The following is a 115,343-nucleotide window of genomic DNA, read 5'->3' on the forward strand; positions in this document are numbered from 1 at the left end:
GCGACAAATTTCGCGAGCACAATGCCTACCGCCCCCTAGCGGATGCTTGTGAGTCAGAGGTCCGACGGGGAATGATCAGCCTGTTTGAGGAGACTCTGAGTAGGAGTTCAACTGCGCAGATCAATGAGACCTCAGATCTGCAATATAAAGCGGAAGCCATCCGAAAATTTGTCCTCTTCGCCTTCTCAGAAGGACTCAGTCTGTGACTACAACACGCCGACCCCAAAGTGCATCTGCCATCTTTACTTCACAAGGCAAGGGGCAAACAGAGCCTCTAGCCAGTTGGCGAACAACGACAGTACACCGGAACGCTGCAGTCGGTGCGGGTATAGGAGGTTGGCTGGGAGCGGTGCGGCGCGCAGGTTTGGCAGTACCTCGCAAAGCTCGCCTGCCCGGAGCAAGTCTTGGACGTCGAAGCGCGGGATCTGGATTAGCCCCAGCCCAGCCTGACAGCAGGCGATATAGCTCTCCGCATTGTTGACGATCACCCGGCTAGGCAGCATCAGGCTTTGTATTTGACCGCCGTTGTCAACGAACTCCCAGGGTTGTTCTTGCCCCTTGAGCGGTGAACCGTAGCCGATCATCCAGTGTCCTTGGACGAGGTCCTCGAGCTGTTGAGGCGTACCCTGGCGGTGGAGGTAGGCAGGGCTGGCACAGTTGATCAGCTCTATGTTGCCCAGTGGGCGCGCAACCAGGCTGCTGTCGGTCAGCGGGCCGATCCGCAGCACGCAGTCGACGCCCTCACGCACCAGATCGATAGCTCGGTCGCTGGAGCCGAGCAGAAGTTGGAGATTGGGATACTGCTCCAGCAATTGTGGTAACGCTGGAGCAACCAGACGCCGCACGATGCGACTGGGCAGGTCGACGTGCAGGCGGCCGCTTACTTGTTGCTTTTGCTCTCGAAATAGACAGTCAATCGCATCGGCGCTGGCCAGGAGCGCCTGGGCTCGCTCGAACAGCTGGACGCCATCGGCGGTGAGTTGAACGCTACGGGTGGTACGGTTCAGGAGACGGGTCCCCAGGTTGTTTTCCAGCCGCTGTACCGCTGCAGAGACAGATGCGCGCGGCAGCGCCAGGGCGTTCGCTGCCTTGATGAAGCTTTCCATCTCCGCGACGCGCACGAAAATACGGTATTGCTCAAGCCTGTCCATGCTTTGTTCCTTGCGGCGCGTTCAGGCAAACCTTTGGTGTCGAAGAACGCGCATTCATCTTCGGTGGTGCTACGGCCGAGTATAGGAGTGCTGGATGAGCAACCGACGAGACAACGGTATCCCGGTAAAGGACTGCGTTCTGGCTCAGCCCGAATGAGTTCGATGGCGTTTGAAAATTTGGAACCGGGCGCAGGCCGTGAGCCCTGGAATGAGAAAGGGGGCAGAACGCAAGTGTTACCGGCTTCTAACCAGAGCCGCTGCAAGCGCGGAGTGAGCTGGGGCTACAGAAGCTCATGCGGCCACGTGAGGACGGTGGGCAACATTCTCTTGCATTGGCGATCCTGAGCGGGGCACCCGGGGTGCCCCGGACGCGTCATTTTGTGGTGTAACCGCCGTTTATCAGTAAGGTTTGTCCGGTGATCCACCACCCGTCACTGACCAGATGGCGAATAAAGGGCACCACATCCTGGATATCTGTCAGGCCCTTCCTGGAGAAGGGAGACAGGGCTGCGGCGCTCTGATGATAGGCCACGGCATCAGCTTCCTCGGCAGGATAGAAGAACGGCGTGTCCATCGGCCCCGGGCCAACCGCGGTGACCGAAATGCCGCGGGCGCCGAATTCCTTCGCTGCGGCTCGGGTGAAGTGCTCCACAGGGGCTTTGGTGCCAGCATATGCGGCGTAGAACGGAGTGAAGGCGCCAAGTAGAGAAGTAACCAAGGTGCAGATTTTGCCGTTGTCATTCAGGTGACGGCCGGCCTCGCGAAGGAAAAAGAACGCTGACTTGGAGTTGACTGCGGCCATCTCATCGTACTCAGCCTCAGTGATTTCTGTGAAAGGCTTTTTCAACACCTTCCCCACCGTGTTGATGGCGATGTCAGGTCTGCCTACGGCGGCCACTACGTCCTGGAATAACTTCTCGACAGCTGCCGCCCCGCTGAGATCGGCCTGAAACGCCACTGCCTGAGCACCGCTCGCGCGAATGGCTTGCAAGGTCTCCTCGGCAGCGGCCTTGCTGTCGTCGCTGTTGTAGTGAATGGCCACCGCACGCGCCCCATGACCAGCGAGGTCGCGAGCAATCAGCCCGCCGAGGTTTTTGGCGCCACCGGCGATGATGACTACCTTGTCTTGAATGCTGTTGTAGGCCATTGCGATGTTCCTGACTGTGTGGGGGAACACTCAGGATAGGAAAGCCCGGTTCATTGATCAGCCTGCTGATCATGGATGCTTCATCCACGTTCTGCGAACAATGTTGAAGTTCTGGAGCATCCTACTGATACCCAATATGGGCAGCATGATTGTTTTGACGGTCTCCGGTGAGCTGCCTTGCCTGGCTGCCACCCCCTAGGACATCCAGACTACTCATGGTCTGAAGGTATGAAGAGAAAAGCTCCAAGCGATATTGTCTGATCTGGATTCTGCTGCTGCCCGTGACGGTCCGCTGAAGAAGCCGGAACAACAAGAACAACGACATAAGGAACATGTGCCTTGAAGTGCAATAACGCTGCGTTCACTCGTCGCCACACACTCGCTCTGGCAATAGCCGCTTCAATTTGCAGCCTGGACGGTACTCGGCTGGCCTTGGCCCAGACCCTAAGCGCTACAGGAAGCGTCAATCCCATGCCGCCCCCGCTAACGACCAACTGGGTCGTCGGTTCTGACCTGTGGGTAGGAGATGGCGCCCCTGGTGCTCTGCTGATAGATGGGGGAGCGAGCGTGGAAAACGGCTGGTCCTTTGTCGGTAGCCTCGCCGTTGGGAGCGTTACTGTGCAAGGTACAGACGGCAGCGGCACCGCCTCGCGCTGGATCAATAATGGCGATACCTACATCGGCCTTGACGGTATCGGAACGCTCGCAATCACCGACGGCGGCAATGTGCGCAGTGTCGGGACCGTCGTCGTCGGCAGCGAGCCAGGCTCCATTGGTACTGTCAACGTTTCAGGGCCCAATTCGCTCTGGGATGCCAGCGCCGGGCCCGGCCCATTGCCTACCTTCCAGATCGGCGTGTATGGAACCGGCATCCTCACCGTCAGTGCTGGCGGCGAGGTGCGCAGTGAGCAAGCTTTGCTCGGGGCGGCGCCGGGCGGGCTGGGGCAGGTCACTGTCTCTGGAGCTGGTTCGAGCTGGACCCCCCTCAACAACATCTACGTGGGGTTCGAGGGATCGGGCGCCCTCGAGGTACTGGACGGCGGCTCGGTCGCAACCGAGCAGACCGGTGGCGGTGCCGCCACGGTTTATGTCGGATACCGTCCAGGCGCCGATGGCAGCGTCACTGTATCGAGCACCACCGGCAACGTATCGCGGCTGAGTGCCACCGACGACCTGCAGGTCGGGGTTGAGGGCGTCGGAACCGTCACCGTCGAGAGGGGCGGTCTGGTGCAGACGGGAGACGAGGTGCGAATCGGCACCGCCGCAAGTGGGGTTGGGACTGTGCACTTGAGGGGCGATGCGAGCGGGCGGGGCATTATTGAAACGGCGGCTGTGGAAGCGGGGCCCGGTGCCGCGACGCTCGATCTGGATGGCGGCATTCTGCGGGCGAACAAGGACCAAGCCGATTTTCTGAAAAACATCCCGACCCTGACCGTTGGCGGCGAAGGCGCCTGGTTCGACAGCAACACTCATGACATCGGTGTCGCCACCGCTTTTAGCGGGGTCTCGACCTTCAACAAACTGGGAGCGGGCACCCTCACTCTGAGCGGCAACAGTACGAACTTTACGGGCGATGCCCAGGTACAGGCCGGAACCCTGCAGGTGGACGGCATTCTGGGGGGGACCATGAACGTCCTGTCCGGAGCGCGGCTGACCGGTACCGGCCAGGTCGGAACCACGACCAATAGCGGGATCATCGCGCCCGGACACCCCGGAACGCTGGGAACACTGACGATTGCCGGTGACTACGCCCCCTCGGGAGGCGCAATCGAGATCCGCACCCAACTGGCAGGTGATGACTCGCCCACCGATCGCCTTGTAATAACCGGCTCAACCTCCGGCACCACTCCCGTCCGAGTGACCAATGTCGGCGGCGCAGGAGCTCAGACGGTGGAGGGTATCCAGATCATCGAGGTTGGGGGCGCCTCCAACGGCGTATTTTCCTTGGTCGGCAATTACACCTACCAAGGGCAGCCGGCGGTCGTGGCGGGGGCATACGCCTATCGCCTGTACCAGGGCAGCACCAGTGCTACCAGTGATGGCAACTGGTACCTGCGCTCCTCGCTGGATAACCCTGTCGTTACGCCCCCTGTAGATCCGCCGATCACACCACCCGTTACGCCTCCAGTTACCCCGCCGGTCACTACGCCATCCGGTCCGCTGCTGGCGCCGACTGTTCCGCTCTACGAGAGCTACGCCAGCGTGCTGCAGCGCGTGAACGAACTGGGCACGATGCAGCAGCGCGTCGGAAACCGGTACTGGCAGCCCGACGCCGAACTGCAGAGCGAAGCGAAGGATGGCCAGCCGGCCATCGGCCGCGGCGCGTGGGTGAGGGCGGAGGGCTCGGATTCGCAGATCGATCCGTCCTCCAGCACCAGCAGTGCCGACTACGACGTGCACCTCTGGAAGTTCGAGGCGGGCTTCGATGCGCCGGTCTACGAAAGCGAAGCCGGTACCCTGGTCGTCGGCCCGACCGTGCACTACGGCACTGCCAATTCCAGCGTGTCCTCGCTATATGGCGATGGTTCAATCGATGTCACTGGCTACGGCTTCGGTGGTACGGCAACCTGGTTCGGCAACGACGGTACCTATGTCGACGGCCAAGCAGCATTGAGTTGGTACGACAGTGACCTGCGCTCTTCGCAGCTGGGCAAGAAGCTGGAGAAGGGCAACCGTGGCAACGGCGCGGCCGCGAGCATCGAGGTTGGGCATCGTGTGGCGCTGAACGACATCTGGTCGGTTACCCCCCAGGCCCAGCTGAGCTGGTCGCAGGTGCGCTTTGATTCGTTCACCGACGAATACAGCGCCAAGGTCTCCGACGACAACGGCGACAGCGTCGTTTCACGTCTGGGCGTGTCCCTCGACCGCGAAATACGCTGGACGGCAAGCGACGGTAAAGCCAGCCGTGCGCATGTCTACGGCATCACCAACCTCTACTACGATTTCGCCAATGGCACGTCGGCGGACGTGGACGATCTGCACGTGAAGAGCAAAGAGCAAGCGCTCTGGGGCGGTCTAGGCATCGGTGGATCGCTGAACTGGGATGACAACCGCTCGATGCTGTTCGGTGAACTGCTGGGACGCACCAGCCTGCAGGACTTCGGTGACAGCCACTCGGTGGGGGCCAAGGTCGGGGTTCGCGTGATGTGGTAATCGCATGAACAGCCGGATGGCCCTGCGCAATGCACTCGACGCGCAGGCCATTCGGCCTGGTCAGGCCAAGGTATCGGTTTGTCCGCAGTCGTCGGAGCCCGAGGCACGGCCGTTCTCTGTCATCCGCTGCCCCCGCCGTGCAGCCTTGTCGGCATACATCAGCTGATCCGCAATTTTGAGCGCTGCCTGCAGCGACATCACCGAGGGGTCTACGCTCGCGATGCCAAAGCTGGCTCCAGGATATTCGAAGCTGCACTCGTCAAAGACGTAGTTGCCCATGAGGAGCGGCACCAGGCGTCGGCGCATCGAGGCTGTAGCTGCTTCCATGTCGCTCGGACTGGTCGATTCGGTCAAACCGATCACGATGAATTCATCACCGCCCCAGCGACCCAGCTCATCGGTGGCCCGCAAGCCTCCCAGCAGGCGTCGGCTGCCTTCGATCAGGAACAGGTCGCCGACTTCATGCCCGTAGGTGTCGTTGATCGTCTTGAAGCCATCCAGATCAATGAAGGCAACCAGAACCCCTTGCCGTCTGCGTTTCGCCAAAGCGAAGTACTGATCGAGGTCGGCCAGGATTGCACGACGGTTTTTCAAGCCGGTCAGCGTGTCATGGTTTGCTGCGTAGCGTTCCTCCCGACGTCGTATCAACACCTGGCCGGCCACCCGACTGGAGAGCAGGATCAGGATCGATCCGAGCAGTCCCACACCGGCACTCATCCAGTAGGTCTGCGCGCGCATCGCCTCCTGGTGGTCGAGAGGTGCCATAGTCAGCAACTGATATTGCGCATTGCTCAACGGATGGCGGCGAACCAGGTAGGGTTGTCCGTCGATTGACCACAAACCATCCATATCGGTGGCTCCAATCGCGCGAATATCCATGGCCTGGCCCACTTCCTCGTCATTTTCCTGAGGCCTGCGAATCTCTGGTGGCAGCAGTGCTGCGACGTTACGCAGCATGAAGAGTTCGCTGGAGGCCGTCGTCACGCGCCCCTGAAGGTTTACGACCAACGCAATGTGACGTCCGGTGAGATAGAGCGCCACATCCGGCGCATCGAATTTGACCGTCACAGAGCCCAGTGGCATGCCCTCCGCATCATCGATGCGGCTTGCCACGAAGTAGGAGGGTGTCTTGTTCAGCCGGGCTATGCCGAACATCTCGGATCTGCCATTACGCAATGCATCGATCAGATAGGCCCGACCCGAATAGATCTGGCCGACGATGCTGAATGACTCGGCCCAGTTGCTGGCCGTGACCGTATCATCTGACAGGTTGTTCATGTAGATACGGGCATAGCGCAGATCACGGGACAGTCGATCCATGAAGTCCCCAACCTTTCGAACCAACGGATCCTTCGTGAGTATCGAGGCGCGCTCCTCCCGGGTGAGGGGCGCAAAGCTGGGAGGGTCGTAGCGATAGCGCGTCGCGAGCTGGATCACCTCATTCTGACGGGCCACCATGTTCGCCACGCTGGTCATCTCGGTGAACAGGCGGTCCACAACCCGCGCCGTGATTTGGGCTTCGTATGCCGCGCTTGCAGCTAAGTTGTCGAGGTCTTCCGCTGTGCGGCGCTGGGCTACCCACCATCCCATAATGGCCACAAACGCTAACCAGATAACTACTACACCCAGCGCCACCAGGCGAACGATGGGTGGGGTACTCGAGCGTTCGTGCTGCAGTGGCACGTCGTGGTTCGTTCGGCTCTTGCCGGTTGACCGCAGTTCCAAAGCAACTCCTTTTGCACGTAAGGAGCATGGTCAAATCGGAGGTCATGCCCTAGGAAAATTCTAAGGCAAACAACGCGGAGTGTGGCTAATCCTTTACGTCTATGACTTTATTGCGATGCCAGCGAACTACTCGCCATTGGGCCGCCGTATGCTCGGGCTCGTCGCTCTTTGCGCGGCCTGGCAAAAGCAGAAATTGAACGGCTGCATGTAGCTCAAGTCGATGAGTGCGCCTGGCCAGATTTGCAGTCAGCTATTGCGACCCATAGCGGACGTTCCAACGAAACCGAATTTGGACGATTGCTGCCTTCGGCCCAAACCACTACCGACCCAAAACAACGACTGCCGACGCGAAGGTTGCTCCACGCCGGCAGTCATTTTCTCAGTTGATGTGGTCGCCCAGTACTTCAACGATACGCCGAGCAATATGTTCGACGTGAGTCTCCAGCGCAAAGTGTCCGGTATCCAGCAACTCGACCACTGCATTCGAATTGTCCCGCTTGTAGGCTTCGGCGCCTGGCGGAATGAAGAACGGGTCGCCCTTGCCCCAGATCGCCAGCGTTGGCACTTGGGTGTCTCGGAAGAACTGCTGAAACGCCGGGTAGAGCTTCAGGTTGTTCTGATAGTCGTAGAACAGATCAAGCTGAATGTCCTTATTGCCCGGACGCTCCAGCAGTAGCGCATCCAGGTAGTACGCCTCGGGCGCTATGAGATCCGGATTGCTTACACCTTCCACGTACTGCCACCGAGTGCCCTCCAGATGCAGGATGGCATCGTTGATCACTTGACGATTGGCTGGCGACGGATCGGCCCAGTACTGACGAATTGGCGCCCAAGCGTCCCCCAGGCCTTCGAGGTAGGCATTGCCGTTCTGCGAAATGATCGCGCTCACCCGCTCCGGATATGCCAGCGCCAACCGCAGCCCGGTAGGCGCGCCGTAGTCGAAGAAGTACATCGCGTAACGCTTCAGATCCAGCGCATCGACAAACTGACGGATCGTCTCTCCGATTGCGTCGAAGGTGTAGCGGTAGTTGCGCTCGGACGGCACCTCGGTGAAGCCAAAGCCGGGCAGATCCGGCGCGATCAGGCGGTACTTGTCCGCCAGTAGTGGCATCAGGTCACGGAACTGGTGGGAGGAGCTGGGAAAACCGTGCAGAAGCAACAGTACCGGTGCATCCGGAGCACCCGCCTCACGGTAGAACACCTTGATTCCATCAGCTTCGACGGACTTATAGGCAATTTGGATGTGCTGTGAAGTCATCATGGCAGAATCCTCTTGTAACTGATTAATGTTTGTTTTGCGGGTTACGTTGGATTCATTCTGCACAGATTTCGTAACTGGTCAAATTATTTTTATAGGTTACAATATGGCGGCTGACTTGCTGGAGAAATGTCATGACCGCCGCGCTTACAGAACTGCCAATCCCTTTGGTACTCGCCGATCACCCGGCGTTGGACTTGCTGAATACTCAGATGATGGTCGACGGACAGCGGCGCGATCTGCTCAACAGTGACGCCGACGCGACGGAGTGGCTGGATCGAATCGGTATTGCGCTACCGGGGGAAGCCGCCATAGGCGACGGGCAATTGCTTGGCCAATTGCGAGCTCTGCGTGAATGCTTTGAAGTCTTACTGGTAGCCAGGCGTGAAAATCGTGTGGCGGATCCAGCGGCGCTCAACGCGTTTCTCCTGCACGCTGTGCCACAGCTGGTTTGGGAGGAGGCGGGCGCACCGGTATTGGATCGCTTCCGTCAGTCTGATGCCGTAAGCCAGTGCTTGGCGCGACTGGCCTTTGCTGCTGCCGAGTTGCTGGCTGACGGTGATTTCAATCTGGTGCGCAAATGCGAGAGCGCTGACTGTTCGCTGATGTTCTATGACCGCACCAAGTCTCATAAACGCCGTTGGTGCAGCATGGCGCTGTGCGGAAATCGGCATAAGGTCGCCGAGTTTCGCAAGCGGCGTCAGAGCGTGGGCGACTGACATTGCATCAGGCCGACATGCGAGGCGGCGCTAATCTTGAGTCGGCGTCCGCTTCTGGCCGTTCTCTGCCGGTCGCCTCTTCGGCGTGACAGGTCAAGTCGGATGCAAACAGTGGTCAACACGGATGCAATTGACTGGTCAGCGGCAATGCAATTGGGTGGTCAAGTTAGATGCAGTTTCGCACCTGACAGCCAGCGTCCCCATGCCATCGGACCTCTCTGTTCACATCGATGGCACTGGCCTCCTTTTTAGTCGTTTACGGCCAGTAATTCTTCCAGTTGATCAACGACCGTTTTGGCGTCGTCGTCGCTTCCGAGTTGGGCCACCCCGACGCCGTGCGCGAGCCAGAATTCCTTGCTTTGCAGCTTTTCTACGGCTCCTCCGCGTGGGATTAGTAGAAGAGCGCAAGCGGGTTGGTAATCGAACCAGCGCAAGCTGTCGTGGTAGATATGGGCGGAAGCCATGCCGTCGAGAACCCCTTCGCGGCTGGTCCTGTACTTTGCATCGAGTATCACGAGCTTGCGTCGGTTCCCTGACTCCAGCGTAATCGCGATGTCAGGGAAGCGCCGTTTTGAGAGGCTGGAGAAGCCGGCATAGTTCTTTTTGTCGATCGCTGGGCATCGGACCTGAAGCCAGACTTCCAACGTGAAATCCGAACCCGTTCCGCTCCAGCAAATACAGTCGTCGCTCCGTGTCGGATAGCGGCCATCCCACTTTAGAGTGGGGTAGCGTGAACGCAGCTGCTCGACGATTTTGATATAGCACCAGCGCTCGTAGATCTCCCAGGAAGGGCTGATCCACAGACTCTCTTCGCCTGTCGCTCCCAAGACCCCAGGCCTTAGGCTATGCCAGCCGAAACGGTAAGCCCGCGCATAGATAGGGTGAGCGGAGATCGCATTGAGCCCGGCGGCAGTGATTCGCTGAGTACTCAGGTGGCAGAAGGGCTCCATTCGCTGCTGGCGCCGCAGTGCTCGGTACAGGCCATCGAGGAAGGCAATACGCCTCTTTAAGCGTGGTGCTAGCTCCGATCGGGTATCGGAGCGGCGCTCCGTTTCGGCAATACGTTCAAAGGCTCGAATCGTCTGGCGACAGCGAGACATTACCTTGAGAAGTATCGCTCCAAGCAACTGATTTGCAGGATTGTCTTGATGCTCAAAAACCGCCGCGACTTCGAAGCTGGCTTGCGACGAGGGCAGTGTCACGCCCTCCGCCCCCAGAACTATCGTACGGCTCTTAAGAGCTGCTCGGACCGCTGACGGCTCCAAGCGCCTAACCTGGTGCGCGCCTACCGCAATGCGTTCTCGGCGAAGCCTGGTAAGGGGGCGCTCGGTCACCTGTCGGAGTGCGGCAACTAGCGACTCTCCATAGCGCCGAAGCCGCGCGTACTGTAGGTGAGGGTTTGAATCCTCGCCGTCCGTGCCTATGGAGATCTGGGCGCTCTCTGTGCCGAACAGCAGTTTCGCGTCGAAGGCAACGATGTCTTCCAGCATCTTTGTAAAGATGTCTTTGCCAAGCTTATCGCTGCTGGGAGCGACATCCAGACGGTACTGGGCGACGACGCTGCCGCTCAGATTCGTTAACTCGGCCGAGACCTCACCCGCAAAGAATCCTGGCTCCCAAAGCCAAACGACTTCACCTTCATGCAGCTGCTCGGGCAGCAGCGCATCGTCGATGTAAAGCCGATGCTCTGGCAGCGCTCGGAATCGGTATAAGCCCAACTCATCAAACCCGAATGAGGGCTCGCCGGGGGTAACCGGTATAGCTACGTTTTTTTCGTTGTAGCAGTGAAGGCTCGTCATGCTTAGCGCCAGAAGCGGGCTGAACCTAGGTGATGAAGGTCGTCGAGCATCTCCGTCACCTTGGCTTTGGACGCTTCCAACTTGACGTTCGTCAGCACCTCAAGGACGTCTTTGAATACCTTCTGCAAACGTGGACTGTCTTCGCCGCGAAGCTTTGGAAGCACCTTCGCGTAAACAGCCTGATCCAAAGCTTGGTTGAAGGAGATAACTTGTCCGTTGGCTGCCTCCTGGAGGTAGCCGATGACGTCGTGAAGAGTCCGCCAGCCGAAATGCAGGCGCATGGGCCTGAGTGCCTGGACGAGCTCCGTCAGTAGCGAGCGCACTATGGCGATCTGTTCTGTTGGTAGCGACGTTGTCGCCCAGCCTGGGAATGCTTCGACATCGATATCCCAGAATTCGATTACCGCCGCTCTGTCGAGCACTTTGTCACTCAAGCCATGAGTGGTCTCGTCCATGTTGACGGTGCCAATGATCAGCAAGTTGGCGGGGTAGGGAATGGATGTCGGTACGTCACTGATGCCGTCCCCCAGTGCATGGAGCTCAATGTGATCGCCGGTCTCCATCGCTGACAGTAGAGGAGCCAGATATTGCTCCGGATGCGACAGATTCATTTCGTCCAGAATCAGTGTGTAAGGGCTAGCGGGGTCAGCGCTGGCGCGTAGCAGGAAGTCCAGGCAGGCCGTACGCACATACGTGTCGGCCTCTAATGGGTTCACATAGCCAAGTAGGGCCGAGGGATCGTGCCAGCCGGGCTGCACTGGCACGATGAGCAGTCCCTCATGAGGATCTTGGGTTTGCTGCCAGAGGCTCAGCGCGTATCCCCGAGCCAGTTGTGTTTTACCCGCGCCACTGAGCCCGGTGAGTACGGCCAAATGGCGACGGAAATGGCTCCAAAGTCCTGCATCAAGCTGAGCGATGAGCTGCTGGGGGAATTGAATCTCTGGAGCAAAGCCCTTGATGATTTCCATCAGGGCCGGCCGGCTAGCTTTGACTGACGAAGCCGCACGGGGAGCCCCGAGATCACTGGGGCCTGCGGCAATTGGTATTGCTTTCAGGGCACCCGGAGTCCAGTGAATGCGTGCGACCCACTCTTCGCCCCTGTCAGTCAGACGAAGGAGCTTTGCCCCATCTAGTTCAACCAGCGCCAGGGAGCGAAGCCAACTTACCAGGGCGCTCGGCGCGAAATTACTGGTCCAGCCGGGATTGACTTGGCGTAGCAGCTCATTCGCTTGCTGGGTGGATAGAGGTGTGTGTTTGAGCGTGAGCAGCAGATTGTCGAAGCCAAGGATGCGAGTGATCATCCAATCGATCACTTCATCTGGGTCGCCTGACTCCAGGAGGGCCTCGCCGCGGGGAGTAAGTTGTAGATCGGTTCCCTGTGCGCGCAGAACGCCCCATTCTGCGATCAGTGCATTGAGTTGGGTACTCAACGAGGACTTCTTGAAGGCGGGATTGAGCGATTGAAGGTGCTGCATGAAGTCTTCGCGCGTACATCCTTCTCGCGCAAATTCAATCATTGCCAGTATGGTGGCAATCCCTCCGCCAATCGAAAGCAGCCCACGGCGCCGACGTTCTGCAGGTAGAGGGTTGAGCAGCTCCTTGCCCGTTTCCGGGTCGGCCAGCTCTGTAGACTCTTGTTCCGGCCGTTGGACGTATGTCACATACAGCAGCCAGGGTAGGGTCATGCGCTCCACGCCGGCGATAGTGAAAATGTCGGCGGCGGGGCCGAGCACTTCATCAAGACGGTCCAGCACCTTGCGATGAAGGAGCTGGCGTGACTCACCTCTTTGGGCTGCCCCCATTGCGCTCGCGAGCTCGCGAAGTTTTCGGGAATGACCAATGGTGGTGAAAAATCCCGGGCAAAGCACTGCGAATACGCGGTACATCTTGAGCTTGGGAAAACGCTTCACCAGCGGTGTGATAGCGGTGATCAGAGCGTTCCAGGTTTCGGTGATAAGCAGCTCTTGTTGAGCTCTTTCAAGGCCCGGGAATCGGTTTTTAAGCCGCCACAGCTGCTCAATCACGCTGGTGTCTTGGGCGACCTTGGAGATGTCGACCTGTCCCATCCCGGTGGACGTAACCTGCTCGCTATCCCACAGATTGCGTTGGAACCGCTCGCTGAAAAAGGTTGGCTCGTCGACGTCACGGACTTCCCGCAGCAGTGTGAGCAGGCCTGCCACCCAATCTCGATTCCCTTTTTGGGTTAGGGTTTGCTGCAGGATTGTGTCGCATGCTTGCTTTAGTTGAGCGTCGTCTTTCAGATTCAGGACCATCGAGGAGCCATCTCCTTTGCTCAAAACGGCGGAGTCGTTACAGGTAATGGATGGGGCTAGCCAGCTTGCGGATCAGGCGAATTCCTGGAGCTTTTCGTGCTCCTCTAAGACCTCGTCAGTCACGTGACGAGCGCGATTCCCGCGCCCGCTAGGTTGCATAACCACGCGAATGGACTCTTCCATTGTCATTGCGTTGTCATCGGTGTCTTCACCTATTACATAAGTACGCGAGAACGGGGCTAGGGCTTGGGCGAGCAGTTCGATCATGGTCGCGCGGTCTGAAAGCTCTTCTTCGTCGAGCTCAAGCATTGAGGCCATGATCGAGCAGTCGATCATCGTGGCAGGGAGCCAGTCGCAGCTGGACGAGTAGCCGACACACCACTTGATGTTCGTGCCCTGCATAAAGACCTCGATGGTATCGGTGTCCGTGCCGGCGAAGCAGGATCCGAGCATGATGCCGGTTATGTTCGTGTTCTTGGAGTGATCTCCGATTGCGAACAGAATATCCTCCAGCTTGACGCCACCCACCTTGCCTTTGTTGCCATGCGCTGCGATGTAGATAACTGCGTTGTTGAAGCGAGCGCTGCAAAGAATTTCGAGGGCTCGATCGAAGCTTCGCTTGTCATAGAAGTTGGCGTGAAACACCTCGGTATCGCCTGCTAGCTTGGCAATGCCTTCGACAAAGGGCAGTACGCTCGTGCGGTTGCAATCTCCCTCATCCAGCTCCCAAGGGTTTTCGAGGATAAGGATGGCTCGGTTGGAGTAGTGGTGTCTTGGCATCGTCTGGCTTCCTTGTCAGGGGCCTGAGGCATCAGGCAAATGTTCGAGAGGGGGAGGAGGTCAGGAAGAGGACCTGCCCTTTTCCTGACGGTGGCAGGGCGTGTTTGGGGCTCAGCCGAAGAGTACTGCCTTGGTAAGGTCTGGGTCGGGATCGTTATCGTCGGCCAGGGAAACCAATTTCGTGAGGGTGCGAGCTAGCGCCTCGTACTTACCCCACAAGACGAGCATGTGTTCGAAAACCTGGCAGATGGCGTCTTTCGCGTAGAGAGGAAGCCCCTCTACATCCACATAGTCATAGATTTCGTGAAGACGTTGCCGCTCGAAATGCTCGTCAATATTCGACTGTTGCTCGAGGAGTAGGTTGTAGCCGTCGTAGCACTCGTCTCGTAGCTGATCCGCATACTCACGGAAGTCTTGGTCGTCTACACCGAAGTGCTCTCGCAAGTGCTCTGGGATCTCTTGCAGGCTACGAAAGCGCTTGCGTTGCCCATCGCGGCGGATTTGTGAGGTGAGCCAGTCTTGTTCGTCGAAGGTGTTACCTTCTGGGAGAAAGCCGCACAGAGTGTTGGCGCTTTCCGCCTCGTCTACGCACTCTGAAACCGCATCGATGATTTCGCCTATGAATGTGCCGGCGAAAAAGGGTTTGAGCTGGCTCTGAAGGTCGCAGAAGTCCCTGAGGTGCTTGTAGTAGCGAGCAGCAGTTTGGTTCGCGTGTTCTCGGTCCATGAAAAAAGCTCCCAGGGCTTTACAGGTGTTTGAGGGGAGTTGCGCATCCTTGGCTCAATACATTGGCACTGCGCCGCATCGAGCTCGATGCTACCCAAGTGGATGGCTCTGTGCCATCTCTCCTTGGGTCAAGCTCGACCAAAGATCAATGATGCCCGGAGTTCTTTAAGAACTGCTCTAGGCGTTCTTTGAGGATTTCCTTCCTGTTCGCAATGCGCACATCCAATGAAGGAGTCTGGCAGTTAGGGCAGCCAGTGAGCCATTCTGGGGGACGTACCCTGGTGTCTCCGCTAGGAAGATAAGTCTTCTTCCAAGAGCAGTAACAGCAGGTAAGGGTGAAGGGGTGTGGCGGTGAAAACATGTCTGCATCCGTGGCCGTCAATCGACAACAGATTGGCTGCTTTGGGCGACAAGTTGTGTCGCTCACTGAAGGTGCTTCACAGCCAATGCCAGTCATTGAGCTAGGGCGTTTGTTTGCGAGGACACGGAGAGTGCAGGCGCTCTCCGGAGAGCGCCTGATAACCGCAAGTATCGGTGCGGGTAGGAGGCGAATTGTCAGCGGTACAGCCAGGGCTGCAGCTCATCAAGGTTCGCCGCGACTATCTGCTGTGCAGTCGCCTTGGTGTGCAGCTTTGTAGGATCGATCTGATAGCGCTGGAGCACGTATTGAACCAGTGCGCCGCGGACTTCAATCACCAACTGGCCATCCTGCATGCCGTAGTCGGCCTCGATGATGCTTCGCTGCTCAGGCTTAAGTCGCGAATCGGGTTCGATGATGACCGGAATGAGCGTGTTCCATCCAAGGTCGTCTTCTCGGGTGTGTTCAGACTGGTCATCCATTAGCTCTGGGATACCACGGAAGCGGCTCAACACAAAGTCACGATAATCGCGGTTCTTCTCGCAGTAGGCCCGGACGTGCCAGCGTATGCCGGTGTAGATGAGTGTATGAGGTGCTATCAGCCTGGTTTCACCACTCGGGGTGGTAAAGGACACGTACTCGCACTCTAAACGTAAACCTTCCCGGCAGGCTCTGAGCAACGGGCGTAGCACTTCGGGGCGAACTGTACGATCGGGAACGCTCAGGACTTCTGTGTGGGCATAAGCGAGCGCTAACCCCTCGACGTGCGGGGCACGCTCGTGGTTTTGATTCAGCAGGTGTAGGTAGGCGCTGGCACTGTCGTCAATGAACAAGGGCCTGAACTGCTTACTCGGTACGTACCCTTTCAGATGCTTGTCGTATGTCAGATTTTTGGACGCATGCTCATTGATGTAGGTATTGATGTCCTTTGACGCCTGCTGTCGGCTGATCCCAAAGCTCTGCATCAGGTGACCTGTGGTTAGCCGTCCCTCCCACCAGACCACGGTCTCTATTAGCTTATAGCGAAGGGCCAAATCCCAGCGGACTGACTCGATCGACTGCTTACGTTTCATTGGCTCTCCATGTGCTCGAAATGTTTACCTGTACATGTAAACATTCTAGATACAGCTTGGGAAGCTACATATCGTGAAGATGTTCTAGGTCGCTGCGGGAGACTGGCCCTCGATATGGATTTTCTTACCTTGCTCTGGGCTGTTGTGGCCACGTTGCTTTTCCTGAGCTTGCTGGGCACCGGCTTGGTCATGTCTTTCTGGGTGCGCTGTGACCAATTGGCGGAACAGAAAGCCAGCCTCCAGCGACAACTGGAGATTGAGCGCGCAGATAGAGCTGACCTGGTGAGCAACCTGATGGAGCTACAGGCCGCCCTGCGAGCGGAGAAATTTCATGTCGAGCAGCTGCAGCGCAAGATCCAACTGTTGCAGTTGCCCTTTGGCCACGGTTGCTAACGTGTCGGAGGTGAAAGGGGCACTGATGAACGTTGACGCGACTAGCAGTCACTTGGGTAGAGAGCCCGCGAGCCTTGAATCAATCGTGGCTTGAGGGCAAATTGATACTATTAGGATATTGGGAGGGAGTTATGCAGCAGCTGACTACGGCGCAGGGAGCATTTGAGTTGACGTTGCTCAACGCCGAGTGCGCCAGAGATCAATTTGATGATCTGGTCATCGAGGGATTGAGCCTCGGTATTCCGGCAGAGATCATGACTCGTCTTGAGGCGATCTGGTCTACCACAAGGAAAATTGCTGGAGAGGTAATCACTGTCGGCAGGATCGTTGTGAGGCAGATTCTGGCATTCATCAAGGCCCATCCTGGAATTGCCATCGGCGTGGCCATAGGGGCTGCTATCGGGGGCATAACCTCAGCGATTCCTTTCATTGGTCCTCTGCTCGCGCCAATTACAACCAGCGCTGCAGTGCTGATGGGCGCAGCTGTCGGGGCGACCATTGATTCGGGAAGTCCCTCTTCAGATCCTTTGGTTGCGGCGATCCAGCTCGCTCGGAAGTTCTTTGAGTTCATCCAATCGGTCTTTCTGGCAGTCAGAGACTATTACTCCGAGGTTTAAAGCTCGTCATGGATGACTACAGTGCGAAGGTTCATCGGCTACGGAAAGCTGTGAGGGAGCGGGTGCAAGCCGAAGCCCCCACTCCGGATCAAGGTGCAATGGTCGTATCCGAAGAGCTAGCTGCCATTGCCTTTGAGGATCCTAAGGTTCGAGCGGCCCTCGATAAGCTTAAAGGTCGAGACCGAGTTGGCGTAATGGGGGAGGGGGCCGCACTTCTCGGCGGCGCTGGCGCGGGAGCAGCATTGGCCGGAAGTGCGGCCGGCATGGCAGGCGCTACCACATTGCTCGGCTCTACAAGCCTGGCGAGCCTGCTAGGAGGTGTGTTCGTTACGACCACTCCGATTGGCTGGGTAGTTGGGTCTGCTGCAGTGGCGGGAGCCGCTGGCTACGGCATTGCAAAACTCATTCGGTCAGGCAGTAAGCAAGATCAGCTAAGGGGCGAGCTGTCTGGTCGTCTAGCTACTAGGCTGATTGAGCCGCCTCGGAATATTGCTGATAGCGAGCTTGAGGTGCTGCTAGCCAACGCTCTCAGAGTAGGGGCGATCACGCCAGCTTCTGGTGAGAAAATGCGAGCTCTGATTCATGCCGGATCGCTAGCTCCTGATTTGGCACTGCAGCGTATTAGGGACATTTTGAACTCCCACCACGAATGATCGAAGCTGCTACTGGATTACCCTTCCGGAGCTCAACAAGGACGTATGCGAATGAACAAGCCGGCCACGGTTAAATCGCTGGAAGATCTAGGGCGTATCAGGCTTTCCACCCACTTCTTTATGCGCGATTTCCTCTACTCGGAAATCAGTCAAATTGAAGGTATTCCAAACATCCCCGATTTTCCTGACCGCGCCATCGAAGCAGGTCGGGGGCTTTGTGAGCATCTGCTGGAGCCGTTGCAGAAAAGATTCGGCCGGATAGTCATTCGCTCGGCTTATCGATCGCCTCTAGTGAATGGTAAGGGGGCAGAGAATGGTAACCAATACAGCTGCGCCGCAAACGAGAAGAATTACGCCGCGCACATCTGGGATTATCCCGATACAGAGGGCTATCTAGGCGCCACGGCTTGTATTGTTGTGCCTGCCTTGCTGCCCTGGTACGAGCAAACAAGTGACTGGACTCCGCTGGCCTGGTGGATTCATGACAATCTGCCGTACGCCAGTCAATTTTGGTTTCCAAAGCTCGCTGCTTTCAATCTGCAGTGGAGCGCCAACCCGGCGACGCTCCCAAGCATCAATACCTATGTTCTCAATCCGCATACTGGGGACCGGACTGCACTAGTCAAGGACGGTGTAGCTAGATGCAGCCTTGAAGAGCGCAAGCTCATCGTTGGTCCATGGTTGGACAGCCTCAAATAAACGCGCTCTGGAAATTGACGGATATGCGAGGAAAGCACTAACAGACTGCGGCGGTATGACTCCAAACCATTCGAACCTGCCTGAATAGTTGACCTGTATGAACACCCAATATTGGTGTGTCTAATAGGGCGACATATCCTGCTGCTGTACCCGCTGGATGCGGGGGGAGAAGCCCGCCGGTCAAGGATGACCAGCTCGACGGGCCTGGGGTCGACTTCGGCAGAGGAGCTGGGCAATGGAGCTTACCGCACATGCCACGCAACGTTGCAGTCAGCGCGGAATCCGCATACAGCAGATTGATTGGTTGATTGCGTATGGACGCCACGTGTGGAATCGAGGCGCTCGGGTGTACTTCTTCGATAGGGCGCATTTCCGGCAGATGCTTTTCAGCCTGACGGCATCAGAACGGCAATTGGCGGAGAAAACGCGCAATAGCTATGTGGTAGTGAAGGACGATCAGGTGATCACCGCGGGGCATCGTCAGCCGGTGTTTTGCGCCAATAAGCCAGGTAGCCATCATCACAGGCGTACTGACTGGCGACATGGCGGATCTCGAGTAGCGTGAATCTGAGCGCGAAGACAGTAGGTTTGGTGAAAAGTTCCATTTGATGCTTCAGCTGGTCTTTACCCATGAAAAGCAGCTGGATATTGTGAGCAGATTCATATTTTGCTCAGCCTCAGCTACATCGCGCGGTGCGAAAGCGAGCAAGCAGGATGCGCTGAAGGTCGCTGTGGTGAAGAGTCAGATCATCACAGGGAGGCTTGATATATGTGGTCGGAGCTTTACGCCTCGTGACAAAAATGGATTGCAGTTGAGAGGGCTTCATGGCGTTCAAGGATAAGGCGGAGCTGCGTGCGTTTCTGGAGAGGGAGGCGGGATCACTATCTCACTTGCCGTCTTCGTCTCGGCGTGGGGAACCCTCCGCCAGCGCTGAGGAGTATGCTCGAGCACTCAAAGAAATCGAGCCACGCATTTCTGACGGCCAGCTTCGCATGCTGACAGGCCACGCTGTAGCGCCAGAGCAGACCCTGACCATGGCACAGCTGGCCGCACTGATGGGGCAGGTCAATTTTCAACCTGTCAATAGTCAGTACGGTCGACTTGGTGGAATGCTGGTTGCGTCGCTTGGTGTTCCAAGACCTAAGTGCCTGGTCTACGCCATTGCGAGCTTCGATGACAATCCCGAGTCCGGGAAAAGGCGTGCGCGTATGCATCCTGAGCTGACCCAAGCGCTTCTGCAGTTGGGGTGGATAGCACAGCGGGATTTCGGTGGCGCAATTACCGGCCAATCAGGCAAAGGGCAGGGGCCGGCTTCCGGAACACACCAAGGTTCGCTCAGAGCTCAAGATGTTATTGCAGCACTGGAGGGGGCAGGTTTCAGTCGGCCCGCACAGTCGGGTCTCAAGGTGGTGCGCCTCGAGCATCCAGCTCTGACTGCGCCTGTGTTCGTCAAGCAAGGCGCCAGTGAGACGCCCCTCGTGCTACACCCGAAATATGAGGAGCAGCTCTCTAGTTGGCTGAGCATCCAGGGTGTGGCGAAAGGCCAAACGACTTACTACCACAACAGCAATCTTCGTGGATTCCCCAAACGGAGAAATACGGGAGCCACGGATATCAGCTATGGCATTGATTTAGGGTTTCTGGGCTCAGGTGCGCTCGAGGAACTCATCAGGAAGCTTCTAGATCAGGCGGGAGTTGGGAATGACACACCTGTAATACCGACGCCACTATTGCCACAGGGCCTCTCAGGGGAATTGCCTCTGACCGAAACTGAGCGGGAGGCTTTGATCAAGGCGCGAATTGGCCAAAACGGTTATCGCGAGGCGCTTTTGGCGTATTGGGGTGGATGCGCGGTTACCGATTGTTGCGTACCTGAGCTACTACGCGCTTCGCACATAAAGCCTTGGCGCGCTGCCAGCTCTAGTGAGCGGCTGGATCCGTTCAACGGTCTTCTGCTGACTCCGAACCTTGATCTTGCCTTCGATCAAGGCCTCATCAGTTTCGATGAGGACGGGCTCATCTTGCTTAGCAGTGATCTGGATCCTGCCAGCACTAAGGCACTTCACCTCACGCCCCAACTTCGCTTGCGTCAGCTCGAGCCACGTCACTGCGACTATCTGGCTTGGCACCGTGAGCATTTATTCAGAGCTTGATGATGCTGCCCACTACTGTCAGATCTATTCCCAGTTGCCTAAACGCTGCGGCCAGAGCCGAGGACGACGAATTGCACTAGCAGGATGTTGGGTGACGATGAGATCAACTCGTTCCCGCATTACAGAATTTTCCTTCTCCTTTACCTCCTTGTTCGAAGACGTCACGGACGAAAATCATGGAATTTCTATATCACCTGTTGCCCAATTTTGCCTTACTGAAAGGCGGTAGCACGGAAGCGCTGGGCGTCATCTTTTGGTTGGTCATGGCAACGCTATTTGGCTATTCGCTAGTTTCGTTGGTGATGAGCAGCGCCCGCTTTAGGGTACGGGTTCGTGCCTTGAACAGCTTGGTCACGGGGCAGAACCGCGAAAACCTGGCATTAAACCGTCGAGAGATATTGCAAAAAGCCCTAGCGCTCAAGGACAAACGAATTGGTGCGCTATGGCGGGAGTTCGATGACAGCTTGGTTAGTTCCAGCGACCATAAGCAGCTCTTTAATACTTTGGATGCCGAGCATTTCTTTAATGTGCGAACTCTCGCGCATGGTTTGAGCGGAAGTCGCTTTTTCAGTTCTTTGCCAGGGTTGCTGGTCGGGTTGGGCGTATTAGCCACATTCGTAGGCCTAACCATCGGTTTATCGAAGTTGAAACTAGATAGCGCTGCAGGCGTGGATCAGTTGCGGGAGGGTATCTCCGTTATGATCCAAGGGGCGGCAGTTGCCTTCATGGCATCGGTTTGGGGGGTAGGTTTCAGCCTAATACTAAATTTAATTGAGAAGATTGCTGAGCGCTGGGCGCTTGGGCGCGTGCAGGATCTACAACATCGCATTGACACGCTGTATCCGCTGATCCCTGCTGAACAGTCGCTGGTTCATATTGCTGACTACAGTCGGGAAAGTAAGGAAGCACTGCAAGAGCTCCACGAACGTATAGGTGACCGCCTTCAGGAAAGCTTGGTAGGTATGAATGAGGCTATGCAGGCGGCCCTTACGGATGCTTTGAACAACATTATGGCTCCAGCCATCCAGACCCTTGTCAGCACGACCAGCCAGCAATCTACGCAAGTGCTAGAGCGGCTGGTAAGCAATTTCACTGATGGCCTCACGTCGGCAGGGCGTGAGCAGGGCAGTCTGATGCAGCAAGCCGCTGCCGATGTGAATGCTGCAGTCGGTGGGATGACCGATCGCTTGAATCAGCTATTCCAGACTCTGAGCGATCAGCAAGGGCGACAGCAGGAGGCGGCCAGACAGCAGAGTGGCGAGTTTCAGGCTCAGATGGATCGGCTTTCTTTGTCAGCAGATCAGCGCCAACAACAATTGGAGTCACGTTTCAGTGAGCTGTTGAGCGGATTGAGTGGCCAGCTGGATACGCAGCTTGGCTCCGCGCAGCGGCGGGATGAAGAGCGTCAGGCGCTTTTCGAGCGCACTTTGGTTGAGGCAGGGGCGAGCCAATCTGCGTTGTTAGAGAAGTTCGCCAGCGCAAGCCGTGAACAGCTTCAGGCTATGGCAGAGGCTGGAAACGAGCGGCATGGCAATTTGGAGAAAGTCTTCTCCCGGCTAATGATGACACTGAACTCCCAGCTGGATTCGCAAATGGGTGCTGCTGAGACGAGAGAGCAAGAGCGAGCCTTGCGCCATGATCAGCAGCAGGCTGCGGTATTGGCGCAGCAACAGCAGTTAATTGGCAGCCTTGGGCAGACCAGCCAGCAGCAGATCGGTGCAATTGCCGAAGCGGCGGCTGCACAGCAACGTGCTTTGGAGGAGTCAGTTAGCAAGCTGCTCGGTAACTTCAATGAGCAGATGTCGGGCCATGGCCAGCAAGCTGAGCAGCGTGAACATTCTCGCCAGCAACGCTTCAACGAGCAGCTGGAAAGCATGGCGGCGCAGCAGCATGCTCTGCTGGAAGGCATCGCCACAGGTGTACAAGCAACCCAGCAGCAAAGTCGCCAAATGGCTGAGCAGCATCAGCAACTGATGGGGCGTTTGCAGCAAGCCAGCGACGCGGCCGCTACTAGCAGCCGACACATGGACAGCAGTGCCAACCAGCTCGGATTGCTCTCAACCAATGTTCGTCAGGCAGCAGAGCTTCTTGGTCAGCGGTTAGAAAGCGTGACGCAGCGTATTGAGTCTGCTGGTGAGCAGAATGCCGAGCTCGCAGGCCAACTGCGGCAACAAGCTACCGCTTTGGCGCAACTTCAAGGTGCGTTGTTGGACGGCGCTCAGCGCTTCGAGCAGGCCGCCGCGGAAGCGCGCAGCGGATTTGGCGAGATGAGATCTCATCAGCAAGAGTTCCTAACCGGAGTGCGTGGTGAGTTCACTGCTCTGGGAGAGGCGCTGCGCAGTCAGGTGCAGGGGGTCGAGCAGCAAGCTGAGCAATGGCTGCGTAGCTACTCCACCGAAGTTCGCGATCAGGTGCATGAGCGCATGGACCAGTGGAACAAGGAAACCCTGAGCTTTGCTGGCCAGATGCATGCCGCAGTGCAGGCGATCAGTAACGTGGTCGACGAGCTGGAGGCGCGCTAATGCGTTGGCGAAAATCCCATGACGTACCAATGGAAGACGAGGATCCGTACTGGAAGTCTTTCGTGGACATTATGTCGGCGCTGCTGGTGCTCTTCATCTTGGCGTCGGTGGTACTGATCCTTCAGTTGATGGAGAAAAGCGCTGATTTTGATCAGCAGGTCGAGCAGCTGAAGAAAGCAGAAACTGTACGGCAGCAGATTCTCGATGAGGCGGTGGAGAAGCTCCGCCAGCGCGGAATTAAGGTTGAGGTTAGCGAGAACCATACGGTCCTGCGTATACCCAACGAATTGCTTGGCTTTGACACGGGCGCCTTTGAAATTCAGCCACGCTACCAGCCGACGGCCCTGGAGATCGGGGAGGTCATCAACCAGGTAATCAGTCGTGAAGATCGGGTCAACTACCTCGATACTATCTTCATCGAAGGGCACACAGACAACCGCCCCTTCCCAGGCTTTATGGGGAAGGGGAACTGGGGATTATCGACGTTTCGTGCAATCTCACTCTGGCAGTTCTGGAGCACCGAGATGCCTGAAGCGGAGCGTCTGAACCGACTGAGCAATCAGGACGGTGAGCCTTTGTTCTCGGTTAGTGGCTACGCCGAGACTCGCCCTGTAAGTAAGCGGCAGGACGGGGAGGAGGACTATCGGTTGAATCGACGTATCGACATCCGCTTCACCATTCGCCGGCCGCAGAGTTCTGAGTATGAAGCGGTTAAGTCATTGCTTGGGAACTCAACTAAATGAAGCTGCCGCCGATCGATAACCGCCCTGGTGAGTGGTCGCCTACGGTCATCGAGGGCTGGTCGCGCTTGGTGGAAAAGGCTAGCCGCATGAAGGCGAAGGTCGGTAGCGGCGATGCTTTCGAGCGAGCTATTGCCCGGTTGCGCAGCATGGCTAGTAGTGGGCGATTCGACGGACTAGTTGAGTTACTCAGCCGACGTCTAGGTGCTAGAGCGCTTACTTGGCTGTGGTTGCATGATGATTTTGCTGGTACTCGACTGTTCAACGGACGAATGCTAGAGGCCTTGTTGGAGAACCAGCGGCCCCGCTTGAGCCGACTGACGTTGATTCAGTTGCTCCAACTGTATTTCATCGTTTTTGATCGCCTTGACGAGAGAGACAAGCAGGCCGAGACCAGCTTACGAGGAAGGTTGGAGTGGCATTTACTGGATCAGCTCAAACGTTTGCCGGAGAGAGCTCGGCCCCAATCATTCGTTGCTGATCCATTAACAACGCTCAAGACGGAAGGAGATTGGCTGCTGACACTGGACGGCCCACTTCGTCTCGCACAGGCTGTGCGACAGCGTGGCAAGGAGCTAGCACAGACTTTCGAAGAGATGGGCCTGAGCGGATTTGATGTCGGACGTTATGGGGATATCTGTCGCGCACACTTCTACTTGGAAAGGCTGCGCCAGCTGCGACCCGGTGAGTGGGATGAGGTGCTCGATGAGCTGCTCAAACCATCAGTGAGTAAGGCACCGTATGAGGCGGATAGACGCATTGGTCATGCTGCACTGGAGATCATGATCGATCGTGCTGGGGATGATCCAGGTGACACTTGGCAAAACTTCATTCTCAGCCTGGCGGGTGATCCTCGTATTGCGAGTTCAGCTCCGAATTTCCGCGAGTGGTGGAAACCTCTGGGCGAGGAGCGCATTGGTAAGGTGCGTGGGTGGCTATCCAAGGAAGACCTGCGTTTATTCCTGCAGGCTGTTGAGCAGTATGGCGTGGAGTCAGGCAAAGAAGACCTCCAGCGTATGTTCCCGGCACGTAAGCTGTTTTTGGAGGGCTTGTTCAAGCTTGGTCTCATCCGATACACGAGGCTGATGCTTGGCAACAGCGCCAAGCTGTCGGTTAAGCGCATTCTAGGGGGGGAGGTAAAAACGAGCTTCGCCAGCCTGGACTCAGCGATGAACGACAAGGCGGTGATCTATCTCGACTGCGGTGATTTCCACTTGGTTGAGGGCTCTCATAGCTTCAAAATCTGGGCTTATCTCGGTCAGCCCGGTCATTGGGTCAAGTCGTATGAGCGAAATCACTTCTCTCACTACGACCTGACTACTTCATTGCCCAGCCAGTACAAGGCAGCCTACTCAGCTCTTCCCTACGAGGCAGTGGTCCACAATGGCCCCTGGCAGTACAAGGTATTTGAATTCTTGGCGAAGAATGGCATCGCTCTGGATATCGAGAAGCTGCTCAGCCGATCTGACTACAAAGCGTACCTCAGCAGGTACGGCATGCCGGTTGTTGGGCAGAAGAAAGCAAGAGTTGAACCCTTAGTACAGGCGTCCACTGATTTAGGGGCTGGTAAAGGGCGAGGTCCAGAGGCCATGAGCTCGGCCGAGTCGAACCCGGTCAAGCTTGAGGCTGCACGGAGGGTTGCACCCTCTGCGGGAGCACCTAATCCCTCTCAGATCGAGCTCAACAAGACTCAGCGTTCAATCTTGACCTACTTAGCCTCGAATCCAGATCGCTCCATGGGCGAAATCCGGCGAGCGATGGATGGGGATGAGGCTTTGCTTTATGAAATACAGGAGAGTCTCAGGGGTAGGCTTGCAGCCTACGTTCAACAAAATGACGTCTTCCAATGGTCCCTGTCAGAAGCAGGGCGAAATCTTCTCGGAGACGTGCCTTCCCCTGCTCGAACCAAGAGCCCTAGCACGGGCAGCTCTAATAGCGCAGCTCAGCTGAAGCGGCTTGGCGCGTTTGAGTTGCAGGTGCTTTGGTACTTCAAATCAAACCCAGGCGACAGGGTGAGATCTGCGGCCAACGTTCTTGATGTTGAGGCGCGAGAGATTAATCGGGTGCTCTACGGAGCCCTTAAAAATATGTGTGAGCAAGGCAGAAACTTTGGCTGGGCAGTAAAGGCCGACATATCTGACGCCCTGGAGCAACTGCCAACAGAATCGTGAGACGACCATGGGATTGGCTGACATCTTTAAAAGTCTGCTTGGCGAGGGGCGAGCAACGCTGAGCACGCAGCAGGGATTCGCCTACGCAGCGGACTCGGACGGCGTGAATTTCTACTTGGACAAGACGGTGTACGCGGCGCTGGCCACCGGCCAAGGGAATGCCTTGCAGAAGGTCCAGCTGATCGTTTTGCGTATGCTGCAGGAGCAGGGCTTAGCTGAGCCACTTGCTAATGGATTCCATGTGGCTGCTGAAGACGTCGCCGGCATGGATGATGAGCAGGCTGAGATTCTTCGTTTGCCCCGCCGGCTCAGCATGAGCTTTGTCAGCAGAATCAGCGGTCGAACTGGGCATAGCGGTTTTTGTGTCGATCTGGCAATTCAATCCAAGGCAGGTGAAGTGCCCTTCACGCGGAAGGGGCCACTGCTCTACCTGACGTCCACAGAATGCTATCGCCTGACGCCTGCTGAGTTGATGGGGCTAATGGCGTGGGAATACCACCAAAACCTGCCAGCACAGCAACGAGGAGAAGCCTCCAATTTGCGGATGATGGCTGAGCTGCAGACCGCTGCGCGTAACGGGATGCGTGTCGACCTCAGCCATTTTGAAAGGCTGGATGTGGTGGTGCCGGAGAACATTGGCGTCATTGCTACGCGTCTGGCGGACGGCAGCCTCATGCTCAGCCCCAGCTTGGGAGATGGCTCTACACCGGATCAGTTAGAGAAGCGCTGGTCCCAACTGGATATGGGAGCAGATGGCGGAGTATTGCGCATCGACAACCGTGTGGTGCTGCTTGAGCCGCAGAAGATGGCTGCGATTAAGGAAGTGTTGGGCAGTAAACGCATTCCTGCTGACCGGGTCGCGGAGTTCATCGCCACACCAAGCGCGTTCCTGGATGCGGCGTTGGTCAATCTTGACCTTGGTTTTTCTGTCCGGGTCGCAGGCATTGGCAAGCTTCAACACATGGAGTTTGGCGACCTAGACAATCAGAAGAATGATTGGTTTGCACTGGATTCACGCCCCGCTCCCGCTGAGATCATTCCGAAGTTAGTGCAATCCGAAGAGGACCTACAGCACTTCAACGAGCTCTACAAAGCGGCCATTGAGCAGGGCGCGACCAGCATGACCTTTGGGGGAGAGACGATTGATATCTCCGATCCCGCCCTTGTTGAGCAACAGCTGAAGAGGATTGAGGCGTCTCTGAGGGACCCGGCACTCGACGAAGTGCCCGGGGACTCATTGTCAGTAGAGCCCAAAGAGCGAGTGAGTGTGCTGCTACGTGATGCTGACGAGATCAGCAGCACGTTGTTGCGCAAAGCAAGCGAGGCTAAGCCCGCGCACGAGCCTGAGTGGAGTTCGTACGCGCGCCAACCCTTCCCGCACCAACGGGAGGGGGTTGATTGGATGCTTGGGCTGCTGGAGTCGGCAGTTTGCGATGATCATGATGATCTGTATCGGCTGCAGGGCGGACTGCTCGCTGACGATATGGGGTTGGGTAAGACCTACATGTCGCTGGTGACCGTAGGTGAGTATCTAGCACAGCAAAAGGCCTCTGGGCGTGCACAAAAACCAGTGCTTGTGGTGGCTCCCTTAAGCCTGCTGGAGAACTGGGAAGATGAGGTCGCGCAGACCTTTAGAAGCATCCCATTCCGGGACATCGTAGTGCTGCAGTCTGGAAGGGACTTGAGCCGCTTCAGAGTCAAAGGGGCCGAGCGAGAGTCCGCGCAATTGGCTTCGCTGTTAAATGACGATGGCGAAATGGACGATGAGTCCATTCGCTATGCGCTCACCATCGGTCCAGAGGTGGGTGTCCACCGCCTGGATATGGATCGTCGCCTGGTTCTGACTACTTATCAGACCCTAAGGGACTACCAGTTCTCTCTGTGCAGAATTGACTGGGGGCTGGTGATTTTTGATGAGGCACAGAACATCAAGAATCCTAATGCGGCGCAAACGCGAGCGGCGAAGGGTTTGAAAGCGGACTTCAAACTGTTGGCTACCGGTACGCCAGTCGAGAACAGCTTGGGGGACTTCTGGTGTCTCATGGACACAGCTCAGCCAGGAATCCTCGGAGGCTGGAGCCAGTTTCGTGACAATTGGATCAAGCCGATCCTGGCTGCGGCAGATGATGAAAAGGATGAGGTTCGGCGAAGGGTTGGGGCTGATCTGCGAGAGGCTGTAGGCCGATTCATGCTCCGCCGTATCAAGGAAGACCAGTTAAAAGGGCTTCCTAGCAAGACCATCCATAGCGGCGTGGCGCAGCCCCAAGGTGGGCTTCAGCTTCATGCAGCTCATCTTGCGGTTTCCATGAAGGGCATGCAGCTTCAAGCTTACGACGCCGTGCTCGAGGGCTTCCGGACAAGGCGTGCGACTGAGGACATGCGCGGTGCTGCGCTTGCAGCTCTTTCTCAGCTTCGAGAGATCTCTCTGCATCCGCGTCTTCGTGAAGAGGCAGCGTTGATGGCTGGCAGCGCTAGTGAGGCGCGTGCCCATATGGCTCAGTCAGGGAAGCTGGTGGTGCTGCTGGACTTGCTCGATCGAATTCGTCAGGGCGAGGAAAAGGTCATTCTGTTCATGGTCACCAAACGGCTTCAGAGGATCTTGAAGCTGTGGCTCGACCAGATCTACGGGTTGGACGTAGCGATCATTAATGGTGAGACCGCGGCAGTTGCGAAGAAATCAGATGAGCTGACTCGCAAAAAGCTGATCGGTGTTTTCGAGTCCAAGCCCGGCTTCAACATCATGATCATGTCCCCGGTTGCTGCAGGGGTTGGATTGACTGTGGTCGGAGCCAATCACGTTGTGCATCTGGAGCGCCACTGGAACCCAGCGAAGGAGGCGCAGGCGTCCGACCGTGTGTATCGTATTGGGCAGAAGAAAGACGTGCACATACACCTGCCCGCTGTGCTCCATCCACAATTTGACTCATTCGATGTTCACCTAGATCGCTTGCTTCGGGGCAAGTTGATGCTCAAGGATGCAGTCGTGACGCCCGAGGTTGTGAGCGAGGGAGAGATAATTCGCTCGATGGGATTGTGACGATTCGCATTGAGGCTCGCGCTTTGGTGCAGGTGCGCAACGTTGCTACGCGCATACACGAATTTCAATTCGGGTTAAGGGCCCTCAATAAATATGCACACAAACAGGACGCATAATCTGGCCATGAGGTCGCCCTGGCAGGCATCTTTGCAGGGTTATTAAATGAACCTGTTCCAGAGCTTGACGTGTATGAATCCCCATTATTGGTGTGGTTAGTCAGGCAATATATCTTGTTTATGTGGAAGTCCAGGCGGGCAGCTGACTGATTTGGAGCATGGGGGCTCTATGTGTTGTATTGGGTCCCAAAGGTGGAGCGACATACCCTACAGTACGGAGATGACGCTGCGGTGCAGTGCAGTGCAGTGCAGTGCAGTGCAGTGCAGTGCTCAAGATGCTGTGGTGCAAGCCGCGCCGCATACATCAGAGATATCTCTGATGTATAAAACGAAGAAATTTTGGTGGGCGCGCAGGGGTATTATTTGTACCCGCTCTGGTCTCGGAGTCGCGGAGGCCCTTGTTGGCAAAGGAAATTTTCGCAAATCCCTGCTTTACCAAGGGGGATTGGCTAGCTAATGTGATGACCTCTGCAAGAGGCCATCAAAAGGCTATCAGGGATGAGCAATGAGCAGGCAGCGCCTTCTTTTCCCTTCTCCATCGAATATCGGTTTGTCAGCCAGGCATGACCTGGCGGCAGCCCTAGGCATATTCGTCGCTTAACGAATTCAGACAAGGGTGCAGCATGCAATTGACCCAAGCTCCAGCTCCCGGCGCCCGCGCAGTGATCCGCGACGAAGAGTGGATCATCCAGAATGCTGATCAGTGCAACCTGGGAGGCTGGCAGCTCTCCTGCATCGGTGTATCGGAGACCGTGCGCAATCGCCATGTGCTATTCCTCACCGAGTTGGAAGACATCACGCTGATCGATCCGGCGAAGACGGAGCTGATCTACGACGATTCGCCAACCTTCACAGCTTCGCGCTTGTTTATCGAGGCTCGTCTGCGTCAGTCGGCATTGCAGAGCAATTCTGTCGTGATTGGTCAGCACGCGGTGATGGATACGCTGCCTTTTCAGTTGCAGCCGGCGCATCGCGTGCTCGAGCAACTGCGTCCGCGATTGCTGATCGCTGATACGGTGGGCCTGGGTAAGACCCTTGAAGCGGGCATCCTCACGACTGAATTGATGCGTCGGGGAAAAGCTCGCCGCATTCTCGTGGTCACGACCAAGAGCATGATGCGCCAGTTCCAGCAGGAGTTCTGGAACCGTTTTACCATCCCGCTTACTCGTCTGGACTCGGCCGGCATTCAGCGTATTCGTCGCGAAATCCCGACTAACCACAACCCGTTCAACTACTACGACCGCACCATCATCTCGGTTGATACCCTCAAACGTGATAGCGAGTACCGCCATTACCTAGAGAAAGCTTGGTGGGACCTGATCATCATCGACGAGGCGCACAACGTCTCCTACAAGGGCAACCGTACCCAGAGTAATCGCCTGGCTGAGTTGCTGTCGCAGCGCTCGGATGCGCTGATTCTGCTTACGGCTACACCGCACAATGGTAAGAAGGACAGCTTCGCCAGTCTGATGCGCATGCTTGACCCCACTGTGCTGCCGCAGGGGGCGGACTACACCCGTGAAGACGTTCAGCACCTGTTCGTGCGTCGCTTCAAGAAGGACGTACGCGAGCAGATGAAGCAGGACTTCCCAGAGCGTGAAGTCTTCCGTCTGGCTTCAGCCGCAAGCCCGGCCGAGAACCTTGCCTTCGATGCCCTGGCCGAACTCAAGCTCAACAGCGATGGCAGTGGCGCCCGCGATGGAGCCATGCTATTCCGCACCGTCCTGGAAAAGGCCCTGTTCTCCTCGCCAGCGGCCTGCTTGCAATCTCTCAAAGAACGCATTCGTAGGCTTGAGGGCAAGGACCCTCAGCATCCGGATCTCGAGGGCCTGCGCGATCTTCAGGGTTTGGTGCAGGCTATCGGGCCGCTGCAGTTCAGCAAGTTCCAGTATTTGATCGAGCAATTGCGCGGCGGCCAACATTGGCGTTGGGACGGCCGCGAGCCGAGCGACCGCCTGGTGATTTTCACGGAGCGCGTTGAGACCCTGAAGTTTCTCCAACAGGAACTGCCTAAGGCGCTTGGTCTGAAAGACGAGGCCGTCGCAATCCTCCATGGCCAACTGCCGGATCAGCAGATCCAGCAGACTGTTGAAGACTTCGGCAAGACCCACTCGCCGCTTCGCCTATTGATTGCCTCGGATGTGGCTTCCGAAGGCCTCAACCTGCACTACCAGGCACATCGCCTGATTCACTTCGATATTTCTTGGTCGCTGATGGTCTTCCAGCAGCGCAATGGTCGTGTCGATCGCTATGGCCAGACCCGAGCACCTAAGATCAGTTACCTGCTCACCGAGCCACGGCACGAGCGCATCCGTGGTGACCTGCGCTATTTGGAAATTCTCATTAATAAAGATGAACAGGCCGCCAAGAATATCGGCGATCCTTCGGCCTTCATGGGCTTGTATGACGAAGAGGCGGAAACCATTGAGGTAGCCAAGGCCATTGAGGCCAACGCTACTGTCGAAGCCTTCGAGGCACTGCTAGCGGGTGATGATGTTGACCCCTTCGAAGCACTCTGGACGAGCACTGCACAGGAGGCTATTCAAGCCAGCCAACCCATGGCCAGTGTGCATGCGAGCACTGCGGCTATCACTGCCCCTACTTGTGAGCTAACAAGCCTGTTCAATGACAGCTACCGCTACTTGCGTGATGCGCTGTGTCTGCTGGCTGGGCAATCGCCAAGCGAGTACTCACCTGTCAAATACGACGACGCCAAAAAGACCCTGAGCTTCCAGCCCAGTCGTGACCTGGAGCAGTTGCTCAAGCGCGATCTGGCCAGCGAGATGTGGCCGGAAGACAACACCTTCGCCCTGAGTGCCGATAAAACGGTGGTCGAGTCCGCCATCCGCCAGGCCCGCGACACCAACGCCTGGCCGCAGCTGCACTACCTCTGGGCGCTGCACCCGATTGCCCAGTGGCTCGACTACAAGCTGATGGCCCTGTTCGGTCGCCAGCGCGCTCCGTTGCTGCGAGTGGCACAAGGCCTGAATGTCGGCGAGGCCATCGTGCTGGTGCTGGCGCAGGTACCCAACCGGCGTGGTCAGGCTGTGCTCGCCGAGTGGATGGGCGTGCAACTCAATGCTGCAGGGCAGGTACAGGGCGTGCTCAGTCTGGAGGATGCGCTGCAGCGCACCGGTCTGGCCGGCAACCTCGGCAGCGGCACTAACATCAGCGCCAACGATGGCAATGCACCGGATGCACGTAGCGTACAGACCGCACTACCAGCGGTGATTCAGGCCGCCCAGCAGCACATTAAGCCAATCAAGCAGGCCTTTGACGCCGACAGTAAGGCACGGCTGGACCGCGAGCTAAGCAAGCTGAAAACCTTACAGAACAAACACACCGCCCAGCTGGAGCTGGATTTCGCCAAGGGCATCGAGCAGGTCAACGCAGCCAAGCGCAAGCAGAAGGAAAGCGACACTGCCGAGCTGTTCAACAACTACCAGCAATGGATACGCGACACCCTGCAACTGGACGATCGCGCCCAGTTAACCGTCGTCGCGGCCCTGATGGCGTAAGGAAGGAATACCCATGAGTTTTGCCATTGCCGGCCTAACCAACGCCAACGAGTTCTACAGCCAGCACTACCTGGACGAGATCCTCGAGAAAGACCTCAAGCCGCTGTTCGACCAGTGGAAAGAGCAGGGTGCCGACAGCCCTGTCGCCCGCTTGCGCGCAGCCTCTGGTGCCAACGGTTATTTCCGTGCTCGTCAGCGCTTCTTGAGCGAGCGCAAGGCCAGCGAGCGCGCCAGCCTATTTATCGATCTGGTGCAGCCGCTCTTGCAGGCTATCGGTTTTGAATTGGCCCCGGAAAACCTTGCTCTCGCCGATGGCGAGCAGCCGGTGCTGGCCACCTACCGTGATGCCAAACATCAGCCGTTGCTGGTGATCGCCGCAGCCATCGCTGGGGTGGATGACGAAGAGCTTGGTCCGCTGCAGCTCAAACCGCAGGCAGCCGACAGCCAAAGCAAAAGTCGCCAGGCCGACGGTGACTGGGAAGAAACCCTAAGTCGCCGTCTGTTCGCCGACGACCACCCGCCACGTTGGGTGCTGTTGGTGCACCATGAGGAATGGCTGCTGATCGAGCGGAGCAAGTGGGGGCGCAAGGCTCTGCTCAGCTTCAAACTGCCCGACCTGTTTGGCCCGCGTGATGACAAACTGCTGCGTGCCCTCGCGGCCCTCGCCGGCAGCCAGTCGGTATTGCCCGCCGAGGGCGGCGTGGCCTTGCTCGACAGTCTGGACGACAACTCCCACAAGCATGCCTTCGAGGTCTCCACCGACCTCAAGTACGCCCTGCGCGAGTGCATCGAGCTGATCGCCAACGAGGCCATCTGGTATAAGCGCACCGTGGCCAAGGAGAAGGTCTACGAGCGCAACGACACCGACCTGGCCGAGCAGCTTAGCCGCGAAAGCCTGCGCTACATGTACCGCTTGCTGTTCCTCTTCTACATCGAAGCGCGCCCCGAACTGGGCTATGCGCCCATCGATGCAGAGGCCTACCTAAAGGGCTACAGCGTCGAGCACCTGCGGGAGCTGGAGCAGACTCCGCTGACCACCAGCGAGGCACAGGAGGGTTATTACTTCCATGAAAGCCTCAAGCAGCTGTTCGGCTTGATCTGGCAGGGCTTCCCGCGCCGCGCGGACAGCAGTGGGCAGATGGACTTCACAGCAGCGCATGACCTACTGCTCGACACCGGCTTTACCATCGCCCCGCTGCAGGGCCACCTGTTCGACCCGGCGCGTACGCCGCTGCTGGGCAGCGTCAAGCTGCGCAATCGTGTGCTGCAGCAAGTGATCGAGCTGATGTCGCTGTCTCGCGGCGGCGGCAAGCGTCGCCGTGGCCGTATCAGCTACGGCACGCTGGGCATTAACCAGCTCGGTGCGGTGTATGAATCCCTGTTGTCCTTCCGTGGCTTCTTTGCCGAGGAAGACCTGTACGAAGTGCGACCCGACCCCAAAGGTAAAAAGGCCAGCACGGGCGAGGAGGGGGAGGACGCCGAAATCGATGATGACCTCGACAGCAGCGATGAACCAGAAAGCAGCAAGGCAGACAAGAAGAAGGTCGCCGAGCTCGACCCGCTAGAAGCTGCCTATTTCGTCCCGGCCAGCGCCATTGGCCAGTACACCGACGCCGAGCGCCTGTTTGGCGGCAACCCGCGCAAATACGCCAGGGGCACTTTTATCTACCGTCTGGCCGGTCGCGCCCGGGAAAAGTCCGCCTCCTACTACACCCCGGAAGTACTGACCCAGTGTCTGGTGGAGCATGCGCTGAAGGAAGTCCTCCCCGGCAAAACGGCGGATGAGATTCTCCAGCTCACCATCTGCGAGCCGGCCATGGGCAGCGCGGCGTTCCTGAATGAAGCCGTCAACCAGCTTGCCGAAGCCTACCTGCGGGCCAAGCAGAAGGAGCTAGGCCAGAGCATCCCGCACGAGCAGTACACCGAAGAAAAACAGCGGGTGAAGATGTACATCGCCGACAGCAATGTCTTCGGTGTGGACTTGAATCCCATTGCGGTGGAGTTGGCGGAGGTCTCACTTTGGCTTAACGCCATCTTTAAGGGCAGCCACGTGCCCTGGTTTGGCCTGCAGCTGTACAACGGCAACTCCCTGGTCGGCGCCCGCCGCGAGGTGTTTAGCATCGTCCAGCTCACCCCTGGCAGAGGCGAGAACGGCCTGCCCGAGCGCGATTGGCGTGTCGCCGCGCCCCACTCACTGCCGCTGACGCAGGCGCCGAAGACCACTGATATCTACCACTTCTTGCTGCCCGCTGAAGGAATGGGGATGGTCAGTGACAGAGTGGTAAGGGCACTGGAGCCCGCTGCCTTCGAGCAGTTTAGGCAATGGCGCAGGTCCTTTATCGCGCCACTGACCAAGGATGAGGTCCGTCGCGTGCAGACCTTGAGTCAAGCTGTGGAAAAGCTCTGGCAACAACATGCCGAAGAGATCTCAAGGGTGCGCAAGGCCACCTGCGATGAGCTGCACGTTTGGCCCGACCTGACCGCTAACCGTGCCCCTACCAGCACCGCGCAGAAGGACGAAATCTACAAGCGCGAAATGCTCAGCGAGGCACAGAAAAACGCCAGCCCCTACCGCCGCCTCAAGCTGGTAATGGACGCCTGGTGCGCCCTGTGGTTCTGGCCGCTGGACAAGGCCAGCGAGCTGCCCAGCCGCGAGCACTGGTGGTTTGTGCTGGAAACCGTGCTGCTGGGTAATGCCAGTCTTGCCAGCGCGCCAGGCGATGACCTGTTTCCGGAAACCACGCCGCAACAGGGGCTGGACTTTACCCCAGAGCGCGATCGCTATGGTCATGTTGATATCGCTGCGCTGGTCGAGGCGTTGCCCCAGTTGCAGGTGGCGCAACAGGTGGCCGGTCAGCAGCACTTTATGCACTGGCCGCTGGAGTTTGCCGATGTGTTCAAAGCCCGTGGTGGCTTCGATGTGATCCTCGGTAACCCGCCGTGGATCAAGGTGGAGTGGAACGAGCAGTCGCTGCTGTCGGACTTCGATCCCCGCTTTGCCATTCGCAAGCTCAGTGCCAAGCAGGCGGCGGATCAGCGTGAAGTTGTGTTTGCGGTCATGCCACAGGCGCGGGCTGATTATGTAAGTGAATGCGTGGCTACTGAGGGTTTGGGTGTATTCCTTAATTCCATCCAGAACTACCCCTTACTTAGGGGGCAGCAGAATAATCTGTATAAATGCTTCCTACCTTTGGTTTGGCAGGTGGGGAGTGGTGTGCAGGCGCTACTTCACCCTGAAGGTGTATATGACGATCCCAAGGGAGGCTTGCTCCGGGAGAAGCTATATCTTCGGTTGCGAGCGCATTATCAATTTGAAAATCAGCTGATGCTTTTTGCGGAGGTGCATCACAATACTAAGTACAGCATCAATGTCTATGGTGCGCCTCTGCCTGTGCCAAGTTTTTTTCATATAGCCAATCTGTTTGCGCCAAGTACGGTGCTTGCTAGTCTACAAAGTTCTGGTGGCGGATTTGTTCCGGGTATTAAGAGAGATGAAGGTGGCTGGAATACTTCGGGACATCTTAGTCGTTTGATCGATGTGAATGAAACTCTGTTAGCCACGTTTTCCCAGTTATATGACGCGCCAGGCACCCCCCTTTTGCAAGCGCGACTCCCTGCGGTTCATAGTCAGGAACTTGTATCGGTGCTGAGGAAGTTCTCTGAGGCCTCGAAGCGAATCGGGGATTTGCGTGGTGAGTATTTGCCAATCGATATCTTCTGGCATGAAACTGAGGCTCAAAAAGAAGGAGTCATTCGTCGTTGCACGGGCTTTGTCGGCGATGAGAGGGATTTGGTGATGTCTGGTCCGCATTTTTATGTGGCTAACCCTCTAAGTAAGACTCCTCGCTCTGTCTGTACGCTTGGTAGTCACTATGACGTTATTTATCTCGATTTTTTGCCAGATAACTACGTTCCTAGAAGTAACTATGTGCCTGCTTGTGAGGCTGAAGCCTACCGTGCGCGAATTCCCCGTGTTGATTGGCAAGAGGGAGGGCAAAAAGAATCACGGCCAGTAACGGAATATTATCGCTTGATCCATCGGCGGATGCTCGGCTTGCCAAACGAGAGAGCGCTAATTGCGTCTTTAATTCCACCGGGAGCGGCTGTTATCAATACTTGCATAACTACTGCTTTTAAGGATGAAAGTGTTCTTGTTGCAGTTGTTGCATCATTTTCCTCGCTTTCTTTTGATTTTTTTACAAAAATTATGGGGCGCCCAGATTTGTATGGTGAGGGCTTGGCGAAGTATCCATTCATATCTGATTCAAGGATGGTTTTACGAGCTTTAGCACTGAACTGTTTGACAGTTCACTATGCGAATATTTGGCGAAGAATCTGGGATGGCTCGTTCTCTCAGGAGCGTTGGGCCAGCATCGACCCTCGACTGCCCCAGGGTTTCTTTGCCCAGCTCACCCCCGAATGGCAGCGTAACTGCGCCCTGCGCAGCGACTACGCCCGCCGTCAGGCACTGGTGGAAATCGACGTGCTTGCCGCCCAGGCCCTCGGTCTGACCCTGGACGAGTTGCTGACCATCTATCGCGTGCAGTTCCCGGTCATGCGCCAGTACGAGCGCGACACCTGGTACGACGCCAATGGCCGCATCGTTTTCACCTCCAGCAAGGGCCTGGTCGGCGTCGGCTTGCCACGCAAACCCGGTAAGAAGGACGAACCCTGCACCCTGATCCACCCTGACGGCCGCCGTGAAACCAAACGCCTTGGCTGGGACGACGTGATGCCTAAAGACGGCAAGCCCCAGCTCGCCGACGGCACTATCATTGAGCGTATGGTGCTGGACGACACCCAGCCCGGCGGACCGATCAATCGCATCGTCCGCTACACCGCCCCCTTCACCCTCGCCGACCGCGAAGCCGACTACCGAGTGGCCTGGGCGCATTTTGAAGCGAGAGGTCAGTGATGATGGGGGCGCAAGGCAATCTGTCTGTAGTGATGAGCGCCGCGGCGCTTGCGACACAGGTGAGAGCTGGCAGGGCGTGCCGGTGATGATGCTGGGAGTTAACTTGATTCAGATGTTCAAGGAAGGATAAGAACGGCCATGCAGCCATTAATCGTTTCTCAGCAGGTTACCCAGGGCGTCGCAGACTTTCTGCGTACGGCTTTCCCATCAACCACTCAAGGTTTCGAGGGGCTGCTGGAGCGCTTTCTGGCAGAACGCAGCAATATCTTCAAAGGGCCGTATCTGACGGTTCCACTTCCATTTCGCAAGCAGCAGCTGAGTGGGGCTCCAGCCTTCCCGTGGCTGCCTACGGGCTTTGTGCCTCATGCGCATCAGGCGAAGGCGTTTACGCGGCTTTCCGGCGACGCTGCCCAATCCACCCTGGTGGCCACTGGTACAGGTTCGGGTAAGACCGAGTGCTTTCTATTTCCCATTCTTGAGCACTGTCGGCAGGCACGCGCCGAAGGGCGGGGCGGCATCAAGGCCATCATCCTGTACCCGATGAACGCTCTGGCCAGTGACCAAGCGAATCGTGTGGCTAAGGAGATCGTTAAGACGGTTGCGCTCTCTGGGCTGCGAGCTGGTTTGTATGTGGGTGATGCGCCTGCCGTTGACTCTAAGACTGTTCAGCAGCTGGATGAGAAGAACTTCACTGTCATCACCGATCGTGACGAGCTGCGTGCTAATCCGCCGGATATCTTGCTGACTAATTACAAGATGCTCGACTTCCTGCTGATTCGTGCGGCGGATGCGTCGCTGTGGGCACAGCAGCAACCGGATACGTTGCGCTATCTGGTGGTGGATGAGCTGCATACATTCGATGGCGCTCAGGGGACCGATCTGGCCTGCCTGATTCGCCGCCTGAAAGGGCGCCTCAACGCACCGCCGGGACAGTTGATCTGTGTGGGGACTTCGGCGACGCTAGGTGACGATGGTGCCGATGACTTGTTGGCATTTGCCGGTGATATCTTTGGTGAGGTCTTGAATGCTTCTGCCGTTATCGCCGAGGACCGCGAGTCGGTGGGTGATTACCTGGCTGAAGCACTGGTGGAGTCCACCCTTTGTCCGCAGCCTGCTGATCTGGCTGCATTGGCGCCCGAGCAATACGGCGACTTGCATGCTTATCTGGCTGCGCAAGTGTTCCTTTGGTTTGGTCAGCCATGCAGCGCTGAGCAAATGGCCGATTTAGCTTGGCGTTGCGAGTTGGGCGAGCGCTTGAAATGCCATTTCGCCTTCCAGAATCTCTTACGAGATCTGGAGCGTTTAGGCCCCAAGTCTGTTTTGCTTGGGGACCTGCTGACCTTGCTGCGCCGGCGCCTTCCTGCTTGCGAGGATGAGCGTTTTGCCCTGCTGTGGCTGTCCAGCTTGCTATCGCTGGTGGCACATGCGCGAAAGGCACGCACTTCGGAGCCTCCGACGTCGCTCAACGAGAAGGACGTAAACTTTTTCCTTCAGGTCAAAGTTGAAATCTGGTTGCGCGAGCTACGTCGTATGGTCGCTGTATTGGATGCGGAGCCGCAGCTGCGTCATCACGATGATCTGCGAAAGGCGGATCTAACCCGTCTGCATCTGCCAGTGATTCACTGCCGCGAATGCCACGCTACGGGATGGGGCGCAACGGTGCAGAAAACCAGCCCTAATCAACTGGGGCACGACCTCCAAGGGTTCTACAGCGCCTTCTTTGCCGAAGACGTGTCGACTCGCTTTGTATTCCCGGCGACAGAGGACGCAGATCTAAAGGTCTTCGAGCGCAAACAGGTGTGCCCAAGCTGCGGCACATTGCACCCATCGTCGCAAACGGAGTGTTCGCACTGCGAGGATCAGTCGTTGGTGGCGGCTCACATCGCCAACAACCTGCGGGAGGCAACTCGCAATGGCGCGAAGTTCGTCAAGGCGCACCACGATTGCCCCTATTGTGCGGGCTACAAGACGTTGACCATTGTTGGTTCCCAGGCGGCCAGCCTGGCTGCGGTGATGGTAGGGCAGCTGTTTGCCACACGCTTCAACGCTGAAAAGAAGTTGATCGCCTTCTCTGACTCGGTGCAGGATGCCGCGCATCGCGCAGGCTTCTTAGCTGCGCGGACCTGGCGCTTGAATTTGCGTCCGGCGATGGCTCGGGTAATCGCTGATGCCGCTGCTCAAGGAAAGACCCTGACGCTGGCCGAGTTGCCCGAGATGTTCGAGCAACACTGGCGCGGCCAACTGGGCGATGGGCAATACGTTGCCAACTTCCTTCCACCTCAAATGCAGTGGCTGCGTGATTACGAAACGCTGATGTCGGAAGGGCAGCTACCAGCAGGCAGCAATCTCTTGCAGGAGCTGTCCAAGTTGCTGCCTTGGATCATCAAGGCCGAATTTGGTCAGGATGCATACATCGGCCGCACTCTGGTGGCTACCGCAACAGCAAGCGTGGTGCCCTACACCGGCAGCCTCGATGAGGCTGCACAATGGATGCTGCCTAGGCTGCGCGCAACGCTGGAGCCCATAGCCGCTACAACGCCTGATGAGCTGATCGTTTTCCTACGTGGTTTGGTAGAGGTCATGCAGCGAGTAGGTGCTTGGCATGATGCTGGTTTGGATTTTTATGCACGGATGGGTAGTAGCCCCTGGGTGTACAAGAAGAATCCAAGTCATTTCAAGCTGCTATCAGGCCCCAGGCCTCCTCGCTTTGTGAGCTTGATCGAATACCAGCGTTGTGCGGCGGTTAATGGCAGCCACGCCGCTCTGTTTCGCTCATGGGCCTTCCGCGCCCTTCCTGCACTACATGAATTAGCCCTGGGGGCCGATGAGCAGCTTCTACCTCTTTATCGCCTAGCCTTCGAGGCGCTCGGGCATGCCGGGCTGGCGAGGTACGAAGCTGCTGAGGGTAAGGCGGATATCCGGGTATGGGGGCTTGAGCCTGCAAGCTTCCATTTGCAGGTAGGCGGACGTAGCTGGCGCTGCGATTCTTGTCGCACCACCCTAATGTCCGGTCCAGATGAAGAACTGACCGGGGAGCCTTGTCGTCGCAAGGAGTGCAATGGTCATTTGGGCGCAGCTCAGGCTAATGGCGACTACTACCGTAAGCTGTACTTGAATGCAGATATTCGCCGAGTGGTGGCTCACGAACACACAGGCTTGTTGCCCCGCGAGACCCGTGAGGCGGTAGAGCGGAGCTTCAAGTCCGATGTGGAAAGGCCAGGCAGCATTAATGTGCTTTCAGCCACGCCGACGCTCGAGATGGGTATCGACATTGGCGACCTTTCGAGCGTGCTGCAGTGCTCCGTTCCTCCTCAGCAGGCCAACTACATTCAGCGCGCCGGGCGTGCAGGTCGAAGTACGGGTAACGCCTTGCTCATGAGCCTGGCCACCAGTAAACCGCATGATTTGTACTTCTGGGATGATCCCAAGTCGATGATTGCCGGTTCAGTTCAGGCGCCTGGGGTCTTCCTCAATGCATCCGCGGTGCTGGAGCGTCAGCTCACTGCTTTTACCCTGGATTGCTGGGTACATCAGAGTGGACGCAGCGCTCAAATTCCCTCGGAAATTAGAGCTGTATTCAGTGCAGTGACCAATCAGAGCACTACGCGGTTCCCCTATCCCTGGTTGAGCTATGTCGAGCAGAACCGAGCACATCTGCTTGAGCGATTCCTGAAACTCTTCAATCACGGCTCACATACTCCGTTGAGTGAAGGTACCCAGGCTTGGCTCGATCGCTTCATTCAAGGAGGAGGAGAGCAGGGCAGCCCCTTGGCCTACAAGGTTGTTAATCGGCTGCAGGGCATTGCGTCAGACGTGGAAAGCATCAAGCGCAAGCGAGATGCCACGGTGAAGGAAATCGAGAAGCTGCAGGCGTTGCCTGTCCGTGGTGAGGAGCAGGAGGAGGAACTGGCGAGGCTGATTCAGGATCGCACCGCGCTTTCGCGTCTGATCGGAAGCATCGAAGGCAAGGCCACGCTGAACGTCTTGACCGATGAAGGATTGCTGCCGAACTACGCCTTCCCCGAGCAGGGCGTCTTGCTACGTTCAATCATCGTTCGAGATCCGAAACCTGGCTCATCAGCACCTGATTCGGAGACCTTTGAATACGAGAGACCGGGCTCAACGGCAATCACTGAGTTGGCACCAAACAACACCTTCTATGCCGAAGGCCGGCGGGTTGTTGTCAACCAGGTGGATGTTTCGAAGGCCAAACCCGAGTATTGGCGATTCTGTCGTCAGTGCTCCTATACCGAGCCGCTGACCTCGGGGGATCAGCATCCGAACTGTCCCCGCTGCGGAGATGGGTTATGGAAAGACAGTGGCCGGGTACACGAGATGCTGCGCTTGACCACAGTCTTCGCCCGCACCTTGGATCGAGACAGCCGCATTGCAGATGACTCCGATGAGCGCCAGCGCGGCTTCTATGTCCGACAAGCCCTGGTTGATAGTCCGCCTGATGCGGTGCGCCAAGCCTTCGTTGTTGACGAGCAGGCATTCCCCTTTGGCTTCGAGTTCCTGGACCGCGTTACGTTCAGGGAGGTGAACTTTGGAGAGCAGTCGGAGCAAGGTGCTCCGATGGAAATCGGGGGCAAGGAGCTGAATCGCCCTGGTTTTAGCATCTGCAGTGAATGCGGCACGTTGCAGCGTAAGCGAAAGACCGAGGAGCTTTACCGCAACCACGCTACATGGTGTTCCAAGCGCAAGAGTCCAGAGGCAAATACTCAGCAGTGTGTGTTCCTCTATCGGGAGTTTAGCAGTGAAGGCATCAGGCTTTTCCTGCCTGAAGTCGGTTTTGCTGATACCAATGAAGCGTTGCTGAGTTTTGTCGCCGCATTGGAGCTGGGGTTGGCTAAACGCTTCAGAGGTGCGGTGGACCACCTTCGCATTGCGTTGGATATGCGTATGGCAGCAGGTTCGGATTCGCCTCGCTGCTACCTTGTGATCTATGACAGCGTGCCGGGTGGGACTGGCTATCTGAAGGAGCTGATGCGTGCGCCTGAGCCTCTGCTGGAGGTGTTCGGCATTGCCCTTCAGGCCCTGAATAGCTGCTCCTGCAATCAGAATGCTGAAACCGATGGCTGCTATCGCTGTGTCTACCGGTACCATAACAGCCATGATCGGGCGTCGATCTCTCGCAGCACCGCTCAAAAGTTGCTGGGAGAAGTGGTCCAGTACAAGGGCGCGCTCAAGCCGGTTACTCATTTGGCCGATGTGCCGCCCGCCAACCATCTCATGGATAGCCTGCTCGAGAAGCGCTTCATTGAGGCGCTGCGTCGCGAGCAAGCGGGTCTCAAGTTCAAGCTCAGCGAACTGCTATTCAAGGGGAAGGCTGGTTATCTGCTCCAGGCTGGTACACGTCGCTGGAAGATTGAGCTGCAGGTCAGTCTCGGCCATGACGATGGGGTTGTGATTCCCTGCAAACCGGACTTTGTATTCTGGCCGGATGACGGTACAGATGACCTTCCGATTGCTGTCTTTGTGGATGGCTGGCAGTACCACAAGGACATCATCGCGATTGATTTGGCCAAGCGAATGGCAGTTGCCAAGAGCAGTAAGTTCTCTGTCTGGACGCTTGTCTGGGATGACATCGAGTCCGCTTTGCAGGGTAAGCCTCTCACTGTTCTAGCTCCCTGGTCGACCTTGGTACCGGTTGAATCGGCTGCCATGGTGCAGAAACTGTGCGATGTGCAAGGGATCTCTGCCCTAGGAGCGTTAACCGCTGTTACGCCCTTCATGCAGCTGCACCGTCGCTTGGCAGATACCTGTTACGCCGATTTACGCAAGTTTGCCGTTGCGGCTGCCATAGGAATGCTCATGCCGCCGGGTGAGCCTTTCGTTCTAAATGAGTTGAAGGGTGGCGCCTTCTGGCAGCGGCTGGAAGAGTTGGGGTTACTTGCTGATTGCAGCGGGCATCGCCAGGGTAGCCGGCAGTTGGGCGGTGTGCTGAGCATCATGACCTCGATGCATCCTGATCAGCTCAAGCAGATCATGACGGGTAACGGCTCCGTCGAGTCGGAACCGATTCTGATCGCTGAATGGCGGAACAGTGGTGTACCCGAGGAAGAGTTGAAGCAGCGCTGGCAGCAGCTCTGGCAGGTAATGAATTTGCTGCTGCCCTTGCGTCAACTATGGGTGGGGACGGCTGATATGCCTGGTTTGCCAGCGCTGCAAGATAGCCCAGCACTCAAGGTTGGCCAGGGGGGTATCTCCCAGGCCTGGCAGGCCGCGATTGAAGACTCTGCACAGGAGGTGCACGAATGGTGCTTGTTACTGGCTCAGGCAGGTATTGCCGAACCGGAACCTGGCTATGAGCTGCTGAATGGAAAGGGGCTTGTTGTGGCTGCGACGGAGATCGCGTGGCCCTCAGTCCAAGTAGCAATTTTCTTGCCGGACTCTCTGGATGCAGTGGATTTGTTTGCTGCCCAGGGTTGGCACTGTTTCACAGCTGACGGAGGCGAGCTGCCCCCCGAGCTGAGGAGTTTATTGATGGAGACACTGGCATGACGCTAGCGCTCAAGATCGCGATGTCCGATGACTTTCTCAAGTCGTTTGCTGCCGTTCCTCGTTCGCAACAGTTGGCGGTACTGAATTTCGTAGCTAAGTTCAGCCAGAACCCAATGGCCACGGGGATCAACTACGAACGTATTCGTGATGCGGCTGACCCGAACATGCGCTCTGTGCGCATCAACGACAACATGCGCGGTATCGTGCTCAAGCCAGATGTGGGCAACGTGTACTGCCTGCTTTGGGTCGATCAGCACGACGATGCCTATCACTGGGCGCGTCGTCATCGCGTTGCCATCCATCCTGATGTCGGCAGTATTCAAATTTACGCTGTACAGGAAGAGGCTGCTTCTACTGCTCTTGTAATGCCAGAGGTAGCAGATTCGGTCGGCTTGTTCGATACCCTCAAAGATCGGGAAATCCGTCGCTTAGGAGTGCCAGATGAACGCCTGGCGGCAGTAAGGGCAGTTAAGAGCGAAAGTGAGCTGGAGGCGCTTGAAGCGCTTCTTCCAGACGAAGCGTTTGAAGCACTCTTTTTGTTCGCAGCCGGTGAGCCTTTCGACAAGCTCGTTAACGAGCAGTCCGCTCCTGCCATGATTGATGAGTCGGACTTCAGTGCAGCTCTGGAGCGCGATAGTACTCGACGTCACTTCGTGGTCTTGACCGACGACAGTGACCTTGAGGCGCTTCTTGCGGCGCCGCTCGAGCGCTGGCGCGTATTCCTTCATCCCAGTCAGCGAAAGCTGGTCGAGCGCGATTGGAATGGACCGGTGAAGGTCACTGGTGGGGCAGGTACTGGTAAGACTGTGGTTGCTATGCACCGTGCCGCAAGATTGGCTCGGCAGTACGCTCAATTGCCCGGTCGTCCAGTGTTGTTCACAACCTTCACCAAGACCCTGGCCGAGGACATCCGCCAGCACTTGGAGCTGCTGTGCACTCCGCAAGAGCTGGAGAAAATTCAGGTCGTGAACCTGGACCAGTGGGCCTCTGGCCTGCTGCGCCGATTTGGTTACAGTAATGGGCTTCTTTACAACGAAGCTGATCGCCGTCGCTTCTGGCAGGCTGCAATGTCTGCTATGCCGGCATCTGTCGATCTATCCCAGCAATTTATGCGTGCGGAGTTCGAGCGCGTGGTATTGCCTCAAGGCTGTGAAACCGCGGAAGACTACATGCGAGCAAGTCGTGTAGGGCGTGGGGGGCAGTTGGGGCGAACCATGCGCAAAGCATTGTGGCCAGTCTTTGCTGAATATCGGGCTCAGCTTCAGGCTGCAAACCTCCGTGAGCCTGAGGAGGCATTCCGAGAGGCCTGCCAGCTTCTCCGCACGGAAAAGCCCAAGCTCGGTATACGGGCGATGGTTGTGGATGAGGCACAGGACATAAGTAGCGCGGCATTCGAACTAATTCGTGCGGCAGTGGATCCGGCAGAAAATGACTTGTTCATCGTAGGTGATGCTCACCAGCGCATCTATCGCCACAAAGTCGTGTTAAGTCGCGTTGGCATCGAGGTGCGCGGGCGCAGTCGTAGCCTTAAGGTGAACTACCGTACTACCGATGAGATCCGCCAATGGGCCTGTGCTCAGCTCGAAGGCTGCGCCGTCGATGACCTTGACGGGAATGTGGACTCACTACGTGGGTATCACTCCCTGACCCACGGCGATGCGCCAGATGTCATTGAGTCTGCATCTTTGCTGGCCGATGTCGTCCACGTTCAGAGCATCTTGAAGCAGCTGCAAGATGATGGGATGGAGCTTCGCCAGGTCTGTGTCACGGCTCGCACCAACGATGACGTTGATGGCCTCGCGCGTGAATTGCAGCAGGCTGGAGTTAGCTGTCTGAGGCTTGAGAACTCGACGGCGGATGATCCGGCTGTGCCGGGTGTTCGCTTAGCTACGATGCATCGCATCAAAGGGCTTGAGTTCAGTGTCGTGATCCTGGCGGCCTACAAGGGGGCTACGAACTACGCGGAGCAGTTCAGTCGCGATGAAGACGCCGGCGTCACTGAAGATACAGAACTTTCTGAGCGGTGCTTGTTGCATGTTGCGGCTACTCGGGCGAAGAGGAACCTTTTCCTATTGGTTCGTCCTTGATTAACGGGCTCAAGTTCTGTTTGCGGCGAGTTGATTTTTTGTTCTATCTGCCTAGTTCCCGGTATCTGCCATGCCCTCGTCTCTAGGTTGACGAATTTGAGTGCGGGGGGGCGGAGGGTGATCGGCCCATCCGCCACATTTCATGACCGATCATGCGATGGCTCTGCGCAACCTGGCCATCGCATTCAAGCTCTTCAGTGATGACTACTCGTGAAATGCGCTGAATTGTCATTCATTTAGGCTGATCAGGTAGCTGGCTGCAGCATCACGTTGACGGAGGGGCGGTGTCCGGTTTGATGGGGCAAGTCACTTGCGATGGGGGCGGTTAATTGGCGGATGCCAGTTCGTTATGCTCGGGGCCAAGAATTGTCTCAAGGTGAGTTCCGAGCAATCGCCAGGCCTCTGTCTTTTCTTTGGCATAATCGTGATGCAGGTAGTGCCGGCGAACTTTGGATCCGCCCAGTAAGTGATTCTGGCAGCGGTCGATGATGTCCAGCGTAACACCCAACTCCTGCATCATAGTGGCACCGGTACGACGCAAGTCGTGAGGTGTCCATTCACCATTTGCTCCCTTACCCAGCACAAGTGAGTCGTCATGGTGGCGGCCGGTAAGCGGCTTGCTGCGATTTTTAAAGCGGCACTGCCGGTCACCAATCAGCTTGCTGACTGTCTTAGTGTCGACATGGCTGTTTTCGTCCTTGCTGGGGAAACAAAATAGTGTTTTCCCAGTTTCCTCTTTCAGGCGCTTGAACTGGCTCAGTGCGAATGGTGACAGGAACACGTGGTGATCCTGGCGCTTGCCCTTGTGCCCTTTGGTAGCCTCGGCAGGGATGAACCATGTGCCTTTGTCCAGATCCACATGCCGCCATTCGGATTTGAGTAGTTCGCCTATACGACAGAGGGTGCTCAGGCAGATCCAGACGGCGCATTGCACACGCGGATTGACTGGCCGGATGCCGGAGTATTTCTGGCCGGGGGGGAGGGCGTCGTAGTCGCCCTCAAGCTTGGCGAAGATGTCACGTAGCTCATGGATTTCCTCAGGGGATAGCAGGCGGTCGCGTTGTTCCTCGTAATCGTGGTCCAGCAGTTTGTTGACGTCTACCAGATCGGCCGGATTGCCGTCAGCCATGAGGGTGCGCCAGGGCTTACGTTTCTCTGCCCAGCGCAGCATCTGGCCGATATCCTTGCTGCGGATCACCACGGTACGGTTCAGGCCGCGGGCTTTGACCGAGCGAAGCACGTTGAGCAGGTCTTTTTCGGTCAAGGCACGCAGGGGTTTCTTGCCAATGAGCGGTAGCACGTCCTTGGTGAAGCTGCGACGTAGTTCCGCGTTACCGTCCTGGCGTGATACGCCGTCGCGCATCCATTCCTCAAAGAGGTCGGCGATGGTCTTGTTCTCGGCTGCCTGGCGCTCGGCTTCAGCAATGGTGGCAGCGATCGCTGCCTGGGCTTCGATCTTGGCGGCCTTGCGGGCTGCAGTGGGGTCGATCCCTTTGGCGGCTATCGCTTTCACTTCGTCGCGCTCGGCGCGAATCTGCGCTAGTGATTTCTTCGGCCAACTGCCCAGGCTTTGGTCGCGCTTCATTCCATCCTGCTTGAATTCGTAGCGGAACTGCACTGTCACGCCACGCACGCCGGCACGGACTTTGGCGACTAGGCCTCCGTCCTCTCGGATGATCCTGCCGTCGTCGGCAGTGGTGAGAGCCTCCAGTTGCTTGGCTGTCAGTTTGGCCATGTCCTACCCCTTGCCTGATTCAGGAGTCATAGATTTTTACCCCACTTTTACCCCACCGAATCGCTTGGCTGTCGGTGGATGCTCGTGGATCGTGATGGACGCTAATTTAGCCTGTATATCGCGTATTTGCTAGGGTGTAGGCGTTCCGCCAGTGTTCATGGACATCTATGGGAATCCACAAAATAAGCGCATGGGGTACAAGGGGTAGAATATTAAAATTCCTCATTCCCATCTCTTTGCATGAAGCGTCCACGATACCCTGGAAGCTGTCCTACCTCCCGCCACGCCCCCGAAAATACCTCGCCGTCTCCTCATCCGTACAAAACACGTAGCACCCCTTCATCCCCCGGGTCATCAGCGTCCGGTAGGTGTTCTTGATGATCAGGTCGGTCTCCTTGCGCGCCAGTTCCGGGTTTTCCTTCATCAGTTTCTTGTAGCCGCGGATGGACTTGTCGTGGCGGTCGCGTTGTTCGGGGGCGGTGATGATCTTGCCGTCGCGGACGATCAGGTCAGGCCCGATGATGACGCCGATGTAGTCGACCTCCAGGCCCTGGCAGGTGTGGATGCAGCCGACCTGTTCGATGGAGTTCTCGGCGATGATCCAGAGGCTGCCGTCCTGGTCGAGGTTCCATTGGCGCTGGTAGTCGCCGATGACGATGTCCTGTTGCCGGGGATCCTTCTTGCTGCGCCATGGCCAGCAGTAGCCGGCCACGACGCGGGCCTTGTTGTTCTGGTTCCGGGCGGCGATGGCGGCGTGCAGGGCCTCGGGGGTGTCGAAGACCTTGAAGTCGTACTGGCTGGCGTCGAGTTGCTGGTTGGCGGTCGGGCGGATGTCGAGCACGTCGTCGAGCCAGGCGAGGTAGCCGTCCGAGCCATTGCAGCGGAACTGCGAGGCGAGGCTGTATTCCTCGATCGTGGCGCCTTTCGCCTTGGCGAACTCGCGGATGGCCTGCTTGCTGCCGATGTCGCTGAGGGTGACGCGTTGGTCTTCGTCGATGAAGAAGATGGCGCACTTGGAGGCTTCGATCAGTTCCTTGATCTGGTTCTCGCCGAGGTTGCCGTAGAGCCCGCTCTTCTCGTTCAGGCGGTGGGCCTCGTCGACGATCAGCATGTCGAAGGTGTTGGGCTCGGTATCGATGAAGCCGCCGGAGCCAGTGAACATGTGGGAGAAGCGGCTACGGGTGATGGAACCCACCAGCCTGGATTCGTAGACCTTGCGTGGCGCGGCGTTCTTGGACACGTACTTGCCGACCAGGCCGAGCCCGGTGAGGTGGACCAGCAGGTTGATCGCGACCACCGTCTTGCCGGTGCCCGGGCCGCCCTCGATGATCAGTACACGGGGATGCGTCTCGGAGGCTGACCTGGCCGCGGCGATGGCGGACTCGTAGATTTCCTTCTGGTCGTCGATCAGTACGAACTCCGGTTGGGCGGCGAGCAGGCCCTTGAGCGAGTCGGCCAGGGCCTTGGACGGGCGGATCCGGCCGTTGGCCAGTTCGTAGAGCACTTCCTTGGCGTCGCCGGTCCTGATGTGCTGCTTGATGAAGCTGCGCAGGCGCGCCAGTTCGTCCTTGCCCTTGAGGAACAGCGGGGCCTTTTCCATGTAGTCGCGGTAGTGCGGGGAGTCGATCACACCGTCGCGCGGGTAGTTGTGCAAGTAGGCGCAGGGGCGGACGGAAATGCTTGCTTCGTAGACCGCCTCGTTGAAACCCTCCAGCAGGGTGGCGTAGGACCAGGCCTGGTAGGAGGGGTGGACGACCTCGCGCAGGCCATTGCCCAGGGTGGTGCGGACGATGGCGTCCTTGCCGGTGGCGCTGGCCTTGCTCCACTGCTTCAGTTCGACCAGCACCGCGTTCTTGGCTCCCGACTCATCGCGCCCAGTGAGGGTGATGTCGATGCGCTTGGAGGTCTGGGGGATATGCAGCTCGATGGCCAGGCCAGTGTCGTCGGGCACTTCCTCGTCGCGCAGCACCTTGGCCATGTAGCCGAGGGAGCCTTTCCACGAGTTGATTTCCGAGTTGCCGACGCTTTTGCCGGTGACCGCCTTGAAATGCTGGAGGATCACCTCTTCGATATCGTCGTTGTCGCTGTCTTGCAGGAACTGCTTCTTGGTCGCTTCGTAAACGATCACGTCGATCTTCCCTGATATGGCCTTTCTTCAGAACTGGTCGTATTTCTTGCTGCTATTCCGGGCTTTTTCTACCGGGTATTTCCGGTTGTTCTGCTCCAGCTTCTGCCGGGCGGCGGCATCCAGGTCGACGCCGAGGACCGAGGCCAGGCGCACCAGGTACATGAGTACGTCGGCCAGTTCGTCCTGCACCGCCTGGGCGGTGTCGGGATGGCGTGCGGCGTCTTTCGACTGCTCCTCGTCCATCCATTGGAAGATCTCGCTGAGTTCGCCAACCTCGCCGGTCAGGGCCATGACCAGGTTCTTCGGCGAGTGGAACTGGGCCCAGTTGCGCTCGGCGGCGAAACGTTCGAGGGCGGCGGCGAGCTGGCCGACGTCTACCAGGGAGGAGGGGGGCGATGCGTTTGTCACGGCGATATCCAGGAATCTTTTCGGGCTGGCGGCGAGGCGGGGCCTCGGGCGTCTGCGACGCCATTGCCCGCCACCATACTTCCTTCAGACGAAGGGAGAAAGATCGTAGGGATTCTTCATGGGATAGGGATGGCTACAAGCTGTAGGACATGCTCCCGGCGAATCGTCAGCCACCAATAGGTTTTTTGCTGCTTCCTGCGGTCCAGGAGTTCGCTCCCTGCTGAGCTTGCTCTCCCATGCTGGCTTCAGCTCGAGGAGACAGCGGTGTCTGAGCGACGTTTTCCTACGAGGCCTGGCGTGCGAGCGCAGGGCGAGATGCGGCAGGAATGGGATGAAGGTTCACAGCGAAACCAGCGCCCCCTGAACAGATACCCTCTGCCCGAGGGGCGCTTGGCCTCAATCCTCAACCACGTGCATGACAAGGCGCCGCCTGGTGACCTGAATGCTCACCTTGCAGCCAACCTCAAAGCCCGCAGCCTCCAGCCAATCGCCACTCAAGCGCAGGTAGGGAATTTGCCGTGGTTTGCCGCGACGTTCCCAATCGCTATGACGGCTTTCATAGAGCTGGTAGCCGATCTTTAGAAGTCGAGAATTCGAAAGAGGGGATTTCTGGGTAGCCATGATTTTTTCCTGTGTAGGTAAAAAACCGCTTGGCTTTCGGGAGCGGCTAACCGCCTAGAGAAGGTGTGTTCAGCACCTGGCCGGCAGGGTAGCGAGGGGGCATCCAGGGGTCAAACGATGGACTGCCCGCTTGCCGAGGCGCCAGCCGGCCCCTTCACAACCCCCTCTGCCGCGCCACCCCCATCTCCCGCTGCTCCTCCTCGCCAATCTCCTTCAACGCCACTTCTCCCACTCCCAGCGCGCGTTCCACGCTGAGTTCGCCGCCCTGGGCGGCGAGCAGGGCCTGGAGGCGTTGGAATTCGCCGCACCAGAGGGTTTCGATGTCGCGGTCGCGCTGGCTGTCGCGGTTGGCGTTGAGGGCGACGGCGCGCAGTTGCAGGCGGCCGTTGTCGGCCTTGCCGCCGACTTCCAGGCCGTAGCCGGGGGTGGCGGGTTTGCGCAGGACGACCCTGCCGGTCTGCGCCCAGGCGGTGGCCATGCCTTCGCGGACTTCGTAGCCGAGGCTGGCGAGGCCCTGGAGCACGGCCTGGCGGCGGGCGAGGGCGGCCTGTTGCTGGAGGTGGGCGGTGAGGATGGCGTTGCATCGCTCGGTGAGTTCGGCGAGTTGCTGCGGATCGCTGTCGGGCTGGCAGGCGGCGGCGCGTTGGAGCAGTTCGGCGTGTTCGGCGGCGCCCAGGGCGGCGACTTCGCTGGCGAGGTCTTGCAGGTGTTCCAGGCGCTGGCGTTGCTGCTGGTGTTCGCGGGCGGCCTGGGCGAGGTCGAGGACCAGACTGTCGAGCAGCAGGTTGCGGCGCTCCGGCTGCTGTTCGGCTTCGGCGCGTGCCAGTCGCTCGAGGAACGCTTGGGCGCTGGCCTCGCCTTGCAGCAGTTGCAGTTCGGCGATGTGCCGGTCGATGCGCGCCAGGCGCTGTTCGCGCGGGGCGTCCTGTTGCTGGCGGGCGCGCCACTGTTCCAGGGACATGGGCGTTTCGTCGGTCTTCAGGCGCTGGGCGAGTTCGCGCTGGGCTTCGCTGAGGCGTTCTTCGGCGGGGGCGCTGGCGAGGGCGGCGAAGCCTTGGGCGAGCAGGGCTTCCGCGTCGTCGCGGAGGACGCCGTCGGCCAGCGTATGCAGGGTTTGCCGGAGTGCCGCGCTGGCGGCATCGGGCCTGGCGTCGAGGGCCTGGAGCAGGGCGCTGGCGTTTTCCTGGAGGCGGCGGTGTTGCTGGCGCGTTTCCGCGGCCTGGCGGATGGCGCGCTCTTCGCGTTCGGCGAGGTCGCGCTTGAGGAATTCGCTTTCGATCTTCACCTGTAGTTGCACGTCCAGCCAGCGTTCCTGTTCGAGCAGGGCGTGCAGGCTGGCGCGGCGGGCGTGGGCGGCGGCGCGCTCGGCGTCACTGAGCTGGGCGAGCCGGCTGGCCTGGTTTTCCCAGCGCGCGAGGGCCTTGTCCAGGCGTTGCAGGTCGCGCTCGCAGGTGGCGATGGCTTCTTCCCGGGTGACGATTCGTACGACTTTCGGTCCGCTCATTGGGAGGCCTCCGCTGCTGCCGTGGGATGGGTTTCCGCGCTGGGCGCCAGGGCCTTCTCGATGGCGGCGCGCAGCCGTGCGCGTTCGTTGTCGCCGTCGTGGTACCAGCCCTGGGAGGAAACCCGGTGGAGGTACGGGATCGCCCGCCGCAGCACCGAGGGGCGCCAGATTTCTCGGGCGCGGGCGCGTTCCAGCAGCGGGTGGCAGGGGGCGTCGCATTCGATGCCGATGGCGTAGAGGCCGGTGGCCGGGTTCTCGATGGCGAAGTCGAGGCCGAAGGCGTCGCCTTCGCTGGCGGGCGCGGCGGACCAGCCCAGCGAGCGGATATACTCGCCGACGATCTCGCTGAAGCCATCGTGCCGCTGGTAGTGCTGGCGGCGCTGGTCGCTGCGGTCGGTGTGCAGGCGCTCGAGCAGCTGGCCGGTGCCGGCGAATTCGCCGGCGGACAGTGCGCGGGCGTATTCCAGGTAGCCTTGCAGGTAGTCGCGCGGGCTGCTCGGCGAGCGCTGGGTGCCGAGCATGTCGGAGATGTCGCCGATCGGCATCGAGGTGATCATCACCACCTTGCGCCGCGCGCGGGTCACCGCCACGTTGAGGCGGCGCTCGCCGCCGGTCTGCCCGAGCACGCCGAAGTTGCGCCGGAAGCTGCCCTGGCCGTTGCGGCCGAAGGTGGAGGAGAAGACGATCACGTCGCGCTCGTCGCCCTGCACGTTCTCCACGTTCTTCACGAACACGCCCATGTCCTCGCCGTCTTCGCTGCGCTCGCGCTCCTCGCTGTAGGCGGCGCGGAACGTCTCGTCCTGCTCGGCGCGCAGTTCCAGGCGCTCCTCGATGAGGTCGGCCTGCTTGCGGTTGAAGGTGACCACGCCCACCGACGGCCGCGCCGCGTAGGGTTGGCGCCAGAGTTCGGCGAGGTAGTCGACGACTCGCTCGGCCTCGCGCTCGTTGCTCTGGTTCTGGTACAGGCCGTTCACCTGGATCAGTTCCAGCGGCTTGATGCGCAGGATGTTGGCCTGCGGATGGCGTACCGGCACGCTCAGGCGGTTGCCGTAGAACGAGGCGTTGGAGAAGCCGATCAGCTCGCGGTAGGCCGAGCGGTAGTGGATCTGCAGGGTGGTGCTGGGCAGGGCGTTGCGCGCCAGTTGCAGGAGGTCCGGGCAGTCCTTGATCTCGCGGCGGTTCCAGGTGTCCTCGTAGGCTTCGCGCTGCTCCTCGTCGGCGTCCTCGTCGGGCGCTTCGCCGTCGAACAGTTCGGCCTCGTCGCTTTCCACGCGGCTGGAGAAGAACGCGGTCGGCGGCATCTGCTTCTCGTCGCCGCTGACCACCGTGACCCGCCCGCGATAGAGGGTCGGCAGGGCGAACTCCACCGGCATCTGCGAGGCTTCGTCGTAGATCACCATGTCGAACAGCCCGGCCTTGAGCGGCAGCACGCGGCTGGCCAGGTCGGGGTTCATCAGCCAGACCGGGCGCAGGCTCATCAGGCCGAGTTCGGCGCCCAGCTCGATGAACTCGCGCAGGCGCCGCGAGCGCTTGCCGGTCAGGCGGGTGACGTCTTCCCACTGCTTGCGGCTGCCCAGGCGCGCGGCGTCGATGCCCTTGCCGAGCAGTTCGCGGTTCAGCGCGCGCATCTGCACATCGGCTTCGGCGAGGCTGGCGACCCTGGCCCTGGCTTCGTCCTGGCTGAACAGCAGTTCCGGATTGTCTTGTTCCAGGCGCTGCTTCCAGCCCAGCCGCGCTTCGCGATTGAGCATGCGGCGCACCGTGGCTTCGAGTGCTTCGGCGGGAATCGCGTCGAGTCGTTCCTGGCGCTGGCGCAGCAGGGCCAGGAATTCCAGCTCGGTGGCTTCGAGCTGGCCGGCGCGGCCACGGAAGCGCTGGTAGGCGACCAGTTGCGGTAGCGCCTCGCGCAGGCGGCCGAGGGCCGGCAGGTTGCTCTGGTTGCCGGCGATGGCGCGGTGCAGCTGTTCCAGCAGTTCGTCGCCGAGCCAGTCGGCGAGCACCTTCAGTTTGTCCAGGCTGAGCTGGCGTGCGGCCTGGCGGATCAGCGCGGCGTCGAGGTCGCCGAGCAGCGCTTCGAAGCGCTGTTTCTCGCCGGTGAGGATCACCGCGTCGAGCTGCTCGGCGCGCGGCGCTTGGGCCAGGCCACGAGCCAGGGTCTGGATCTCGCGTAGCTGCTGGCTGGCGTGGCCGGCCAGGCCGGTCAGTTCCGGACCGGCATCGGTGGCGACTGTCGCCAGCCCCAGGCTCTGTTGCAGCGCCGCCAGTTGCCGGCGCAGCGGCCGCCACTGGCGCTCCAGGTCGCAGGCGCCGAGGAGGGCGGCCAGGCGGCTGTCGTCGTCGGCCTCGCCGTGCTCGCGCAGGAAGCGCCGCAGGCGGCCGCGCCGCAGCAGGCGCAGCGGGTTGAGCCGAGCCAGCCAGGTGCGTGCCTCGAGCACCTGGCGGGCGTGGGCCTGGAAGCGTTCGAGGTTGTTCTCTTCGAGCATGGCGAGGGCCGGCGACAGCAGCGGCGCATGCCGTTCGAGGTCGAGCTGGCGCAGTTGCCGTTCGATCTGCTCGGCCTCCGCCAACAGGCCGTCGCCACGGCTCGGCTGTCCTGGTGCGGCGTCGCGGAACAGCGGCAGCCAGTGGGCCAGGCGCTGGCGCTGCTCCTCGCGCAAATTCAGCAGGGTACCGACCTGGCTTGCCAGCCAGGCGCGGTAGGGCGTCGGGTCGTCGACCTCGAAGCTCGCCGGGTGTTCGTCGAGGGCTTTCTGCCGGGCGTTCTCCGCTTCGCCGAAGGCGCGCAGGCTGTCGGCGAAGGCTTGCAGGGTGGCCTGGTCGGTGGCGAAGGCGCGCAGTTGCGCCAGCGGGCTGCCTTCGTAGCGGGCCGGTAGCCAGAGGCGGACCAGCGGCGCGCAGTTTTCCTCCAGGCGCGCCAGGCTGCCGATGTCCAGCGCCGCCAGGCGCTGGCGCAGGGCCGGGAAGTCCAGCGGCGGCGAGCCTTTCTCCAGCTCGATCAGTTCGCCGAGCAGGCGCCGGTAGCTCAGCCCGGTGGCCTCGTCCACGCGGTGCAGGCTCTGGTGGTAGCGGTCCAGTTCGCCTTCCAGCGCCTCGATACGCGCCGCCAGGCGCTCGCGCTGGCGCTCCCAGCCCTGTGTGCCGCCGGCGTCGGCGAACAGCGCTTCGAGCTGCTCGCGGATGTTGCGGATCACCGGTTCGCGGTCGCGGTTGACGTCGTTGAGCATGACGATGCGCTGGCCCAGGCCCTCGGCCACCAGGCGCTTGTGCACCACTTCCAGGGCGGCGTGCTTCTGGCAGACGATCAGCAGGCTGCGCTGGCGGCCGATGGCGTCGGCGACCATGTTGACGATGGTCTGGCTCTTGCCGGTGCCGGGCGGGCCCTCCACCAGCAGCCCCGGGCTCTGCCGGGCCTGCAGCACGGCGGCCTCCTGGGACGGGTCGCTGGCCACGGTGAAGTAGCGCTGCAACTCCGGCGGGCTCTCGCGGGCTTCCGGCTCGCCGTTCTCGCGCAGGCGCAGCGCGGTCTCCAGGCCGGTGCCGGAGGGCGGCAGGCTCTTCAGCTGGCGCAGGTCCTCGCCGATCGCCTGGCCCATGAAGGTGACGTGGAACAGCACCGCGGCGCAGGCCAGTTGGTCCTGGTAGGGCGTGACCTCGGTGGAACTCGGTGGCAATCCTTCCAGGACCCTAGCACGCGGCGTGGCGAGCAGGCCGAAGGCATCCATCACATCGGCGGCGCGCAGCGCGGAGCGGCCGAGCAATTCGTCGGCGACCTTGCGCCAGCGCTTGCACGGCTCGGGGCCGAGCAGGCTTTCCAGGGCCGGGTTGAGGCGCACTTCCTCGCGCTCGCCGTCGAAGGCCAGCGCCACCTGGCCGCGGCTGCCGACTTCCAGTTGCAGCTTCAGCGGCCACAACAGCAGCGGCACGATGCGCGTGCGGGTGGTGCCGCGCGGGTCGCGGTTGAGCAGGAAGGGGAAGCCCAGGTAGAGGCCGTCGATGCCGGTGTCACGCTTGTACAGCGAGCTTTGCCGGGACAGCGCGTTGAGCCGCACTTCCAGTTGCGGGTTGGCGAGGAAGCTGTCCGGGTCGAGGCTCACCGCGCGGGCGTTGCGTTGCAGCAGATGGTCGAGCAGGGCGGCGGCGGGGCGTCGCGCGCTGTGCAGTTCGTTGAGGTCGATGCGTGGGGTGCTCTTGCCGATGCTCATGCGCACCAGCGGCCCGCGCATCACCGCGGCGACCACTTTCTTCTCGAAGAAATCGAGGATCTGCGACACGTACTGCTGCTTCTGCGGTTCCAGCCACTGTTCCGGCGGGATCGCCAGCAGCACCAGGACCCTCGCCAACGGCATGCGCCGCTCCAGGCGGAACTGCTCGGCCCATTCGTCGACCCTGGGCACGCCGCTGCGGGCGAAGCCGCTGATGCGTTCGTCGACGCGGCGGTACAGCTCCTGCCGCGAGTGCTGCAACAGGCCGCGCGCGGTCTCCGCGTCGAACAGGTGCACATCGGCGTCGCGGGCCAGGCCGGCGGCTTCCTCGACGATCGCCTCGGCGGCACGGAACTGGCCGATGTTGGCGCTGAGCAGGACGATCAGGTCTTCCTCGGCGATCACCCGGCGCTCGGCCAGGGCCAGCAGGCCGGGGTGCTCGGTGTCCGGCAGGAGGCGCTGGCGCTCCTGCCACTGCGCTGCGAGGCGCGCCCGCGAGGTCGACAGCAGGTAGATGCGCAACTGTTCTTCGGCGAGTTCGATGTGCTGGTGCAGGGCGCGCTGGCGGACGTTCTCGGCGCGGGTCTTGAGCCGCGACAGCCAGCTTTCGGTGTGCAACTGTTCGAGCAGGTCGGGCACCGAGCCGCTGATCAGCCGGTAGCCCTCCAGCGGATGCTCCAGCAGCCAGCCGGGGGTGACGATCTCGCCGCGCTGGATCAGCGGGATTTCCGGGTTCAGCAGCTTGAGCGCCAGCATCAGCCGGAAGTCGTCCTCCAGCCCCTCGTGCTGGGCCACCTGGCGCAGGCCGGCGAGCAGCCTGGGCGACAGGCCGATGTGCTCGGCCCAGGTGACGATCGCCCCGCGCAGCAGGTGGTCGAGGGCCTCCGCCCAGTGCTCGGCCTGGGCCGCGGCCAGGGCGAAGACCGTCGGCTTGCGGAAGCGCCGGGCGCCGAGGGCGATGCTGGCGCCTTCGGCGTCGTCCTTTTCGCTGTCCGCCGAGGCCGGCGCGTCCACCGCCTCGCCGTTCAGCCAGGCCTGTACCTGCGGCCACTGCCAGCGCTGGTGGCGGTCGCGTGCAAGCAGGCCGCGCAGCAGCAGGTGCAACTGCGGGTCGAGGTCGTCGGGCAGCGCCACGCCGTTGGCCAGCACGTGGATCAGGAAGGCGTTGGCGTTGACTCCTTCGAAGCAGGCGCCGCGGGTCAACTGCTCCAGCAGGATCATGCCCAGGCTCCACCAGTCGGAAGCCGCCGCCACGCCGCCGGCGATCGCCTCGGGGGCCATGTAGCGGCTGGTCTCCAGCGGCGAGACGATATCCAGGTCGAACTCCGACAGGCGTGCCGAGCCGAAGCCGCTGATCACCAGGTCCAGCGGCTCGTGGCTGCGCACCAGCAGGCTGGCCGGGCGCAGGTCGCGGTGGCGCAGGCCGGCTTCGTTGAACACGTGCAGGGCGTGGCCCAGCTCGCGGACCACGTGGCGCACCGCCTCGCGGTCCTCCAGCACGGTGCCGAGCTCGGCGAGGCTGCCGCCGGTGAGTTCCTCGACCACTTCGTAGGCGCGCTCGTCCCAGCGGCCGGTGGCGAGGATTTCCGGCACGTGTTCGCGCGGCAGGCGGCGGATCACGTCGTAGATCGCCGGGTCCGGCTCGGCGCCCGGGCGATACAGGGTGAGCACCGCCTGGCGGGCGCTTTCCGCATGTTCGGCCAGGTAGCGCTCGCGCACGCCGTCGCTGCTGGCGATCTGCCGCAGCAGACGCCAGCCGTCGATCAGGGTTTCCGTGACGGCGGGCTGCGGCGTGGCCTCGGCCTGCATCGGCAGCGGGCCTTCGGCCGGCGCGGCACCGCACTCCAGGCACATCAGGTCGCCGGGTTGCAGCGGGTGGCCGTTGGCGCAGAGCGGGGCGGACGCCGTTGGCGGCTCGCTGGCGGGCGGCGCGATGGCTTCCTGGGTCAGCACCGGTTGCGGTCGCCAGCCGGCGGGATGGATGGCTTCGGCGGAAAGGTCCCAGCCGCAGGGCTGGCCCTGGATCGAGCCTTCGCAGAAGATTTCCGAAAGCGAGCGTTCGCTCTGGCAGTTGGGGCAGAAACGTATCATCGGTATCGATCCATTCAGCGCGGCCGGTGGGCGCTGACGCTAAGTTGGTGGCCCTGGTCGCGCAGCAGGTCCTGTAGCCGCAGCAGGTCGTCGCGGCGCGGGATGCCGGCCATCCACACGCTGCCGTCATGGTCGAACATCAGGTCGAGGGCCTTGTCGTCTTCGCGCAGTGGCCGCTGGTAGCCGCCGAGGCGCGCGCGGCCGAGTTCGGTGAGCAGGCTCAGGCGCTGGTTGTCGCTGCCGCGCAGGGCCAGGCTCTGTTCGGCGTGCTGTTGGTAGGGGTCGCTGATCAGCGCGTCGATCAGCCCGGCGGCCTGTTCCAGTTGCGCGTGCAGATGCTCCAGCGGGTAGCCGCTGTAGACCAGGATGTCGGCGCGGCTGCGCTGGCGCAGTTCGCCGAGCAGGGCGAGGAGGGCAGCGAACTGCTCGAAGGGTTCGCCGCCGGAGACGGTGATGCCCTCGGCCTGCTCTAGCCATGGCTGGATGTCGGCGAGCAGGCGTGCCAGGGCGATGCGCCGCCGTCCCGGCCCCCAGGTATCGGCGGAGATGCAGCCGGGGCAGCGGATGCTACAGCCCTGGAACCAGATGCCCAGGCGCCGTCCCGGGCCCAGGGTGGTCACCGGGAAATGCACCCGCGACAGGCTCAGTTCCATCTCAGCGGCGTTCCAGGGTCAGGCCGTCGGCGTCCAGGGCGCTGATCAGGAAGCGCTCGCCCGGCTGCGCGTCCTGGTCGAACAGTGCCCGCGACAACGGGTTGAGCAGGCGCGCTTCGAGCTGGTTGCGGATGCCGCGGCCGCCGTTGGACAGGTCGCCCAGGCAGAGGTCGTGCAGCGCCTGGCGCGGCGCCTCGGCCAGTTCGATGACGAGGCGCTGCTCGCGGAGGTCGGCGAAGGTGCCGTCGACCATCTGGGTGAAGATCTGCTCGGCGACGTCGGCGCGGATGAAGTCGAAGACGATGATGTTCTCGCCGATCCGGTTGAGGATTTCCGGGCGGTTGAGAACCAGCTTGAAGTAGCGCTCGATCTCGCCGTGGACCTTGCCCTGCACCGCCTCGAAGGGCTCGCCGGGGAGCACGTTGGCGACCCGTTCGCCGTTTTCCCCCTGGCGGTAGATGCCCAGGTTCGAGGTGAACACGATCAGCGCCTCGGAGAAGTACACGCGATCGCCGCGTCCGGAGGTGAGCACGCCGTCGTCGAGGATCTGCAGGAACTTGTCGAGGATCCGGGGGTGGGCTTTCTCGATCTCGTCGAAGAGCACCACGCTGAAGGGTTTTTCGCGGATCGCGTTGGTCAGTTCGCCGCCGACGTCGTAGCCGACGTAGCCGGGCGGCGCGCCGATCAGGCGCTGGTCGGCATGCTCGGCGCTGAACTCGGACATGTCGAAGCGGATGTAGGCGCTCTCGTCGCCGAACAGCAGGCTGGTGACGGTCTTCGCCAGCTCGGTCTTGCCGACCCCGGTGGGCCCGGCGAGGAAGGCCACGCCGCGCGGGCGGTTGCCCTTGCGGCTGGCGCCGACCCCGGTCATCGCGCGCTTGACGATGTCCAGCATGTGGGTCACCGCGTGCTGCTGGCCCTTGACCCGGCGGCGGACGATCTCGTCGGCCTGGCGGATGCGCTGGCGGTCGATCTTCAGCCAGGGGTCTTCGGTGACGCCGACCTTGTAGCGCCGCACGGCGTCGGCGATGCGTTCCATGGCCAGGCCTTCCACGCGCGCCAACTGGACGATGGCGTTGAGATCGAGGAGCAGCAGGCCTTCGGTGTTCTCGACGAAGGTTGCGGCGGCCTGTTGCAGGGCCTCCTCGGCGACGCCCGCTCCGCCGAGCCCGCGGAGCAGCGCCGGGGCCAGGGCCCGGCGCGCCGGCTGGTCGGGCTTCGACACCGGGATATGGCGCAGGCGCGGGTTGTCCACCAGCAGCCAGTCGGGCAGGTCGCCTTCCTTTTCCACCACCCACAGTACGCTGTTGAAGAACGGTTTGCGCTGTTCCCCGGCGGGACGGCTGCGGGCCTGGTGGGAGAGCACCAGGGCCTGGGTGAACAACTGGTGCTCGGCGGCGCTCAGGGCGTCGTTGCGCACCGCCAGGCGCGAGGCGAAGTCGACGATCAGGGCGATCGGCTCGCCGCTACGGTTGACCAGGCGTTGCAGGGTCGCGCCGAGCAGGTCGATGCCGGCCGGCGCGGCGCCGTCCACCGGGGTCAGGCCGAGGTCGAGAAGCACCTGCGGAGTGGCCCCCGCCTCGCTGCCCGGCCGGCCGAGCACGCGGAACCCGGCCAGCGGATCCCAGGCCAGCACCTGGGCGTAGCCGGCGTCCAGCAGGACGTCGCAGAGGGTCTGGTTGAAGCTCTGCGCGGTGACCGTACCCGGCACCACTTCGCAGGCTTGCAGGTCGCGGATGTTCCCGGAGAGGACGAATTGACTCTTGAGGGGCAGGAAGCGCAGGAGGTCGCGCAACCAGCGTGGCTTTTCGAACAGTGCAGTCCCTGGCATCGATAGTCGCTCACAGCGTGTGTCGTGGCCACAGCATATTGCCCCGAGGGCCATGTCTCCAACCCTGACCTCGCCGGAGGCGACGAAACCTGCCAGTCAGGCGTGCGCTGCGCGGGTGGCCTTTCCTCTGCCCGGCTCGGGCGCACCCTCGTTCCACCCATGCTCCGCAGGGAATCCGCGCCGCCCGCTGGCACTTGGCGCAGGCGCCGCCGCATGCCGGCGGAGAGAGCGGCACCCGCCGCCTACGGTGCCTTGTCGGCCAGTGCCTCCAGCAGGTCGGCGGAAGGTACGAAGAACAGGCTGCCGGTCACCGCCCTGCTGTAGTCCAGCAGGCGGTCGTAGTTGCCCGCTGGACGGCCGACGAACATGTTCTCGAGCATTTCCTCCAGTGGCTGCGGCGAGCGCGCGTAGCCGATGAAGTAGGTGCCGAACTCGCCGGAGCCGGGACGGCCGAAGGGCATGTTGTCGCGGAGGATCTTCACTTCCTCGCCGTCCTTGACCAGGGTGGTCAGGGAGCTATGCGAGCAACTCGGCTTGAGCGCTTCGTCCAGCTCGATGTCGGACAGCTTGGTGCGGCCGATGATGCGCTCCTGCGCCTCGGTGGTCAGGCCGTTCCAGCCGGCCATGTCGTGCAGGTACTTCTGTACCAGTACGTAGCTGCCGCCGGCGAAGTCCGGGTCCTCGTCACCGACCAGGGTATGGCGGGCGACGTCGCGACCGGTCGGGTTCTCGGTGCCGTCGACGAAGCCGACCATGCTGCGCATGTCGAAGTAGCGGAAGCCGTGGACCTCGTCGACCACCTTGACCGCTGTGCCGAGCCGGCCGAGCAACTGGGTCGCCAGTTCGAAGCAGAGGTCCATCTGTTCGGCGCGGATGTGCAGCAGCAGGTCGCCCGGGGTGGACACGGCGACCCGCTCGCCGCTGCCGATCTCGCGGAAAGCGTGCAGCGACGCCGGGCGCGGCGAGCCGAACAGGCGTTCCCAGGCGGCGGCGCCGAAGCCGGTCACGCAGGACAGGTCGCCGCCCGGCACGCGCTTGCCGACCGAGCGCACCAGCGCCGCGATGTCGCCGCACAGGGCGCGCACGGTGGCGGCGGGTTCCTCGCCTGGCGCCAGGGTCGCGACGAGGAAGATCGCGCTGCGGGTGATCGGGCTGTCGACCGCTTGGGGTACGGGGGATTCGTTGGCCATCCGGGTGTGACCTCATCGAAGCTGGAAAGGCGAGCCTAGCAGAGTCGGAGCACGCTCTGGCTGTCCTCGATCAAGGCCTGCCCGGGGTTCAGCCGTCGTAGCTCCGGCAGCCCCAGCGGAACGCCTGCGCCGCCGCCTCGATCCCGCGCCCGATCACCAGGCGCGGCGGGCTTTCGTCGAGGCCGGGACGCGGCGACAGCGGCCGGCTGTAGAGCACCTCCAGCTCGCCGAAACCATCCAGCGCGGCGCGTTCCGCCGGGTGCGGCGTCGCGCCCTGGCGCCGGGCGAAGTCTTCGAGGTCGCCCTCGGCGTAGGCCATCACCAGCACACCGCTGTCGCCGTGTACCCGCACCGCGTTCACCAGGCTGCCGTCGATGCGCAGCGGGGTGGCGAAGCGGTAGAGCAGGTCGAGGGTCTCGCCGGGCGCGCGATCCAGCGCTTCGACGCCCTCGGCGCGCAGGCGCTCGGCGGTTGCGCGGTCGCGGCCGTCGGGGAAGTCGCCGCGGCAGTGCAGGGCGTCGGCGAACAGTGCGGTCAGGTTCGGTGCTGGCGGGGCAGGGGACGTGCAGGCGGCCGGCAGGAGCAGCGCCAGGCCGGCGGCGAGACGGAGCAGGTAGGGGCGGGTCATGTAGCCTTCCGTTGGCGGACAGTGCGGTGGGAGGAATTGCCAGCAGACGCTTCCGCGATACTGGCGGCCTGCGCTCAGAGCAGTACGGGCAGCGCGTCTTCGCCCAGCCCCGCTTCCCTCAATCGAGCCCTGGCCCTGGCGGTCGCGCGCACGGCGTCGAGGTCGCAGCCGCGAGGAATATAGACCGGATCGAAGCCTTCGAGCACCAGGTAGGTGGAGGCCTGGCCGCGGGCATTCAGGTAGGCGTTGAAAGCCTGGTCGGCCGGGCGCAGAAAGACATCGCACCAGTACGGCAAGCGCTGCGCGAAGAGCGCCTTGGCGATCTCCAGGTGCTCTTCGAACAGTTCGTCCATGCTGCCTCCCTTCTCCTGCTGGAACAACGTCACTCTTCGCTGCGTCCGTCGCCTTCGCGATCCCTTTCATAGTGCCGTGCCAGCGGAAACGCCGGCAACCAGCCCTCGCGGCGGACGGTCCAGAGTTCGTAGGTGGGCTGGAACCGGTCGGGAGCGTCGAGGGCGCCGAGGCTGACCTCGATCTCGTCGGCGCTGCGTGAGAATACCGAGGAGCCGCACTGCGGACAGAAGAAACGCCCGGCATAGTCGCGGGTCTCGCCTTCTATGCTCACCGCCTCCTCGGGAAAGATCGCCGAAGCGTGGAATAGCGCGCCGTGGTGCTTGCGGCAGTCGAGGCAGTGGCAGAGCCCGACCCGGTAGGGGCGGCCGCTCGCCACCAGGCGGACCTTGCCGCAGAGGCAGCCGCCGGTGAATCGATCCATTTCGTGACTCCTTTGCAAGGCGTTGGGGCGTTCAGCCCTTGAAGGCCTTCTCTATGGTGGCGATATCGATCCTGCCCATCGTCATCATCGCCTCGAAGGCGCGCCTGGCCGCCGCGCGGTCGGGGCTGGCGATGGCTTCGCTGAGTACGCGCGGGGTGATCTGCCAGGAGATGCCCCACTTGTCACGGCACCAGCCGCAGGCGCTTTCCTCGCCGCCATTGTCGACGATAGCGTTCCACAGGCGGTCGGTCTCGGCCTGGTCGTCGGTGGCGACCTGGAAGGAGAACGCTTCGCTGTGGCGGAAGGCCGGGCCGCCGTTGAGCCCGAGGCAGGGAATGCCCATCACCCGGAACTCCACCGTCAGTACGTCGCCCTCCTTGCCGGAAGGGTAATCGCCGGGCGCGCGATGGACAGCCAGCACGGCGCTGTCGGGAAACGTCTCGGCGTAGAAGGTCGCGGCCTCCAGGGCGGCGCTGTCGTACCAGAGGCAGATGGTGTTCTTGCTGTTCATGGCGAGGTCTCCACGGGCGGGGTCGACCCCGCCAGTCTAGTCGGCTGGCGTGCGGCGACCTGGGCAGGCGCCGAACGGGAGGTCGCGCCGCGAGTGCCGATCTGCGCTACCCTATGCCGCGTTTCGCCCAGCCTCGCCGGGCTTTCCGGGCAGCGCCTCGGCGGCGCGCCCTCGACCATGCAAGGACAACCCATGGAAGCGGTCTCCGTCTCGCAGCATCTGGCTGCTCTGTTCGAATCCCACCGGATCGAGTGCGTCGTGCACGGCGAATGGGTGGCGCCAGCCGGGCGGCTACCGGCGATCCGCGCCACCTGGTATGCGGGGGAGAAGACCGGACGGCTGGATGTCGACGTGCTGCTGGAGGACGAGCGCCAGTTGCAGGAAGCCTTCGCCGGCATCGGCAGCGGCGAGGACGGCTTGCAGGACGCGTTGCGTAACTTCGCCTCCAACTCTTTCCACGTGCTGCTTTCCGCGCTCTGGGGCCAGGCCGAGGAGGACCAGGTGATGGTGGAGACCTGGGAGATCGGCGAGCGGCGTTTCGAGGTGCATATCGGCAACCTCGGCCTGCGCGGCGCCGAGGGCAAGGCGCCGCCGCTGCCGGCCGGGCTGTTCCCGAGCATCGAGCGGGCGATCCGCGCCGAGCCGCTGGACGCGCGCCTGCACTGGTTCCGGCATTTCTTCTGTGCCTTCGGCAACCAGCGCACGGTGGAAGCGCTGTTCGACAACCAGCCGTGGGAGGCCGGCATGCAGAACCTGGCCGCTCTCGACTGGCAGGATTCGCAGGGTTACTACAGCGTGCGCAACTTCCTCATGCTCAAGCCGCTGGCGTAGGCCGCCGCGTCGCGAAGCCCGCAAGGCGGAACCGGTCGATGGCAGCTCCATCCATGTCAGGTCGCCCTTCGACGAGTTCGACCCCTACCACACGACCAGCACTGCGACGATCCTGCGGCCCCTGGCCGACGGGACGATGCAGAATCGTTCTTCATCGGCAAGCGGCGCCATGACTTCCAGATGAGGCGCGCGCAGGACTGACACGCCGCGTTCAGCCGAGCAGGGCGGCCACCTGCTCGGCCGTGGCCTTGGCCGACTGCGGGTTCTGCCCGGTGACCAGGCGGCCGTCGACCACCACCTTGCTGGTGAACGGCAGCAGGCTTCTTTCGTAGAGCGCGCCGCGTCGTTTCATTTCTTCCTCGACGTTGTACGGCACCTTGCGGGCGACCCCGGCGAGCACTTCCTCGATCCAGGAGTAGCCGGTGAGGCGGCGCCCGGCGACCAGCAGGCGGCCATCGTCCAGGCGTGTGTTGAGCAGGCCGCAATAGCCGTGGCAGACCGACGAGACGATGCCGCCGCGCTGGTAGATCTCGCGGGTCAGGTGCTGCAGCCCGGCGTCGTCGGGGAAGTCCCACATCACGCCGTGGCCGCCGGTGAAATAGATGGCGTCGAACGCCTCCGCGTCGACCTGCTCGGGAGCGGCAGTGTCGGCCAGCAGCGCCAGGCGCGTCTCGTCGGCCAGCCAGGCCTTGGCGCTGGCGTCGGCGTGGGGCCAGCCGAGGGCGCGCGGCTCCAGCGGCGACTCGCCGCCGCGTGGGCTGACCAGGCGTTGCTGGTAGCCCCGAGCGGCGAAGATCTCGTAGGCATGGGTCAACTCCGACAGCCACAGCCCGGTGGGCTGGGTCGGATCGGCATAGTGGGCGACGTTGGTGACGACGTGCAGGATGCGCGTGGTCATTGCGTTGACCTTCCTCGGTGAGTGATCCCGTCGGCAGCCGGTTTCGGCAGGCTGTCCGGGTGGGTTGGCGTCACTCTAAGATTCAAGTCGACTTCAAGGTCAAGCGTCGGAAAGCCGCTGCTCCGCCGGCGTGGGAGAGGACCCCCGCGAGCGGGTTTGCCGTGGACGCCCGACCGTCTGTGGAGGGCCTTCCTCGCGCAGGCGCTCCAGCACGCGCTGGGTGTTTTCCGTGCACTGCAGGCCGTCCGGCTTGTTCTCGATGCTTTCGATGGCCACCAGCAATTGCGCCTTGTTCTGTTCCAGGCGTCGTTGCAGGGCCTCGATCTCGGCCACCTTGCGGCGCAAGCCTTCGAGCAGCTCGCCGTGCTGCCAGGCGCCGTCGCCGCTCGGCAGCAGGCGAGCGATCTCCTCCAGGGAGAAGCCGGCACCCTGGGCGCCGGTGACCAGCTCCAGGATCCACACGGTGTCTGCCGCATAGTCGCGGTAGCCGTTGGCCTTGCGCTGCGAGCGGATCAGGCCGCTGGCCTCGTAGAAGCGGATGCGCGATGTCGCCAGGCCGGTGAGCTTGGCCAGTTCGCCGATTTTCATGTCGCACCTCGAAACGCGTTGACCTTCAAGCCTACTTCAAGCCTAGGGTGGTTTCACGACCGGGCGACGAACTCGCCTCCATCGACGGGTTCGCCAGGCCGCATGGGCGCTACCGCCGGTCGCGTTTTCCTCGTCCAGGCGGCGCAACGCAGGCGGCTTTCTACTCTACACAGGGGACGGCGGCCGCAGGGTGGCGCCGTTGCCTGCATCCACACCGATCGGGAGAAGCGACATGGGTTACGTGACAACGAAGGATGGCGTCGAACTCTTCTACAAGGACTGGGGGCCGCGCGACGCCCAGGTGATCTACTTCCATCATGGCTGGCCACTGAGTTCCGACGACTGGGATGCGCAGATGCTGTTCTTCCTCGCCGAGGGCTTTCGCGTAGTGGCCCACGATCGCCGTGGCCACGGTCGCTCCAGCCAGGTCTGGGACGGCCATGACATGGACCACTACGCCGACGACGTGGCGGCGGTGGTCGAGCGCCTCGGGGTGCGCGGGGCGATCCATGTCGGCCATTCCACCGGCGGCGGCGAGGTCGTCCACTACATCGCCCGCTATCCCGACGACCCGGTGCCGAAGGCGGCGATCATCAGCGCGGTACCGCCGCTGATGGTGAAGACCGAGGGCAATCCGGGCGGCCTGCCGAAGAGCGTCTTCGACGATCTCCAGGCGCAGCTCGCGGCCAATCGCGCGCAGTTCTACCAGGACATTCCCGCCGGCCCGTTCTATGGCTACAACCGTCCCGGGGCGCAGCCCTCGGAAGGGATCGTCCGCAACTGGTGGCGGCAGGGCATGATGGGCGGCGCCAAGGCCCACTACGATGGGATCGTGGCCTTTTCCCAGACCGACTTCAGCGATGACCTGAAGCGCATCGACATCCCGGTGCTGGTGATGCATGGCGACGACGACCAGATCGTGCCCTACGAGAATTCCGGCGTACTCTCGGCGAAGCTACTGCGCAACGGCACGCTGAAGACCTATCCGGGGTTCCCGCACGGCATGCCGACCACCCAGGCCGAGGTGATCAACGCCGACCTGCTGGCCTTCATCCGCGGCTGAGCGCGCCGGGGGCCGGGGCGCGCTCCCGGCACCCGGTCAGGGCCCGGGCTGCGCGGCAAAAAAAGCGTTGACCTTGAAGTCGACTTCAATCTTATCGTCGGGCCACTGTCCTCATGAGGTAGGCCCATGAACCTGTTCGACACGCTGACGCTTCCCAACGGCTCGACCATTCCCAATCGCCTCGCCAAGGCCGCCATGGAGGAGAACATGGCCGATGCCGCGCAGGCCCCCTCCGAACGCCTGATGCGCCTCTACCAGGCCTGGGCCGACGGCGGCGCCGGGCTGCTGATCAGCGGTAACGTGATGGTCGACAGCCGTGCCATGACCGGCCCCGGCGGGGTGGTCCTGGAAAACGACGCGCAACTGGAGAAATTCCGCCGCTGGGCGCGCATCGGGCGTTCCGCCGGCGCGCAGTTCTGGTTGCAGATCAACCATCCCGGCCGGCAGATGCAGGCCAATCTCGGCCAGCAGGCCTGGGCACCCTCGGCGGTGCCGCTGGAACTGGGCGGGATGTCCAGGCACTTCGCTACGCCGAAGGCGATGGACGAGGCGATGATCGCCGAGGTGATCCAGCGGTTCGCCCGCAGCGCCGGCCTGGCCGAGCGGGCCGGCTTCAGCGGGGTGGAGATCCATGCCGCCCACGGTTACCTGCTCAGCCAGTTCCTCTCGCCGCTGAGCAACCGCCGCAGCGACGCCTGGGGCGGCTCCCTGGAGAATCGCGCGCGCCTGCTGCTGGAGATCGTCCGGGCGGTGCGCGCCGAGGTTGCCCCTGGCTTCGCGGTGGCGGTGAAGCTGAATTCCGCCGATTTCCAGCGCGGCGGCTTCAGCGCCGACGATGCCCGCGAGGTGGTACGGATGCTCGATGGCCTGGGCGTCGACCTGGTCGAGCTGTCGGGCGGCAGCTACGAGGCGCCGGCCATGCAGGGCGAAGCACGCGACGGGCGGACCCTGGCCCGCGAGGCCTACTTCGTCGAGTTCGCCCGCGACATCCGCGCGGCGGCGCGGATGCCGGTAATGGTCACGGGCGGCATCCGCCGGCGGCCGGTGGCCGAGCAGGTGCTGGCCAGCGGGGTGGACATGGTCGGCATCGGCACGGCGCTGGCGATCGAGCCGAACCTGCCGCGCGACTGGCGCGCCGGCAAGGATTCGGCGCCGCAGTTGCGGCCGATAACCTGGAGGAACAAACCCCTGGCCTCGCTGGCGAACATGGCCGCGGTGAAGTTCCAGCTGCGCAAGCTGAGCCGGGGCAGGGCGACCAACCCACGGGTGTCGCCGCTGTGCGCGTTGCTCGCGCAGCAGGCCGGCGCGCTCCTGCAGACCCGCCGTTACCGGCGGCTCATGCGTTCGCGCGCCGAAGCCTGAGCACCGTCAGCGCCTCAGGCGCCGTTGCGGTCGAGTTCGGCCAGCTTGCCCGGCAGGCCGAACCAGGCGTCGTGGTCGTCGGGCGCCGGCTTCTTGCGGGTGATCTGCGTCCAGTTGGGATGCGCGGCGAGTTCGCCGTTGAGGGCGATGAACTGCCGTTGCCCGAGCGGCACCTCGTCCTCGGCGCGAATCGCGGCGACCGGGCATTCCGGCTCGCAGAGCGCGCAGTCGATGCATTCATCGGGGTGGATGACGAGGAAGTTGGGGCCTTCGTAGAAGCAGTCCACGGGACAGACTTCCACGCAGTCGGTGTGTTTGCAGCGGATGCATTCTTCCAGCACGACGAAGGTCATGATCGTCCTCCCTGGCTCAGGCGTTCGTAGCGGCGGGCGTCGCCAGCCGTTCCAGGCGCGCCGGCACGTACTTGTGCCAGGGCGTGCCGGCGAGGAAGTCGCGCTGGGTGCAGTCGGTCACCTCGTTGGGCGCCACGCCCCGGCGCACCACCTCGCCCTCGGCGTTGCGGTAGTCCAGGCCCTGGCCGTTGGGCAGGGAGATATTGCCCGGCTGCATCATGTCGCTGATCTCCACTTCCGCCTCGACGTCGCCGCGGCGGGTCACCACGCGCAGCACCTCGCCGTCGGCGCAGCCCAGCGCCTCGGCGTCCTGCGGGCTGATGCGCAGGGTGCCGTAGCGCCCGCGGCGGTGCCAGCCGGTGTCGCGCACGGCGGTATTGCTGGTGTCGCTGCGCCGCTCGCCGGCGGCGAGGATGAACGGGTAGGCCGGATCGTGGGGTGGCGCGCTGTGGGCGAGCTTGGCCAGTTCCGGCAACAGTTCGGGGATGTGCAGGTTGATCCGCTGTTCGGGACGGGCGACGGCCTGCCAGCTTTCGGCGTAGGTGGTTTCGGCGAAGACCACCCCGGACGGGTTGTCGAGCATGGCCTGGAACAGGCGGTCGGCGGCCAGCGGCGGCAACCCGTCGAAGCCGGCGCGGGCAGCGGTCTTGCGGTTGTTCAGCACGTGCAGTTGGCAGATGCCCCAGATCGCCGCGGCCGCTTCCATGCCGGCGGGCAGGGTCGGGCCGAGGGTACGGTAGAGCAGGACCGGCGCGTATTTCATGACCTTGGGGCGGGTCGCCGCGGCGGCGAGGAAAGCCGCCGAGAACGCCTTGCGCCCGAGCTTCAGGGCCAGGCGCAACGGCCGGTAGTCTTTCTCGCCGAGCACCCCCATGGCTTCCAGCAGGCGGGCGTGGATCTCCGCTTCCGGCAGGGTGCCGGGGCGCGCCGGGAACAGCGGCGCGCGCAGATGGAAGGCGTTGCGCGGGAATTCCAGGTTGAAGAAGGTCGCCTCGGCTTTTTCGAACTGGCTCGCCGCCGGCAACACATAGTCGGCATGGCGCGCGGTCTCGGTCATGGCCACGTCGATCACCACCGACAGCTCCAGGGCGCGCATGGCTTCGCGCATGCGCTGGCTATCGGCCAGCGAATGCAGCGGGTTGCCGGTCTCCACCAGCATGGCGCGGTAGCGCTTGGGATGGTCGGTGAGGATTTCCTCTGGAATCACGTTGCAGGGAATCAGGCCGATGATGATCTTGGCATTGGCCACCGGGCTGCGCTTCTCGACGCGTGGCGCGCCCTTCTTGCCCATCGAGGTATCGCCTTTGCTGGCCTTGGACAGCGAGAGGAAGGGCACGAAGGCGTTGCTGGTGCCGGGGCGCCCGTAATGGCCGGTGAGCAACCAGACCAGGCGTTGCAGGTAGCTGCCGAGGGTCGAGTGCAGGTTCATCTGCATGCCCAGGTCTTCCAGCGCCGATACGCTGCTGGCGCTGGCGATCCGCCGGGCGGCGGCGCGCAGCTTGTCTTCCGCCACCCCGCAGGTCTCGGCGCAGTAGGCCACCGGGATAGCGTTCAGTTCGTCGACGATGTGCTCGTAGCCGCTGGTGTGCTCGGCCAGCCAGTCGCGCGCCAGCAGCCCGTCCTGGACGATGATCCCGACCAGCGCCGCCAGGCACCAGGCGTCGGTGCCCGGACGGATCTGCAGGTGGAAGTCGGCCAGGGCGGCGGTTTCGCTCAGGCGCGGATCGATCACGATGATCGAGCGTGCGGGGTCCTTGGCCATGGCGTTGAGCAGCACGCGGGCGCGGGCGAAACCATGGGATTGCCAGGGATTCTTGCCGATCAGGATGGCCACCTCGCAATGCTCGAAGTCGCCGTGCACGCCGGTACCGAACATCTTGCCCTGGACCCAGAACTCGCCGGTCTTTTCCTGGGCCAGGGCGTTGGAGCGGTACTTCACCCCGAGGGCCTTCAGCGTGCTGTCGCCGTAGGCGCCGCCGAGGTGGTTGCCCTGCGCGCCGCCGCCGTAGTAGAGGATGCTTTCACCGCCATGCCTGCGCTTGATGGCGAGGAATTTCTCCGCCACCTCGCGGATCGCCGTGTCCCAGTCGATGGCTTCGTAGCTGCCATCGGGGCGCCGGCGCATCGGCGTGTCCAGGCGGTCGGCGCCGTTCTGGTAGTAGTCCATGCGCTGCGATTTCTCGCAGACGTAGCCCTGCGAGGCGGGGTGGTCGTCATCGCCGCGGATCTTGCTGATGCGGCCATTCTCGGTCTGCACTTCCAGCCCGCAGTTGAGGCTGCAGAGGATACAGGCGGTCTTCTTCCATTGCGGGGACGGCGTAGTCACGGTGTGTTCCTCGTTGTTGTCGTTGCCGGCGCAACCTGGGGCGCACCCCAGCCGTGCGGGCTTCGTTCTTTCGGGACTGCCTGACGCTGTGCTGCAAGGACGACGCGCGGGCGGCACACGGAACCCCGTCGTATCGGCCTTTCCCTCTCATGCTCGACGCTTCTACAGTTCCGAATCGGAACTTACTACGCGGGCGCTGATATGGGACCCGTCCGTAGTGTTGGTTTGTCCGATCCTGGCAGGAGCGCGCCGGGTCCATGATCTTTTCGGCCGGATACTAAGTTCCAATTTGGAACTGGTCAAGCTCCGAAGCGGCCCCCTAGAATGGACGGAGGTTTTTCCGGGAGAACCCCATGAAATGGCAAGAAGTCGGCGAAACGCCCTGTTCGATGGCGCGCAGCCTGGCGATCCTCGGCGATCGCTGGACGCTGCTGATCCTGCGCAACTGCTTTCTCGGCATGCGCCGCTTCGATGAGTTCCAGGCCAGCCTCGGGGTCACCCGCCAGGTACTGGCCGACCGCCTGAGCCGGCTGGTGGAGGCGGGCGCGCTGAAGAAGGTGCCTTACCAGGAGCGACCGCCGCGCTACGAATACCGCCTCACCGAGATGGGCCACGACCTGCATCCGGTGCTGCTGGCCCTGGCCAATTGGGGCGACCGCTGGCTCGACGAGGGCCGCGGCGCTCCGGTGGAGTATGTGCACAAGGCCTGTGGCCACAAGTTCCGGCCGACCATGGTCTGCCCGGAGTGCGGCGAGCCGGTGGGGTCGCGCGATGTGACGGCGGTGCCGGGGCCGGGGTTCGCGGCGATGGCTGGCAAGCTCGCGCAGAACTGAATCCGCGCGCGCTCTGCCAAGGGCGGGCCGCGACCCGCTCGGTTCGCTCAGCCGGCCTTGCGGAAGACGAACATCAGCCCCACCACGATCAGCCCCATGCCCAGCAGGCTGAGCCAGCCGAGGCGGTTGCCGAAGACCATGAAGTCCATGATCGCGGTCACCGCCGGCACCAGGTAGAACAGGCTGGTGACGTTGACCAGGTTGCCCTGGGCGATCAGCCGGTAGAGCAGCAGGGTCGCGCCCACCGAGACCACGACGCCCATCCATAGCGCGGGGACCAGGAAGCCGGCGTTCCATTCGAACTCGAACGGCTGGAAGGGCACGAACGCCAGGCACAGGCCGAGGCCGGCGAGGTACTGCAGGGGCAGGGTGCCCAGCGGGTTCTCGCGGATGCCCTTCTGCATGATCGAGCCGCCGGTGACGCCGGCCAGCGCCAGCAGTGCGCAGAGGATGCCGGCCGTGGACATCCCGGCCAGGCCGATGCCCTGGTAGACCACCAGCACCAGGCCGCCCAGGCCCAGCAGCAGGCCGAACAGGCGCGCCGGCGACTGCCGGCGTTCGAGGATGACGGCGGTGAGGATCGGTTGCACGCCGAGGATGGTCGCCATCATGCCGGGAGTGACCTGCAGCTTCAGCGAGAAGATATAGAAGATCGGATAGATCCCCAGCATCACCAGGCCGGTGAGCAGGGCCTTGCCGCGCTCACGCGCGCTGCGCGGCGCGCGCAGCCTGAGCAGCGGGGCGAGCGGCAGCAGGCAGGCCAGGGCGATGCCGAAGCGGAACACCAGGAAGGCGAACGGCGAGGAGTGCGCCAGGCCCCATTTCGAGGCGATGGCCCCGCTGCTCCAGAGCAGGACGAAGAGGCTGGTGCTGGCCAGGCCGGCCAGCGCGGATTTGTTCAGTGCAAACATGGATCTGCCACCTTGTAGTCGGGCATGCCGCGGGCTCGGGCCGGCGGCGGACGGCACGCCTCGGCAGCGGATGGCGCTGCTTGCGGCGGGCTGTGGAAGAGAGTTGGGGCGCTACCGCGCTCGTCAGGGACTGACGCCCGGCGGCGGGCAGGCGGCCGAACCGGGAGGGGGAGGCGGAGGCGAGGCGACTACAGGAGGGGAAACGCAGCTCAGGCTGGCGCACGGCTGGAGCGCGCCGACCTCGCCGGTGGCTACCGGAAGGGCGGGGAGCGAGCTGTGCGAGCGCTGGTTCATGGAGGCTATCCGGTCGATGAAGACAACGAGAGGGACTATAGCGGGCCGTCCGGGATTTGACGAGCCTGTGGGCGAGCCTTGCGCTAAAACGCCAGCCCGGCGACAAACCGGGCCGGCGCCGGGCTTCACTTGCCGGTCTTCACCGTGTTCCAGGTGCGCGTGCGCACGCGGTCGATCTTCTGCGGCATGGACTCGAGGGCGAACAGCTTGGCCATCTTCTCCTGCGGCGGGTAGATCGCCGGGTCGGCCTTGATCTCGGCGTCCACCAGCGGGTCGGCGGCCAGGTTGCCGTTGGCGTAGTGCACATGGTTGCTGATCGCGGCCATCACCTCGGGACGCAGCAGGTAGTTCATGAAGGCGTAGCCGGCCTTCTCGTCGGGCGCGTCGACCGGCATCGAGACCATGTCGAACCACAGCGGCGAGCCTTCCTTCGGCGTCGAGTAGCGCACTTCCACGCCGTTGTTGGCCTCCTTGGCGCGGGTCGCGGCCTGCAGGATGTCGCCGGAGAAACCGACCACCATGCAGATCTCGCCGTTGGCCAGGTCGCTGACGTACTTCGAGGAGTGGAAGTAGCGGATGTACGGGCGCACCTTCAGCAGCGCCGCCTGGGCCTGCTTGTAGTCGTCGGCCTTCTGGCTGTGGTGTGGCAGGCCGAGGTAGTTGAGGGTGATGGGCAGCAGCTCGGGGCCGTTGTCCAGCACCGCCACCCCGCACTTGCTCAGTTTCTGCATGTATTCGGGCTTGAAGAATATATCCCAGGAGTCCAGCGGCGCGTCGTCGCCGAGCACCGCCTTGATCTTCGCCGGGTTGTAGCCGATGCCGGTGGTGCCCCAGAGGTAGGGGAAGCCGTACTGGTTGCCCGGATCGTTGACCTCCAGGGCCTTGAGCAGCACCGGGTTGAGGTTCTTCCAGTTGGGCAGCTGGGACTTGTCCAGCTTCTTCAGGGCGCCGGCCTGGATCTGCTTGGCCATGAAGTGGTTCGACGGGAATACCACGTCGTAGCCGGATTGGCCGGTCATCAGCTTGCCGTCGAGGGTCTCGTTGCTGTCGTAGACGTCGTAGGTGGCCTGGATGCCGGTTTCCTTGGCGAAGTTCGCCACGGTTTCGGGAGCGATGTATTCGGACCAGTTGTAGATCTTCAGGTTGTCCGCGGCGAGGGTTGCGCCGCTGCCGCAAGCGAGGGCGAGGAGGGTGAGGGAAGCGATGCGGGTCTTCATTGTTGTAGGTGTCCTGTCGGCTGACGACAGCGTCGGCGACGGACTGGTTCGCCGCCGGCGCTCAGGGGGCGCCGGCAACGCTGGCCGGCACCCGGGTTTTATCCCGCGTTGCCGGAAGCGAGGAAAGGGGCGGCTTTTACCTGCGGGCCCGCAGACAGGCGCCGGCACCGCAGCGGGGCGTCGCTCCGCCCGCCTGCCTCAACTCAGGGCGACCTTGACCCCGAGGGCGATCAGCAGGCCGCCGAGCAGCTTGTCCACCACCCCCTGGGCCCTGGCCAGGCCGCGGCGCACCACCGCGCTCTGGATCAGCACCACCAGCAGCGGCCACCAGAGTGCGGCGAGGCCGACGATGATGCCGGCGTACCAGAGCTTCTCGGCGAAGCTGGAGTCCAGGCTCAGCACCTGGGTGAACACGGCGAGGAAGAACAGCGTGGCCTTGGGGTTGAGCAGGTTGCACAGGTAGCCCTGGAGGAACGCGCTCCAGTGGCCGACGCGCTGCACGCCGCCGACCGCCAGGTCGAGCGTGCCGCCGCCGCGCGAGCGCAGGGCCTGGATGCCGATCCAGATCAGGTAGACCGCGCCGGTGTACTTCAGCGCGTTGAACAGCCACGGCGTGGTGGTGATCAGCACCGCCAGGCCGGCGACGCAGTAGGCCATGTGGGTGGCCACGCCGAGGATCACCCCCAGCGAGGTCATCATCGCCGCCGAGCGCTGGTAGCGCGCCGCGTTGCGGATGATCAGGAAGAAGTCCGGGCCGGGCGAGAGCATGCCCAGGGTGGCGAGGGTGGCTACGAAGAGCGAGGTTTCCAGCATGATTCGATACGCCTGGCGCAAGGCGGCGCCGGTTCGCTGCGGCGCCGCGGGTCGGTGGTTACTGGGTCAGTTCCTGTTCGCTGAATAGGCCGTCGAAGAGCATGCTCGAAAGATAGCGCTCGCCGGAATCGGGGAGGATCACCACGATGGTCTTGCCCTGCATGTTCGGCTCCTCGGCCAGGCGCACCGCGGCGGCCATCGCCGCGCCGGAGGAGATGCCGCAGAGGATGCCTTCTTCCTGCATCAGGCGCAGCGCCATGTTCTTCGCTTCGTCGTCGCCGATCTTCTCGACCCGGTCGACCAGCGACAGGTCGAGGTTCTTCGGCACGAAGCCGGCGCCGATGCCCTGGATCTTGTGCGGGGCGGGCTTGACCTCCTCGCCGGCGAGGGTCTGGCTGATCACCGGCGAGGTCACCGGCTCCACCGCCACGGCGAGGATCGGCTTGCCCCGGGTGTTCTTGATGTAGCGCGAGACGCCGGTGAGGGTGCCGCCGGTGCCGACCCCGGAGACCAGCACGTCCACCGCGCCCTCGGTATCGTTCCAGATCTCCGGGCCGGTGGTCTTCTCATGGATCGCCGGGTTGGCCGGGTTGTCGAACTGCTGCGGCATGAAGTACTTCCCGGGATCCCCCGCGACCAGTTCCTCGGCCTTCTGGATCGCACCCTTCATGCCCTTCGCCGGTTCGGTCAGGACCAGCTCCGCGCCCAGCGCCTTGAGCACCTTGCGTCGCTCCAGGCTCATCGACGCCGGCATGGTCAGGATCAGTTTGTAGCCGCGTGCGGCGGCGACGAAGGCGAGGCCGATGCCGGTGTTGCCGGAGGTCGGCTCGACCAGGGTCATGCCGGACTTCAGTCTGCCGCTGGCTTCGGCATCCCAGATCATGTTCGCGCCGATCCGGCACTTCACCGAATAGCCGGGGTTGCGCCCTTCGATCTTGGCCAGGATGGTGACGCCGCGCGGGGCGATGCGGTTGATCTGGACCAGCGGCGTGTTGCCGATGGACTGCGCGTTGTCTGCGAAGATGCGGCTCATGATGGTGTCCTTGTCGCATGGAGAAAGATCAATCAGCCTATTCCGCCCCCGCCCGCGCGTCCAGACGCGTTCGAACCAGCGGCGCGCCGCGCGTGTCCACTGTCCAGGAGGGCCGTACCGATGAAGAAACGCTATGCCATTCCCCTGGGCAGCCTGGCGGCGCTGCTTCTGTTGTTGCTGGCGCTGCACCTGGCGCTGCCGTACCTGGTGCGCGACTACCTGAACGGCAAGCTGGCCGACATGGGCGACTACCGTGGGCACATCGCCGACGTCGACCTGGCGCTCTGGCGCGGCGCGTATCGGATCGACGGGCTGAGCATCGTCAAGGACAACGGCAAGGTGCCGGTGCCGTTCCTCGACGCGCCGAGCATCGACCTGTCGGTGAGCTGGCAGGCGCTCTGGGATGATCACGCAGTAGTGGCGCGGGTGGTCTTCGAGCGTCCGCAGCTCAACTTCGTCGATGCTGGCGGCGACCGCGACGCCTCGCAGACCGGTGCCGGCACCGACTGGCGCGAGCAACTGGACAAGCTGCTGCCGATCACCCTCAACGAGGTGCGGGTGGTGGACGGCACCCTGCGTTTCCGCAACTTCACTTCGAAGCCGCCGGTGAACCTGCACGCCTCGGCGCTCAACGCCAGCATCTATAACCTGACCAACGTGGCCGACGCCCGGGGCGAGCGGCCGGCGCGTCTCGAGGGCACGGCGCGGATACTCGGCCAGGCGCCGCTGGAAGTGGCGGCGCATTTCGACCCGCTGAGCGACTTCGAGGACTTCGACCTGCGCCTGCGGGTCACCCGCGTCGAGCTGAAGCGGCTCAACGACTTCGCCAGCGCCTATGGCAAGTTCGACTTCAATGCCGGCACCGGCGACCTGGTGCTGGAGGCCCAGGCTAAGCGCGGCCAGTTGGATGGCTACATCAAGCCGCTGCTGCGCGACGTGGACGTGTTCAACTGGCGGCAGGACGTGGAGGATGGCGACAAGAACCTGTTCCGCTCGGTGTGGGAGGCGCTGGTCGGCGGTGGCGAGACGGTGCTGAAGAACCAGCGCAAAGACCAGTTCGCAACCCGTGTGAACCTGAGCGGTAATATCCACCAGCGGGACGTCAGCGCGTTCCAGGCGTTCCTCGGGATTCTCCGCAACGCGTTCGTCGAGGCGTTCAACGCTCGTTTCGAGCGTTCCCCGGCGACGCGCGACGACGACGGCTGAAGACGCGGGCGGAACGGCGGGTCGCGAGGTGGCCGGGCATTCAGTGACTGAATGACCCGTCTGCGTTCACAGTGCGCTTGTCCCCGCGTTATAGTCGGGTTTTCAAACAATACTGAACTGCCCGGTTTTCCAGCCAGGGCGTTACCGTTCGAGGATTTCCTGATGAAGTTCGAAGGCACCCAGTCCTACGTCGCCACCGACGACCTCAAGCTCGCGGTCAACGCCGCCATCACCCTGCAGCGGCCGCTGCTGGTGAAGGGCGAACCGGGCACCGGCAAGACCATGCTCGCCGAGCAGTTGGCCGAGTCCTTCGGCGCCAAGCTGATCACCTGGCACATCAAGTCCACCACCAAGGCCCACCAGGGCCTCTACGAGTACGATGCGGTAAGCCGCCTGCGCGATTCGCAGCTGGGCGTGGACAAGGTTCACGACGTGCGCAACTACATCAAGAAGGGCAAGCTCTGGGAGGCCTTCGAGGCCCAGGAGAGGGTGATCCTGCTGATCGACGAGATCGACAAGGCCGACATCGAGTTCCCCAACGACCTGCTGCAGGAACTCGACAAGATGGAGTTCTACGTCTACGAGACCAACGAAACCATCAAGGCGAAGCAGCGCCCGATCATCATCATCACCTCGAACAACGAGAAGGAACTGCCCGACGCCTTCCTGCGCCGCTGCTTCTTCCATTACATCGCCTTCCCCGACCGCGAGACGTTGCAGAAGATCGTCGACGTGCACTACCCGAACATCAAGCAGTCGCTGGTCAGCGAGGCGCTGGACATCTTCTTCGACGTGCGCAAGGTGCCCGGCCTGAAAAAGAAACCTTCGACTTCCGAGCTGGTCGACTGGCTGAAGCTGCTGATGGCCGACGAGATCGGCGAAGCGGTGCTGCGCGAACGCGACCCGACCAAGGCGATCCCGCCGCTGGCCGGCGCCCTGGTGAAGAACGAGCAGGACGTGCAGCTTCTCGAGCGCCTGGCGTTCATGAGCCGCCGCGCCAGCCGCTGAGTGCGTCGGCCCTTTCCGGGGAAAGGGCTGCGGGGCGGCACGCCAGACAGCGGAGGAACATCCCATGCTCAGCGGAAGTTGCCTGTGCGGCGCGGTAAGCTATGAAATCGACGCGCCCATCGAGTCGGCCAGTCATTGTCATTGCAGCCAGTGCCGCAAGGCCCACGGCGCGGCGTTCGCCACCTACGGCAAGGTGCGCCGCGAGGCGTTCCGCTATGTCGCCGGAGCGGACGCGGTGGCCGAATACCACTCGTCGCCAGGCGTCACCCGTACCTTCTGCCGCCACTGCGGATCGAACCTGCAGTGGCTTGGCGGCAACGAGGACCCGACGTACACCTCTATCGCCCTCGGCACCCTCGACTCGCCGCTGCCATCGGTAGCGCAGCGGCACATCTACGTGGGTTCGAAAGCCGACTGGTATGTCATCGCCGACGACCTGCCGCAGGAACACCAATACTGACCGGCGCTCGCGCGCCGGGATCAACGGACAACAGACGAGGTCGCAGCCATGCTGCTCAACCTGTTCAACGAAATGCGCGCAGCCAAGGTGCCGGTGTCGGTGCGCGAGCTGCTCGACCTGATCGATGCCCTGAAGCACCGCGTGGTGTTCGCCGACATGGACGAGTTCTACTACCTGGCGCGCACCATCATGGTCAAGGACGAGCGCCACTTCGACAAGTTCGACCGGGCCTTCGGCGCCTACTTCAAGGGCCTGGAGAAGCTCGACGACCACCTCAAGGCGCTGATCCCCGAGGAATGGCTGCGCAAGGAGTTCGAGCGCCTGCTGACCGACGAGGAAAAGGCGCAGATCCAGTCCCTCGGCGGCCTGGACAAGCTGATCGAGGAGTTCAAGAAACGCCTCGAGGAACAGAAGGAGCGCCATGCCGGCGGTAACAAGTGGATCGGTACCGGCGGTACCAGTCCGTTCGGCTCCGGCGGTTTCAACCCGGAGGGCATCCGCGTCGGCGACGCCGGCAAGCGCCAGGGCAAGGCGGCCAAGGTCTGGGACCAGCGCGAATACAAGAACCTCGACGACCAGGTCGAACTGGGTACGCGCAACATCAAGATCGCCCTGCGGCGCCTGCGCAAGTTCGCCCGCGAGGGCGCGGCGGAGGAGCTGGACATCGACGGCACCATCGACCACACCGCGAAGGACGCCGGGCTGCTCAACATCCAGATGCGCCCGGAGCGGCGCAACACGGTGAAGCTGTTGCTGCTGCTGGACATCGGCGGCTCGATGGACGCCCACGTCAAGGTCTGCGAGGAGCTGTTCTCGGCCTGCAAGACCGAGTTCAAGCACCTGGAGTATTTCTACTTCCACAACTTCATCTACGAGTCGGTGTGGAAGAACAACCTGCGCCGCAGCAGCGAACGCACCGCCACCTTCGACCTGCTGCACAAGTACGGTCCGGACTACAAGGTGGTGTTCGTCGGCGACGCGGCGATGGCGCCCTACGAAATCACCCAGGCCGGCGGCAGCGTCGAGCACTGGAACGAGGAAGCCGGTTACGTCTGGATGCAGCGCTTCATGGAGAAGTACAAGAAGCTCATCTGGATCAACCCCTATCCGAAGGACACCTGGAACTACACGGCGTCCACCGGCCTGGTCCGCGAACTGGTCAAGGAACAGATGTATCCGTTGACCCTGAGCGGCCTGGAGGAGGGCATGCGCTTCCTCTCGCGCGGTTGAGCCAACTGCCTGCGGGACCGGCGACAGGCGCGGCGGCACGCAACTTGCCTACCCTGTGTATCCCGTCCGCGCGGTAACAGCGCGGCGCGGCCACCGGTAACGATGGGCACGCCATGATCGACTCGACCTTCTCCCGCGCCACCTGGCTCAACTCGCTGCACATGTCGACCCTCACTCTCTCGCTGCTGGAGAAGGAAGGGTTCGCCCGCGAGCAACTGCTCGAAGGCAGTGGCATCACCCCCGCCGACCTGCTCGACCTGCGGCGCCTGATCAGCCCCTGGCAGGAGCAGCAGGTGTTCGCCAACGCCTGCCGGCTCAGCGACGAGCCTGCCCTCGGCCTGCGCCTGGGGCTGCGCACGCGGATTTCCGCCTACGGCCTGCTCGGCTACGCGCTGCTCTCCGCGCCGACCCTCGGCGAGGCGCTGCGCATCGGCCTCAGCTATCCGGTCTTGCTCGGCACTTACTTCCACCTGTCGCTGGAAGTCGCCGACGGCCGCGCCTGGCTGGTGGCCACCGGCTACGGCGAGGACGAGGCGCTGCGGCCATTCAACACCGAGCTTTGCCTGGGCTCGCTGAAGGTCACCTGCGCCGACCTGCTCGGCCAGCCGCTGCCCTTGCTGGAAGCGGCCTTCGACTATGCCGGCGACGAGGCGATGGCGCGGGCCTACGCCGAGGGTTTCGCCTGCGAGTTGCACTTCGAACGCGAGCGCAGCGCCATCGGCTTCGCCGCCGAATGGCTGGAGCGCCCGTTGCCGCTGGCCGACCCGGTGACCCACCGGGAGATGCTGGAACAGTGCCGGCGGCAGAACATCGACCTGGCCGCGCGTCGTGCCTGGCTGGACAAGGTCCGGGCGATCCTCGCCGAGCGCTTGCAGGACCCGCCCGGCCTGGAGGAACTGGCCAGGCGCCTGAACTGTTCGTCGCGCAGCCTGCGCCGGCACCTTCAGCAGCAGCGCACCAGCTACCAGCAATTGCTCGACGAGTTGCGCTTCGCCCGCGCCAAGGAGTTGTTGCAGAGCGGCGACATGCCGATCTACCGGATCGCCGAGGAACTCGGCTTCAGCGAGACCGCCAGCCTGCGCCATGCCTTCCAGCGCTGGAGCGGCCAGCCGCCGAGCCATTTCCGCGCCTGAGCGCTCGCTCAGGCGGAGGGGCTGGTGTCGGCGTGGCGCCGTCGCCGTTCGTCCGCCACCTCACTCAGGGATTTTGCCGCGCCGTCGCCAATCCAGGCCATGAAGGCACGATCGAAGCGGAAGTCGGCGCCGCACAGCCCGACGAGGAAGCGCCATACGTCCTGGGCGTTGCGCTAGTCGCGGCACACTGCGGTGTCGCGGGTGATGGTGTCGCCGTGCCAGCCGAAGACCATCTGTCGTTTCTCTGCGCGCGCTGGAGCGGGCAGGCCAACGATGGCCTGCCCACGGGCCGTCAGGATGCCGGCTCTTCGATCAGCCGGTCATAGGGCGGCAGGCCGCTGTATTGGTCCAGGGCTTGCTCGTAGGCGTTCTTCAGGTCGTCGGCGGCGAGGTCGTAGCCGACCAGCAACTGTTCGAGTTCAGCGGCGTTCTGCGGGTCGTCGTTCTGCAACTGCGCGTCGAGTTCGCGGGTGCGCGCGGCGACGCACTGGATCGCCACCATCAGGGTCTGGGGTTTCAGGTTCATGGTTCACTCCTAGAGCCCGCGGGCTTTTTCCCATTGGCGGCGGATGGCGTTGCGCACGAAGTTGTCCAGTTGGCCCATGAGGACCTCCCGGTACATCGGCTTGGCCGGCATGATGGTGTAGTGGGTGGCTTGCAGGCGCTTGTTGTAGCTGTCCTGCTTCACCTTAAGGTCCGGCGGGATGTCGGTGCCGTCGGGTATCACGAAGTCGCCGTCGGCGCGGCGCAGCACGCCGGCGCGGTCGAACACCGAGGTGCCGCCGGTGTCCGGGGCGTAGAGGCCGTCGCGGCCGGCGACGATGTCCGACGCGCGGGCGGGGACGCCAGGGGTGTTGGGGCTGTCGAAGGTCGGATGCAGCAGCGGGGCGACTTCCGCAGCCTCGGCGAGTTCCTTGTCGGGATGCAGGTAGCGACCGACGTCGCCGTCGTAGTTGGCCTTGAATACCGCCCGGTAGAGGGTGAGGCTGGTTTTCTCGTAGTCGTAGGACATGGGTGGACTTCCCTGTGGGTTGCGTTCGCGGCGCCGCGGGTGCGCGGCATCGCTACCGGCCACCGTCCTTGTGGCGCCATCGGCGAGCAGGATAACAGCCGTGGGCGGATCCGCCAGGGGCAGGCGACGACCGTCGCCCGGGAGGCTCAAGGCCTGGCCGCGCCGTGCAGGTAATGGCGGATGCGCACCTCCACGCCGGCGCTCTGGAAGCGCCGGGCGGCGGCCTCGACCCGCAACTCGCCGCGGGTCACCCGCTGGTGGTGGCGCAGGTGTTCCAGCCAGGATTCGTCGATGAAGAACTCCAGCCACAGGCGACGGTTGCCGCTGTCCTGGACCAGCCCCCAGGACACCGCGCCGTTGCGCCGACGCATGGCGCGCACCTCGACCATCGCCGCCTGGAATGCCGCGGCGTCCTGCGGGTCGATGTCGTACTCGAGGGTGACCATCACCGGGCCGCGTTCCTGGTCCACCTCTTCGTCGACCAGTGGTGCCGGCCAGTGCAGCGACGGCGCGAGGTCCTCGGCCTCGGTGACCGGCAGCCGGCAGCGCAGCGACGCGAACAGGCCGAGCAGCAGCGCGGCGCTGGCGCAGAGCAGGGCGAAGGTGATCGACAGGTGGCTGGCGACCAGACCCCACAGGGCGCCGCCGGCGGCCATGCTGCCGAAGAACACCAGGATGTAGACCGCCAGCGCGCGGGCGCGGACCCAGGCCGGCACGGAGGTCTGCGCGGCGACCTGCAGGCTGGAGAGCACGGCGATCCATGCCGCGCCGCTGAGCAGCATCACCGGCACCAGCAAATAGAGGTTGCGCAGCAGCGCCAGGGCCACCAGCACCAGTGCGTAGAGCACGCTGGAGAGCAGCACCAGGCGGTCGCTGCCGAGGCGTTCGCGCAGGCGCGGCAGGAACGCGGCGCCGAGCACCGCGCCGACGCCGACGCTGCCCAGCAGCAGGCCGAAGTCCATGGCGTTGCCATGCAGTTCGCCGCGCACGATCAGCGGCAGCAGCGACATGCCGGCGCTGGCGCCGAGGAAGAACGCCACCGCGCGCACCAGCACCGATTGCAGTGGCCTCGAGCTGCGGCTGTAGCGCCAGCCGGCGCGCAGGGCGCCGAACAGGCGTTCCGCCGGCAGCACCGAGGGCACGGCCTCGCGTTTCCAGGCCAGCAGCACGGCGATCACCGCGAAGAAGGAGAGGGCGTTGAGGGCGAAGGTCAGCCAGGGGCCGACCAGGCTCACCAGCACCCCGGCGATGGCCGGTCCGACCGCCCGCGCCAGGTTGACCCCGACACTGGACAGCGCCACCGCCGCCGGCAGTTCGTCCTTGCCCACCAGTTCCGGAGTGGTGGCGCTCCAGGCCGGCATCATCAGCGCGGTGCCGATGCCCATGCACAGGGTCAGGCCGAGCAGCAGCCAGACGCTGGTCAACTGGAGCAGGGTGAGGCTGGCCAGCAGGGTGGCCACCAAGGCCATCCACAATTGCACGCCGAGCAGGTAGCGGCGCTTGTCGACGATATCGGCGAGGGCGCCGGCCGGCAGGGCCAGGAAGAACATCGGCAGCGATCCGGCGACCTGCACCAGGGCCACGTTCAGCGGGCTGGCGGAGAGCGAGGTCATCAGCCAGCCGGCGCCCACCTCGTGCATCCAGGTGCCGATGTTCGAGGCGATGCTGGCCAGCCATAGCCAGCGGAAGGTGGCTTGGCGCAGGGGACTCCAGGGTGAGGCGGCGGGTGCGGTCATGGTCAGAGCGAGCCTTTGAGTGGGTATTCGACGATCAGGTAGAGGCGGTCGATGTCGTCGCCGGCCTGGGCCGCGTTGGCCCGGTGGCTGAGGTGCGAGACGTTCAGCGAGAGATCCTTGAGCGGGCCCGAGGCGAACACGTAGCGCAGGTCGAGGTCGCGCTCCCAGTGCTTGCCGCCGCTGCCCTGCAAGGGCCGGTAGCGGCCATCGGCGCCCAGCGGGTTGTAGGCGCCGCCGGCCGGCGCATGGCTGCCGTCGATGGCGCGGCCGCTGACGTAACGCGCCATGAAGCTCAGCCCCGGCAGGCCGAACGGGGCCAGGTCGAGGTCGTAGCGGGCCTGCCAGGAGCGTTCGCCGGGACCGTTGAAATCGGCGTACTTGATCGAGTTGGCGAGGTAGATGGAGTCACCTCCGACGAAGTCGAACGGCGTATCCCCATGGACACGCTGGTAGGCCAGGGAGAAACCCTGCGCGCCGACGCGGTACTTCAGTTGCAGGCTGTAGGCCAGGGTGTCGATCGCGCCGGCCCGGCTGCGGCCCTGGTCGCGCGTGCGATAGAGGTTGCCATCCAGGCTGAACGCGGCACGTTGCAGGTTCATGTTGAGATAGACCTGGCGCCAGACGTTGTCCAGTTGCGCCGCGAACAGCGAGCCGCTCAGGTTGTCGCTGGCCGCTAGGCTGGCGCCGGCGAAGCCGATGGCGCTGCCGGCGGTGCTCGCGCCGTAGCCGTCGAAGTCGCCATGGCCGGAGCTGGAGGCCTGTTCCTTGAAGGCGGTGAAGCGCCCGGCCTGGATCCGCACGCGGTCGAGGTCGTCGCTCTGCAGGAAGAAGCCCCTGGCGTACTGGGGTTGCAGGCGCTTGTCGCTGGTATCGAAGACCGGGGTCTCGACGGTCATCTCGCCGACCTTGAGCAGGCTCTCGCCGAGCCGCAGCTTGAGTGCGGCGCCGGCGTCGGAATACTCGCTGGCGTTATCGCCGGATGAGTCCAGCGGCAACAGGCCGGTGCCGGCATGGTCACGTCCGCCGTCGAGCTTGAAGCCGGCGAAGCCGTGGAGATCGAGGCCGAAACCGACGCGGCCGGGAGTATAGGCCGACTCCAGGTCGGCGATCAGGCCGTGTGCCCATTCCTTGCGGTAGCCGCGCCCGGCGTCCGCGCGGCGATAGTCGTTGTAGAGGAAGTAGTTGCGGTTGAGCAGGCGCCACTCCAGGTAGTCGGGTGCCTTGGCTTCCTCTGTCGCGGCGTGGCACGGCGAGGTGCCGCCCAGCGCCAGGAAAAGGGCCAGGCGGCCGACCGGTCGAACGCGGATCATCGGGAAAACTCCGGGCGAGGCGGGCCGCGAAGGGCCCGCCCGGGTACGTCAGAAAGCGAAGCAGGAACAGCCGAATGCGCCCCAGAAACCCTGGAAGTCGCTCACCGGTACGTTGGAGTGGCGCGCGCGGTTGTGCTCGTGGGCGTGTACCGCGCAGGCACCGACGCACTGGTGGACCTGGGCGGTCAGCGGCGCGCCTTGCCGCCAGTGGCCGGGTACCTTGGCCACCGGCGACCAGTCCGGCAGCACCGGCGGCGCCGGCGGACCGAGCTTGTCGAACTCGGCGGCGGCATAGACGACCTTGCCGTCGACCACCGTGAGCACCGACTCGATCCACTTGATGGCCTCTTCCTCGACGCCGAAGAAGTCCGCCGACAGCGCCGCCAGGTCGGCGAGCTGGCCAACCTTGATCTGTCCTTTCTTGCCCTGCTCGCTGGAGAACCAGGCGCTGCCGTGGGTGAACAGCTGCAATGCGGTTTCCCGCGGCAGGCCCTGCGGATACAGGGCCATGCCGCCGACGGTGCGGCCGCTGACCAGCCAGTACAGCGAGGTCCAGGGGTTGTAGCTGGAGACCCGGGTGGCGTCGGTGCCGGCACCCACCGGCACGCCCTCGGCGAGCATGCGCTGGATCGGCGGCGTGGCCTCGGCGGCCTTGGCACCGTAGCGGTCGACGAAGTACTCGCCCTGGAAGGCCATGCGGTCCTGGATCGCGATGCCGCCGCCGAGTGCCCGCACCCGCTCGATGTTGCGCGGGGTGATGGTCTCGGCGTGGTCGAAGAACCAGGGCAGGCCGTTGAACGGAATGTCGCGGTCGACCTTCTCGAACACGTCGAGCATCCGCGAGATCGATTCGTCGTAGGTGGCGTGCAGGCGGAACGGCCAGCGCTGCTCCACCAGGTGGCGGACCACAGGCTCCAGCTCCTGCTCCATGGTCTGCGGCAGGTCCGGGCGCGGTTCGAGGAAGTCCTCGAAGTCGGCGGCGGAGAACACCAGCATCTCGCCGGCGCCGTTATGGCGGAAGAAATCGCTGCCCTGGCCGTACTTGACGCTGCCGGTCCAGTTCTTGAAGTCGGCGAGTTCTTCCTTCGGTTTCTGGGTGAACAGGTTGTAGGCGATGCGTACGGTGAGCTGGCCCTGGTCGGCCAGTTCGCGAATCACCTGGTAGTCGTCCGGGTAGTTCTGGAAGCCGCCGCCGGCGTCGATCGCGCTGGTCAGGCCGAGGCGGTTGAGTTCGCGCATGAACTGGCGGGTGGAGTTGACCTGGTATTCCAGCGGCAGCTTCGGTCCCTTGGCCAGGGTGGCGTAGAGAATCATCGCGTTGGGCCGGGCGATCAGCATGCCGGTGGGTTCGCCGCTGCTGTCGCGGACGATCTCGCCGCCGGGCGGGTTGGGCGTGTCCTTGGTGTAGCCGACCACGCGCAGGGCGGCGCGGTTGAGCAGGGCGCGATCGTACAGGTGGAGGACGAACACCGGGGTGTCCGGCGCGGCCTTGTTCAATTCCTCCAGGGTCGGCATGCGCTTCTCGGCGAACTGGAACTCGTTCCAGCCGCCGACCACCCGCACCCACTGGGGGCTGGGCGTGCGTTCGGCCTGGTTCTTGAGCATGCGCAAGGCGTCGGCCAGGGAGGGCACGCCTTCCCAGCGCAGCTCCAGGTTGTAGTTGAGGCCACCGCGGATCAGGTGCAGGTGCGAGTCGTTGAGACCGGGGATCACGGTGCGCTTCTGCAGGTCGATCACCTGGGTGGCGCTGCCGCGATGGAGCATCGCCTCGGCGTCGTTGCCGACGGCAAGGAACTTGCCGTCCTTGATCGCCACGGCGGTGGCGGTGGGGTTGTCGCGGTCCACGGTGTGGAAACGGCCGTTGTGCAGGATCAGGTCGGCGGTCATGGAACCTCCTGGGTTGCTTGCGGGAGAAAGGCTGGCGGCGTTGGCGAAGGGCAGGGCGGACCACAGGACTCCGGCGGCGCCCAGCACCGAACTGGTAGTGAGGAAATGGCGGCGGTCCTTGCTCGGCGGATCGTGGCTCATGGCGTGCTCCTGGCAGCGGGGCGGAATCGGTCAGCGAGGGCGGCGGCGAGAGAGGCCACCGGACAGGATAGGTGCGGCGGGAAACGTACGGGACGAAAGAGCGGTTTTCCCGAATGACGCATCCTCCTGCAAGCGCAACTTGCTGGTGGTCGATAGCAAGTAAGGCGCGAGACATGTCCTGAACTTCATGGGGGCTTTTTCTTATAGGGCGGACTGTCGATTCTGCTAGCTGGTAATCCTTCTTTTATTGTCTCTGTGTGCGCTTTTTGTATGGATGTGTCGAATATTTTGAATATCGCCGTTCAACTTTATCCAGGGCCGCAGTTCAGTGATTTATTTTCTCGAAAAGTTTGTTTTTTCCAATATTCATGCTTCATAGTCTGGCCGGCCACGGGAAATTATCTGTTGGCCTGCGTGCTGTTGTGCGCAACAGCTGGAATTCATCGTTCGTTGTCAGGAAACAATCATGAGCCACTATCTCGAAGTTCTAACTCCGCAGAACAGCCAGATCATCTTCATCGACCAGCAGCCACAGATGGCATTCGGCGTACAGTCCATCGATCGCCAGACGCTGAAGAACAACGTAGTGGGCCTGGCCAAGGCGGCGAAGGTATTCGACATCCCGGTCACCATCACCACGGTGGAAACCGACAGCTTCTCCGGCCCGACCTATCCGGAGCTGCTGGCGGTGTTCCCCGAACAGAAGATCCTCGAACGCACCTCGATGAACTCCTGGGACGACCAGAACGTGCGCGACTCGCTGGCCGCCGCGGGCCGCAAGAAGGTCGTGGTCGCCGGGCTGTGGACCGAGGTCTGCAACACCACCTTCGCCCTCTGCGCCATGCTCGAGGGCGGCTACGAGATCTACATGGTGGCCGATGCCTCGGGCGGCACCTCCAGCGACGCCCACAAGTACGCCATGGACCGCATGGTCCAGGCCGGCGTGGTACCGGTGACCTGGCAGCAGGTCCTGCTGGAGTGGCAGCGCGACTGGGCCCGCCGGGATACCTACGACGCCGTGATGGCCATCGCCAAGGAGCATTCCGGGGCCTACGGCATGGGCGTGGACTACGCCTACACCATGGTGCACAAGGCGCCCGAGCGGGTGACCCACGGCGAACGCATCGGCCCGAATCCGGCCAAGTGAATGCCGGCCGTGCCGCTCCGGTCCGCCGGGCGGCACGGCCGCGAAGGAGAACGAAGATGAAGCTCTACGTATTGTCGCTGGGCGCCGGACTGTTGGTGGGGATCGTCTACAGCCTGCTGCAGGTGCGTTCGCCGGCTCCGCCGCTGGTGGCGCTGGTGGGGTTGCTCGGCATCCTGCTCGGCGAGCAGGTCATCCCGGTCGGCAAGCAATTGCTCGGCGGTTGCGCGTTCGCCTCGGCCTGCGACAAGGCGGGTTCGGTCGGCCATGTGCTGGGGCAACTACCGGGTCGGCATCGCCTCGACCAGGCCGCTGGCCCGTCGGAAAAGGAAAAGGGTTGAGCGTTATATCATCGAGTAACAGCGCAGTAATCTGGTAGTTATCTTCGTCGGTTAGATTTCCCCGGAACGGCTCCCTCGGATTAATCTCTGGGGGAGCTTTCGTGCGTCGTTTTTCGCGTCGAGAGAAAAGTGTCACGAGATCATCAGGCGCATGGAATCAGGGGGAGTCATGACTGTTGCCATAGACAGAACAAAGGGCGACCAATCCACGCCAGGGAACATCATAAGGGGAGAGGGGTACGCCTTGATTCGCAATAGTGAGGCGACTCCCGATCCGGACAAGGTGATCCATATTCCTTGTGCCGATTCGTTTTCCGTCATCGTGCAGTTGCGCGATTTCAATTCCCATCGTCTCTGGAATGGAAACAAACTGGTTTTCGATGGCGGACATCCACGGAAAAGTATCTCCATCGCCTATCTTGGCGATGAAATAAAGTGCCAGCACCGGACAACTTACGACAATGTCCGCTTCATGTTGCCGCGCGCTTCGATAAAGGAGTTTCTCTACGAAGAAGGGCAACGCGCGTCCGCCGAGCCGGAGCGGATCATCGGTGTCGACGATCCGGTGGTCTATCACCTGGCGCTGGCGCTGCTGCCCAGCTTCGCCAGGGCGGGCGAGCGCAACGAACTGTTCATCGAGCAGGTCATGCTGGCGCTGTTGACCCACGTTCAGGATCGCTTCGCTTCGACCCAGGTCCCGGTCTGCACCGGCAAGGGCCTGGCGCCCTGGCAATTGCGCAGGGCCAAGGAGCTGATCGCCGGGCATCTGGCCGAGGGCGTGTCGGTGGCGCGCCTGGCCGAGGAGTGCGGGCTCTCGCGCAGCTATTTCACCAAGGCCTTCAAGTGCAGCACCGGTGTTTCGCCCCACGAATGGCTGATGCGCATGCGCGTCGACCGGGCCAAGGAGCTGATGCTGGGCAGCGACGAACCGCTTTCGCAGATCGGCGTCGCCTGCGGCTTTTCCGACCAGCCGCATTTCTCGCGGATCTTTCTCCGGCTGGCCGGCGCCTCGCCCTCGACCTGGCGTCGGGTCAAGCGGCAGCGCACCGACGCAGCGCTGTGAACCGCGACCGTGCGTGACGGACGGTACGGAAGCCGCCGGATGCTCGGCTAGAATGCCCTGGCTTCGGCGGTCGCCATCGGCCGCCCACTTCGCAACGGAACAGGGAATCGCAGATGAAAGCAGTACGCCAGGGTCGCGGCGTAACGGGGTTGCTCATGCTCCTGGCGCTGGCCGGGTGCAGTTCGCGGTCGGCGGAGCCGCCGCCGCCCAACCCCGACGAAGTACGGGCGAAGATCGTCCGCCTGATGCCGGCCACGGTGCGCGATCGCCAAGGGTGGGCCAGCGATATCTACGCGGCCTTTTCCGCCCAGCAGATCTACCCCAGCGACGAGAATCTCTGTGCGGTGCTGGCGGTGACCGAGCAGGAGTCCACCTACCAGGTCGACCCGCCGGTGGCCGGCCTGGGCAGGATCGCCACCCGCGAGGTCGAGCGTCGTGCCGGCAAGCTGCACGTGCCGGCGTTCCTGGTCAGCTCGGCGCTGAATATCAAGTCGCCCGATGGCCGCACCTACAGCCAGCGCCTGGCCGCGGCGCGCACGGAGAAGGAACTGAGCGAGACATTCGACGATTTCATCGCCATCGTGCCCATGGGCGGCAAGCTGTTCGGCGGCTTCAACCCGGTACACACCGGCGGGCCGATGCAGGTCAGCATCGCTTTCGCCGAGCAGCACGCGGACGGCTATCCCTATCCGCTGGACGGCAGCATCCGCCGCGAGGTGTTCAGCCGGCGCGGCGGCATGTATTTCGGCATCGCCCACCTGCTTGGCTATCCGGCGGACTACCCGGCGCCGCTGTACCGCTTCGCCGACTTCAACGCCGGCTGGTATGCCAGTCGCAACGCCGCGTTCCAGAGCGCGGTGAGTCGCGTCTCGGGGATTCCGCTGGCGCTGGATGGCGATCTGATCCGCTACGGCACGCGCACGCCGGGCTCCACCGAACTGGCCGTGCGCAGCCTCGGCAAGCGCCTGGACATGAGCGACGCGGCGATCCGCCGGGCGCTGGAGCAGGGCGACAGCCCGGAGTTCGCCGACAGCGCGCTGTACCGCAAGGTCTTCGCCCTGGCCGAAAGCGCCACCGGCAAGACATTGCCCCGCGCCGTGCTGCCGGGGATCACCCTGGAGAGCCCGAAGATCACCCGCAAGCTGACCACCGCCTGGTTCGCCAAGCGCGTCGACGAACGCTACCAGCGCTGCATGGCGCGCGTGCGGAAACGCTGAGTCCATCGTCGCGCGGGTCGAACCTGGCGCCGCCGCGGGAGTCTGCCGTCCTGTCAGCCAAGCTCATGGAGAAGCAGCGTATGAAGACCCGATACAGCGCCGAGGCACCGGCGCGCGACGAACTGGACCGGCTCGCCGGTCCGACGCTGGTGGAGTTCGGTACCGACTGGTGCGGCCATTGCCAGGCCGCCCAGCCGCTGCTGGCGGAAGTATTCAGCGACTATCCGGAGGTCGGCCACCTGAAGGTCGAGGACGGTCCCGGGCGCCGCCTGGGGCGCTCGTTCCAGGTCAAGCTGTGGCCGACGTTCGTCTTTCTTCGCGACGGCCGGGAGGTGGCGCGGGTGGTCCGCCCCGGCAGCGCCAGCGTGCTGGAAGAAGCGTTCGAGAGCCTGGTCGGCGAGGGCTGAGGACCCGGCCCGCGGGCCGGGCGGCGTTCAGGCCGGCATCGCGTGATCCACCTGTTCGCGGATCTCCTGGTAGCGCAGTTCCATCAGCTTGCGCTGCTCGCGCCGGGCCAGGGCCTGGGCGTAGCGGCGTTTCTCGATCGCGGTCTCCGGTTCCAGCGGACGCACCGCCACCGGCCGGCGCTGGTCGTCCATCGCCACCATGGTGAAGAAGCAACTGTTGGTATGGCGCACGGTACGCTCGTGGATGTTCTCGGTCATCACCTTCACCCCGACCTCCATCGAAGTGCGCCCGGTGTAGTTCACCGAGGCGAGGAAGGTCACCAGTTCGCCGACATGGATCGGCTCGCGGAAGATCACCTGATCCACCGACAGGGTCACCACGTAGCGTCCGGCGTAGCGCTTGGCGCAGGCAAAGGCCACTTCGTCGAGGAGCTTGAGCAGCGCGCCGCCGTGGACGTTGCCGGAGAAGTTCGCCTTGTCGGGGGTCATGAGCACGCTCATGGTCAGTTGGTAGCTGCCAGGTTCCATCGTTCACCTATCACGCAAGTTGGTCACGGGCCATTGCAGTGGGCCGGCGGCCGCTCTGCGGCGGCCTCTGGCGATAGGGTAGGGAGAAACGCCGGCGCGATTAGCACCGCAGTCGACAATGGTGTTTTCCGCGAAACGGGCTTGCGGCGCCGCTCCGTATGCGCCAAGGGCTAGTCGCGGGAGCCGCCGCGTCCTTCCCGGCTGGCATCCATCCAGCGCAGCACTTCTTCGCCGAACTCCGGTGGCGCGATACGCCCCACCCGGCGTACCAGGTCGAGGATGGTCTGCTGGGCCAGCGCTTCTTCCATGCGCTTCTGCGCGGTGAGCATCACCGCGTGGATCGAGCAGGTGTTGCGGGTCGCCCAGGAAGGCGGGTTGCCTTCGAAGATCGCGCAGCGCTCGCGGACCTCGCGGCATTCGAAGATCGATTTGTCGCCGTCGATGGCGCGGACCACGTCGAGCACGCTGATTTCGTTGGCCGGCCGTGCCAGGCGGAAGCCACCGCGCACGCCTTCGGTGGCAGCCACCAGGCCGGCCTTGGCCAGGCGGGTGAAGACCTTGGCCAGCAGTTCCGGCGGCACGCCCTGCAACTCGGCGAGGGTGCGTACGCTGGACTCGCGGCTGTCGCCTTTCTCGTCGGCGAGGAACAACAGGCAGTGGATGCCGTATTCGACGCCGGCGCTATAGAGAGCCATCACTAACTCCGACAGAAATATTCGCAATATTCTGCGCGGTTTTCAGGCCGCTCACAAGGACAGGTCGTTCGCTGTCTTCCGCCTCGAAGCGCTCTATCTCCGATCCTTTTCGTATGTTTTCGACGTCTTTTCCTCTCTTTCACGGCGAGGGGCGATTGCCTGTCGGAACGCTTTTCGGGGATTGATCTTCTTAACTACGACAAATATAGTCGTAGTTACGGAGAGGCTTTTCTCCGGATATCCCGTCCTTTCCCTCCAGGAGCCCCCAATGAAACAACGTATCCTGATCGTCGGTGCCGGATTCGCCGGCATGTGGAGCGCGCTGAGCGCAGTGCGCCAGCTCGACCGCCAGGGCCGCGACGACGTCGAGGTCGCGGTGCTCGCGCCGCAGCCCGAGCTGCGCATCCGCCCGCGTTTCTACGAGCCTGACGTGCAGCGCATGGCGGCGCCGCTGGGCGAATTGTTCGCCGCGGTCGGCGTGCGTTTCGTGCAGGGCAGCGCGCAGCGCATCGACGTGGCCGGCAAGCGAGTGGAGTACCGCGATGCCGAGGGCACGCTGGCGCAGCTGGACTACGACCGCCTGGTGCTGGCGGCCGGCAGCGGCGTGTGGCGTCCGGCGAGTGTCGCCGGCATCGACGCGGCCTTCGATGTCGACCAGTTGGAAGACGCCCTGCGCCTGGAGGCACACCTGCATGCCCTGCGCGACTTGCCGGATTCGCCGGCACGCAACACCGTGGTGGTCGCCGGCGGCGGCTTCACCGGCATCGAGACCGCCACCGAGATGCCGGCGCGCCTGCGGGCGATCCTCGGCGAGAAAGCGGCGCTGCGAGTGATCGTGGTCGACCGCGGCGCCGCCATCGGCGCATCGATGGGCGCGGACCTGAGCGGCTTGATCGCCGAGGCCTCGGCGGAACTGGGCGTGGAGTGGTGCCTGGGGCGTTCGGTGGCGGCGGTGGATGCCGAGGGCGTGACGCTCGACGACGGCCAGCGGATCGAGGCGAAGACCGTGGTCTGGACCGTGGGCGTGCGGGCCAGCACCCTGACCGGGCAGATTCCGGGCGAGCGCGATGCCCAGGGTCGCCTGCATGTCGACCGCAACCTCAAGGTGCTCGGTCTCGACGATGTCTACGCCACCGGCGACGTGGCCCGCGCGGCTACCGACGACCTCGGCAACCATGCCCTGATGACCTGCCAGCACGCCATCGCCCTGGGTCGCTCGGCCGGCAATAACGTGGCCGCCGACCTGCTCGGCGTCGAGCCGATTCCCTACAGCCAGGTGAAATACGTGACCTGTCTCGACCTCGGCGGCTGGGGCGCGGTGTTCACCGAGGGCTGGGACCGCCAGGTACGGTTCGTGCGCGAGGAGGGCAAGAAGATCAAGACCGAGATCAATGGCGTGTGGATCTACCCGCCGGCGGCGGACCGCGCCGTGGCGCTGGCGGCGGCCGACCCGCTGATTCCGGTGGTGGCGTAGGGCGATTTTCCCTCACCCCAACCCTCTCCCGCAGGCGGGAGAGGATGCCGTGCAGCGTAGAGGGATGCAGCGGCGCGCGGATGCCTGGCTTCCGGTAGGGCGAATAACCGCGAAGCGGTTATCCGCCGTTGCCTCGGTTCTCTTGGGAGCGTGCGTCTTCAGCGCTGGCGTTCCACCGCCGGACGGGCGAGCAGAAGGCGCAACGAGGCCCCCAGCGTTTCGCCATGACCCAGGCCGTCGAGCGGCTGGAAGTCCAGCGTGAGCCCGGCAACCCGGCGCAGGTCATCTACCAGCCGCGCCATCGCCTGGCCCGGCTCGGCTTTCAGCGAGCCGCGCGGGCTGGCCGGTTCGGCGCTGCCGCGCCAGAGCAGGAGTTCCGCGCGCTTTCCGCGCAGGCGCTGTTCGAGCCCCGCTCGTTCGCCGAGGATCGCCCCGTCGCGCCACCACAGCGACGGGCTGGCCGCGGCGTAGCGGGCGAACTCGCCGGGACGGGTGAACAGTGCGTGGAGCACCAGCAAGCCGCCGTAGGAGTGTCCCCAGAGGGTTTGTCGCGCAGTGTCCAGGGGCGCCTGCGCCGCCACGGCCGGGCGCATGCCGTCGCGCAGCAGGTCGAGGAAGGCGTCGGCGCCACCACTGGGCAGGCCGTTGAGCGGGTCGCGCTGATCGGCCTGGCCGGGACTCGCGGGGGTGTAGTCGAAGGTACGCCCGGCGCGGTCGATGCGCAGCGGCGTGCGGTAGCCGATGGCGACCAGCAGCGGTGCGTCGCCGTCGGCCAGGCGTCTCAGGGTTGACTCGTCGAGGGCGCCGACGGCGGCGTTGCCGTCGAGCATCCAGACCACCGGGTAGCCGGCGGCGGGCGGTGCCTGCAGCGGTCGGCCGAGCCACAGCCGGTAATGCCGCTGGCCATCGACGGAATCCAGGTCCACGGCGCTGAAGCGATAGGGCAGGTCCTGGCGTTGCAGCAGGCTGCGGTCCATGGTCGCCTCGGGGTCCGGTTGCGCCAGCGGCGCGCCGCCGGGCAGGGCCGCCGCCAGGGCGAGGCCCAGGGCGGCGACGAGCAGGGAGGTTCTCATCAGGCTTTCTCGTTATGGCTCAGAACGACGCGGTCAGGCTGGTATAGAAGGTCCGTCCGGGCTCGTTGTAGGTCGCCGCGCCGGCCCCGTCGATGCCGACCACGCCCTGGGCATTGCCGGCGCGGAACAGGCGCTTGTCGAACAGGTTGTCGACGCCGGCGCCGAGGCTCAGGTTCTTGCTCAACCGATAGGTGCCGCCGAGGCCGGCGATGGCGTAGGGCGAGAGCTGGTCGTTGGCGCTGCCGGTGACACGGTCGCCGTGATAGTCGTATTTCTTCGGCTTCTGCTTGCCGTACCAGGTGACCGTGGCTTGCAGCGAGAGGTCGTCGGTGGCCTGCCAGTCGAGCATCGAGTTGAGGGTGTAGCGCGGCGTCACCGAGAGCACGTCGCCGGTTTCCTTGTTCTTCGATTGCAGCATGTAGGTGAAGTTGTTGCTCCACTTCAGGCCGTCGGCCAGGGGCAGGGTCAGGGTGCCTTCGAGGCCCTCGACCACCGCCTTGGGCACGTTCTCCCACTGGTAGATCGCCGCGTTGGCGTAGTCGCCCTTGCCGCCGCTGGCGTGGTCGACCGGTGACAGGCCGGATTCGATCTTGTTCTTGTAGTCGTTGCGGAAGTAGGTCAGCCCCGCTACCAGGCCGTCGTGGCTGTACTCGATGCCCAGTTCCTTGTTCACGCTGGTCTCGGCCTTGAGGCCGTCGTTGCCGCGCAGGTAGCAACTGGTGCTTTGCCCGTAGCAACCCTGGCCACGGCTGTAGAGCAGGTAGTCGGGGTTCAGCTGGTACAGGTTGGGGGCCTTGTAGGCGCGGGCGATACCGGCCTTCAGGGTGACCCGCTCGGTGAGCGCGTGGGACAGGTTCAGCGATGGGCTCCAGTTGTCGCCGACGATGTCGTGGTGGTCCCAGCGCAGGCCTGGGGTGAGCATGGTGCCGGGCATCAGCTCGATGTTGTCCTCGGCGAACAGCGAGAAGATCCGCGCCGAGGAACTGCTGCTGCGGTTCTTTCCGGCGAGACCGGGGATCGAGCCGCCTTCTTCGGTGTTCTGGGTGTTGGAGCTGGGGTCGTCGAGCTTCTGCTCGGTCCACTCGCTGCCGAGGGTCAGGGTCTGCTCGTAGCCCAGGTGCAGCGGCAGGTTGACCTCGCCGTGGGCGGTCAGGTCGCGCAGGGTGGCGGTGTAGAAGCCGGCGTTGTTGGGGTCGAAGATGCCTTCGGTGCCGCCGGCCAGGCCTTCGTTGATCCGGCTGTTGCGGGTCTTCTCGTACTGCAGGTAGGCCAGCGAGCTGCCGAAGTCCCATTCGCCGCGATGGGTGACCGAGTAGGTCTCGCGGTACATGCGGTTGGTCTCGTGGCCGAGCATCTGCTTCACGTAGTTGTTGCTGTTGGTGTTCTGCGTGTCGCCGGTGTAGATGTTGCCCTGGCGGCTGAAGCCGGCCTCGAACTCGAGGGTCTGCTCGGGCGTCAGGCGCCAGCTGAGCAGCCCGTCGATGTCCTTGTTGCGCACGCCTTCGCGACCGGCGGGGAGGGTGCCGGCCTGCTTGCCGGTGCGGTTGGATTCGTGGCCGGCGTTGATGTCCCAGTCGTCCGAGTCGGTCTTGGCGATGTTGCCGTAGACGCGGTAGCTGAGGTTTTCCGTGAGCGGCCCGTTGAGACCGAAGCTCATCCGTTCGCTGGCGCCTTCGGCCTTGTGTTGCGGGAAATTGCTGTAGACGCTGAGATTACCGTGGGTTTCCGCGCCGGCCTGCTTGGTGATGATGTTCACCACGCCGCCCGCCGCGCCGTTGCCGTAGCGCGCCGCCGCCGGGCCGCGGATCACTTCGATGCGCTCGACCTGGTCGGCCGGCACCCAGTTGGTGTCGCCGCGGCTGTCGCGCTCGCCGCGCCAGCCGTAGCGCACCGAGTTGCGCGAGCTGACCGGCTTGCCGTCGACCAGGATCAGGGTGTTCTCCGGGCCCATGCCGCGGATGTCGATCTGCCGGTTGTTGCCACGCTGGCCGCTGGAGCTGTTGCCGGTCAGGTTGACCCCCGGCATGGTCCGGATGATCTGCGACAGGTCGTTGCTCGGCGGTCGCTTGGCGATGTCCTCGGCGGTGATGATGGAAACCCCCGGCGCCTGCTTGGTTTCCTCCTGGGCGGTGGCGACCACGGTCTGCTCGCCCAGCTCGATGACGGAGCCGTCGCCCTGGCCGGCGGCGTGTACGGCGTTGGCGAGCAGGCAACTGGACAGCAGCAGGAAGGGAACGGCGGGAAGGGCGCGTGAGGACATCGGTGATCTCCGGGCAATGCAGCGAAATGCAAGAGATCACAAATGATATTTATTGTTATTTGAGAGTAAAGCGCATTAACTTTCTAAACACTTCGCCCTCAGGCGGCCGCCGGCAGCCACAGGTGCAGGCACAATCCGGGCTTGCCGTTGCTGGCCCAGAGCCGGCCGCCCTGTAGCTCGATGGCGCGCCGGGCGATCGCCAGGCCGAGGCCGAAACCTTCGCCGGCGCTATCGTCCAGGCGCTGGTAGGGGAGGAAGATGCGTTCCAACTGGTCTTCCGCCACGCCAGGGCCCTGGTCCTGCAGGCGCAGGTGCCAGAAGTCGCCCTCGCGCTCGCCGTCGAGGCTGACCGTGCCGTCCTCGGGCGAGTGACGGATGGCGTTGCGCAGGAGGTTTTCCATGGCCTGGGCCAGGCTGTCCAGGTGTACCTCGACGCGACAGTCGACGCCCAAGCGGCAGGGTAGCCGCGCCGGGTCCCAGCCGCTTTCGAAACAGGCGTCATCGCGCAGCGCTTCCCACACCGACAGCGCCAGCACCGGCTCGGTGGGCAGTTGCGGGCGCTCGGTGTCCATCCAGGCGAGGTCGAGGGTGTCTTCCAGCAGTCGTTGCATGTCGCCGATTTCGCGATCCAGGCGCTGGCGCAACTGTTCCGGCGGTAGCTCGCTGTCGTGGGCGATGCGCAGGCGCGCCAGCGGCGTGCGCAGTTCGTGGGACAGGGTGCGCAGCAGCAGGCGCTGCTGGGCGAGACTCAGGCGCAGGCGCTCGGCCATGTGCTCCAGGGCCTGGGCCAGCTCGCCCAGTTCGTCGCGGCGGGCCGCCAGCGGTGCGGCGAGGGGAGTGCTTTCCAGTTCGTCGGCGCGCAGGGCGTCGGCGCGATCGCGCAAGCGGTTCAGCGGCACCACCAGGTGGCGATAGAGCAGCAGGCCGAGCAGGGCGGCCAGCAGGGTCGGGACTATGCCGTGGGTGACCAGGTGGGTCCAGGGGGTCAGCCCGCCGGGCAGCAGGCGCTCCGGTAACTGGATTACCAGCCGGCCCTGCTCGGGATGTCCGGGGAACTCGATGCTGACGTACGGCAGTTCGTCCTGCAGGCGCCGGCTCATCGGCCAGTCGAGCTTGCGCATGAAGGTCAGGTGGCTCGACTCCTCGGCGCTTAGCGGCGTGCTGCCGAGGCTTTCCAGGTGCGGTCCGACCAGCGCCACCCAGGTATCTTCCTTCGCCGACAGTTCCTTGCGGAAGCGTTCGGCGCCCGCGGCACCCTCGCTGTGCCAGGCATCCTCCGCCTGCCGCGCGTAGTCCGCCAGGTAGCTGCGGTCGGCCGGGGCGAGGAAGTAGGTGCTGCGCTCCACCGACAGGCCCCAGGTGTAGATCAGCCAGGTCAGCAGCAGGCAGAAGCCGACCTGCAGCAGCGCCAGTTTCCATAACAGCGGGTGCCTGCGCATTAGGGGTGTTCCGTCTCCACCAGTAGGTAGCCCTGGCCGCGTACCGCCTGGATCTGCAGGTGACGGACGGCGACCGCGGCGAGTTTGCGCCGCAGGTTGCAGACGTGCACGTCGAGACCGCGGTCGAGGCGCGTGTAGCTGCGGTGCAGCACGCTCCGGTAGAGGAACGGCTTGCTCAGCGCCTCGCCAGCGTGTTCGCGGAGCGTCGCCAGGAGGCGGTACTCGGATGGCGTCAGCCCCGCCGGAAGGCCCTGGTGGAGCACATCCTGGGCCTGGTCGTCGAACACCAGCCGGGTATCCCGCCGCTGCGCTGACGGCAGGCGGTCCAGTCGTACGCGGCGCAGCAGGGCGTCGGTGCGGGCATCCAGCTCGGCCAGGCTGAACGGCTTCGGCAGGTAGTCGTCGGCGCCGCGGGTGAAGCCGCTGATGCGATCCTGTTCGGCGCCCAGGGCCGACATCAGCATCACCGGCGTGGCCTGCTCGCGGCGCAGCGACTCCAGCAGGGCCAGGCCGTCGAGGCCGGGTAGCATGATGTCCAGCAACACCAGGTCGAACGCTTCGCGCCCGGCGGCTTCCAGTCCGTGCGAGCCATCGCCGCAGACGGTTACGCGGAAGCCGCGCCGGCGGAAATGCGCGTCGAGATCCTCGCGTAGGCGCGGGTCGTCTTCGACCAGCAGCAGGCGGGGAGATGGAATTGAAATATGAGAATGATTCACGTTCGTGAATATCTCATTTTTGCCGGGTATCGGGCAATGGGCCAATGCGCCGCAGCGTGCTCGGAGCGGAAATACTTTTCGACAAAGCCGTCGTTGCTTCGGCTTTGGTTCTGGCTTAGGGTCGGCGGGTCCGCAGGAGGCGGGCAGGAGTGTCGTGGCTATTGGCCAGCCTTTCGCGACGGCACTGGGTTGTACGATCATCTGGCGCGCTGCTGGCGCGTTGTTCGGGCCGCCCGCCGCAGGTGACTATCAAGGAAGATTCCTCATGCTGTTCTCCCAACACACCCGCCTGGTACACGTGGACTCCCCGCTGGGACCCGAGGTCCTGCAACTGCAACGGCTGGAGGGTCGCGAAGAGCTGGGCCGGCTGTTCAGCCACGAGCTCGAACTGGTCTCGAGCAATCCCGCCTTGCCTCTGGATGCCCTGTTGGGCAAGCCGATGAGCCTCGCGCTGGAACTCCCCGGCGGCAGCCGGCGGTATTTCCACGGCATCGTCGCGCGCTGTAGCCAGGGCGCCGGCGCCGGCCAGTTCGCCAGCTACCAGGTCACCCTGCGGCCCTGGCTGTGGCTGCTGACGCGCACCTCCGACTGCCGCATCTTCCAGAACCAGAAGGTCCCGGACATCATCAAGCAGGTGTTCCGCGACCTTGGCTTCTCCGACTTCGAGGACGCCCTGAGCCGCTCCTACCGCGAGTGGGAATACTGTGTGCAATACCGCGAGACCAGCTTCGATTTCGTCAGCCGGCTGATGGAGCAGGAAGGCATCTACTACTGGTTCCGCCACGAAAAGAAGCGCCACATCCTGGTGCTCTCCGATGCCTACGGCGCGCACCACAGCCCGGCCGGCTACACCAGCGTGCCCTATTACCCGCCGAGCCTCGGCCATCGCGAGCGCGACCACTTCTTCGACTGGCACATGGCGCGCGAGGTCCAGCCCGGCTCGCTGAGCCTCAACGACTACGACTTCCAGCGTCCCGGCACCCGCCTGGAAGTGCGCTCCAATGTCGGGCGCGCCCATGCCGCGGCCGACTACCCGCTCTACGACTACCCTGGCGAGTATGTGCAGAGTCAGGACGGCGAACACTATGCACGGACCCGCATCGAGGCGATCCAGACCCAGTACGAGCGAGTTCGCCTGCGGGGATGCGCCAGGGGTATCGGGGCGGGCCATCTGTTCCACCTGAGCAACTACCCGCGCCTGGACCAGAACCGCGAATACCTGGTGGTTGGCGCCGAGTACCGGGTAGTCCAGGAACTCTACGAGACCGGTAATGGCGGGGGCGGCGCGCAGTTCGAGAGCGAGCTGGACTGTATCGACGCCGGCCAGGCTTTCCGCCCCTTGCCGTCGACCCCGGTGCCGGTGGTGCGCGGCCCGCAGACCGCGGTGGTGGTCGGGCCCAAGGGCGAGGAGATCTGGACCGACCAGTATGGCCGGGTCAAGGTGCATTTCCACTGGGACCGCCACGACCAGTCCAACGAGAACAGCTCCTGCTGGATGCGCGTCTCGCAGGCCTGGGCCGGGAAGAACTGGGGCTCGATCCAGATCCCGCGGATCGGCCAGGAAGTGATCGTCAGCTTCCTCGAAGGCGACCCGGACCGGCCGATCATCACCGGGCGGGTCTACAACGCCGAGCAGACGGTGCCCTACGAGCTGCCGGCGAACGCTACCCAGAGCGGCACCAAGAGCCGTTCGAGCAAGGGCGGCACGCCGGCCAACTTCAACGAGATCCGCATGGAGGACAAGAAGGGCGCCGAGCAGTTGTTCATCCATGCCGAGAGGAACCAGGACATCGAGGTCGAGAACGACGAGACCCACTGGGTCGGCCACGACCGGACCAAGACCATCGACCACGACGAGACGGTGCATGTGAAGCACGATCGCACCGAGACCGTGGACAACAACGAGACCATCACCGTGCATGCCAACCGCAGCAAGACGGTCGACCGCAACGAGACGGTCAGGATCGGCATGAACAAGACGGAAACCATCCTCATGGCCTCGTTGCAGAACGTCGGCATGGGGCGCATGGAAAACGTCGGGCTCGGCTACAGCCTGAACGTCGGCATGATGATGAACACCGTGGTCGGGCTGAACCAGAGCACCCAGGTGATGAAGAAGAAGACCTTGTCGGTGGGCGATAGCTACGAAGTGAGCGTGGGCGGCAGCGACGATGGCTCTAAGATCACCCTGGACGGTCAGAGCATCACCCTCGGCAGCCAGCGCATCGAGCTGACCGCCGACCGCGAGATCCTCTTGCGCTGCGGCCAGAGCACGATCCGCCTGACGCCGGGGGAGATCGAGATCCTCTCGCCCAATGTCGATATCAACTGTTGAGCGGCGGGCGGATGTCCTGTCGCGGCTTTTCCCAAGGAAGGATGGATAGATGAGCGGCCTACCGGTTTCCCATGTCGGCGAGAAAGTCTCGGGAGGGGTTATCTCCACCGGCTCGCCCACCGTGCACGTCGGCAGCAGCGCGGTCGGCCTGGCCGACCGGGTGTCCGCCTGCGTGCCGTTGGTGGGCAAGCCGGTCAACCCGATGCTCGGCAGCAAGCTGCTGCCGGAAGAGGTCGATTTCGCCCTGGCGGCGCCGGACACCTTCACCTTCGCCCGTGGCTACCTGTCGAGCAACCCCCGTATCGGCCGGCTCGGCCGGGGCTGGTGGCTGCCGGGCGAGAGCATGCACCTGGAACTGAGCGAAGACGCCTGCGTGCTGGTCGACGCCCAGGGCCGCCGGATCGGCTTTCCTGCGCTGGCTCCCGGCGCCCAGCATTATTCCGGCAGCGAGGAGCTGTGGCTGCGCCGCGGCGGTTCGAGCGGCGGCGAAGCGCAGGCCTGGCGCGGGCGCTGGGCGGCGGTGCCGGCCGAACTGCAGACGCAGGAGGGCTCCGTGCTGGTGCTGTCCGGCCACAGCTACCTGCATTTCCAGCGTTGCCCCGACGGTATCTGGCGCCTGCAGGCCAGCTTCGGCCGCGCCGGCTACCGCACCGAGTTCCGCTGGAGCGGACGTGGCCTGCTCACCGGCGTGCGCGACAGCGCCGGGCGCAGCTATGCGCTGGTCTACCAGCAAGCCTGCGAGCCGAGCGAGGGCGACGACGGCCTGCGTCTGTTCGGCGTGATCCTGGCCAGCCACGACGGACCGCCTCCGGACTACATCGATCCGCAGAGCCCGGGGCTCGACTGGCTGGTGCGCTACCAGTTCAGCGACAGCGGCGATCTGATCGCCGTGCGCGACCGTCTTGGCCAGGTGGTCCGGGTATTCGCCTGGCGCGAGCACATGCTGGTCGCCCACGGCGAACCGGGCGGGCTGGAGGTTCGCTACGAGTGGGATGTCCATGCTCCGCACGGGCGGGTCGTGAAGCAGATCGAGGCGGGCGGCCTGACCCGTACCTTCCGCTACCTGCGCGATGCCACCGAGGTCAGCGACAGCCTCGGCCGCGTCGAACGCTACGAGTTCGCCGGCGAGGGCGGGCAGCGGCGCTGGACCGCGCTGGTCAGGGCCGACGGCAGCCGTAGCGAGTTCGACTACGACCTGTTCGGCCGCCTGGTCGCCATGCGCGATCCGCTGGGACGGGAGACGCGGCGCCGGCGCGATGGCCAGGGGCGGATGCTCGAGGAGGAGTCGCCGGGCAAGGCGCGCTATCGCAAGCGCGTCGACGAAGAGACCGGGCTGCTGGTCGAGCTGGAGGACGCGATGCAGCGCCGCTGGACCTTCGAGCGCGACGAACGGGGCAATGCGACGACGGTGCGCGGCCCGGCCGGCAGCACCCGCTACGCCTACGAAGACCCGCGCCTGCCCGACCGGCCGACGCGAATCGTCGACCCGCGCGGCGGCGAGCGGCGCCTGGAGTGGAACCGCTTCGGCCTGTTGGCCGCGTTGACCGATTGTTCCGGCCAGGTCTGGCGTTACGACTACGACAACGAAGGACGTTTGGTCGCCAGCAGCGACCCGCTGGGACAACTGACCCGGCGCCGCTACGACCCGCTGGGGCAACTGATCGGCCTGGAATTGGCCGACGGCAGCGCCCTGAGCTATGAATACGACGCCCTTGGGCGGCAGACCCGTATCGCCGATGCCGAGGGGCACGCCACGCTGTTTTCCTGGGGGCACGGCGATCTGCTGGTGCGGGTTTCCGACGCCGGCGGCGGCGAATTGTCCTACCTGCACGACGAAGCCGGCAGGCTGGTCGCCCTGACCAACGAGAACGGCGTCCAGGCGCAGTTCCGCTACGACCTGCTGGACCGTCTGGTGGAAGAGACCGGCTTCGACGGTCGTCGCCAACGCTATCGCTACAACGCCGCTGACGAACTGATCGCCCGCGAGGATGCCGACGGTCGCGAGACCACCTATGCCTACGACCGCGACGGCCGCCTGGCGAGCATCCGGGTTCCCGCCACCGAGCACGCACCGGCCCTGGTCGAGCGTTACCGCTGGTTGGCCGACGGCCGCCTGGCCAGCGCCGGCGGGGCGGATTGCGAGGTGCGCTACACGTACGACGAGGTCGGTAACCTGCGCCTGGAAAGCCAGGTACATGCCGACGGTTGGGTCTACAGCGTCGAGCACAGCCACGACGCGCTAGGCGTGCGCCAGACCAGCCGCTACGGCGACGCGCCGCCGGTCGCCTGGCTGACCTATGGCCCGGGTCATCTGCACGGCGCGCTGGTCGGTGCGGTCGAGCTGGCCTTCGAGCGCGATGCCCTGCACCGTGAGGTGCGTCGCGACGCCCGCCGCGACGGGCAGGATGACGCGTTGTTCACCCAGGAGCGCCAGCACGCGCCGCTGGGACGCCTGCAGCGCAGCCGCCTGCGTCTGGCCGGCGGTTTCGACTGGCAGCGCGGCTATCGCTACGACGGACTTGGACAACTGGTCGGCATCGACGACAACCAGTATCCGTCGGTGCGCTACGAATACGACCTCGGCGGTCGCCTGCTGGCCAGCCGGCGCGCTGGCGCGGCGGCCAGCACCTACCGCTACGATGCCGCCGGCAACCGCCTGGAGGGCGTCGGCGAGTACGCGCGCGAGGACGCTCGCCAGGCATTCGCCGAGAACGAACTGTACCGCTCCGGTTTCAGTCGCTCCGAGACGCGCGCGAGCCAGGCCGGCGAAGGCCCGGCGCGCTGGGCCGGCAACCGCGTGGAGAGGATCGCCGGCAACCGCTATCGCTTCGATGCGCTGGGCAACCTGGTCGAGCGTATCGGCGCCGACGGCGAGCGCCTGCGCCTGGCCTACGACGGCGCGCAGCGCCTGGTCCATCTGACGCGCGATTACGCCGACGGTACGCGGCTGGAGGCGCGCTACCGCTACGACGCGCTGTCGCGACGGATCGCCAAGGTGGTGCTGCGCGACGGTGTCGAGCAGCAGGTGCGCTTCGGTTGGGACGGCGATCGCCAATGCGCCGAAGCCTTTGCGCGGGAACTGCGCACCACCGTTCACGAACCGGGCGGTTTCGTCCCGTTGCTGCGCCTGGAGCAGGCCTGCGAGCCCGATCCCCCGGAGCTGCTGCAACTGCGCCAGGCGTTCGCCGCCGAAGGCCAGCCGCTGCCGGCGCAATGCGTGCCGGCGCTGGGCGAGGCGCGGATCGCTTTCTTCCACACCGATCACCTCGGTACCCCCCTGCAGCTGAGCGACGAACGTGGCCAACTGCGTTGGCAGGGCGTTCCGGACGACTGGCGGGCGGTAGCGCCGGAACGACAGCCGGGTGCGCAGCCGATCCGCTTCCAGGGGCAGTACCACGATGAGGAAAGCGGCCTCTACTACAACCGCTACCGTTACTACCTGCCGGAAGCCGGGCGCTATGCCAGCCAGGACCCGCTCGGCCTGGGCGGTGGCCCCAACCCCTATGCCTACGCGCTGAACGCGCCCACGCTGGCCTACGATCCCACCGGCCTGATCATCCCGCTGGTGGTGATCGGCGCCTTCGCCGCCCGCGCCGCGATCGGAGCGGCGCTGGGCGCCGGCATCGAGCTGGGGATGCAGACCGGCAAGCAGGTGCTGGGGCAGATGAAGGACAATTGGGACAGCGATCGCGACCTCACCGATATCAAGTGGAAGTGCATCGACATCAACTGGAAACACGTCGGCGCCTCGGCGGCCATCGGCACCGTGGCGCCGGGCATGCTCAGCACCGGCAAGACCGTGGTGCAGTCCGCCAAGGCGATCAGGACCCTTTCCGGACAGGCGGCCAACACCGCCAACCGCGCGGCCAAGCTGGCCGCGCGCAAGGCCGCCCATGCCGATACCATCAAGAAGGCCGTGGCCACCCAGGCCGCCTGGCAGACGGGCAAGCAGATCGTCAAATGCCCGCTGAAGGACGAAGAAGAGGAGTGCCCGCCGCAATGATCAAGCATTACCTGCTGATGACCCTCGTCTGCATACCGCTGGCGTTGCTCTATGTCTGCCTGGAATGGTTCTTCGGCAACACCTGGGTGACCGTCGGGGTGTTCTTCGGCGTGCTCGTCGTGCTGCGCCTCGGGCTCTACCTCTACCGCCGCTCGAAGGGCATCAGGGACGGCTACCTGGACGAGTGAGGCCGACCCGGCATCGCGGAGCATCGACCCATGCAGGGCCTCTTCGTCAATGGCTCCGCCAGTCTTCCGCCGCCGATGCTGTCGCGCAGGCGCTGCTGGCGGCGTTCGCCTGGTAACCTGGCGACCTGCCTGTCTTCTTTGCCAAGGTCCGAGGAGCCGACCATGCACGACCTGCCTACCTACGACGATGTGATCGCCGCCGCCGCGCGGATCGCCGGGCATGCCAACCGCACGCCGGTGATGTCCTCGCGTACCCTCGACGAAGAACTCGGCGCGGAAGTCTTCTTCAAATGCGAAAACCTGCAGCGCATGGGAGCGTTCAAGTTCCGCGGCGCCTTCAACGCGCTGTCGCGGTTTTCCGCCGAGCAGCGTGCCGCCGGGGTGGTGGCGTTCTCCTCCGGCAACCACGCCCAGGCCATCGCCCTCTCGGCGCGCTTGCTGGGGATCCCGGCGACCATCGTGATGCCGGCCGACGCGCCGGCGGTGAAGATCGAGGCGACCCGTGGCTACGGCGGGCAGGTAGTGCTCTATGACCGCTATACGGAAGATCGCGAGCAGATCGGCCGCGACCTGGCGCAGCGCCATGGCCTGACCCTGATCCCGCCCTACGATCACCCCGACGTGCTGGCCGGGCAGGGCACCGCGGCCAAGGAACTGTTCGAAGAAGTCGGTTCGCTGGACGCCTTCTTCGCGCCCCTCGGCGGCGGCGGCTTGCTCTCCGGCTGCGCCCTGGCGATCCGCGCGCTGGCGCCGGCCTGCCGGATCTACGGGGTGGAGCCGGAGGCCGGCAACGATGGCCAGCGTTCGCTGCGCAGCGGCGCCATCGTGCATATCGATACGCCGCAGACCCTCGCCGATGGCGCCCAGACCCAGCATTTGGGCAATCTCACCTTCCCGCTGATCCAGCGCAACGTCGATGACATCCTCACCGCCAGCGACGCCGAACTGGTGGATGGCATGCGCTTCCTCGCCGCGCGGATGAAGCTGCTGGTCGAGCCCACCGGTTGCCTCGGCCTGGCCGCCGCCCGCCAGCGCAAGGACGAATTGCGCGGCAAGCGGGTCGGGATCCTGCTCAGCGGCGGTAACGTCGACCTGGCGCGTTTCTGCGCCTTGCTCGGCGGCTAGCCGGCCGCTAGAGGCCGAGTCCTTCGCTGGCTGCCCAGCGCGCCATCAGGCGGTTCGACGGCAGGCTTTCGTCGAGCAGCTTGCGCGCGCTTTCCACCCCCGCGACCGGCAGGCCCTGCGGGTCGAGCAGGCCGATCTGCACCAGCACGCCGGCCTGGTCCCAATAGATGTGCTCGTGGTAAAGGCGGTCGCCGCGAAAGCGCACCACGCCGAGCATGGGGATTTCCACGAAGCGCCCGGTGGGTGGGACGCCGGGCAGCAGCCAGTCGATCTCGCAGCTGTGGGTGAAGCGCATGACGAACTCGTCGACCACCTGCAGCGCCCCCACCGTCCGCGAAATCGGCGTGAGGGTCATGTCCGGCGGGTTGCCGTGGATGAAGTGATGGCGGTAGAAGCGGCTCAGTTCGCGCTGGCCGACGCCGCCGGTGAGGGTCGGGACATGGTTGACGTAGGGCTCGGCGACCATGGTCGCCATGGTCGCGGCGACGTCGCGGGTATCGAACTCGTGGCGCACATGCTCGTCCCACAGCGCGGAGAGGTCGAAGTTCGGCCCGATCTCCCGCTTCAGGGCGGCGATGCTGCGTTCGTGAGCCATCAGGTAGGCCGGTTTGTCGAAGTGCATGCCGCCGACGCGGGCGAAGGCGTGATCGACGCCGGGGTAGAGGTACAACTCGGTCTTGGGCAGGTTGCGCAGGCAGGGCAGGATCGCGTCGCGGGCCTGCTGCGGGCAGTAGGCGTCCTGTTCGGCGAAATGCAGCACCAGCCGGCCCTTGATCTGTTTCGCCTCGTCGAGCAGCGCCTCGATGCCCATGCCGTAGTAGCCCACCGAGCAGGAGACGTCGGTGCGCGTCGCGGCGAGGTAGGCCAGCTTGCCGCCCATGCAGAAGCCGACGAAGCCGATCCCGGCGTGGACCACCTCCTCGCGTTGGCGCAGGTGCTCGATACAGGCGGCGATGTCGTCCACCGCGGCGTCCAGATCGATGCGCTGGAACAGCTCGATGGCCTTGGCGAAGGCCGCTTCGTCGTAGCCCAGGTCGACGCCCGGCTGCAGCCGCCAGAACAGGTCGGGGACCAGGGCCACGTAGCCCTCTTCGGCGTACAGGTCGGCCACCGCGCGCATGTTCGCGTTGACGCCGAAGATTTCCTGACCGATCACCACGCCCGGCCCCTTGCCGCTGGCGGGGAGCGCGAGATACGCGTCGAACCGGCCGCTGCCGTCGGACGCTGCGATGCTGACGTACTGTCCCATGCCTGGATTCCTCATCGGGTTGTTGTTGGAGTGGGAAAACGGGAAAGCGAAGCGAACCAGCCTAGTAGGAACCGGTCGGCGGGTCATTGGCTATCCGCATGCTGGCGGGAGGGTATCCGGATTGTCCGAGAGCGAGGGGCGGGAGGCGGCGCGCTCCTCGGCGAGCCGCTCGCGGATACCGCTCAGGCCCGCTGGCGCTGCCAGGGCGGGCCAGCGGCGAACCGCGCTTCCACCCATTGGCGGAACGCGCTGGCCGCCGCCGTGGCGTAGCGCGCCGAGGGGCGCACCAGGTAGACGCCGGCGTCGGCGTCCAGTTGCCACTCCGGCAGCACCCATACCAGCCTGCCGGCTTCGAGGTCGCGGCTCATCAGCCATTCGCCGGCGGCGAAGATACCCAGGCCCTGGCGTGCGGCGCAGAGCAGGGCCTCGTTGTCGTTGCTGACCATTGAGCCGCGTACCCGCACGGGCTGCTGTTCGTCCTGGCGGGTCAGCTTCCACTCCGGGTACGAGTGCAGTCCGCTGAAGCCGAGGCAATTGTGTGCCGCCAGGTCGGCCGGGATACGCGGTACCCCATGCCGCTTCAGGTAGTCGGGAGCGGCGCCGAGGATGCGCCGATGGGCGCACAGCCGCCTGGCCACCAGGCGGCTGTCGGCCAGTTCGCCGACCCTGATCGCGAGGTCGAAGCCTTCCGCGATGATGTCGACGAAGCGCTCCGAATAGTCGGTTTCCAGCACCACCTGCGGATGCGCCAGGGCGAACTCCGCCAGCAGCGGACCGAGCCAGAGCCGGCCCATCGCCGACGGCAGGGCGATGCGCAGGCGTCCGCGCAGTTGCGCGGCGCCCAGGCTGGCTTCGTGCTCGGCCTCGTCGAGCAGGTCGACGGCCTGGCGGAAGCGGCTCGCCAGGCGCTCGCCTTCATCGGTGAAGCGCAGTTGCCGGGTGGTGCGTTCGACCAGGCGGATGCCGAGGCGACGCTCCAGTGCGCCGAGCCGCTTCGAGAGCACCGAGGGATGGCGTTGCAGCGCGCGGCCGGCGGCGGCGAACGAACCGTGCTCGGCCAGGGCCAGGAGCGTGGCGACTTCATCGGCCTGCCGGCTGTCGAACGGTTGCATGCATGCGCCTCTTGCGAGTGGGTCAGGGCAAGAGTACCAGCGCGCCTTGCGAGCGTCCCTCCAGCAGATCGGTATGCGCCACGGCCGCCTCGGCCAGCGGGTAGCGCCGCCAGACCCGGGGCTGGATGACACCGTCTGCATGGGCGCGCAGCACAGCCTGCGCGCGTAGCCGGTATTCCTCCGGGTTGGCGGTGTGGGCGGCGAGCGAGGGACGGGTGAGGAACAGCGAACCCTTGGCGTTGAGGGTGGCGACTTCGACGGCTGGCGGCACGCCGGAGGTAGCGCCGAAGGACACCAGCAGGCCGCGCGGACGCAAGCTGTTCAGGGATGCCTCGAAGGTAGCGCGACCGATGGGGTCGTAGACCACATCGACCTTGCGCCCGGCGGTCAGCTCGGCGACCTGGGCGGCGAGACTGGCCGCGTCGAACACCAGCACCTCGTCGCAGCCGGCAGCCCTGGCCCGCTCGACGCTTTCCGCCTTCGACACCACGCCGATCACCCAGGCGCCCAGGTGCCGGGCCCAGGCCGCCATCAACTGGCCGACGGCGCCCGCCGCGCCGTACAGCAGGATGCGTGTGCCGGGCCCGACGGGGTAGGTGGCGTGCAGCAGGTAGTGCGCGGTGATGCCCTTGAACAGCAGCGCCGCCGCGTCCTCGAAAGCGAGTGTGTCGGGCAGCTTCAGCAAGCGCTCGGCGGGGTAGAGCCGGGCGCTGGCATAGGCGCCCAGCGGGCCGGTGGCATAGGCGACGCGGTCGCCCGGCGCCAGTCCGGAGACTCCCGGACCCAGCGCGGCGACCACTCCGGCGCCTTCCAGGCCGAGGCCGGACGGCAGCGGAATCGGTACCGCTCCCGAGCGCTGGCCGAGGTCCAGCGGATTGACGCCGATGGCGGCCTGCTCCAGCCAGACCTCGCCGGGGCCCGGTTGCTGCGCCTGGACTTGCTCCAGGCGCAGGACCTCGGGGCCTCCGTTTGCGTTGAGGGTGATGCGACTGGGCATGGCGGTCTCCTTGGCTGCGTTCGTCGTTCCGGCAGTCTAATGAAGCATCCGGGGATGACTAGGTAGGTTCTTTGCAGTTGATTGCTGCATCGCATGCAGTAGTGAGACGGTGCTCCAAGGTGACCGAAAGTCGTGTTTCCGTATCGACAGGATTCGCCTAGTGTAAGGCGGCAGCCTGGACGGCCATGGTCCCTGTGGTCGCCGGGATCATTTCGGGAGAGTCCCATGACGGTACCTTTCAAGGATCATTTCTCCACGGGTTCGGCGAACTACGCCGCACATCGTCCGACCTACCCGGCGCAGTTGGTCGACGAGCTGGCCGCGCTCTGCCCCGGCACCCGCCTGGCCCTGGACTGCGGCTGCGGCACCGGACAGCTCACGGTGCTGTTGGCTGAGCGTTTCGAACGGGTGGTCGGTACCGACGCCAGCGCCGCGCAGATCGACAAGGCGCAGGCTCGCGAGCGGGTCGAGTATCGCGTGGCCCTGGCCGAGGACAGCGGACTGGCGGCGGCCAGCGCCGACCTGGTGACGGTCGCCCAGGCCGCCCACTGGCTGGACCTGCCGCGCTTCTACGAGGAAGTCCGGCGTGTGGCCCGCGCGGATGCCATCCTGGCCCTGGTTACCTATGGCGTATTGCATGTCGACGGACCCATGGAACCGCTGGTCCAGCACTTCTACCACCAGGTCGTCGGCCCCTACTGGCCTGCCGAGCGGCGCCACGTGGAGGAGGGCTACCGCAATCTGCCGTTCCCCTTCGAGGAGCGCCGCCTGCCGGACCTGGCCATCGAGGTGGCCTGGACCCTGGACGAGCTGCTGGGCTACGTCGGTACCTGGTCGGCGGTGAAGGAGGCCGGCAAGGCCCTTGGCCAGGATCCGGGCGCCGCGTTCGTCGATGAGCTGCGCGAAGCCTGGGGCGACCCGCAGACGCGCTATCGGGTCAGTTGGCCGCTGACGGTGCGCGCCGGGGTGATCCGCTGAGCCATCGGACGCAATCCGAAACTCAACCATGACGGCGGGGAGAGCGCCGATCGCGTCCGCCTGCCGTCTACGCAGGTCGCTGCAACCCCCTGGCAGCCGCGGCGTCGCTTGAGCGCGGGCAGGGGGCAGGTGGTGCGCCGAGTCGTATTCGTCGAACTCGGCATGCCGCCCCAGGCCGGGGCGGCGTGCAGGTTGCCAGTCCCTGGCGTACGGGGCGCTCAGTGCGTGCTTTCGTTTCACTGAGCCAGGTTTTCCAGCGCTATGAAGAAATCGCCCCGACTGCAGGATGAGTCTTGCTTTCGTCCCGGTTTCCCTGCCGCTGGCTGCTGAATCGAGGGTGCACTCCGCGCAGTCCGGCCCCTCACCTTGAGAGCCGTTGCCATTGTCGGGGTTACCCACGTGCTTTCCAGCAGGTACGGAGCCGATGGGAGATCGAGTTGGCGAGAGTGCCGGCTTGCTCCGGCCTTCTGAAGGCTCTTCTTGAATCAGAAAAACCTTACGCCAGAAGTAGTGGGGGCTGATGGCCCCGCTCGCTTCGATCCTTCATGGTTAGCGGGTTCTGTTCTTCTTCGCCGTGGAGAGTTTTTCTGTGAGTGGTTCCCTCTTGGTACCGGCCAGTCTCGCCAGTCGCATCAGGCTCCTGCTGGTCATGACCCGGCGCGAGGTCGAACTGCGTTATCGCGACGCCATGTTGGGCCGCATCTGGATCATCGTCTCGCCGTTCCTGCTCTTGCTGATCTATACGTTTGTCTTCGGCTTCGTGCTGAAGTCGCGCTGGGGTGGAAGCCAGAGCACGCTCTCCTTCGCCTTGACCCTGTTTTCCGGACTCCTGCTGAACGGGATCCTCGCTGAAAGCCTGTCCAGGGCCCCGACTATCATCCAGGCCAACGCCAACTACGTGAAGAAGCTGGTTTTTCCCCTGGAGATACTCCCCCTCACACCGCTGCTGGCCGCTTTCTTCAACGCCATGCTCGGCTACTTGGTGCTCTGTATCTTTCTTCTCTTCAGCGGCGTCGAGCCAGGCTGGCAACTGGTTCTGCTACCGCTTGCCCTGCTCCCCTTCCTGCTCTGCGTGACGGGGCTGGCGTGGTTCCTCGCGGGGCTCGGGGTCTATGTTCGCGACATAGGGCAGTTCGTCCAGTTTCTCCTGGTGCTTCTGCTATTCATCAGCCCGGTGTTCTATCCGCTGTCTTCCTTGCCACCGGTAATGCAGCCCTACCTGTACCTCAATCCGCTGACGATCCCGGTAGAAATGGTCAGGGCGATCCTTTTCGATGCTCCCTATCCGACCCTTGGGGTCTTCAGCGTTTATTGCGTTGCGTCGCTGCTGGTCTGTTCATCGGGCTTCCTCTGGTTCCGTCGGGTTCAGGAAGGTTTTGCAGATGTCCTCTGAGGCCGTTTCCCCGGGCCTGCAGATGACGGCCGAGTGGATACCGCTGGGGCAGCGTTTGCTCGAACGCGGGTTGGTGAGCGGCCAGGAACTCGAGCGGGCGCTCGACCTGCAACGCCGGCTTGGCGGCCGTCTGGGAGGCATTCTCGTGCGTTCCGGAGCCATCTCGGAAAATACCCTCATGCAGGTGCTGGCGGAGCAACTGCGGTTGCCGCTGGTGGGGGACGACCTGCGGAAGCCGAGCGAAGAGTCCATCGCCGCATTCCTGCTCAGTACCCCGATCAATACCGACTGGTTCGTCGAAGAGCAACTGGTGGTCTGGGAGGAGGGCGAGCAACTGCTGTTCGCGGCGCGTGATCCGTTATCTCCTTCGATACGCGAAACCCTGGGCTATTTCTATCCGGAGCGCTCGATTCAAGCAGTGCTGTGCCGCTCCCAGGATCTGGACGGCTGGTTGGAGCACTCCCTGGACCTGACCCGGCAAGGTGCGGATCGGCACGCCTACGGCAGCGAAGACATCCGCTACCTGCGGGAGTTGGCGGAGGAGGCGCCGGTAGTCGAACTCGTCAACAACGTGATGAGCCAGGCCATGGAAAAGCGTTCTTCGGATATTCACATCGAACCCCGGGAGTTCGACTTCCGTATCCGCTTCCGCGTCGACGGCGTCCTGCACGACCAACTGAGCCTTCCCCGCGAGCGATTCGCGGCGGTCGTCTCGCGGATCAAGCTGATCTCCGCCATCGACATCGCGGAGCGACGGTTGCCGCAGGATGGACGCATGAGCATCCGGGTCAGCGGTACGGAGCTCGACGTGCGGGTCTCCACCTTGCCAGGGGTGCATGGCGAATCGGTGGTCATGCGCCTGTTGCCGAAGGAGCGCGAGGGGTTGCGCCTGGACCGGCTCGGGATGCTCCCGGACCACTTGCGGAGGATGCGTGCATGGGTAGCGGAACCCCACGGCATCATCCTGGTGACCGGCCCCACCGGATCGGGCAAGTCCACCACGCTCTATGGCGCGCTGGAGGAAATCAATGATGGCGTGCGCAAGCTCATCAGCGTGGAAGATCCCGTGGAATACCAGGTGCCCAATATCACCCAGGTCCAGGTCCATGCCGACATCGGCCTGACCTTCGCTGCCGCCTTGCGCTCGATCCTGCGGCAGGATCCCGATGTGATCATGATCGGGGAGATACGCGACCTGGAGACGGCGGAGATCGCCGTACAGTCCTCGCTCACCGGTCACCTGGTGCTTTCGACCCTGCATACCAACGATGCGGTGAGCGCCTTCACGCGCTTGATCGACATGGGCGTGGAACCCTTCCTGGTGGCTTCGCCGGTGCGCGGTGTCCAGGCCCAGCGACTGGTGCGCAGGTTGTGCGCCCACTGCGCGGAACCTTGC

The 115,343-nt window shown here is 63.2% G+C and carries 82 protein-coding genes and 1 pseudogene (1 of these 83 running past the window's edge); 37 read left to right on the plus strand and 46 right to left on the minus strand.

Features of this window, described 5'->3' with window-relative positions; all coding sequences use genetic code 11:
* Positions 1-242 precede the first annotated feature (242 nt).
* Both JHD77_RS03390 and JHD77_RS03395 read right to left on the minus strand, forming a co-directional pair.
* Positions 243-1,151, minus strand: a complete 909-nt coding sequence (locus JHD77_RS03390; RefSeq protein WP_058199743.1) for a LysR family transcriptional regulator — start codon at positions 1,149-1,151, stop codon at positions 243-245.
* A 373-nt stretch (positions 1,152-1,524) separates the two neighbouring features.
* Positions 1,525-2,298 carry an SDR family oxidoreductase gene (locus JHD77_RS03395; protein ID WP_058199742.1) on the minus strand — a complete coding sequence of 258 codons (774 nt, stop codon included), beginning with the start codon at positions 2,296-2,298 and terminating at the stop codon, positions 1,525-1,527.
* A gap of 567 nt (positions 2,299-2,865) precedes the next feature.
* Between JHD77_RS03395 and JHD77_RS03400 the strand changes: the two genes are divergently transcribed.
* The gene (locus tag JHD77_RS03400) at positions 2,866-5,451 is read left to right on the plus strand and encodes an autotransporter family protein (protein ID WP_196994121.1); all 2,586 of its coding nucleotides are present in this window, start codon (positions 2,866-2,868) and stop codon (positions 5,449-5,451) included.
* Positions 5,452-5,511: 60 nt separating this feature from the next.
* Here the strand turns inward: JHD77_RS03400 and JHD77_RS03405 are convergent, their stop codons facing one another.
* A complete protein-coding gene (locus tag JHD77_RS03405) occupies positions 5,512-7,176 on the minus strand; it encodes a GGDEF domain-containing protein (protein WP_078458427.1) in 1,665 nt (554 codons plus the stop codon).
* 379 nt (positions 7,177-7,555) lie between these two features.
* Positions 7,556-8,437 carry an alpha/beta fold hydrolase gene (locus JHD77_RS03410; RefSeq protein ID WP_078458428.1) on the minus strand — a complete coding sequence of 294 codons (882 nt, stop codon included), beginning with the start codon at positions 8,435-8,437 and terminating at the stop codon, positions 7,556-7,558.
* 131 nt (positions 8,438-8,568) lie between these two features.
* Here JHD77_RS03410 and JHD77_RS03415 point away from each other — a divergent pair, with 131 nt between their 5' ends.
* On the plus strand, positions 8,569-9,153 hold the full coding sequence (locus tag JHD77_RS03415; protein ID WP_058199733.1) for a CGNR zinc finger domain-containing protein: 585 nt from the start codon (positions 8,569-8,571) through the stop codon (positions 9,151-9,153).
* Positions 9,154-9,401: 248 nt separating this feature from the next.
* Here the strand turns inward: JHD77_RS03415 and JHD77_RS03420 are convergent, their stop codons facing one another.
* The 5 genes from JHD77_RS03420 to JHD77_RS03440 all read right to left on the minus strand — a co-directional run bounded on the left by JHD77_RS03420 (position 9,402) and on the right by JHD77_RS03440 (position 16,162).
* Entirely contained in the window at positions 9,402-10,952 is a 1,551-nt protein-coding gene (locus JHD77_RS03420) for a nuclease domain-containing protein (RefSeq protein ID WP_078458429.1), read from the minus strand.
* Between the two features lie 2 nt (positions 10,953-10,954).
* Positions 10,955-13,225, minus strand: a complete 2,271-nt coding sequence (locus tag JHD77_RS03425; protein WP_078458430.1) for an McrB family protein — start codon at positions 13,223-13,225, stop codon at positions 10,955-10,957.
* Between the two features lie 72 nt (positions 13,226-13,297).
* On the minus strand, positions 13,298-14,005 hold the full coding sequence (locus JHD77_RS03430; RefSeq protein WP_034074088.1) for a hypothetical protein: 708 nt from the start codon (positions 14,003-14,005) through the stop codon (positions 13,298-13,300).
* A 111-nt stretch (positions 14,006-14,116) separates the two neighbouring features.
* Entirely contained in the window at positions 14,117-14,731 is a 615-nt protein-coding gene (locus tag JHD77_RS03435) for a hypothetical protein (protein ID WP_078458431.1), read from the minus strand.
* A gap of 555 nt (positions 14,732-15,286) precedes the next feature.
* The gene (locus JHD77_RS03440) at positions 15,287-16,162 is read right to left on the minus strand and encodes a helix-turn-helix transcriptional regulator (RefSeq protein ID WP_034020183.1); all 876 of its coding nucleotides are present in this window, start codon (positions 16,160-16,162) and stop codon (positions 15,287-15,289) included.
* A gap of 114 nt (positions 16,163-16,276) precedes the next feature.
* Between JHD77_RS03440 and JHD77_RS03445 the strand changes: the two genes are divergently transcribed.
* The 13 genes from JHD77_RS03445 (at position 16,277) to JHD77_RS03505 (ending at position 46,288) form a co-directional block, all read left to right on the plus strand.
* On the plus strand, positions 16,277-16,555 hold the full coding sequence (locus JHD77_RS03445) for a hypothetical protein (protein ID WP_031691239.1): 279 nt from the start codon (positions 16,277-16,279) through the stop codon (positions 16,553-16,555).
* 131 nt (positions 16,556-16,686) lie between these two features.
* Complete coding sequence (locus JHD77_RS03450; RefSeq protein ID WP_078458433.1) at positions 16,687-17,172, plus strand: hypothetical protein; 486 nt, start codon at positions 16,687-16,689, stop codon at positions 17,170-17,172.
* Positions 17,173-17,876: 704 nt separating this feature from the next.
* Positions 17,877-18,524, plus strand: coding sequence for a peptidase M15 (locus JHD77_RS03455; protein WP_078458434.1), 648 nt, complete (start codon positions 17,877-17,879; stop codon positions 18,522-18,524).
* A gap of 235 nt (positions 18,525-18,759) precedes the next feature.
* Positions 18,760-19,089, plus strand: a complete 330-nt coding sequence (locus tag JHD77_RS03460; RefSeq protein ID WP_124101420.1) for a hypothetical protein — start codon at positions 18,760-18,762, stop codon at positions 19,087-19,089.
* A gap of 260 nt (positions 19,090-19,349) precedes the next feature.
* Positions 19,350-20,678: an HNH endonuclease gene (locus JHD77_RS03465; RefSeq protein ID WP_223697217.1), complete on the plus strand. Its 1,329-nt coding sequence runs from the start codon at positions 19,350-19,352 to the stop codon at positions 20,676-20,678.
* A gap of 173 nt (positions 20,679-20,851) precedes the next feature.
* Positions 20,852-23,200: an anti-phage ZorAB system protein ZorA gene (gene zorA, locus JHD77_RS03470; RefSeq protein WP_078458435.1), complete on the plus strand. Its 2,349-nt coding sequence runs from the start codon at positions 20,852-20,854 to the stop codon at positions 23,198-23,200.
* The gene (locus tag JHD77_RS03475; RefSeq protein WP_034020197.1) at positions 23,200-23,943 is read left to right on the plus strand and encodes an OmpA/MotB family protein; all 744 of its coding nucleotides are present in this window, start codon (positions 23,200-23,202) and stop codon (positions 23,941-23,943) included. Before zorA ends, JHD77_RS03475 begins: the two co-directional genes overlap by 1 nt.
* A complete protein-coding gene (locus JHD77_RS03480) occupies positions 23,940-26,111 on the plus strand; it encodes an EH signature domain-containing protein (protein ID WP_078458436.1) in 2,172 nt (723 codons plus the stop codon). The genes JHD77_RS03475 and JHD77_RS03480 overlap by 4 nt, the downstream gene beginning before the upstream one ends.
* Positions 26,112-26,118: 7 nt before the next feature.
* Positions 26,119-29,148 (plus strand): DEAD/DEAH box helicase, encoded by a 3,030-nt coding sequence (locus JHD77_RS03485; RefSeq protein WP_078458437.1) that lies wholly within the window; start codon positions 26,119-26,121, stop codon positions 29,146-29,148.
* Positions 29,149-29,887: 739 nt separating this feature from the next.
* Complete coding sequence (locus tag JHD77_RS03490; protein WP_078458438.1) at positions 29,888-32,782, plus strand: DEAD/DEAH box helicase; 2,895 nt, start codon at positions 29,888-29,890, stop codon at positions 32,780-32,782.
* 13 nt (positions 32,783-32,795) lie between these two features.
* On the plus strand, positions 32,796-37,697 hold the full coding sequence (locus JHD77_RS03495; protein ID WP_078458439.1) for an Eco57I restriction-modification methylase domain-containing protein: 4,902 nt from the start codon (positions 32,796-32,798) through the stop codon (positions 37,695-37,697).
* A gap of 138 nt (positions 37,698-37,835) precedes the next feature.
* Complete coding sequence (locus JHD77_RS03500) at positions 37,836-44,201, plus strand: DEAD/DEAH box helicase (protein ID WP_078458440.1); 6,366 nt, start codon at positions 37,836-37,838, stop codon at positions 44,199-44,201.
* Positions 44,198-46,288 carry a UvrD-helicase domain-containing protein gene (locus tag JHD77_RS03505; protein WP_196994404.1) on the plus strand — a complete coding sequence of 697 codons (2,091 nt, stop codon included), beginning with the start codon at positions 44,198-44,200 and terminating at the stop codon, positions 46,286-46,288. The genes JHD77_RS03500 and JHD77_RS03505 overlap by 4 nt, the downstream gene beginning before the upstream one ends.
* A 325-nt stretch (positions 46,289-46,613) precedes the next feature.
* Here the strand turns inward: JHD77_RS03505 and JHD77_RS03510 are convergent, their stop codons facing one another.
* The 13 genes from JHD77_RS03510 to JHD77_RS03570 all read right to left on the minus strand — a co-directional run bounded on the left by JHD77_RS03510 (position 46,614) and on the right by JHD77_RS03570 (position 64,565).
* Entirely contained in the window at positions 46,614-48,023 is a 1,410-nt protein-coding gene (locus JHD77_RS03510) for a tyrosine-type recombinase/integrase (protein ID WP_078458442.1), read from the minus strand.
* A gap of 271 nt (positions 48,024-48,294) precedes the next feature.
* On the minus strand, positions 48,295-50,151 hold the full coding sequence (locus tag JHD77_RS03515) for a DUF2075 domain-containing protein (protein ID WP_023122054.1): 1,857 nt from the start codon (positions 50,149-50,151) through the stop codon (positions 48,295-48,297).
* Positions 50,152-50,178: 27 nt separating this feature from the next.
* Positions 50,179-50,559, minus strand: coding sequence for a nucleotide pyrophosphohydrolase (locus JHD77_RS03520; protein ID WP_003155927.1), 381 nt, complete (start codon positions 50,557-50,559; stop codon positions 50,179-50,181).
* Positions 50,560-50,955: 396 nt separating this feature from the next.
* On the minus strand, positions 50,956-51,180 hold the full coding sequence (locus tag JHD77_RS03525; RefSeq protein WP_031652638.1) for a SymE family type I addiction module toxin: 225 nt from the start codon (positions 51,178-51,180) through the stop codon (positions 50,956-50,958).
* 154 nt (positions 51,181-51,334) lie between these two features.
* The gene (locus tag JHD77_RS03530; RefSeq protein WP_031755797.1) at positions 51,335-52,684 is read right to left on the minus strand and encodes a hypothetical protein; all 1,350 of its coding nucleotides are present in this window, start codon (positions 52,682-52,684) and stop codon (positions 51,335-51,337) included.
* On the minus strand, positions 52,681-58,977 hold the full coding sequence (locus tag JHD77_RS03535) for an AAA domain-containing protein (RefSeq protein WP_031755799.1): 6,297 nt from the start codon (positions 58,975-58,977) through the stop codon (positions 52,681-52,683). The genes JHD77_RS03530 and JHD77_RS03535 overlap by 4 nt, the downstream gene beginning before the upstream one ends.
* Before the next feature lie 14 nt (positions 58,978-58,991).
* Positions 58,992-59,630, minus strand: a complete 639-nt coding sequence (locus JHD77_RS03540; RefSeq protein WP_015502759.1) for a 4Fe-4S single cluster domain-containing protein — start codon at positions 59,628-59,630, stop codon at positions 58,992-58,994.
* Between the two features lies 1 nt (position 59,631).
* The gene (locus tag JHD77_RS03545; protein WP_074231242.1) at positions 59,632-61,515 is read right to left on the minus strand and encodes an AAA family ATPase; all 1,884 of its coding nucleotides are present in this window, start codon (positions 61,513-61,515) and stop codon (positions 59,632-59,634) included.
* Between the two features lie 188 nt (positions 61,516-61,703).
* Complete coding sequence (locus JHD77_RS03550; RefSeq protein WP_023086103.1) at positions 61,704-62,651, minus strand: Dyp-type peroxidase; 948 nt, start codon at positions 62,649-62,651, stop codon at positions 61,704-61,706.
* 88 nt (positions 62,652-62,739) lie between these two features.
* Entirely contained in the window at positions 62,740-63,279 is a 540-nt protein-coding gene (locus JHD77_RS03555; RefSeq protein ID WP_031755803.1) for a hypothetical protein, read from the minus strand.
* A gap of 74 nt (positions 63,280-63,353) precedes the next feature.
* Positions 63,354-63,632, minus strand: a complete 279-nt coding sequence (locus tag JHD77_RS03560; RefSeq protein ID WP_003119461.1) for a hypothetical protein — start codon at positions 63,630-63,632, stop codon at positions 63,354-63,356.
* Between the two features lie 29 nt (positions 63,633-63,661).
* The gene (locus JHD77_RS03565) at positions 63,662-64,054 is read right to left on the minus strand and encodes a GFA family protein (RefSeq protein WP_003114392.1); all 393 of its coding nucleotides are present in this window, start codon (positions 64,052-64,054) and stop codon (positions 63,662-63,664) included.
* Between the two features lie 31 nt (positions 64,055-64,085).
* Positions 64,086-64,565: a VOC family protein gene (locus tag JHD77_RS03570; protein ID WP_003114391.1), complete on the minus strand. Its 480-nt coding sequence runs from the start codon at positions 64,563-64,565 to the stop codon at positions 64,086-64,088.
* 192 nt (positions 64,566-64,757) lie between these two features.
* On the opposite strand from JHD77_RS03570, the gene JHD77_RS03575 reads away from it, so the two are divergent.
* A complete protein-coding gene (locus JHD77_RS03575; protein ID WP_003090593.1) occupies positions 64,758-65,396 on the plus strand; it encodes a DUF6348 family protein in 639 nt (212 codons plus the stop codon).
* Between the two features lie 211 nt (positions 65,397-65,607).
* On the opposite strand, the gene JHD77_RS03580 is transcribed toward JHD77_RS03575, so the two are convergent.
* On the minus strand, positions 65,608-66,294 hold the full coding sequence (locus JHD77_RS03580) for a type 1 glutamine amidotransferase domain-containing protein (RefSeq protein WP_031755804.1): 687 nt from the start codon (positions 66,292-66,294) through the stop codon (positions 65,608-65,610).
* 99 nt (positions 66,295-66,393) lie between these two features.
* A complete protein-coding gene (locus tag JHD77_RS03585; RefSeq protein WP_003090587.1) occupies positions 66,394-66,882 on the minus strand; it encodes a MerR family transcriptional regulator in 489 nt (162 codons plus the stop codon).
* A gap of 232 nt (positions 66,883-67,114) precedes the next feature.
* Here JHD77_RS03585 and JHD77_RS03590 point away from each other — a divergent pair, with 232 nt between their 5' ends.
* Positions 67,115-67,945: an alpha/beta fold hydrolase gene (locus JHD77_RS03590; RefSeq protein ID WP_003101542.1), complete on the plus strand. Its 831-nt coding sequence runs from the start codon at positions 67,115-67,117 to the stop codon at positions 67,943-67,945.
* A gap of 126 nt (positions 67,946-68,071) precedes the next feature.
* A complete protein-coding gene (locus tag JHD77_RS03595; RefSeq protein ID WP_003101540.1) occupies positions 68,072-69,307 on the plus strand; it encodes an NADH:flavin oxidoreductase/NADH oxidase family protein in 1,236 nt (411 codons plus the stop codon).
* A 14-nt stretch (positions 69,308-69,321) separates the two neighbouring features.
* On the opposite strand, the gene fdxA is transcribed toward JHD77_RS03595, so the two are convergent.
* Both fdxA and JHD77_RS03605 read right to left on the minus strand, forming a co-directional pair.
* A complete protein-coding gene (gene fdxA, locus JHD77_RS03600; protein ID WP_003090580.1) occupies positions 69,322-69,660 on the minus strand; it encodes a ferredoxin FdxA in 339 nt (112 codons plus the stop codon).
* Between the two features lie 16 nt (positions 69,661-69,676).
* The gene (locus JHD77_RS03605; RefSeq protein ID WP_003090579.1) at positions 69,677-71,986 is read right to left on the minus strand and encodes a molybdopterin oxidoreductase family protein; all 2,310 of its coding nucleotides are present in this window, start codon (positions 71,984-71,986) and stop codon (positions 69,677-69,679) included.
* Between the two features lie 353 nt (positions 71,987-72,339).
* On the opposite strand from JHD77_RS03605, the gene JHD77_RS03610 reads away from it, so the two are divergent.
* Positions 72,340-72,819: a winged helix-turn-helix transcriptional regulator gene (locus tag JHD77_RS03610; protein WP_003090577.1), complete on the plus strand. Its 480-nt coding sequence runs from the start codon at positions 72,340-72,342 to the stop codon at positions 72,817-72,819.
* Between the two features lie 47 nt (positions 72,820-72,866).
* Here JHD77_RS03610 and JHD77_RS03615 read toward each other — a convergent pair whose 3' ends face one another.
* From JHD77_RS03615 to cysK, 4 genes are all read right to left on the minus strand, one after another.
* Positions 72,867-73,730, minus strand: coding sequence for a DMT family transporter (locus JHD77_RS03615; protein WP_003101537.1), 864 nt, complete (start codon positions 73,728-73,730; stop codon positions 72,867-72,869).
* 419 nt (positions 73,731-74,149) lie between these two features.
* Positions 74,150-75,241 carry a polyamine ABC transporter substrate-binding protein gene (locus JHD77_RS03620; protein WP_003090575.1) on the minus strand — a complete coding sequence of 364 codons (1,092 nt, stop codon included), beginning with the start codon at positions 75,239-75,241 and terminating at the stop codon, positions 74,150-74,152.
* 198 nt (positions 75,242-75,439) lie between these two features.
* Positions 75,440-76,054: a LysE family translocator gene (locus JHD77_RS03625; protein ID WP_003090574.1), complete on the minus strand. Its 615-nt coding sequence runs from the start codon at positions 76,052-76,054 to the stop codon at positions 75,440-75,442.
* Between the two features lie 58 nt (positions 76,055-76,112).
* Complete coding sequence (gene cysK, locus JHD77_RS03630; protein WP_003090573.1) at positions 76,113-77,087, minus strand: cysteine synthase A; 975 nt, start codon at positions 77,085-77,087, stop codon at positions 76,113-76,115.
* Positions 77,088-77,207: 120 nt separating this feature from the next.
* Here cysK and JHD77_RS03635 point away from each other — a divergent pair, with 120 nt between their 5' ends.
* From JHD77_RS03635 to JHD77_RS03655, 5 genes are all read left to right on the plus strand, one after another.
* Positions 77,208-78,293: a DUF748 domain-containing protein gene (locus JHD77_RS03635; protein ID WP_003101533.1), complete on the plus strand. Its 1,086-nt coding sequence runs from the start codon at positions 77,208-77,210 to the stop codon at positions 78,291-78,293.
* A gap of 162 nt (positions 78,294-78,455) precedes the next feature.
* Positions 78,456-79,301: an AAA family ATPase gene (locus JHD77_RS03640; RefSeq protein WP_003101531.1), complete on the plus strand. Its 846-nt coding sequence runs from the start codon at positions 78,456-78,458 to the stop codon at positions 79,299-79,301.
* Positions 79,302-79,365: 64 nt separating this feature from the next.
* Positions 79,366-79,761, plus strand: a complete 396-nt coding sequence (locus JHD77_RS03645) for a GFA family protein (protein WP_003101529.1) — start codon at positions 79,366-79,368, stop codon at positions 79,759-79,761.
* Between the two features lie 48 nt (positions 79,762-79,809).
* Positions 79,810-80,991: a vWA domain-containing protein gene (locus tag JHD77_RS03650; RefSeq protein WP_003101527.1), complete on the plus strand. Its 1,182-nt coding sequence runs from the start codon at positions 79,810-79,812 to the stop codon at positions 80,989-80,991.
* Between the two features lie 113 nt (positions 80,992-81,104).
* Positions 81,105-82,124: an AraC family transcriptional regulator gene (locus JHD77_RS03655; protein ID WP_003101519.1), complete on the plus strand. Its 1,020-nt coding sequence runs from the start codon at positions 81,105-81,107 to the stop codon at positions 82,122-82,124.
* Between the two features lie 8 nt (positions 82,125-82,132).
* Here JHD77_RS03655 and JHD77_RS32290 read toward each other — a convergent pair.
* The 6 genes and pseudogenes from JHD77_RS32290 to JHD77_RS03680 all read right to left on the minus strand — a co-directional run.
* A pseudogene (locus JHD77_RS32290) lies at positions 82,133-82,285 on the minus strand (DUF6434 domain-containing protein); the annotation flags it as partial.
* 131 nt (positions 82,286-82,416) lie between these two features.
* A complete protein-coding gene (gene tsi2 / locus JHD77_RS03660) occupies positions 82,417-82,650 on the minus strand; it encodes a type IV secretion system immunity protein Tsi2 (protein WP_003101517.1) in 234 nt (77 codons plus the stop codon).
* A 9-nt stretch (positions 82,651-82,659) separates the two neighbouring features.
* Positions 82,660-83,136 carry a type VI secretion system effector Tse2 gene (tse2, locus tag JHD77_RS03665; RefSeq protein WP_031756346.1) on the minus strand — a complete coding sequence of 159 codons (477 nt, stop codon included), beginning with the start codon at positions 83,134-83,136 and terminating at the stop codon, positions 82,660-82,662.
* A gap of 146 nt (positions 83,137-83,282) precedes the next feature.
* Positions 83,283-84,872, minus strand: coding sequence for an MFS transporter (locus JHD77_RS03670; RefSeq protein WP_003101515.1), 1,590 nt, complete (start codon positions 84,870-84,872; stop codon positions 83,283-83,285).
* Between the two features lie 2 nt (positions 84,873-84,874).
* On the minus strand, positions 84,875-86,182 hold the full coding sequence (locus JHD77_RS03675; RefSeq protein ID WP_003101514.1) for an OprD family porin: 1,308 nt from the start codon (positions 86,180-86,182) through the stop codon (positions 84,875-84,877).
* A 48-nt stretch (positions 86,183-86,230) separates the two neighbouring features.
* Entirely contained in the window at positions 86,231-88,069 is a 1,839-nt protein-coding gene (locus tag JHD77_RS03680; protein WP_003101513.1) for an amidohydrolase, read from the minus strand.
* A gap of 607 nt (positions 88,070-88,676) precedes the next feature.
* Between JHD77_RS03680 and JHD77_RS03685 the strand changes: the two genes are divergently transcribed.
* Together JHD77_RS03685 and JHD77_RS03690 are read left to right on the plus strand one after the other, a co-directional pair.
* Positions 88,677-89,357 carry a hydrolase gene (locus tag JHD77_RS03685; RefSeq protein ID WP_003090561.1) on the plus strand — a complete coding sequence of 227 codons (681 nt, stop codon included), beginning with the start codon at positions 88,677-88,679 and terminating at the stop codon, positions 89,355-89,357.
* Positions 89,358-89,413: 56 nt separating this feature from the next.
* Positions 89,414-89,695, plus strand: a complete 282-nt coding sequence (locus JHD77_RS03690; RefSeq protein WP_003101509.1) for a XapX domain-containing protein — start codon at positions 89,414-89,416, stop codon at positions 89,693-89,695.
* Positions 89,696-89,852: 157 nt separating this feature from the next.
* Here the strand turns inward: JHD77_RS03690 and JHD77_RS32830 are convergent, their stop codons facing one another.
* Positions 89,853-90,086 carry a hypothetical protein gene (locus JHD77_RS32830; RefSeq protein ID WP_223723618.1) on the minus strand — a complete coding sequence of 78 codons (234 nt, stop codon included), beginning with the start codon at positions 90,084-90,086 and terminating at the stop codon, positions 89,853-89,855.
* Between JHD77_RS32830 and JHD77_RS03695 the strand changes: the two genes are divergently transcribed.
* The 3 genes from JHD77_RS03695 (at position 89,979) to JHD77_RS03705 (ending at position 92,382) form a co-directional block, all read left to right on the plus strand.
* Positions 89,979-90,758, plus strand: a complete 780-nt coding sequence (locus JHD77_RS03695) for an AraC family transcriptional regulator (RefSeq protein ID WP_223290709.1) — start codon at positions 89,979-89,981, stop codon at positions 90,756-90,758. The genes JHD77_RS32830 and JHD77_RS03695 overlap by 108 nt on opposite strands.
* A 113-nt stretch (positions 90,759-90,871) precedes the next feature.
* Positions 90,872-91,975 (plus strand): DUF1615 domain-containing protein, encoded by a 1,104-nt coding sequence (locus JHD77_RS03700; protein ID WP_003122578.1) that lies wholly within the window; start codon positions 90,872-90,874, stop codon positions 91,973-91,975.
* Positions 91,976-92,055: 80 nt separating this feature from the next.
* Entirely contained in the window at positions 92,056-92,382 is a 327-nt protein-coding gene (locus JHD77_RS03705; RefSeq protein ID WP_003101499.1) for a thioredoxin family protein, read from the plus strand.
* Positions 92,383-92,409: 27 nt separating this feature from the next.
* On the opposite strand, the gene JHD77_RS03710 is transcribed toward JHD77_RS03705, so the two are convergent.
* Together JHD77_RS03710 and JHD77_RS03715 are read right to left on the minus strand one after the other, a co-directional pair.
* Entirely contained in the window at positions 92,410-92,910 is a 501-nt protein-coding gene (locus tag JHD77_RS03710) for an acyl-CoA thioesterase (RefSeq protein ID WP_003090555.1), read from the minus strand.
* 170 nt (positions 92,911-93,080) lie between these two features.
* Positions 93,081-93,605 carry an RrF2 family transcriptional regulator gene (locus tag JHD77_RS03715; protein WP_003090553.1) on the minus strand — a complete coding sequence of 175 codons (525 nt, stop codon included), beginning with the start codon at positions 93,603-93,605 and terminating at the stop codon, positions 93,081-93,083.
* A gap of 268 nt (positions 93,606-93,873) precedes the next feature.
* On the opposite strand from JHD77_RS03715, the gene JHD77_RS03720 reads away from it, so the two are divergent.
* The gene (locus tag JHD77_RS03720) at positions 93,874-95,079 is read left to right on the plus strand and encodes an NAD(P)/FAD-dependent oxidoreductase (RefSeq protein ID WP_003101497.1); all 1,206 of its coding nucleotides are present in this window, start codon (positions 93,874-93,876) and stop codon (positions 95,077-95,079) included.
* Between the two features lie 158 nt (positions 95,080-95,237).
* On the opposite strand, the gene pfeE is transcribed toward JHD77_RS03720, so the two are convergent.
* The 4 genes from pfeE to JHD77_RS03740 form a co-directional block, all read right to left on the minus strand.
* Positions 95,238-96,152 (minus strand): ferric enterobactin esterase PfeE, encoded by a 915-nt coding sequence (pfeE, locus tag JHD77_RS03725; RefSeq protein ID WP_003090549.1) that lies wholly within the window; start codon positions 96,150-96,152, stop codon positions 95,238-95,240.
* Between the two features lie 19 nt (positions 96,153-96,171).
* Positions 96,172-98,412 (minus strand): siderophore enterobactin receptor PfeA, encoded by a 2,241-nt coding sequence (pfeA, locus tag JHD77_RS03730; protein ID WP_003090548.1) that lies wholly within the window; start codon positions 98,410-98,412, stop codon positions 96,172-96,174.
* A gap of 98 nt (positions 98,413-98,510) precedes the next feature.
* Positions 98,511-99,851, minus strand: a complete 1,341-nt coding sequence (pfeS, locus tag JHD77_RS03735) for a two-component system sensor histidine kinase PfeS (protein ID WP_003101495.1) — start codon at positions 99,849-99,851, stop codon at positions 98,511-98,513.
* Positions 99,851-100,567 (minus strand): response regulator transcription factor, encoded by a 717-nt coding sequence (locus JHD77_RS03740; RefSeq protein WP_003101494.1) that lies wholly within the window; start codon positions 100,565-100,567, stop codon positions 99,851-99,853. The genes pfeS and JHD77_RS03740 overlap by 1 nt, the downstream gene beginning before the upstream one ends.
* A gap of 265 nt (positions 100,568-100,832) precedes the next feature.
* Between JHD77_RS03740 and tssI the strand changes: the two genes are divergently transcribed.
* The 4 genes from tssI to JHD77_RS03760 all read left to right on the plus strand — a co-directional run bounded on the left by tssI (position 100,833) and on the right by JHD77_RS03760 (position 108,218).
* Positions 100,833-102,902 carry a type VI secretion system tip protein TssI/VgrG gene (tssI, locus tag JHD77_RS03745; RefSeq protein WP_003158481.1) on the plus strand — a complete coding sequence of 690 codons (2,070 nt, stop codon included), beginning with the start codon at positions 100,833-100,835 and terminating at the stop codon, positions 102,900-102,902.
* Between the two features lie 49 nt (positions 102,903-102,951).
* Positions 102,952-106,905: a type VI secretion system effector Tse5 gene (gene tse5 / locus JHD77_RS03750; protein ID WP_003158482.1), complete on the plus strand. Its 3,954-nt coding sequence runs from the start codon at positions 102,952-102,954 to the stop codon at positions 106,903-106,905.
* Entirely contained in the window at positions 106,902-107,093 is a 192-nt protein-coding gene (locus JHD77_RS03755) for a hypothetical protein (protein ID WP_003090543.1), read from the plus strand. The genes tse5 and JHD77_RS03755 overlap by 4 nt, the downstream gene beginning before the upstream one ends.
* 162 nt (positions 107,094-107,255) lie before the next feature.
* Positions 107,256-108,218, plus strand: coding sequence for a threo-3-hydroxy-L-aspartate ammonia-lyase (locus JHD77_RS03760; RefSeq protein ID WP_003116704.1), 963 nt, complete (start codon positions 107,256-107,258; stop codon positions 108,216-108,218).
* Positions 108,219-108,225: 7 nt separating this feature from the next.
* Here the strand turns inward: JHD77_RS03760 and JHD77_RS03765 are convergent, their stop codons facing one another.
* The 3 genes from JHD77_RS03765 to JHD77_RS03775 all read right to left on the minus strand — a co-directional run bounded on the left by JHD77_RS03765 (position 108,226) and on the right by JHD77_RS03775 (position 111,576).
* On the minus strand, positions 108,226-109,467 hold the full coding sequence (locus JHD77_RS03765) for a dienelactone hydrolase family protein (protein ID WP_003113399.1): 1,242 nt from the start codon (positions 109,465-109,467) through the stop codon (positions 108,226-108,228).
* A gap of 182 nt (positions 109,468-109,649) precedes the next feature.
* The gene (locus JHD77_RS03770) at positions 109,650-110,579 is read right to left on the minus strand and encodes a LysR family transcriptional regulator (protein ID WP_003097737.1); all 930 of its coding nucleotides are present in this window, start codon (positions 110,577-110,579) and stop codon (positions 109,650-109,652) included.
* 22 nt (positions 110,580-110,601) lie between these two features.
* Positions 110,602-111,576: a quinone oxidoreductase family protein gene (locus JHD77_RS03775; RefSeq protein ID WP_003097735.1), complete on the minus strand. Its 975-nt coding sequence runs from the start codon at positions 111,574-111,576 to the stop codon at positions 110,602-110,604.
* Positions 111,577-111,801: 225 nt separating this feature from the next.
* On the opposite strand from JHD77_RS03775, the gene JHD77_RS03780 reads away from it, so the two are divergent.
* From JHD77_RS03780 to JHD77_RS03790, 3 genes are all read left to right on the plus strand, one after another.
* Positions 111,802-112,554, plus strand: a complete 753-nt coding sequence (locus JHD77_RS03780; protein ID WP_003097734.1) for a class I SAM-dependent methyltransferase — start codon at positions 111,802-111,804, stop codon at positions 112,552-112,554.
* A gap of 589 nt (positions 112,555-113,143) precedes the next feature.
* Positions 113,144-113,947, plus strand: a complete 804-nt coding sequence (locus tag JHD77_RS03785; RefSeq protein ID WP_003097732.1) for an ABC transporter permease — start codon at positions 113,144-113,146, stop codon at positions 113,945-113,947.
* On the plus strand, positions 113,937-115,343 hold the 5' portion of the coding sequence (locus tag JHD77_RS03790) for a GspE/PulE family protein (RefSeq protein ID WP_003097731.1). 321 nt of this gene lie beyond the right edge of the window; the window shows 1,407 of its 1,728 coding nt (coding positions 1-1,407); it begins with the start codon at positions 113,937-113,939; its stop codon lies off the right edge, out of view. The genes JHD77_RS03785 and JHD77_RS03790 overlap by 11 nt, the downstream gene beginning before the upstream one ends.

Origin of the sequence: Pseudomonas sp. P20, from assembly GCF_016463925.1 — a bacterium.
Taxonomy (GTDB): domain Bacteria; phylum Pseudomonadota; class Gammaproteobacteria; order Pseudomonadales; family Pseudomonadaceae; genus Pseudomonas; species Pseudomonas aeruginosa.

Excerpts from the sequence above, each read along its gene's own strand:
- JHD77_RS03390 (WP_058199743.1), bottom strand. The coding sequence starts at position 1,151 with ATGGACAGGCTTGAGCAATACCGTATTTTCGTGCGCGTCGCGGAGATG.
- JHD77_RS03395 (WP_058199742.1), bottom strand. The coding sequence starts at position 2,298 with ATGGCCTACAACAGCATTCAAGACAAGGTAGTCATCATCGCCGGTGGC.
- JHD77_RS03410 (WP_078458428.1), bottom strand. The coding sequence starts at position 8,437 with ATGATGACTTCACAGCACATCCAAATTGCCTATAAGTCCGTCGAAGCT.
- JHD77_RS03415 (WP_058199733.1), top strand. The coding sequence starts at position 8,569 with ATGACCGCCGCGCTTACAGAACTGCCAATCCCTTTGGTACTCGCCGAT.
- JHD77_RS03420 (WP_078458429.1), bottom strand. The coding sequence starts at position 10,952 with ATGACGAGCCTTCACTGCTACAACGAAAAAAACGTAGCTATACCGGTT.
- JHD77_RS03425 (WP_078458430.1), bottom strand. The coding sequence starts at position 13,225 with ATGGTCCTGAATCTGAAAGACGACGCTCAACTAAAGCAAGCATGCGAC.
- JHD77_RS03430 (WP_034074088.1), bottom strand. The coding sequence starts at position 14,005 with ATGCCAAGACACCACTACTCCAACCGAGCCATCCTTATCCTCGAAAAC.
- JHD77_RS03435 (WP_078458431.1), bottom strand. The coding sequence starts at position 14,731 with ATGGACCGAGAACACGCGAACCAAACTGCTGCTCGCTACTACAAGCAC.
- JHD77_RS03440 (WP_034020183.1), bottom strand. The coding sequence starts at position 16,162 with ATGAAACGTAAGCAGTCGATCGAGTCAGTCCGCTGGGATTTGGCCCTT.
- JHD77_RS03445 (WP_031691239.1), top strand. The coding sequence starts at position 16,277 with ATGGATTTTCTTACCTTGCTCTGGGCTGTTGTGGCCACGTTGCTTTTC.
- JHD77_RS03450 (WP_078458433.1), top strand. The coding sequence starts at position 16,687 with ATGCAGCAGCTGACTACGGCGCAGGGAGCATTTGAGTTGACGTTGCTC.
- JHD77_RS03455 (WP_078458434.1), top strand. The coding sequence starts at position 17,877 with ATGAACAAGCCGGCCACGGTTAAATCGCTGGAAGATCTAGGGCGTATC.
- JHD77_RS03460 (WP_124101420.1), top strand. The coding sequence starts at position 18,760 with ATGGAGCTTACCGCACATGCCACGCAACGTTGCAGTCAGCGCGGAATC.
- JHD77_RS03465 (WP_223697217.1), top strand. The coding sequence starts at position 19,350 with ATGGCGTTCAAGGATAAGGCGGAGCTGCGTGCGTTTCTGGAGAGGGAG.
- JHD77_RS03475 (WP_034020197.1), top strand. The coding sequence starts at position 23,200 with ATGCGTTGGCGAAAATCCCATGACGTACCAATGGAAGACGAGGATCCG.
- JHD77_RS03480 (WP_078458436.1), top strand. The coding sequence starts at position 23,940 with ATGAAGCTGCCGCCGATCGATAACCGCCCTGGTGAGTGGTCGCCTACG.
- JHD77_RS03485 (WP_078458437.1), top strand. The coding sequence starts at position 26,119 with ATGGGATTGGCTGACATCTTTAAAAGTCTGCTTGGCGAGGGGCGAGCA.
- JHD77_RS03490 (WP_078458438.1), top strand. The coding sequence starts at position 29,888 with ATGCAATTGACCCAAGCTCCAGCTCCCGGCGCCCGCGCAGTGATCCGC.
- JHD77_RS03495 (WP_078458439.1), top strand. The coding sequence starts at position 32,796 with ATGAGTTTTGCCATTGCCGGCCTAACCAACGCCAACGAGTTCTACAGC.
- JHD77_RS03500 (WP_078458440.1), top strand. The coding sequence starts at position 37,836 with ATGCAGCCATTAATCGTTTCTCAGCAGGTTACCCAGGGCGTCGCAGAC.
- JHD77_RS03505 (WP_196994404.1), top strand. The coding sequence starts at position 44,198 with ATGACGCTAGCGCTCAAGATCGCGATGTCCGATGACTTTCTCAAGTCG.
- JHD77_RS03510 (WP_078458442.1), bottom strand. The coding sequence starts at position 48,023 with ATGGCCAAACTGACAGCCAAGCAACTGGAGGCTCTCACCACTGCCGAC.
- JHD77_RS03525 (WP_031652638.1), bottom strand. The coding sequence starts at position 51,180 with ATGGCTACCCAGAAATCCCCTCTTTCGAATTCTCGACTTCTAAAGATC.
- JHD77_RS03530 (WP_031755797.1), bottom strand. The coding sequence starts at position 52,684 with ATGAGCGGACCGAAAGTCGTACGAATCGTCACCCGGGAAGAAGCCATC.
- JHD77_RS03535 (WP_031755799.1), bottom strand. The coding sequence starts at position 58,977 with ATGATACGTTTCTGCCCCAACTGCCAGAGCGAACGCTCGCTTTCGGAA.
- JHD77_RS03540 (WP_015502759.1), bottom strand. The coding sequence starts at position 59,630 with ATGGAACTGAGCCTGTCGCGGGTGCATTTCCCGGTGACCACCCTGGGC.
- JHD77_RS03545 (WP_074231242.1), bottom strand. The coding sequence starts at position 61,515 with ATGGCCCTCGGGGCAATATGCTGTGGCCACGACACACGCTGTGAGCGA.
- JHD77_RS03550 (WP_023086103.1), bottom strand. The coding sequence starts at position 62,651 with ATGGCCAACGAATCCCCCGTACCCCAAGCGGTCGACAGCCCGATCACC.
- JHD77_RS03555 (WP_031755803.1), bottom strand. The coding sequence starts at position 63,279 with ATGACCCGCCCCTACCTGCTCCGTCTCGCCGCCGGCCTGGCGCTGCTC.
- JHD77_RS03560 (WP_003119461.1), bottom strand. The coding sequence starts at position 63,632 with ATGGACGAACTGTTCGAAGAGCACCTGGAGATCGCCAAGGCGCTCTTC.
- JHD77_RS03565 (WP_003114392.1), bottom strand. The coding sequence starts at position 64,054 with ATGGATCGATTCACCGGCGGCTGCCTCTGCGGCAAGGTCCGCCTGGTG.
- JHD77_RS03570 (WP_003114391.1), bottom strand. The coding sequence starts at position 64,565 with ATGAACAGCAAGAACACCATCTGCCTCTGGTACGACAGCGCCGCCCTG.
- JHD77_RS03575 (WP_003090593.1), top strand. The coding sequence starts at position 64,758 with ATGGAAGCGGTCTCCGTCTCGCAGCATCTGGCTGCTCTGTTCGAATCC.
- JHD77_RS03580 (WP_031755804.1), bottom strand. The coding sequence starts at position 66,294 with ATGACCACGCGCATCCTGCACGTCGTCACCAACGTCGCCCACTATGCC.
- JHD77_RS03585 (WP_003090587.1), bottom strand. The coding sequence starts at position 66,882 with ATGAAAATCGGCGAACTGGCCAAGCTCACCGGCCTGGCGACATCGCGC.
- JHD77_RS03590 (WP_003101542.1), top strand. The coding sequence starts at position 67,115 with ATGGGTTACGTGACAACGAAGGATGGCGTCGAACTCTTCTACAAGGAC.
- JHD77_RS03595 (WP_003101540.1), top strand. The coding sequence starts at position 68,072 with ATGAACCTGTTCGACACGCTGACGCTTCCCAACGGCTCGACCATTCCC.
- fdxA (WP_003090580.1), bottom strand. The coding sequence starts at position 69,660 with ATGACCTTCGTCGTGCTGGAAGAATGCATCCGCTGCAAACACACCGAC.
- JHD77_RS03610 (WP_003090577.1), top strand. The coding sequence starts at position 72,340 with ATGAAATGGCAAGAAGTCGGCGAAACGCCCTGTTCGATGGCGCGCAGC.
- JHD77_RS03615 (WP_003101537.1), bottom strand. The coding sequence starts at position 73,730 with ATGTTTGCACTGAACAAATCCGCGCTGGCCGGCCTGGCCAGCACCAGC.
- JHD77_RS03620 (WP_003090575.1), bottom strand. The coding sequence starts at position 75,241 with ATGAAGACCCGCATCGCTTCCCTCACCCTCCTCGCCCTCGCTTGCGGC.
- JHD77_RS03625 (WP_003090574.1), bottom strand. The coding sequence starts at position 76,054 with ATGCTGGAAACCTCGCTCTTCGTAGCCACCCTCGCCACCCTGGGCATG.
- cysK (WP_003090573.1), bottom strand. The coding sequence starts at position 77,087 with ATGAGCCGCATCTTCGCAGACAACGCGCAGTCCATCGGCAACACGCCG.
- JHD77_RS03635 (WP_003101533.1), top strand. The coding sequence starts at position 77,208 with ATGAAGAAACGCTATGCCATTCCCCTGGGCAGCCTGGCGGCGCTGCTT.
- JHD77_RS03640 (WP_003101531.1), top strand. The coding sequence starts at position 78,456 with ATGAAGTTCGAAGGCACCCAGTCCTACGTCGCCACCGACGACCTCAAG.
- JHD77_RS03645 (WP_003101529.1), top strand. The coding sequence starts at position 79,366 with ATGCTCAGCGGAAGTTGCCTGTGCGGCGCGGTAAGCTATGAAATCGAC.
- JHD77_RS03650 (WP_003101527.1), top strand. The coding sequence starts at position 79,810 with ATGCTGCTCAACCTGTTCAACGAAATGCGCGCAGCCAAGGTGCCGGTG.
- JHD77_RS03655 (WP_003101519.1), top strand. The coding sequence starts at position 81,105 with ATGATCGACTCGACCTTCTCCCGCGCCACCTGGCTCAACTCGCTGCAC.
- tsi2 (WP_003101517.1), bottom strand. The coding sequence starts at position 82,650 with ATGAACCTGAAACCCCAGACCCTGATGGTGGCGATCCAGTGCGTCGCC.
- tse2 (WP_031756346.1), bottom strand. The coding sequence starts at position 83,136 with ATGTCCTACGACTACGAGAAAACCAGCCTCACCCTCTACCGGGCGGTA.
- JHD77_RS03670 (WP_003101515.1), bottom strand. The coding sequence starts at position 84,872 with ATGACCGCACCCGCCGCCTCACCCTGGAGTCCCCTGCGCCAAGCCACC.
- JHD77_RS03675 (WP_003101514.1), bottom strand. The coding sequence starts at position 86,182 with ATGATCCGCGTTCGACCGGTCGGCCGCCTGGCCCTTTTCCTGGCGCTG.
- JHD77_RS03680 (WP_003101513.1), bottom strand. The coding sequence starts at position 88,069 with ATGACCGCCGACCTGATCCTGCACAACGGCCGTTTCCACACCGTGGAC.
- JHD77_RS03685 (WP_003090561.1), top strand. The coding sequence starts at position 88,677 with ATGAGCCACTATCTCGAAGTTCTAACTCCGCAGAACAGCCAGATCATC.
- JHD77_RS03690 (WP_003101509.1), top strand. The coding sequence starts at position 89,414 with ATGAAGCTCTACGTATTGTCGCTGGGCGCCGGACTGTTGGTGGGGATC.
- JHD77_RS32830 (WP_223723618.1), bottom strand. The coding sequence starts at position 90,086 with ATGTCCGCCATCGAAAACCAGTTTGTTTCCATTCCAGAGACGATGGGA.
- JHD77_RS03700 (WP_003122578.1), top strand. The coding sequence starts at position 90,872 with ATGAAAGCAGTACGCCAGGGTCGCGGCGTAACGGGGTTGCTCATGCTC.
- JHD77_RS03705 (WP_003101499.1), top strand. The coding sequence starts at position 92,056 with ATGAAGACCCGATACAGCGCCGAGGCACCGGCGCGCGACGAACTGGAC.
- JHD77_RS03710 (WP_003090555.1), bottom strand. The coding sequence starts at position 92,910 with ATGGAACCTGGCAGCTACCAACTGACCATGAGCGTGCTCATGACCCCC.
- JHD77_RS03715 (WP_003090553.1), bottom strand. The coding sequence starts at position 93,605 with ATGGCTCTCTATAGCGCCGGCGTCGAATACGGCATCCACTGCCTGTTG.
- JHD77_RS03720 (WP_003101497.1), top strand. The coding sequence starts at position 93,874 with ATGAAACAACGTATCCTGATCGTCGGTGCCGGATTCGCCGGCATGTGG.
- pfeE (WP_003090549.1), bottom strand. The coding sequence starts at position 96,152 with ATGAGAACCTCCCTGCTCGTCGCCGCCCTGGGCCTCGCCCTGGCGGCG.
- pfeA (WP_003090548.1), bottom strand. The coding sequence starts at position 98,412 with ATGTCCTCACGCGCCCTTCCCGCCGTTCCCTTCCTGCTGCTGTCCAGT.
- pfeS (WP_003101495.1), bottom strand. The coding sequence starts at position 99,851 with ATGCGCAGGCACCCGCTGTTATGGAAACTGGCGCTGCTGCAGGTCGGC.
- tssI (WP_003158481.1), top strand. The coding sequence starts at position 100,833 with ATGCTGTTCTCCCAACACACCCGCCTGGTACACGTGGACTCCCCGCTG.
- tse5 (WP_003158482.1), top strand. The coding sequence starts at position 102,952 with ATGAGCGGCCTACCGGTTTCCCATGTCGGCGAGAAAGTCTCGGGAGGG.
- JHD77_RS03755 (WP_003090543.1), top strand. The coding sequence starts at position 106,902 with ATGATCAAGCATTACCTGCTGATGACCCTCGTCTGCATACCGCTGGCG.
- JHD77_RS03760 (WP_003116704.1), top strand. The coding sequence starts at position 107,256 with ATGCACGACCTGCCTACCTACGACGATGTGATCGCCGCCGCCGCGCGG.
- JHD77_RS03765 (WP_003113399.1), bottom strand. The coding sequence starts at position 109,467 with ATGGGACAGTACGTCAGCATCGCAGCGTCCGACGGCAGCGGCCGGTTC.
- JHD77_RS03770 (WP_003097737.1), bottom strand. The coding sequence starts at position 110,579 with ATGCAACCGTTCGACAGCCGGCAGGCCGATGAAGTCGCCACGCTCCTG.
- JHD77_RS03775 (WP_003097735.1), bottom strand. The coding sequence starts at position 111,576 with ATGCCCAGTCGCATCACCCTCAACGCAAACGGAGGCCCCGAGGTCCTG.
- JHD77_RS03780 (WP_003097734.1), top strand. The coding sequence starts at position 111,802 with ATGACGGTACCTTTCAAGGATCATTTCTCCACGGGTTCGGCGAACTAC.